Source organism: Bartonella sp. TT110JLCBS (genome assembly GCF_042193405.1).
Taxonomy (GTDB): domain Bacteria; phylum Pseudomonadota; class Alphaproteobacteria; order Rhizobiales; family Rhizobiaceae; genus Bartonella.
On record NZ_JBHILT010000001.1, the window covers coordinates 1 to 115,343 of the forward strand.

Consider the following 115,343-nt stretch of genomic DNA (forward strand, 5'->3'; position numbering starts at 1 on the left):
CGCGCTCCAAAGCCTTGATCACTAGTTGAGAAACTCAACAGTGGTATGGCTCTGATCATGGTTTTGGTGCAAGATTTTAAGGAAATAACCTATAAAAAAAGATCTATAAAATTATTCCATAGATGATCAAAATCCCTTTTAATGGATTATTGTCTATTTTATCGGTTATGTCAGTTTATTTAACAGACGAATCTTATGATTTTAGTGAGTGATTAAAATGTGCTTTATGAAAAAAGCATGTGATCCTTTAAAGCCTTTCAAAAGAAAGGGATTATAATCATAAGAAATGCTATCAAGACCATTATGGTTATGAGTTTTGGGGGGGGGGTGGAGGTGCTTTTTACACCCCCCCTTTACATATTTTTCAATAAAAAATAAAAGTCATTATATTTCAATATATTATTTTTTATCAATTTTTCAAAAAACAACCTATATCAATAATACAACCTATAAATTCAGCTAATGATGTATGTTTTGTAAGGGTTTTGGGGGGTAGAAACCTTCAAAACCTATAAGTAATATAAGAAAATAAATATACATAACCCTCTTTAAACAAAGCTTTTGATAACAATAAAGCTATCATTTTAGATTACGGTATAACCTCTTAAAGGCAATGTAAAAGAAGCGTATTCATTTTAGATAGGGTTTCTTAAAGTCTTAAAGCAATCCAAATAAGAGTATTTAAAAGTGCAAATGATTTCTTTTTAGAATAACGCATACAAACACTCCTTTTAAAGATTGTATGTAATCAACTTAACAAGAGAGGTATAGATTATGGTTATAAGACTCTATACCCCTTGTGAGTTTAGCAAGCCAAGTCTATTCAATTTCTTTAATTTCTAGTTTTGGTAGGTTCTTAACGATTTTCATTGTCTCTAAACTTACGGTAATAACCCTCTGAAATAACTCTAGAGGGTAGGCAGGGTTACCAACGGTTTCAACAGCATAGCGATTGGCATCATTATTCAAGCGGGTGGCACTTTAAATAAGGCTGCATCCATGGTGTTGGAGCCGATATTATTGCCGGTACAAACCCGATGCAAAGCAATGATGAACAGAGCGGGAATATCACCTTGGGAGCAGGTAAAGATATCATTTTTGAAAGTGTACAAAACCAGCTCGTGGGTGTTGCTACAGCCCTTGGCTCTTAAGACTCTTCATAAGAATCATTTTTACTCCTTTCTTCTATAGTTTTTACCCACACATCAGCCCCGCTTATGATGTGCAAGCAAGTGATTTTGATTGATTCAAGATAAACAGATTTGAAATGAGAGAATTCTACGTTATTCGGGAGGCTAATTCAATATAAATAACGCTAGATTATTATTATAAATCAATATCTTGTTATATAAAAAACCTAATCCGTAGGAGATTGTTGGAAATGTTGGAACTATCCTTGGTATTTTTGCTGGGCTTAGCAACATCAGAGCGAAAGAAAATATCGTACGAGTAGGGCAGCGAGATGGATACAAACTCTATGAGTATAACTACAGGGGCTATCCAGAGCGTTATCGCGGGGTGATGGCACAAGATGTTTTGAAGTCAAAACCTGAAGCTGTTTTCTTGCATAAGGCGATAGGTTTTTTGCATGTAGATTATAGCAAGCGTGGCTGTGAGATGGACAGGATGCAGTGATGGAACAAGAAAACACAAATTCTCTTTTAAAGTTGTTTGATCCAAAATTTTTGCGTCCTTTAATGTATCAGGTTATACCGCAGTTACCTAGATATTTATTGCAACAACGCTCGATGCCTCCAAGCACGCCGTTGGAAGGACGATACAAGCCAAGTTTTTTAGAACGGGCTGCTTGTCGCACAGACCCTTTTGATGCGAGCAATGGGGATAATACTCCGCAAAAATTGAGTCCTACAGAGCTTATTCGTGGTTCTCAAGCAGGGACAGAACAAGCTGGGAAAAAACGCCAGCAGAATTGATTATGTCTATGGATGATTTAAAACGCCAAATGCCTCCATTGCCGGATGTTTCAAAGAATACTGTTAAGATACAAGAGGTGCCAGAGCAACAAAAACATGACTTCTCAGAGCAGGGAGGTGTTGCATCAATGATTCCTCAATCTCCACTTGTTGGGAACATTGATCAGTCTAGTGGGGACAAAGCTGGGCGACAGCAAAAAGATGTGATGGATTATATTGCTCAACTTAATGAGAAATCTATAGCGGCAAACTCTTTGAAAAACGATTCTGGAAATGATGAGGAAAAGCTTTTTGATGCACCTATAGGAGAAGAAAAACATTTGAATGCACACTTACCAGAAGAGGAACATTTAAAAGCAAATGATATGCCAGAACAGGCAACAAATTATGTAAACGCCGTTGGGAACTTTATTCATAAAGACGCAAATCCAAGCAGCTTATGGGAGCGTTTTAGAAAATCAGAATTTTCCGAGCATTTAATGGATTTTTTTGCAGGGCTTGCGTTAGGAAAGACACCACAAGAAAGTTTTTCAAATGCATCTATCCTTATGCGGTAACAAGGGACGCGCACAACATAAACAAACTTTGCAATTTTTACGCTCTAAAGGATATAGCGATGAAGATGCGCAAACACTCACGCAATATCCAAATCTTGTCATGAAAATCATAGGCAATACGTTAAGCCCTCAAGAAGGCTATAGAACACTACTTAAAAGGCTTAATCGGGGGATTATGAATCTGTACCAACCGAATTGCAGAAATGGACCAAAGCGGGAGGCAAACGTTTATAAGGTCTCGTACACCGGCGTGCAGCAGAGGCAGGGCTATGGGCGAAAGGGGCTTATGTTTCTTCCAATTATCAAACAGTAGAAACGCAAGCACCAACGGGGGTTTTCAAAGCCGAAGCCCCCTTGCACCGATTATTGGTTCTTTCTCAGGTCTTGGTGGATTTTTAGTGGGCAATGGACCCATTCAATGGGCTTTAGCCGCCATTATGGTTTTAGCCGCATGTACTGGTATTTTCTTTGTTGCTAAACGCTTTCAGGAGCACCGCCTATGATCTTATGGATGAAAAGAAATTTGATGGTAACAGGTGCGGCTTTAGCCGCTTTTTTTATTGCCTTAGCAAGAGCTTTTACTCTTGGGAAAAAAGCAGAGCAACAAAAGCAAACAGAAAAAGCTTTAAAAGCAGCCACAACACGTTTGGAGGTGGAAAGTGAAGTTAATCAAAAAAGTGATGCTGATGTGCGTGATGCTCTCTGATTGGTTGCGCAACAAATAAATATGCTTCTTCTTGTGTTTGTTGGTTACCTATTTATTTAAGCTGGCAAGATTTGAACACCATTAGCTCAAACTTAGTAAGAGAGATCTTAAAGCATAACAAGCAGGGTGAACGCTTGTGTGGGTGGAAACATGGTTAGAAAAAAACACAAGACGATATAGAGCTTACAGAAGCAGAAAAAGAAATCCTTCAAGAAATCATCATGACCTATCAAAGCGTGAAAATGATGTCTCGCTTGATGAAGTGGATAGCATTTTTTCTTTTTTTTTTTGCTTATCCTTGATTTTGCACGCCTCATGGATGCGATAGACAACATCTTCGCTCATTTGAAGCAGTGGTTCTCAAAGAATTAGAAAAACTGTTATACAAGCAAAAACTTCGAAAAATTCTTTTTACTATAAATTGGAGATCCAATCATAAGCGTAGTTCAGAATGCAAACCAAGTCGTAAGAGCTTTAGTGTTTTAGTATTTGGCTTTCGATAGATCAAAACTAAATCTGGCTTGATATGACAATCACGACAATTGTGCCATTTATCTGTTAATGCATGATTTCTCCGATGCACCTTTAGCGGTTCATTCTTCGCTAACGCTTGACCACAAGCAGCAAATCCTTCTCTAGTGTATTAGCATACCTATCTTTGCTTTCACTTTTAAGATTATGCCGGAATGAACGCGTATAAACAATTTCTAGCATAGCAAGCTTAGGTTTGCTTTTCAGATTTACGCATTTCGGTTCTATCTTCGCGTATCATGGTCCTTAAGCTGTCTAACGATGTACGTTCGACGCATCCCATTTCGGCATCCTCGAGAGCTCGTAATGTTTCCGGATTTGGTTGAAATAGATCCAAGTGGTAATGTTCGATCTCTAGCAATGCGGGTCATAAACATACGTACTGCATCTGATACAGTTAAACCCATAGACTTAATAACTGCACTTGCAATTTCTTGAACTTGATCAGGTATGGGGGCTTGAATTTTTCCCATTGCTAAATCCCCTATTCAATTGTGGTACAATGTACCGCACGTTAAGTTTATATCAAGAGTTTCAACAATAGCTTTTCACAAGAGAACTTAGCAAAATTCAAAAAACTATTAGAGAAAGTTAGCAGAATAAGATATGTTTTGTAGAAGAATATTGGAAAATCCTATTCACTAACCTTTATTTATGAACCCCATACTTAAAAAAATATATAAAATCAATGTGATATATGAACAAAGAAGAGCATAATATCACTAAAAGAGTGTTATAGAAATGATGTGTCATGACGATTCTACCACTCAATAGTGCTTCGATAAGAGAGGCAATAGCGCTTCTTGAACAAGGGAAGTTAGTAGCGTTACCAACGGAAACTGTTTATGGATTAGCGGGCGATGCAACCAATGGAAGGGCAATTTCTTCTATTTATTCTACAAAGGGTCGTCCGCAAATTAATCCTCTTATTGCGCATGTCAGCGGCATAGAAATGGCACAACGTTATGTTAAAATTGACTTTCTTTCACGCCAATTAATGGAGGAATTTTGGCCAGGGCCTTTGACATTGGTTTTGCCTTTAAAGGAACAGCATAATATCCATCCTTTAACAACCTCTGGTTTGAATACCTTGGCTGTTCGTTTTCCAGACAGTCGTTTTGCAGAAGTGGTACAACATTTTGGCCGCCCACTTGCTGCTCCTAGTGCAAATCAATCGGGGCGTCTTAGCCCTACTTCAGCTGAGGCTGTTTTTGCATCTTTGGGGGAATCTGTTCCTTTGATATTGGACGGAGGACCTGCTAAAATAGGTCTGGAATCAACGATTATTAAAATTTGTGGTGAAAATATTTATCTTTTGCGTCCAGGGGGGCTTGCGGCTGATGAAATTGAAGAAGTTGTGGGGAAGCCTTTAAAACGGATAGATCAAAGGGCGGCGATTGAAGCTCCTGGAATGTTAAAGTCGCATTATGCTCCCAATGCCACGGTTCGTTTGAATGTAGAAAAGGTGGAAAATGGTGAAGCGCTTTTAGCATTTGGTTCAAAGCGTGTTATGGGGGCTGAAAATGCCGTGTCTATTTTAAACCTTAGCGAAGATGGAAAGTTAGAAGAGGCAGCCTCTCATTTATTTCAATATATGAAGGAATTAGATTCATTTAAAGTGAGATGTATCGCAGTAGAACCTATTCCATTATACGGATTAGGGGAGGCTATCAATGATCGTCTTATACGGGCTGCAGCTCCAAAGGAGAAATGAACATGGAGCAGGAATTAATTGAGGGGTTTAGGGAAATTGTTGGTGCTAAGCATGCTATAACAGATCAAGCGTTGATTGCACCGTATTTGCTTGAAGAGCGAGGGCTTTTTCATGGAAAAACACCTTTACTTTTACGTCCATCTTCTTGCGCAGAGGTCTCATCGATTATGCAGTTAGCGAGCAAAACGCGCACACCGATTGTGCCACAGGGTGGAAATACAGGGCTTGTGGGGGGGCAACAACCAGATGAAAGAGGAGGGGGCGTTCTTTTATCCATGGAGCGATTAAATAAGATTAGAGCTATAAATCTTGAGGGAAACTTTGTTGTTGTAGAGGCTGGTGTTATTTTACAGGATTTACAGAAAAAAGTGGATGAATCAGGTCGTTTTTTCCCTCTTTCTTTGGCATCTGAAGGTTCTTGCCAAGTAGGAGGAAATCTTTCGTCGAATGCTGGAGGGACAGCTGTTTTAGCTTATGGCAATATGCGTGATCTTTGTCTTGGTTTAGAAGTTGTTTTACCGGATGGGCGTATTTTAGATGATTTGCGTTTTGTTAAAAAAGACAATAGCGGTTACGATTTAAAAGATCTTTTTATTGGTGCAGAAGGCACATTGGGTGTTATAACCGCAGCCGTTTTGAAGATGTTTCCAAAAATAAAAGGAAAAGCTGTTGCTTTGGTGGGATTATATAGTCCGGCGAAGGCTTTAGAGTTTTTATCTCTGGCTCAAGAATATGGAGGAGGGATGTTGACAGGTTTTGAGCTCATGGGAAATCTCAGTTTGCAAATGGCTTTAGATTATAAGATGTGTGAGAAGCTTCCTCTTCAGCGGAAACATGAATGGTATGTATTAATGAACATTTCATCGTTGCAAGGCAATGATGAGGCGTTATCGGTATTGAGTACTATTTTAGAAGAAGCTTTAAAGAATGCGGTGATAGAAGATGCAGTTGTTGCGCAATCTTTAAAACAGCAAGATTTTTTTTGGCAATTACGAGAAAGTATATCATCAGCACAAAAGTTAGCAGGAGGGTCCATTAAGCATGATATTGCAATCCCACTTGCTTCTATTCCTGATTTTATTGCTGAGGCAGCGCTTATTGTTGAAGATATTGCTCCAGGAGCACGGGTGATTTGTTTTGGACATATGGGCGATGGAAATTTACATTATAATATTACACAACCTGTAGGAGCTGATACGGCAGTGTTCTTGCAGTTATGGTCAACAATGAATCATCGCATTCATAGTTTAGTGGTGGACTATAGAGGTGCATTTTCTGCTGAGCATGGAATTGGTCAGCTTAAGCGCGAAGAACTTCGTTCTTTTAAATCGCCTGTCGCATTGGATATTATGCAAGGGATTAAAAAAACGCTCGATCCTTTAGGGATAATGAATCCTGGAAAAGTATTATAATTCAAGAATGGTGATCATGTATTTTTGTTTAGATTTTAATAACCAAAAAAGAAACCAGTTGTTTTTTATTCAAACTTTTAATAATCCAATGAGAAAAAGCTGCTAAAGGGTGTATGTTATTTAAGATAAATTGGGATAATGTATATGGCTAATCAATGCTTTAATCAGGCAAAAGCGGTGCTTGAATTTCGGTTAGATCCGTGCCATTTGCCACAAACGACGACATATTTTTCATCCAAAACGGGTAATCAGGTTATTTGTTCGTTAAATGAGCGTGGTGTTTCTTTTAAAACGGATATGCCTTCAAGTTTATCGCATTTAATACCCCCTTATCATTTCCAAGGAATTGCAGCACGTACCGTAAAAACGCGTTCAGGAGAAAGAGCTGTTGCATTAGAATTACTTCATGCCGATGAGGAAGCTTGTATACCGCTTTTGGTTTCCAGAGATTTGAATAATGTTCTTCTGGATTGGCGGTTATGGGCAGATACTTATGGCCTTCCCATGCTTATGATCAATGAAGATAATCGCATTCTGGTTGTAAAAGATCGTTCTGATTTACATCGATTTTTTGGTACAACAGCACATTCTAAACAAAAGCGTTTTTTACTTCGTTATAGCAATCCGTTAGGCTTGCGTTTGGTGATTGCGAATCGAATTGCACTCCAGTAATATTAACATGTATTCATTTTTGTACTACCGTCAGCATTTATCTTGTTGTGCTGTAAAACATCGTTGTTTGGAGCGGTAATATAAGGCGTGTAAACTTCACACATGAAGTGTTTTAGAAGATATGGCAAATATTCTTAAGTTTGCTTGTAGGTATTTGTGTAAGTGCAGCATATGAGTGGGAAGCAAGAGGAATCCGCTCAATGAAAATCCAGACCTTTACAGACGGAATTTGGTGTGACTTTTGGTTCTTGAAGACAAAGAGGAAGTCAATGATTGTAAATGAAGAGTTTTTTAACACCATACATTTGCAGCAGGAATCAATTACGTTAAACGCTTTTTTCGGAGAGGTAAAAACGGTTTTCATAACAATAGAAACTGTTTTTTTGCGGTATAATTTTGGGTTTTTGTCACATCATTAAAACACCAGAAGATTACTGGAAGTGTTTTTGAATTTTTTTCAGATTCAGAAAATTTTCCTATTTTATCATGAGTAGATATTCTATTTATAATATTTGATTGTTCAAAGGAAAGCACACTCATTTTTTCAAAATTATGGTCAACGTAAAACAGTGAGAAAATTTGTGTGTCATGCTCTTATATAAAATAATAAAATCGTAAAAAAGAATATTCAAAGGATTTAATTTTCTCGCGCAACGGCTCTCCATCCGATATCACGACGAACAAAACCTTCTGGCCAATCAATACAATCAACAGCTTCATAGGCACGTTTTTGTGCATGCGTAATCGTTTTTCCTGTTGCAGTTATATTGAGAACACGTCCACCATTTGCAATGAGTTCTCCATCACGCAACATTGTACCAGCTTGAAAAACTTTCACATCGGGAAGAGAGTTTACTTGATCAACGTTACGGATAACAGTACCTTTTTGGGGAGAGTCTGGATAACCATTAGCAGCCATAACAACGGTGAGAGCAGCTTTTTCAGACCACCGAAGAGGCTTATTTTCAAGTTTTCCTTGAGCTGCAGCAAGAAAAATTGGCAAAATGTCATCTTTGAGGCGCATCATTAAAACTTGACATTCAGGATCACCGAATCGTACGTTAAATTCAATTAATTCGGGTCCTTTTTGCGTTATCATTAATCCGACAAAGAGAATGCCTTTAAAGGGGGTTCCCATTTCGTTCATGCTTTTTAAAGCTGGTTCAACAATTTCTTTGAGAGTACGATTCACTATTTCTTTGGTCATGATGGGCGCTGGTGAATAAGCACCCATACCACCGGTGTTTGCTCCAATATCCCCATCACCTACACGTTTATGATCTTGAGCAGATCCAAAAGGAAGAGCAACTTTACCATCACAAAGGCAGAAGAAGCTTGCTTCTTCACCTTCAAGAAAAGATTCTACAACAATTTTGTTTCCTGCATCTCCAAATGTACTTTTGAAGCAGGCATCAACTGCGTTAAATGCTTCTTCCATAGTTGTTGCAACCACGACACCTTTACCGGCGGCTAAGCCATCAGCTTTAATGACAATAGGAACACCTTGTTGATGAATGTAAGCTTTGGCTTTAGCGGCATCATCAAAGCATTGGTAACTTGCTGTAGGAATGTTATTCTTATGACATAAATCTTTAGTAAAAGCTTTTGAACCTTCTAGTTGAGCAGCTTTTTGAGTAGGACCAAATACACAAATGTTAGCACTATTAAGAGAATCTGTTATACCCGCTACCAATGGTGCTTCTGGTCCTACAATTACAAGATCAATAGAATGTGCTTTACAAAAATCAATAACAAGGGGGTGATCATCAATGTTCAAATTAATATTTTCACCAAATTCTGTTGTTGCAGGATTTCCAGGAGCACAATATAACTTTGTTAGCAGTGGTGATGCTGCTATTTTCCATGCTAAAGCGTGTTCTCGTCCACCTGAGCCAATAAGAAGAATATTCATTGCTTGCTCCTCTCATAAAAGATGATTAATCTCATCCCCTTCTCATAAGAATGAAATGTCTCTATCGCAAGACCAAAGGTAAATCATTTGATGAAAAAAAATAAAAATATCGCGCATGTTCAGTCCTATGATAGCCAAGGACGGGTTATGGATGCATCTTCCAAACAATGGGTCTACAGCTTTCTTCCCCGTTCTTTATGGTTTTATGCGCAATTGGCGCGTTGGGATCGGCCTATTGGATGGCAATTGTTGATGTGGCCTTGTTTTTGGTCAACAACAATGGCTTTTTTCTCTTATAACATGCATTACGATACTCTTTTATCAATGTTTCTTCATTGGGTTTGGTATCTTTTTCTTTTTTTTCTGGGATCTATTGCTATGCGAGGGGCAGGATGTACTTGGAATGATCTTATTGACCATAAAATTGATGCTCAGGTAGAAAGAACACGTTCTCGCCCATTGCCGACAGGTCATGTGAGTCGGTTTCAAGCAAGAGTTTTTATACTTGTGCAATGTTTGGTTGGTTTAGTTGTTTTATCACAATTTAATAGGTTTAGTTTTTTTCTAGGTATTTCATCATTGATAGCTGTTGCATTTTATCCTTTTATGAAACGCGTAACATATTGGCCGCAGTTTTTTTTAGGCGTTGCATTTAATTGGGGGGCATTAATGGGGTGGGCTGTTGTCTTTGGAAGTTTAAGCTGGGCACCAATCTTGCTTTATGTGGGATCAATCTTGTGGACCATAGGATACGATACAATCTACGCACATCAAGATAAAGAAGATGACGTTACTGTTGGTGTCCGTTCTACGGCGCTTCTCTTTGGTAAAGCAACCAAGCGTGCTTTAGTATTTTTGTATGGTGGTTTTGTGGTGTTCGTTAGTCTAGCATTTTATTTAGCTGGAGTCCCTGTTCTTAGTTTTTTGGGGGTTTTTGTGGCAAGTATCCATATGTTTATTCAAATTAAAGTCATTGATATAGATGACAGTTCACAATGTCTCAGGCTTTTTAAATCTAATTCGCTTATTGGTTTTGTGATTTTTGCTGGTTTAGTATGTGGGGGTATATGGACGATATTTTATTCTGCGGTCTAAAAATAAGTTAGCTAAAATCATAGTATTCTACTGCATACAGTATGTCTTTTTTAATAAGCTTGTTGCTAAGCTATTTTTAAGCAATACAGTAGAAAATATTACCAATTAACCTTTACAGTGAAAATGAAATTCTTCTATTTAAATAAAATAAATCATCTTCTTTTAGAATTTTTCGAATAAAAAATATTTGTTTAATTGTTGGGAAGAAAAAATCTTCATAACGATGAAGTTTGAAGGATTAGGGATAAAGTTTTTGTCTTTTCCAATCGCTGTGTTCAACACAATCTCGTGTAAAAAGCAGACGATCATGTAAACGAAATGGGCGATCGCACCAGAACTCTATAGAAAGGGGTTTAACACGAAACCCAGACCAATAAGGTGGTCGTGGAATATTACCTAGAGCATAACGCGCAGTATATTGAGCAATTGCTTTTTCGAGCACAAAACGATTGTCTAAAGGTTGAGATTGTTTAGATGCCCATGCACCAATTCGACTACCACGTGGTCGCGATTGGAAATAGGCATCGGCTTCCTGTTGACTTACTTTTTCAACGATTCCTCTAATTCTGACTTGACGACGGAGCGATTTCCAATGAAAACCTAAGGATGCTTTCATTGATTTTAAAATTTCTTGTCCTTTACAGCTTTCATAATTGGTATAGAAGACGAATCCTTGGGGACTGTAGTCTTTGAGAAGAACTATACGAACATTAGGGAGTCCTGTTTCGTCAACTGTTGCTAATGCCATAGCATTCGGATCATTTATTTCACTTATCTTTGCCTCTTCAAACCACTTTGCGAAAAGTTCAAAAGGTTTTTGCATTTTCATAAAATGATCATCTGTTGGTATTTTGGTGCTCATAGTTTCTCCAAATATCAGTGAGCATGGGTGAGGCATTTTCTCATTTACTTTATCATCAAGAAGTTACAGTACCATTTTTTCTTATTTTCAAAAAGCCAATGCTATCATGTATTTTTATGGTAGTTTAATTATTTTTACTTTAGCATAGACTACAAGGAGCTATATTAAATAAATGTCTTATTTTATCTGGTATTTTAGTTTGTTGATAGACATATAAAGAGAAAAGAAGAAATTATTCTCTAGAATAGACTGATGAAGCTATAAGGGATATTGAACAACGTATCAGTTGATATTTTGAAAACGAAGAAATTGAAAAGAGGGCAATATGCGTGATCCCTACACGATTCTGGGTGTGGCACGTACCGCAAAATCGCAAGAGATTAAATCGGCATTTAGAAGATTAGCAAAGAAGTATCATCCAGATCATAATAGAGATGATGCAAAGGCTAAAGAAAAATTTGCTGAAATTAATCAAGCTTATGAAATTATAGGTGATAAAGATAAAAAGGCACAATTTGACCGCGGTGAAATTGATATGGAAGGAAAACCGCTTTATCAGGCCTATGGTACTGGTGAAAATTTTAGCAATAAACAAAATCCTTTTTCAGGAAGAGCAAAGGGATTTGATTTTTCCTCTTCAGGTGGTGCAGGTTTTGATGCGAGTGATATTTTTCGGGATCTGTTTGGAGGAGGAGGTAGCTTTTCGAATTCCACACACTATAACCGTCCCCAACAAGGAGCACATGTGCGTGCTAATCTTGCCATAACATTAGAGCAGATGGTTGGCGCAGAAAAGGTGGAAGCTGTTTTTCCAAATGGAAAAAAGTTAAAAATTAAACTTCCAGATTATATTGAAGACGGACAGATTATTCGTTTAAAAGGTCAGGGAGAAGCGATGCCTCACGGGCAAGCAGGAGATGCGTTAATAACCATTCAGATTCAAAAACATCCTCGTTTTCGGGTTGAAGGAAGAGCACTCCATCTTGATTTACCAGTTTCTCTTAAACATGCTGTTTTGGGAGCAAAAGAAGAAGTTGAGACGTTGGAGGGACGTGTGGTTTTAACGATTCCTGCGTGGTCAAGTTCTGATCGCGTGTTACGGTTGAAAGGGAAAGGGCTTCGTTTAAAAAATGGTACAAGGGATGATCTTTATGTGCATGTTCGTATTATGTTGCCGGAAGGTGAAAATGCCGCGCTAGAACAGTTTTTGCAAATGCAACAAGATTAATTTTAAAATTATATATATATTAAGCGTAGTTTTTGTTTGATTTTAAACCAATTGCTTGAAGAAAAAGTTGACCTGTGTCATAGGCAGGTGAATAATATCAATTTTAAGTAACAATGGGGCAGAGCTGATGGCTAAGGGTAATGGTTTATTGTACGGTAAGCGTGGTTTAATTTTGGGGTTGGCCAATAATCGCTCCATCGCTTGGGGAATCGCTAAAGCGGCAAGTAACGCAGGGGCAGAGCTTGCTTTTACCTATCAGGGTGAAGCAATGAAAAAGCGTGTTGAGCCTTTGGCTGAAGAATTAAAGGGATTTGTTTGTGGACATTGTGATGTTTCTGACAGTGTCTCTATTGATACGGTTTTTAGAGAAATAGAGAAGAAATGGGGAAAACTCGATTTTTTAGTTCATGCTATTGGTTTTTCTGATAAAGATGAATTAAGCGGTCGTTATATTGATATCAGCGAATCAAATTTTATGATGACCATGAATATTTCCGTTTATTCCCTAACAGCTCTAACAAAGCGTGCAGAGAAATTAATGTCAGATGGTGGTTCAATCTTGACACTAACCTATTATGGTGCAGAAAAAGTTGTTCCCAATTATAATGTAATGGGGGTTGCCAAAGCAGCTCTTGAAGCGAGCGTGAAATATTTAGCGGTAGATTTAGGTCCCCAAAATATTCGTGTTAATGCTATATCTGCTGGACCAATTAAAACGTTAGCGGCTTCTGGTATTGGTGATTTTCGTTATATTTTAAAATGGAATGAATATAATGCTCCATTACGTCGTACGGTAACAATTGAAGAGGTTGGTGATTCTGCACTTTATTTTCTTTCAGATTTGTCTCGTTCTGTTACCGGTGAAGTCCATCATGTCGATTCGGGTTATAATATCATAGGTATGAAAGCAGTTGATGCACCAGACATTTCTGTCGTTAAAGAATAAAGTTTGGTTTATAAGATTTTATTAGACAGCAATAGTTTGACCAAATTTAAGGTGTCCAAGAGTATTTGGGAGAAAAGAGTTGTCTTGTGTATAGCACACAACATACGTTATCGTTGTATATATTTGACAGAGAAATGGATCTTTTTTCATGTCGCATAATACATTTGGTCATTTGTTTCGTGTAACAACATGGGGTGAAAGTCATGGTGCTGCTCTTGGTTGTGTCATTGATGGTTGTCCACCTGGAATTATTTTTACTCTTGCAGAAGTTCAAGCTTATCTTGATAAACGCAAACCAGGACAATCAAAATACACAACGCAGCGCCGAGAACCAGATAAAGTAGAGGTCCTTTCAGGAGTTGTTGTTCAAGACGATGGAACGACATTGGTGACAACAGGTACACCAATTTCTCTGTTGATTCGAAACACAGATCAGCGTTCGAAGGATTATAGCTCGATTGCCCATCAGTATCGTCCAGGACATGCGGATTATACTTATGATATTAAATATGGCATTCGTGATTTTCGAGGTGGGGGACGTGCTTCGGCACGAGAGACAGCAGCGCGTGTTGCAGCTGGTGCATTTGCTCGTAAAATCGTTCCTGGTTTGATTGTCCGAGGAGCAGTGATAGCAATTGGTCCTCATAATATTAATCGTGATCGTTGGGATTGGTCAGAGGTTAATAATAATCCTTTTTTTACAGCTGATGCAGAGATGGTTCACATTTTTAGTGATTATATCAGTGAACTCCGTAAAGAGGGAACATCTGTTGGTGCGGTTGTTGAGATCGTTGCAGAAAATGTTCCGGCAGGTTTAGGAGCCCCTATTTACGCAAAGCTTGATCAAGATATTGCCTCGTTACTTATGTCGATTAATGCGGTAAAAGGTGTGGAAATTGGTGATGGTTTTGCGGCAGCCCGCTTGAGGGGAGAAGAAAATGCCGATGAAATGCGAATGGGAAATGATGGAAAACCGCTTTTTTTATCCAATCATGCGGGAGGTATTTTAGGGGGAATATCGAGTGGACAGCCAATTGTTGCGCGTTTTGCTGTAAAGCCTACTTCATCAATTTTAACACCTCGTCGTTCCATTGATGTTGATGGTCATGATATAGACGTTATAACAAAGGGACGTCATGATCCATGTGTTGGGATTCGTGCTGTTCCTGTTGGTGAAGCGATGGTTGCTTGTGCTATTGCTGACCATTATCTAAGACATCGCGGTCAAGTTGGGTGAGTGAGAAGGTGAACAATGGCATATGATGAAAAAAAAATTGTTTCTGCACTTAAAGCTTTTGAACGCGGTGAAATTGTTGTGGTGACAGATGATGGTGACCGTGAAAATGAGGGAGATTTAACTGTTGCTGCAGCGCATTGTACAGAAGAAAAGATGGCGTTTATTCTTCGTCATACAACAGGTATTGTGTGTACACCTATGCCAAAAAAAGAAGCACAACGGTTTAATCTTTCTCCTATGGTACCAGATAATAACTCTGCACATGGGACGCAGTTTACAGTTACTGTTGATTTTAAACACGGCATAACAACAGGGATTTCAGCGCACGATCGTACATTAGCGGTGCGTAATCTTGCCAATTCAAATGCAAGTGCGGATGATTTTGTTCGTCCAGGGCATGTTTTTCCTTTGATTGCGCATGAAGGGGGAGTGCTCATGCGTTCAGGTCACACGGAGGCTGCTGTTGATTTATGTAAATTAGCTAATTTGCCGCCGGTTGGTGTTATCGGTGAGTTAGTTAATGATGATGGAAGCGTTAAACATGGTGATCAGATTATGAAATTTGCGCAAGAACATCGGTTGCATATTATAACGGTTGCAGATTTGATTGCTTATCGCCAACGTAAGGAAATATTGATCAAGCATGTTGGAGAAATGCCTATTGAAACATCTATAGGTTCCGCTATTGTTAAAAGTTACCAACTCCCTTGGGAATCCGTTCAGCATATTGCAATTATTTTTGGTGATATTTGTAAGGGTGAGGATATTCCCGTGCATTTACATCATGAAAACATTATAAGTGATGTTTTTTGTCAATCTTCAGATATTATGGTGATGATGCAGAGAATGATGAAAAAAGAGAAACGTGGCGTATTTATTTATTTGCGTGAAGGATCTGTTATACAATCAACTATTGGTATTCAAAACATGGCAAAAGACAGTTCAGAAAACCATGTGCAGGCGATTGAACGCGAAGCAGAATGGCGCAAAATTGGTTTAGGATCACAAATTTTAAAATATTTAGGAATAGGCTCTGTTATTGTTTATGCTTCTAAAGAGCATCATTATGTAGGTTTAGAAAATTTTGGAATTCGTATATCCAGAACAGATATTTTTTGAGGTTCATATGAAAAAAGAGATACAAGAGGGGGATATTACGACCTTAAGCTTCGAGCAAGCGCTTAAGCAACTTGAAGTTATTGTCGAAAATTTGGAACGTGGCGATGTGCCTTTGGAACAATCCATTGATATTTATGAACGCGGTGAAGCGCTTAAAAAGCATTGTGAAAAACTCTTAAGAGTTGCTGAAGCTAAAGTTGAAAAAATCCAGTTTTCAGAAGGAGGTTCTCCAGAAGGAGTAGAACCACTTGATGCTCAATAATATTAAATCTTTTTGGATATTTGTTGCTGGATTAAGCAGTGCAATAACCTTATTGTGTAGAATAACAAATTTTATTGATTTCTTTTTTATAAAATAAGTTACAAATGGGAAAAATCATAAATTATCTCGAATAGAGAAGAGTCTTTTTTAGTAAAAAAGATGCAAAGCTGTCAATAAAAGAGTAGAGAAGATGTATTTTTACCGTTGCGTTCTCTTGAGTTAAGGTAACAGGAGGGAGTTTTTTTGTCTCATGTTTTAACACCAGTGCTTGACCGTGTTTGTTTTCCGCAAGATTTGCGGGCATTGCCTGAGTCTGATTTGGTACAGTTGGCTGATGAGTTGCGGGCAGAAACAATTGATGCGGTTTCTGTAACAGGTGGTCATCTTGGGGCAGGACTTGGCGTTGTTGAGCTCACTGTTGCATTACATTATGTTTTTAATACACCAGAGGATAGGATTATTTGGGATGTTGGTCATCAAACCTATCCGCACAAGATTTTAACGGGGCGTAGAGAAAAAATTCGCACATTACGTCAAGAGGGCGGATTATCTGGTTTTACAAAACGTTCAGAAAGTGTGTATGATCCATTTGGAGCGGGGCATTCATCTACTTCTATTTCAGCAGGGCTTGGCATGGCGGTGGCAAGTGCTTTGAAAGCAGAGACAAGGCGCAATATCATAACTGTCATTGGTGATGGTGCAATGTCTGCGGGTATGGCTTATGAAGCCATGAACAACGCTGGTGCTTTGAATGCACGCTTGATTGTTGTTCTTAATGATAACGATATGTCTATAGCACCACCTACAGGTGCTATGAGTGCACATCTTGCACGGTTAGTATCTCGTCCTTCTTATCGTCATTTGCGTGAACGCGTAAAGATGTTAAGCGAAAAATTGCCAAAGTTTTTTGGGGATAAGGCCCGTCGTTCAGAGGAATTTGCGCGTGGACTTTTGGTTGGGGGAACTTTATTTGATGAGCTTGGCTTTTATTATGTTGGCCCCATAGATGGGCACAATTTGGGGCATTTATTACCTGTTTTTAAAAATGTTCGTGAATATCCTAATGGTCCTGTTTTGGTGCATGTTGTAACCCATAAGGGAAAGGGATATCCCCCTGCAGAAGCCTCGTCTGATAAATATCATGGTGTTAATCGTTTTGATGTCACGACAGGAAAACAGGTTAAAGCATCAAGCGATATTCTACCCTATACCAAGGTATTTTCTAAAGCTTTATCAGAAGAAGCGCGCCATGATGATAAGATTGTGGGCATAACAGCAGCGATGCCAACAGGCACAGGTCTTGATTCTTTTGCGGAAAAATTTCCAGAAAAAATGTTTGATGTTGGTATTGCAGAGCAACATGCCGTAACTTTTGCGGCAGGACTTGCTTGTGAAGGGTATAAGCCTTTTGTTGCAATTTATTCTACTTTTTTACAGCGTGCTTATGATCAAATTATTCATGATGTATCAATTCAAAAATTACCGGTACGTTTTGCTATTGACCGCGCAGGCTTTGTGGGGGCAGATGGTGCAACACATGCTGGAAGTTTTGATATTGTTTTTTTGTCCACTCTTCCTGACTTTGTTGTTATGGCACCTTCAGATGAACTTGAACTGATGCATATGGTGCGTACAGCTGCAGCCTATGATCAGGGTCCCATTTCTTTTCGTTATCCACGTGGTGAGGGGATTGGTATAGATTTACCGCAACGTGGTGAGTTATTAGAAATTGGAAAAGGGCGTGTTCTGCGTGAAGGAAATAGAATCGCTTTGGTTTGTTTTGGAACGCGGATGTCAGAAGTGTTGCAAGCTGCTGATGCGTTGGAGGCTGAAGGATTGTCTACAACGGTTGCAGATGCACGGTTTGCAAAACCTTTAGATAAAGATTTGATGTGTCGTTTGGCACGTGAGCATGAGGTATTGGTGACAATTGAAGAAGGTGCAATCGGTGGATTTGGAGCGCACATATTACAATTTTTAGCGCAAGAAGGGCTCTTAGAGCATGGTTTGAAAGTTCGTACACTAAAATTTCCTGATGAATATTTGAATCATGGTTCACCAGAAAAAGTTCTCTCAACTATCGGACTTGACGCTATGGGTATTTTAAACACGGTTTTTGCTGTTTTGGGACGCGAGATTCGAACAGGATAGAAAATTCGAGTATGAGATGGCTTCCAGAAAAAGACTCGATATTCTTTTAGTTGAAAAAAACTTTTTTACGACACGTTCACGCGCACGTGATGCAATTATGCGCCAAACTGTTAAAGTTAACGGAGAAATCGTTTTTAAAGCTGGGCAAATCGTTTTTGATGATGCAGAGATTACCGTTTGTGATCCAGCGCAGAATTATGTTTCTCGGGCAGCGTTAAAATTGATTGCTGCACTTGATGCATTTCCAATTATAACGGATAAAGTGACAGCCATTGATGTTGGTGCATCAACAGGTGGTTTTACACAAGTTCTCTTAGAACGTGGAGCGGCCCATGTCATTGCGGTTGATGTTGGTCATCATCAATTTGATACACGTTTATTGGGCAACAGGGCTATAACGTTATTAGAAGGCTTGAATGTTAGAGATTTTCAACAGGAACATTTAGGTGGGCGAGAAATTGATCTTATTGTTTCAGATGTTAGCTTTATTTCTCTCAAACTTGCATTGCCTCCCGTTTTGTCTTTAGCCAAGAAGGGCGCCCAAGCTGTTTTACTGGTAAAGCCTCAGTTTGAGGTTGGTCGTAAACACTTTAGTAAGGGAGGAATATTAAATCCATCAAGTGCTAAAGAAACTGCTGAGGAACTTTTTGTTTGGTTAAATACACAAACAGGGTGGAGTGCAAAAGGTTTAATTTCTTCCCCTATTACAGGTGGTGATGGCAACGTGGAATATTTACTATTCGGAGAAAAACAAGAGTGAATGACAATGTCATAATCGATCATATTGGAGCAAATGGTTATGGTATTGCTAAGACGTCTCACGGCTTCGTTTATGTTCCTTTTACTTTACCAGGAGAGTGTGCTAAAATTACGGTTCATGGAAAATATGCAACATATATAGCATTAAAAGAAAAATCATCAGAACGCATTGATGCTCTTTGTCAGCATTTTGGAGAATGTGGAGGATGTACTCTTCAGCATTGGCATATGGATGCTTATCGCGTATGGAAACAACAATTGGTTGTTGATGCGCTTAAAAAGTATGGACTTAATGATGTTGTTTCGCCTTTAATAGAATGTAAACCTTATAGCCGACGGCGGATTACTCTAACAGCATCCATGACCCCACAGGGGCAAAAAGTTGGTTTTAACCGTTATCTCTCTCATGAGATTGTGGCTTTTGAGGAATGTCCAATAAGCCATCCAGAGCTTATTTCTCAGTTGCATAATATCAGAGAGCTCTGTGCTTTTTTAAAGAGCTCTGTCAAACGGTTTCATATTACGATAACACGCGTTCAAAATGGTTTAGATGTTGCTTTAAATGGTTGCGTTATACACCATGAAACACTTCGTCAGAAAATGATTAGTGCAGCGCTTTCATATGGAATTACACGTTTATCTGTTGACGGTGAAGTTTTGGTTGAACGAGAAAAACCAGTGATTTACTTTGGAGATGTTCGTGTTGAATTTCCTTCTGGTGGTTTTCTTCAAGCAACCAGTGAAGCTGAAAATATAATGGGTAATATTATTTTAACGCATTTAAAAAAAGCAAAGAATGCTGTTGATTTGTTTTCAGGGGTAGGAACATTTACCTTGCGTATGGCAAAAAAGATGAATGTTCATGCAGTAGAAAATAATGAAGATGCATTAAGAAATCTAAATACAGCAGCACGTTTTGCGATTGGTTTAAAAACGGTCACTTGTGAAAAACGTGATCTTTTCCGACATCCCCTTTCTGTAAAGGAACTTGAGTGTTTTGAGAGTGTTGTTTTTGACCCTCCCCGTGCTGGAGCAGAGGAACAAGTACATGAATTGGCAAAGGCAACAATATCACGTGTTGTGGCAATTTCGTGTAATCCTACTACATTTGCTCGTGATTTATCTTTTCTTGTTGCAGGGGGATATACAGTAGAAAAAATCATACCAATTGATCAATTTTTATGGTCACCACATGTTGAAGTTGTTGCTGTTTTGAGCAAAAATAAAAAGAAGAAAGGTTGGAAGCTTTAGCCTGAAAGTTTTTTGACATAGTTCATTTGAGTATTATTATAAAATCTCTCTAAGATTTATCTACAATAATAATCTTTTTCTTTTCTTATTGAATGAAAGCACTGAATACAGGAAGTTTTTTTATTTTAAACTTTATTATGAAACATACAAGACAGTTACTCCACACAAAAAACGAATGTATCATGAAGAAGGTATGTCTAAGTCTGCCGGCACCATCGTAATATTCGCCAACTCCCAATGTTGTTACAGCCCTTGGCACTTAAGATGGTTCATTATGGCGTTTTTATCTTTTTTTGTACAGTTTCACTCCACACGGTTCTCCCTGCTTGTAACGTACAAACGAATAATTTTGATTAATTTAACAGACACAAATTTAAAATGAGAAAATCTTACGGTATTCAAGGTTTTAATTTAAATATGAATAACGCTCAATTATCTTTATAAATTAATGTTTGTAGCAAAAGCTCACTCTTCACAAGGACATCTTGATAAACGAGAAGGGGAAAATATTGAATATTGGGAAGGAATAAGCAAGCTTACTCCAGCGCAGTTCCACCGATTGTCATATTATTGATTCGAAGATGAGGTTGACCAACACCAACAGGGACATTTTGGCCAGCTTTTCCACACATACCGATACCATTATCAAGTTTACTATCATTACCAATCATTGTAATACGTTTCATAGCATCCGGTCCATTTCCAATAAGAGTTGCACCTTTGATTGGTGCACAAATTTTACCATTTTCTACTCGGTATGCTTCAGTACATTCAAAGACGAATTTTCCAGAAGTGATATCAACTTGTCCTCCACCGAATGAAACAGCATAGATACCACTTTTAAGTGAAGAAAGAATTTCTTCAGGTGTTTTATCTCCTCCTAGCATGATTGTATTGGTCATTCGTGGCATTGGGGCATAAGCATAGGATTCACGCCGTCCATTTCCAGTTGATTTACCTCCCATAAGCCGTGCATTAAGCCTGTCTTGCATAAAACCAACGAGTTTTCCATCTTCAATGAGAACGTTATATCCTGAAGGAGTCCCCTCATCATCGACAGTGAGAGAACCACGGCGTTGTGGAATTGTTCCATCATCAACAATTGTAACACCTTTTGCCGCAACTTGTTGTCCTAAAAGTCCAGCAAAAGCGGATGTTTTTTTACGGTTAAAGTCACCTTCTAAACCATGACCTACGGCTTCATGGAGCATAACACCAGGCCATCCGTTAGCTAAGACAACATCAAAAGATCCAGCAGGTGCTGCTTCTGCTTCTAAATTTGTTAAAGCCATACGTAAGGCTTCATCCGCAGCTTTTTTCCAATTGTCTTCATGAATAAATTGGTTAAATGTTTGTCGCCCTCCACACCCATAAAAACCATTTTCACGTCGATTGCCTTCAGCTACGACCACAGATATAGAAAGTCGCACAAGCGGACGAATATCACGAACCAAATAACCATCTGCACGTAAAATTTCAACATGTTGTAGCGAGCCAGAAAGAGAAACAGTCACTTGATGCAATTTATTATTTTTAGCACGTAAATAGGCATCAATTTTTTGCAAAAGAGCACTTTTTTCTTCAAATGATGGAGCATCAAGGGGATTATGCGGTAGATAAAGTCTTTTGTTTGTTTGTTGAGGTGCTATACTATAAGTTCCTGCATGATTATTATAGGTAACAGCTTTAGCAGCTTCACTGGCACGCTTGAGTGCTGCTGCTGATAATTCACTAGAATGTGCATATCCGGTAGCTTCTCCAGCAACGACACGCAGGCCAAACCCCATATCTTGATGAAATGAGCCGTTTTTAAGCTGTCCATTATCAAATAAAAGAGCTTCGCTTTCTGTATACTCGAGGTAAAGTTCTCCATCATCAGCATGATGAAGCGTTTCCTGTACAAGTGATTGCACTTTAGAAGAAGCAATATCAAAATGATCAATCAGCGATTTCATAAGAATTATCCTATTGCTATGGGGGCTTAGAAGATTTTTATTGATTTAAATTAAGAAGCTCTCAAAATATACGATGAGATTTTAATCATTCAATATGTATCGATTTCATTCATGTTGGTAAGGTTGCATAGGCATCGCCAAGACCATGAAGGTCAACGAGACCTCCAATTCCTTGCTCAGGAGTTGTGAAGATAAAATAGGTTGCCATTTTTCCTTTAAAAAAGAGTTGTAATATGTCTTCTTTAAGAAAGGCTTCAGCAACACAATTATCACCAAGACAACGACGATATTCCATTCTTCCCATATTTTTATCGTCAATTTTAATTCCAACGCCAGGACGTAATTCAACGCGAATCGGAACAAAAACACGCATCAAAGCACCTTGCTTTTGAGGAAGTTTATAAAATGTAACACGCAAGGTAATATCTTGACGCCCTTGTGTGTGAACGTTTTGTACAACTTCACACTGCATATTAGGGGTACCTGGTGGTAGAGCACAAACTTTTGTCCATGCACCATAGGTTTGTGGAGCAGGGACATTTTGCGCATAGGGTGTTTGTGCAAATGCATGACTGATAAAACTACTATAAAGTGTGTAAAGAACAGTGCCAATAAAAAAAGTTTTTTTGAGTAATTTATAAAGTATCACAGAAAATCCTATCCGACTCAACACTCACAACCATACATAGATTTACATAAAAAATGAATTCCCTATAAAAAACTATAACACAAAATCAGTATTTACCCAAATATATTAATCTATATGCAAGAAATAAAGGAAAATGAAAAAAATAGCATTTTATAGAAGATAAATTTTCAGTATGGTTTTATGATGTTCGGTAGGATACATTTGTAATGTTATAGAGAGAATGTTAATTGAAAAAATATTTTTGTTGCAAATGTTTCTATCTATTTTTAGGGGATACATACACAAGAGGGGTATCCCATATTTTTTCAAAAAGACGATTGGTTTTTATTTGTCATTCCCATACGCTCGATAATAGATCATATTTGTCAGATGATATTGGATTTGAGAATGACAAAAATGGAAAAGGGTTTTGAGTGGCATGTCAGTTTCAGGAGAGCTATCGATTGCGAATGGTAAGTCAACGCCACCAAAATCCACTATTAGTGATTATATCACATTATTGAAACCACGTGTTATGTCTCTTGTGGTCTTTACGGCTTTAGTTGGTTTGATGGTGTCTCCTGTTCCTATCAATCCGTGGTATGGTTTTTTAGCAATTTTATGTATTGCTGCTGGTGGCGGTGGTGCGGGGGCACTTAATATGTGGTATGATGCTGATATTGATGCCATGATGGAAAGGACTAAAAAGCGTCCCATTCCTATGGGTAAAATAAGCCCCCGAAAGGCATTTATTTTTGGTATGGTTCTTTCTATGCTTTCAGTATTGGTTATGGGGAGCTTCATTAATTGGTTTGCGGCATTTTTTCTTGCTTTTACGATTTTCTTTTATGTCGTTATCTATACAATTTGGTTAAAGCGTATCACACCACAAAATATTGTTATTGGTGGTGCTTCTGGAGCTTTTCCACCAATGATTGGATGGGCCGCGGCAACAGGGACAGTGAGTATTGATAGCTTTTTATTATTTTTAATCATTTTTATGTGGACCCCCCCTCATTTTTGGTCTCTTTCTTTATTTTCATCTCTTGATTATGAGGCTGCGGGGATTCCTATGATGCCTAATGTACGAGGTGAATATTCAACAAAAAAACAGATTTTATTTTATACTATTTTGATGGCATTATGTGCTGCTGCTCCTTGCTTTACTGGTCTTGGCGGAATTTTTTATGGTATTTTTTCAACAATTTTAAGCATTATCTTTATTTATTTTGCCTATCGTTTATGGAAAGCTGATACACATAATGGAACTATTTTGATGGCCAAAAAAACGTTTTTCTTTTCGTTACTCTATTTGGCAGGTATCTTTAGCATTCTTTTGATTGAATCTCTTGTTTGGTATTTTATCGCTCTTTAGGAAAATAAAATGAAAAAGCAAATTTAAAAAGAGCTTTTCTTCAAGAAAATACTGTAAGAAAACACGATAGAGTGTGTTCTTATGCAAAAGATGGTATTGCTAGCTTTTTTGCATTGCTTATTCGTGCATAATGATAGGTTGTTTGAATATATAGCTAAAACTATAGAGATTAAGGATGATTTATGTCTGGACTTCCCCCTTTAACGATACGTCTTTGTGGTCCACGTGGATTTTGTGCAGGGGTTGATCGTGCTATCCAGATTGTTCTGCTTGCATTAAAAAAATATAGTGCTCCAGTATATGTTCGTCATGAAATTGTACACAACCGCTACGTGGTTGAGGGATTACAGCAACGGGGAGCTGTTTTTGTCGAAGAACTTGATGAGATCCCAGAAGAACATCGCAATCAACCGGTTGTTTTTTCTGCTCATGGTGTACCAAAATCTGTTTCAGAAGAAGCACGATGCTATAATTTGTTTTATCTTGATGCAACATGTCCGTTGGTCTCAAAAGTTCACAAACAAGCGATACGACATCAACGTCATGGTCGTCATGTTATATTGATTGGTCATGCTGGTCATCCTGAGGTGATAGGAACGATGGGACAGCTTGAAGAAGGGGCTGTGACGCTCATTGAAACGATAGAAGATGCTTTGCATTATCAACCCGATGATCCGGATAAATTAGGATTTGTGACACAAACAACGCTTTCTGTTGAAGATACAGCAGGAATTATCGATATATTACAACAACGTTTTCCTACATTAGCAGCCCCAGCGGCTGAGTCAATTTGTTATGCTACAACGAATCGACAAGATGCGGTTAAAGCAGCGGCACAGGGGAGCGATTTGTTTTTGATTGTTGGAGCACCAAATTCCTCTAATTCACGACGTTTAGTAGAGGTTGCCGAAAAGTCTGGTGCGCGGCAAGCTATTTTAGTTCAGCGCGCTGATGAAATTAATTTTGAAAACCTAAAATCTCTTTCTATTGTCAGTCTTTCAGCAGGGGCTTCGGCTCCTGAAATTATTATTGATGAAATTATTTCAGCATTTCGTGAGCGTTATGATGTCACAATAGAATTAGCTGAAACAGCGGTAGAAACGGAAAAATTTTTAGTGAGTCGCGAATTACGTGATGTCATTTTAACGTCTCAAGATATGGCTTTTGTTAATGGTCAAGCAAGTAACGCAAAAAATGAACATCAAGATACCGCCATGTCTAAAACGAAAGCAGAATAATGGCCGTTTATACAGATATTCATCCAAATGATTTAAAAGCGTTCTTAACACGTTACGCAATAGGTTCACTTTTGTCTTATCAAGGTATAGAGGAGGGGATCGAAAATTCTAATTTTATGCTAGAGACAACACAAGGGCAGTTTATTTTAACACTTTATGAAAAGCGTATTTCAAAAGATGATTTACCTTTTTTTTGTCGCTTGATGCAGCATTTAGGACAGCGTGGAATTCCTTGTCCTCAACCCGTTATTCAAAATGATGGAATGATGATTAGTGAATTAGCAGGACGTCCTGCTGCTATTATTACTTTTTTGGAAGGAATGTGGGTCCGACAGCCCGATATGGGGCATTGTGGCGAAGTGGGTACGGGGTTAGCACAATTGCATTTAGCAGGACAGGATTTTACACTCAGTCGTAAAAATACTCTTTCTGTTATGGATTGGCAGTTATTGTGGCAACGTTGTCAAACCAGAGAAGATGCATTGTTAAAGGAATTTGGACAAAAAATTGAGGGGGAATTGGCTTTTTTACAAGAAAATTGGCCATTAAATTTACCAACAGGTATTATTCATGCTGATCTATTTAATGATAACGTCTTTTTTGTGAATCATCGTCTTTCTGGGATGATAGATTTCTATTTTGCTTGTAATGACTTTTTTGCTTATGATTTAGCGATCTGTTTAAATGCTTGGTGCTTTGAGCCTGATCATTCCTATAATCTTACCAAAGCACGTAAGTTATTGGAAAGTTATCAAAAAATAAGACCATTGATCCCTTTAGAATTGGACAAGATGGTTTTATTAGCTCGTGGTGCGTCTCTACGTTTCTTACTCACACGTCTATATGATTGGTTTAATACACCGCCTAATAGCTTTGTTATTAAGAAAGATCCATGGGAGTATTGGCACAAGCTTTGTTTTTTCAGTAATGTAAATTCTCTGAGTGAATTAGGTTTTTAAATTTTATGGCAGCTCAACAAAAAGTCGTTGAAATTTATACAGATGGTGCTTGCTCTGGGAATCCTGGGGTTGGAGGCTGGGGGGCAATTTTACGCTGGAATGGTCATGAACGTGAGCTTTATGGCGGTAAAGTTCATACGACAAACAATCAAATGGAGCTCATGGCGGCAATTTGTGCATTAAAGGCGCTTAAAGAGCCTTGTTTGGTCGATCTTTATACAGACTCAGTTTATGTGCGTAACGGTATATCTAAATGGATTGAAGGTTGGAAAAAGAATAATTGGCGCACCGCATCAAAAAATCCTGTTAAAAATATGGAGCTATGGCAAGCTCTTGAGGATGCTAGTTCTTGTCATACAGTCAGATGGCACTGGGTAAAAGGGCATGCGGGACATCCAGAAAATGAACGCGCAGATGCCCTTGCTCGCAAAGCAATTACTCAATATCGTGAAAATGGACGTTTTCCAGCATAATTGCTGTTTGGGAGTTTTTTCTTTTATCACGGAGTTGCAAGAGGGGTTGGCTGCGTATGGAATATGAATGTTCCACTTAAGGCGTGATCTTTAAAAGAAATTGTATAAAAAATTTTTTGGTTTATTTCTTCTGGTGCGAAATAGAGTGGAGCACTGAAGAGTGTATATTCTGCGTTATCACTGACTTTTCTTGCTGCTCCAATTTGCATTTCTCCTCCATCTAAAAAGAGAGAGGAAGGAGTGTTTTTGTTGTTATTTTTGATTTTTATAAAGAGGGTACTGTTATTTTTTTCGGCACTTATTTTTAGTGCATTCTGCATCATGCGGGGCAAAGAATCTTGCGCCTTTTTTAAGAAGGAAGCAGGAAGATGTTTATTTTTAAGAGCAGATGGCGAAAAATCAAAGTTAATAGTAAATGGAAGACAGATTTTGTTACATAATCCAAGAGTGAAAGCACCACTTAAATTTTTGCTTGAACCAGAAAGATTGAAGGGCAATATTACTTTATCTTTATAACCTAATGACCAATCATTTTCTGTTTCAAAAAGCTGTGGAGTAGGATAAAAGATTTCATAAGAAATCTGTTGGTTGAAATTAAAAAATGGTGCCATGCCAGAATTACCTGGATTACGCCAGTAAGTTTTCCATCCTGGTTTAAGCTCAATTTCAATAATGCCTTCTCTTATTCCAGAAAGAGAAGGTTCAGTGATTGCTAATCGGATACGACCACCATCTGATTCATACCAAGATGTTGCGAAAAGCTGGAGTTTTTGTTCTGTTTGAGCATTTACAGGAATGTTAAGTAATTCTAAAACTATGAATGTTAAGCTTAAAGTAACGAAAAGCTTTTTATAAAAGAAAGTTGCGATATTTTGTAAATTTGTAAATATACGACTTTTTTTCATTGGAGTTTTATTTTCCTAGTGTGCTAAATGAACAAACTTTTATCATGTAAATTATGGAGAATAACAGATTAATGAAGCGATGTAATGGCTTTTTAGGTGGACAATTACTCATAGCAATGCCTGGGATGAATGACAAACGCTTTATTCGTTCTGTTATTTATATTTGTGCGCATTCTGATGCCGGTGCGATGGGCATCATTCTTAATCAATTGCATCATATTGATTTTCCAGAACTTTTGCTTCATTTGGGAGTCATAGACAGTGGCCAAAAAAAAAGTCTTTCTGAACCAATAAAACAGTTTCCTGTTCGCTATGGTGGTCCTGTTGATCCTTCGCGTGGTTTTGTCCTTCATTCAGATGATTATACTTGTGAAGAAACTGTTTTTATTGCAGATAAGATCTGTTTTACTGCGACAATTGATATATTAAAAGCGATCAGTTGCGAACAAGGTCCGCAACATGCACTGGTCGCATTAGGCTATGCTGGATGGAAAGCGGGGCAACTTGAGGCAGAAATTTCTACAAATGGTTGGCTAATCAGTTCTACATCACCTAGTTTTCTTTTTGAAAGCGATTTAAGCTGCAAATATGATAAAAGTTTAACACGCATGGGTATCGATCCAACTTATCTTGCTTCTGAAATGGGACACGCGTAGAGTTTTTTCTAAGCTTTTTAACTTTACACGTTATTTTATCCATTATGTTTTTATTTTATAAGGGAAATGGCTCTGAACGAGTGTAATTAATTCTTCTATGGCAATCGGTTTCGTCACAAGTGTACTTTGAACATATTTACAGCCTTCTTGACGAAGGAAGATTGCTTCTTTTTCATTTTCAACACCCTCTGCGATAATTTGCAAATTAAGATCTGTTGCCATATTAATGATAGACTTTAGAACAATTTTCTTCTTAAGAGAGTCGATTGAGATAAGTGAACGATCAAGTTTAACCATATCAAATGGATAACGTACGAGATAGGTCAGAGACGAATAACCTGTTCCAAAATTATCGAGTGCGAGATTCATTCCAAGTGTTTTAATTTGTTCGAGAAAGTGCGCTGATTGTTCAGGATTATTTCTTAAGACAAATTCAGATATTTCAATCATCAAGCGCCCTTTGTGAAGAGGATGGCGAAGCAAAGCGGCACGCAATTGACTGATAAAACGCGGATGAATCATTTCTGCGCTTGGTAAATTAATTGAAATAAAGAAAGATTGTTGGGAAAACTTTTCTTGTACATTTATAAGATCAATAATGGCATTATCGATGATAAATTGTGACAAATCCATAACAATTTGTTCATTTTCTACGATTTTTATGAAATCAGAAACATTTAAATTTCCATAAGTGGGATGATGCCATTCTACAATTGTTTCAAAACCAATAATATGTCCGTCTGATAAATTAAGAATAGGATGGTAGAGGATTTTCATCTCATTACGTTTTATAGCATAATGAACATCTTTCTCCAGAGTATTATGTTCGAGACCCAAAGTGCGAAAATTAGGACGAAAAGGTTCAATATGGTTTCCACCCATTTGTTTTGCACGAATCATCGCTAATTCACTATCATTAAAAATATCTTTAGCTGTCGATCGGCTTTCACTCCATGTAACCAATCCAATAGAGGTTGAAAGGATTATTTTGTTTTCTGGAAGTGAAATAGGTGCTGAAATTGTTTTGTGCAAATGATCTGCAAATGCTGCAATTTTTTGTGGTTCAGTTTCGCTGAGTAAAATAATTGCAAAGCGGTCTGCTGAAAGACGCGATAAGGTGTCTTGAAAGTTAATGAGACGATTTAAACGACGTGCGACTATAAGGAGTACAGTATCCCCAACAGCGATGCCTAATTTGCGATTAATTTGGCGAAAATTGTCAAAATCAATCATAAAGACGGTTGGTCTAATTTTGATATTTGCTTTCGCTAAAGAGGTATAATTTTGTAGTCTATCAAAGAAAATTTGTTGATTAGGAAGTCCGGTTAAGCTGTCGTGGATTGCATCATGCAATAAACGTTCTTCAGATTTTTTATGGTTAGTAATATTGACAATGGTTCCAATGACACGTGTGATTTTTCCATCTTTTTGCATAGCCGGACGTGCACGAAGAGAAAACCAATGATAGTAACCACCACCGGAAGAAAGACGAAAAATTTGATCAATGCGCCCTTTTTTATTTTTAAGAATGATATCCAATACAGCTTGAAAGCGTTCACGATCATCATGGTGCAAGGCTGAAATCCAGTTGCGCATAGGTCCATTGAGGTTATGAATTTCAGTACCCAAAAGGGTTGCCATGTTTGGATGTACAACAATACGGTCACGCTCAATATTCCAATCCCAAATAATATTTCCAGCTCCCTTTGCTGCGAGTACTTGTTGTTCAAGGTCGGAAAATATTCCTTCATGGAAAGCATCATTAGAAAAAGTTTGTTGCAGGACAGTAAAGCTTATGAGAAGAACAATGAGCACTAATCCCCCTGCTAATGCTGGCTGGATAATATCATTGTTTAAATGTCCAGCTATACAGGCATAGGCTCCAACACACCAAAAGCTAATGAGCAACCATGTTGGAATAAGCATAATGGCACGGTCATAGCTTCTGATTGAGAAATAGATGATTAATATTATACCAAGCACAGCGGTAAGGCCAAAAGACAAACGCGCAATTCCAGCGGCTCTGATGGGATCATAAATAGCAAAGGCTCCTAGACTGCAAAAGGCAATGGTCCAAGCGATAGCACCATAACTAAAATGATAATGCCAGCGATTAAGGTTGAGGTAAGTAAAAAGAAAAATGAAGAGTGTAGCAGCAAGCGCTACTTCTGTCCCAGCGCGCCAGATTGGCTGTGTTGTGAGTGTAACTGCAAAGAATTTATTTAAAAAATTGAAGTCAATACCAATATAAAAAAGCACTGCCCAAGCGACAGCCGCTGTTGCAGGAAACAGTCCTGTCCCACGGACAACGAAGAGAACAGTTAACAAAAGTGCTAAGAGACCTGATATACCAAGAAGAATACCATGATAAAGCGTATAAGAATTAATTGCATCCTTATAAGCTTCAGGTTGCCATAAATAGATTTGCGGTAGAGTGGCAGAGTTAAGTTCGGCCACCAATGTAACAACAGCACCAGGGTTAAGGGTAATACGAAAGATATCAGAGTTTGCACTAAGTTGACGATCGAGGGAAAAACCTTCGCTTGGCGTTATGGATTGAATCCTTGCTGATCCAAGGTCTGGCCAAAAAAATCCAGAATGTGCCATGCGGTAATGGGGGGCAACGATGAGACGGTCAACTTGTTCATCTGTTGGATTTGCAAGAGAAAAAACTGCCCAGTTTCCGGAAAATTTTTCATTTTTTGCCTGCACTTCAATACGCCATACAATACCATCTGGTCCTGGCGCTGTACTTGTTTGAAAAATAGAGTTGTTTGTATGGTGAATTTCAATTGCTTTTGAGAGATCAAGAGCAGCATCTTGAGAAGAAATTTTAACTGGCTCAATTGCTTGTGCTGATGTAAGATGGACAAAAGAACTAACGACTACAATGAAAATGATGTCAATTATTTTACGCAAACTCTTCACAATGTCCCACTCTCAATATTTTAGGATGTTTAATTTTCATTTCGATTTTTGAGAAAAAACGTCCACCTTTTATAATTTATTTATATAATAAATTGTAATCACTTTTTCTTAAGTTATGTGATTTTATATACAAATAGACCACACACCCATTTGCTCCAATGGAAATTGAAGCGCATGAAGTTTTATATTTTAAAAGGGCAAAGTTAAACCATGAATTTCCAGATATTCACGGATATACCTTCACTCATTAGAATCTTTATCACATGAAGTATGAATTGGGTAGTTTTGTACGCCTCTTTGCCCAATATTTCCAAAACTTATTTAATGAGAAGAGCTTTTGTAGTAAATTTTATGATAAAATATGTGATGTTATTGTGATGCTGCTTTGAAAAGAATTTTTTACTTTAGCTTGTATGAAAGAGTTGATGTTAAATCATCAAAATTCATGAGGGGGCCGACAGGTCCGACAGCAGTTAGTGTTGGAGTGGAATTTGTAAAAAGACGATGCGCTAAATCAGTTAATCTTTTAGGAGTGATGAGATTGAGGCGTTCAATTGTTTCCGATATTGGAATTGGTCGACCGTAAAGGAGTATTTGGCGAGCAATGAGATGTGCCTGACTAGAAGGATTTTCTTGTGACATTATGAGATTAGCACGATATTGTGTTTGCGCTCGTTGAAGTTCATTGGCATGAATACTTTTGCTGACCTTGGAAAGTTCATCAAGAATCACAGGAATAAGTTCTTTGAGCCCTTCTTGTCCAGTAGCAGCATGAACACCAAAAAGTCCAGTATCTGAAAATCCCCAATGAAAAGCATAAATAGAATAGCATAATCCACGTTTTTCTCTTACCTCTTGAAAAAGACGTGAAGACATACCACCACCAAGAATGATTGAAAGAATTTGGGCCGCATAAAAATCACGCGCGTGATAAGCACGCCCTTCAAATCCTAGAACAACTTGTGTATCCATTAAATCGCGATATTCACGAAAGTCGCCTCCGACATAATTTGCAAGATTAGTAAGGGGGGTAGTTGAATGGGGGCGAAAAGTACCAAGGCGACTTTCAACTTCTCGCAAGAAATTTTCGTGCTTTACAGCTCCTGCTGCAACGACAATCATACGATCTGCACTATATTGTTTATTAATGAAATCATGGAGATCAGCGGATGTAAATGATTGAATAGTTTTAGCTGTTCCTAAAATAGAGCGACCAAGGGATTGATGACGAAAGGCTGTTTCTGTAAAGTGATCAAAAACAATATCATCAGGCGTGTCATGGGCGGCACCAATTTCCTGAAAAATTACTTGTTTTTCTCGTTCTAGTTCATCTTCGTCAAATTTTGAATGCATCAAAATATCGGCTAAAATGTCGATAGCAAGCGGGATATCGCTTTTAAGTACACGTGCAAAATAAGCCGTTGTTTCAATACTGGTGGTGGCATTGATTTCACCGCCAACATCTTCAATATCAGTTGCAATTTTAAGAGCTGTACGATTGGCGGTTCCTTTGAAAGCCATATGCTCAAGGAGATGGGCGATGCCATGTTGTGTAAAGGTTTCATTGCGTGCGCCCACTTTAACCCATATTCCGAGCGCTACACTATCAATTTGTTGCATTGTCTGTGTGGCGATAGTCAAACCGTTACTCAGGCGACTGATATCTACACCCATGTGTTTATGACTCCATTAAACAAGCCAAATACCTCTATAAGGGCATTGGAATATTTGTGATTTTAATTACAATGCAGCTGAACTTAGTAAGATGCATTTGATTTTAAAGAAATATAATCTTTTACTATTTTTTCATTATTAGCAAGACTTGTAAAGCACTCTTTGGATTCCATCAATCCATCTAGGCAAGATGTCCGTGGTGGATTAATACCACAGGCATTTTGGATTGCATCAGGAAATTTAGCAGGATGAGCTGTGGCAAGAGTGATCATTGGAATATGTGGCTTTTTGTGTTCGCGCGCTACCTTGAGTGCAACGGCTGTATGTGGATCAATAAGATAGCCGCTTTCTTTATAAACACTATTAATTGTTTGTGCTGTTTCAGCCATGCTACTTTTCCCAGCACAAAACAGGGAGCGAATATTTTGAAGCTGTTTTTCATCAAGAGTAAAACGTCCTGATTGTTTCAAGTTCTCCATGGCATTGCGAATCCATACTGGATCACGATTACCACTTTCAAACAACAAGCGCTCAAAATTAGAAGAGACTTGAATGTCCATAGAAGGCGATGTTGTATGGGTTATAGGTCGTATTTCGTAAGTGCCACTGGTTAATGTGCGTGGAAGGATGTCATTATCATTTGTTGCAATAACCAGTTGTGCGATAGGTAATCCCATACGGGCAGCGACATACCCTGCAAAAATATCACCGAAATTTCCAGTAGGAACAGTAAATGAGACGGCTCTATCAGGAGCACCTAGGGAAAGGGCAGATGAAAAATAATAAACAATTTGCGCCATGATACGCGCCCAGTTTATAGAGTTAACCCCTGAAAGCGCTCTTTTTTGACGAAAGTTATGGTCATTAAACATTGCTTTGACGAGTGCTTGGCAATCATCAAAATTTCCTTCGATAGCTATGGCGTGAACATTATCACTTTGATTGGTGGTCATTTGCCGTTGTTGAATGGATGATACACGTCCTTTGGGAAATAAAATAAAAACATCTGAATTTTTTCTTCCAGCAAAGGCTTGTATTGCAGCACCACCTGTATCACCCGATGTTGCAGCAACAATCGTTGTCCATTTATTTTGTTTAGTTAAAATATAATCCATCAATCTAGAAAGAAACTGCATTGCAACATCTTTAAATGCCAAGGTAGGACCGTAAAAAAGTTCAAGGATAAATTCATCTGGACCAATTTGCAGTAACGGGCAGGTTGCTGGGTGACGAAAGGTATTGTACGATTCGGTAATCATATTCTCAAAAGATACATATTCGATTTCGTTATTCATAAAGGGCCAAAGAATAGTTTTAGCAATGGTCATATAGGATTGCCCACGCAGTGCTCGTAATGCATCGGGTGATAATTGAGGAAATTTTTCTGGAAGGTACAGACCGCCATCATTAGCGAGACCCGTCATAACCGTTTCGGTAAAGCCTAGAGCAGGGGCCACGCCTCTTGTGCTGATATATTTCATGAATTTTTTCTTTCATTTATTTATTATCGATAAACTGATGCAGTAGTGTGTCTCACATTTTTAATAATATTTGAATTGTGAAATGAATGGAAGTTTGTTTGCTTATACTTATCAATAATGATGAAACAGTGGTATTGTCCTTTAGAAATTTTGATATAACATATTGATATTAAAAATTTATCTTCAAAAGACTTTGTTCTGTTATTTGTTAATCTATTTTATAATTTATATTGCTTTCTACATATTGCGGTATTTCTCAAAGAGTTTTCTTGCAAAGATTCATTTATTTTACCTATTTTTGCTTAGACTTTTTAGAATCAAAATGCATATTACAATTAGCTTCTGGAAAGTGGTATTTATAACTTGTGTTGGAGGATTTATGAGATAATTTCCTAGTTTTATGTGCCTAAATTGTGCATCTTGAGAGGTTTTTATTCAGTTTAAATTATCAGTTTTTATGCTAATAGGTGTTATATTGAAGCTACACAGGTATGATTCATAATGAACAAATTTATCCATAGAAAGCACAAAAAAACTGCCCCAATTACTGAGGCAGTCCGCCATTTAAGGCATTGCTTTTAATTTCAGATTATTTAGATTTTTTTATTTTTACTTTAAACTTCTAGCTATTCCTCCTCCGAGCATCGCACTGAATACGGACATAACGAGTCCAGTAAGTCCACCGAAAATATAAGCTCCTATTGTAGTAAAAGCTCCTAACGTAATGGGCTCAAATACCTTTACAAATTTTCCTTCAATGCCATCTTCATTTCCTACTCCATAATTTAAATTTGAAATATAAAGAGTAGCCATATTGGTTGCTTTTTCTATTACGGAAACAGAAACATTCTCTTTTTGAAAGCTACTGTTCAAATGATTTGCATTAGCATTTACAATTTGTGAGAGAAGAAAAGCAATCGCTATAAAAGTACTTAACACATGATTTTTAAACACTTTTGTCATAATTTCACCTCAAATACTTTCTAATCTTGTTATTTGTGAGGGGAAAGCTATTTATGTGTCTTAGTTTAATAACAATGAGCAGATAATGTAGCCATGCCTCACGTTCAGATTTTTATTCTTATATTTCAAATGTTTAAGTATAAGGTCGTCGGTATCACTGTTAATTAGCGAGAACTTATGAGTTTTTGTATCTGCCCTACGGGCCACGCTAAAATTATACCTATTGTCCCTATTCCATACCCAGCTAATATTGAAATACCAAAAGCTCCTAACGTAATGGGCTCAAGAACTTTCTCGACTTTTCCTTCAACAGTAGCTTCATTTCCTACTCCATAATTTAAATTTGAAATATAAAGAGTAGCCATATTGGTTGCTTTTTCTATTACAGAAACAGAAACATTCTCTTTTTGAAAGCTATTGTTCAAATGATTTGCATTAGCATTTACAATTTGTGAGAAAAGAAAAGCAATAGCTATAAAAATATTTAGTATATAATTTTTAAATACTTTTGTCATAATTTCACCTCAAATACTTTAAATATTTATATCATAAATATATTAATAAATACGTATAATTGGTAAATATATATTTTAGATATACTTATAATAATTATTTATTATTAATGAATATTATTTTAATTATTTAATTTATTATTATATTGTTCATAACAAAACAGTAATTATTTTATAATTTATTTAAAGATTGCAACTATTTGTGTTATCCAGTTTAGCAATGTAGTTATTATAAATCCACCTAACAACACTCCTGCCCCTATTGTAAAAGCAGCAACTTTTTCTACTTTTCCTTCAAGAGCTGATTCATTTACTGTTCCATAACTTAAAGTTGGTACATAAATAGAAGCTGTATGGATTGTTTTATTTTCCACGTGTTTTATTATAGATGGAGAAGAATCTTCTTTTAGAGAGCTATTTTTTAAATAATTTGCATTAACATTTGCAACTTGCAAAAGAAAAAAAACAGCCACCGTAAAGATACATAATGTATAATTTGCAACTAATTTTACCATAAATTACCTCAAATATTTTTATATTAATACGAACCTATATACACAAATAATGATAATAAACAAATTTTAAAACACTAAATATGTTTACTCATTATGTTACACGATAATACATTATGTTCTTATTGTCAACAACAAAAATACTTTTTGTTTATATAAAATATATAATACAGTTGTATTATTTTTATATTATAAAATTTTTATATTATAAAATTTTAAATAAGAATATTTTATTGGAATAATATGATTGCTTATTATAAGACATAATAAATATTTTTCTAATCATTGAGTTACTTTTTTAGTTTTTTGTGGTTTATATATTTGTATATAAATAGGAAATAATCAACATAATGATAGTTTTATTTTAAGCATTAATAAATAAAATGTAATCATAAAAACTTAATTATAAAAATAATAAGAACATTTTTGGTATTTATATATTTTATTAGGTGTGATGTGATGTTATTGTATTTTATGCATTTTTTATATATTAATATGTAAATAATTTTATAACTTATATTTAAAATAGTAGTGTAAATAAATGAATTTATTCGATATTTTTATTTAGTATGAATCATAAGTAATATAAAAGTTGTTTTGGATTAATAGATGTTCTTTTAATGTTTTTTAAATACGCTATTAATTTTTTATAATAACGTTTATTGTAAGGTATATATTGTAAAGTTATCAGCTTAATGATCGTTAGTTATAATATTTATCTGTACCATCATTATAAGAAGAAGCATAATAGTGGTAATTTGGTTATATTCATTTCATATTGTAAAATAAAATCTATAGCTTTTTACAATAATTTACAATCAGAAGAGCTTAAATTATTAGAGAGTTCCACTGACTATAATATATAGTGCGTAAGTATATACGAGTTATTTATCATCGTGGAGCCATTTTAGTTATGTTTAAGCTTTTGTACGTATGCTTTAAGCAAGAGAAGACGCCATACTAAGAATGTTACTAAGAGATTTCATGTGCTGATAAATATATTGAATGAAGTTTTTTATACGAAATCTTGCCATACTGCCATTGCTTCTAGGACTTCTCCTAAATGAGCGTGTTTTGCAATAACCGTCTCAGCACCAGCTTCTGCAAGTATATTAGAGTGGCCAAGATAGCTATGCGATCCTCCCGTAAAGCCGATGACACGCATGCCTGCTGCTTTGGCTGCGTGTACACCATGAAGTGAATCTTCTATAACGATAGTGTTTTGGGGTTCTACTTGTAATTGTTTTGCAGCAAAAAGGAAAACATCAGGGGCAGGTTTGGTTTTTTTTGTTCCAACTTCAGGTGCAGAAAATATTTTACCTTCAAAAAGGTCATAGAGTTCAACAGTGGTAAGCATCTCTTTTATATCGATGCTCTTTGCATTAGAGCAGATACAGTAGGGATAGCGTGTTTGAATAATTTCTATGGCTTCTCTTACATCATCAATAGCACGTAATTCAGTTTTTATTTGTGTACGAAAAATATTAGTCATTTGATCTATGAGATGAGCAGAAATTGGTTTTTCTGTTTCCTGTTCAACGTGTTTAAGAATATCGCGAAAGATTAGCCCTGCAAAACGCTCACTCAATTCTTCGGGTGATATTTCATATCCTGTTTGTTTGAGCAATTGAGATCCAATTTTTGCTGCAAGATATTCAGAGTCAACGAGAACTCCGTCACAATCAAAAATAATAAGATCTATCTGAGGCATAAGACATTCCTTTATATGTTGCGAGATGGACAACTTTTATGAAAACGATATTGAGAGGACATTATTTCATAAAAATACGCTTTGAAAATGATTCTTAATTCTTTTACGAAATAAAAGATATGGGAACAGTACATTGAAAAAAAGAAAATTAAGATTTCATTCATATAAAAATTTTTTTACTTAAAAAACAAAAACGAATATCAATTTTGCGGAATTTTAACGATACGTTTACGCTATTTTGTAAATATGGATTGGTAATGCGGGCCTATAAACTATTTTGGTTGATTATAGGGCAAATTTAGTTAATTTTGTTGGGTTTTTCATGACAGTTATTCAGCTTCAAAAAGATTTCCTTCGTACTCCCTCACAAATGCCATGGCGCAATAAAATTTTTAAGGGAGATTGTGTTTCCGTTCTAGAAAAACTTCCAAAACATTCCGTTGATATGATTTTTGCGGATCCACCCTATAATTTGCAATTGGATGGAGCTTTATACCGTCCAGATCATTCGCTTGTTGATGCGGTTGATGATGCATGGGATCAGTTTGAGAGCTTTGCTGCTTATGATGCTTTTACCCGTGCATGGTTGCTTGCTTGTCGTCGTGTATTAAAACCCAACGGAACACTTTGGGTTATCGGATCTTACCATAATATTTTTCGGGTTGGGACGGCATTACAAGATTTAGGTTTTTGGATGCTTAATGATATTATTTGGCGCAAAAATAATCCGATGCCTAATTTTCGAGGGCGCCGTTTTCAAAATGCTCATGAGACGCTTATTTGGGCCGTGCGAGATCAAAAAGATAAAAAGTACACATTTAATTATGATGCCTTAAAAGCAGCAAATGAAGATTTACAAATGCGTTCAGATTGGCTTTTCCCTCTCTGCACTGGAGCTGAACGTTTAAAGGATGATTCAGGGCGTAAATTACATCCAACACAAAAACCGCAAGCGTTATTAGCGCGTATTATTATGGCTTCTAGTAAACCTGGTGATGTTATTCTCGATCCGTTTTTTGGTTCGGGAACAACAGGTGCTGTTGCCAAGCTTTTAGGGCGTGATTTTGTTGGGATTGAACGCGAGCAAGATTACATCGATGCTGCATGTGAGAGAATTGCGGCGGTTAAACCTTTAGCGCAACCAGAACTAGCGATTTTGGATAGAAAAAAAGCAGAACCGCGCGTAGCATTCAACAGTTTGCTTGAAGCAGGTTTACTCTATCCTGGAGAAGTTCTTTACGATCGTAAGAAGCAAGTATCTGCTATTGTAAGAGCTGATGGTACGATTATGCATGGTGGTGAAGCGGGTTCAATTCACGCAATGGGAAGAAAGGCTCAAGATTCGCAGAGTTGTAATGGTTGGACCTTTTGGTATTATGAGGAAAATGGACGGTTGAAGTCCATAGATCATTTAAGAATGATCATACGTTCACAAATGTTAAAAACGGGTGTTTTATGAACTAAGCTGATCACTTTATTCTATTGACCACCAATGTACCTGATCTTGATTGAGATGGACGTGAGAGCGTTTTATGCCTTTCTTAGATGTTTTTTATTGACACACTAATCTCGCTTGTGAGTGGCAAGCGAGTATTTTTACGCTTCTTGTAGAAGAAATAAAAATGAGAAATTTGCACTCTATGTCTTAATTTTAGTTCCAAAACAGTATCAATATAAGCTTATAAAAACGAAATATCGGAATTAAAAGGTTCATTCAGAAGTTCAAAATCAAGTGTTTTTTTTAGGTAACACGTATACCTATCTGAGCGAACAAAGGGCAGATCCTGAAATTTAAATCTAAGGCTTCTAAGTTTTTCTATTCCTTCTTAATTCTTATCTGTAGAAAAAAATTGGTCATTTCACGTGTTTAAATTTTTCTTTTAAAGATTAAAAAATGGTCGCTAAGGATACAAAAGCTTTCATTAGCAAACATTTTTTATAAACAAGGCTATTTAAATCTGAAAGAATTGGGAAGAGCTATGGAAATGGCTTTTTTCATAACAGTAGGTAATGCTTCTTCGGCAAGATGTTGAATGTTACACCACCAACCATTTTCACAATTCATTTCATGAACATCTTCGGTATAGTAAACATCGAGTTTTAGAGAAAAGTGAGTAAAAACATGCGTAATTTGTCCTTTGAATTGCCAATTGGCAGTAAAGGGAGCGTTTTTGAGCCCATTTTCGTTATCGATGCCAATATTGTTAGGAATTTGGGTCATTCCACCAAGGAGTTTTTGCGTCTGTCGTTTTTCTAAATAAATTTGTTTATTTTGATTAAGGACCACAAAAGCAATCCCTGTTTTTGAAGGGCGTTCTTTTTTAGGGGCTTTGACTGGAAAAGATTCCGTTTGTTGCATCTTTGCCGCTTTGCATAAACATTGAAGAGGGCAGATATAACAAGATGGTTTACGTGGAGTGCAAATTATTGCTCCCAGATCCATCATTGCTTGAGCAAAGTCACCAGGACGATTTAAAGCAGTAATTTTTTGTGTTTTTTCTTTAATTTCAACTTTTGCTTTTTGTAATATTGAAGTGATAGCAAAAAGTCGCGCTACCACACGTTCGACATTACCATCAACCACTGCTACAGGGTGGTTAAAAGCAATCGCAGCAATGGCTGCGGCAGTATAATCTCCAATACCGGCTAGAGTTCGCAATTCTTTTACAGATTGTGGAAATTGTCCCGCGTAGTTTTCAACAAGCTGTCGCGCACATTTTTTAAGATTACGCGCGCGTGAATAATAACCAAGTCCAGCCCATGCTTTCATGATATCATCTTGTGAGGCTTTTGCTAAAGAGAAAAGATCTGGCCATAGTTTTAGAAACTTTTTAAAATAAGGCTTAACTGCTTCAACGGTTGTTTGTTGAAGCATGATTTCAGAAAGCCAAACTTGATAAGGATCAGGGCGGATACCTTGTTTTTGCTCTTCGGGGGTAATCCGCCATGGAAGATGTCTGTGATTTTTATCGTACCAAGCAAGGAGGTGCGAAGAAATTTCATACATGATTGCTTTCAAGCATAGGGAGATATAAAATGCAAAAGAAAAAATTATTTATTTTGTAATTCATGTTTTTTGCTCTTTTATTGTCAAAGCTTTGGTGAGAAAAGGCTTTTTATTTTGTTGATATTTCATAAATTGAGGAGGCAACAATTTTTAGATGAAACAAATGATTTTAATTTAGCAAGCGGTTGAACAATGATCTAAAAATGAGAAAACAACTTAAAAAACGTATCTTTTATTCTCTTTCTGAGACGGTATACAAAATACTTGATCCAGTTTTACGCAAACGGACAGGGCTTAATGTAGCGCTTCTAGAACATTGGCCACAAATTGCGGGCTATGATATCAGTGAATATACAATGCCGCTTAAAATTATTTGGAAACGTCGTGCAGATCAAGATGAAGTTTTTCAGCCAGCAACACTTGTTATCGCATGTGAAGGATTTGCTGCGTTAAAATTAATGCATGAAACAGAGGAATTACTTCATAGAATTAACGGATTTTTTGGCTATATTGCTATTGATCGCATCAAGATTGAGCAAAGGAGTATATCGGTTTTTATGAATCACTTGCCTCTAAAACCGCCTTTGAGTGAACAAGACAAAAAATGCGTGGAAAAAATGCTTGAAGGAATTGAAGATACAAGCTTGCACCAAGCACTTTATAAACTTGGCTGTTGCATTTTCTTGGAAAAAAATAATAAATAGCAATATATTTTATATATTTTTCTTTAATATATGAGAAAGCATTGGATTCCTATTCGTTAATAACAACAGAAAAGTATTATTTATGGTAAAATATCGTTCTTTTTTATCTTTCGGGATAATTTTTCTCTTCATAACGATTGTACAAAACAGTGTAACAGTTGCTTTAGCGCGTGATCCCAAATCAGTGGCAACTGTTGATATGGCAGAGCTTCTCCAATCGGGTAAAGTAAAGGATCGTTTTGAGGGAGAGGCGGATGCACCAGTCGTCATTGTTGAGTATGCTTCGTTGACATGTACTCATTGTGCGCATTTTTATAATGATATACTTCCCCAAATTCGTCAAAAGTATATCAAAACAGGAAAAGTAAAACTTATTTTCCGAGAATATGCTTTTGATCCTCGGGCAACAGCAGGTTTTATGTTGGCACGGTGTGCACCAGAAGATCGCTATTTTCCTTTGATAGAAGTTTTATTTCAAAAACAAAATGAATGGGCTTTCGGAAAAAATGCTCTAACACCATTGAAAAAAATTGGCTTAATGGCTGGTTTTACAGATGAAAGTTTTACTGCGTGTTTGAAAAATCAGTCCATTTTAGATGAAGTAAATGCATCTTTTGAACGCGGTAAAGAGCTTGGTGTCACAGCAACACCTACTTTCTTTATTAATGGTAGTAAATATGAAGGTGCCATGAAAGTAGAAGATTTTTTTTCGGTGATTGATAGTTTTCTTAAAAACTGAATCTTAATCTTCCAGAAGATGGAGAATGATACTTTTGGTCATTATCTCTTTTGGAAGGATTAATATTATGCATTTATGAAGCGATATTTTTTGGAGCCGATTTTGAATCAAATCATTGCTTTTAAGTGAGCCTAGGTTGAATAATGTTTTGATGCTGATATGGGAGGATTTGTACAGTGAAAAAATGGGTTTATAGTTTTGGAGATGGAAAGGCGGAAGGAAGTGCAAGTGAGCGTAACCTTCTCGGAGGTAAAGGGGCTAATTTGGCAGAAATGAGTAATCTTGGTTTGCCCGTACCACCCGGATTTACGCTGACAACAGAAGTTTGTAATTTTTATTATGCCCATGACAAATCATATCCAGAAGAGCTACAGGAATCTGTTAAGCAAGCACTAAGATACGTTGCTGAACAAACAGGACGTGAATTTGGGAATGAACAAAGACCACTTTTGCTGTCTGTTCGTTCAGGGGCTAGGGCTTCTATGCCAGGGATGATGGATACAGTGCTGAACCTTGGCATGAATGATAAAACTGTAAAAGCAATTGCTTTACAAGCCAATAATGAACGTTTTGCTTATGATAGTTATCGGCGTTTTATCCAAATGTATTCTAACGTTGTTTTGGGGCTAGACCATTCGTATTTTGAAGAGCTTCTTGATGAAGCAAAAGCATGCAATGGTTACACTATTGATACAGAAATGACAGCAGATGATTGGAAAAATGTTATTACTTCTTATAAAGCCTATGTTGAAGAAAAATTAGGAACCCCTTTTCCACAAGATCCTGAACAACAGTTATGGGGGGCGATTGGAGCCGTTTTTTCAAGTTGGATGACGGCACGCGCAGTTACTTATCGCCGTTTACATAGCATTCCTGAAAGTTGGGGAACGGCAGTTAATGTGCAAGCTATGGTTTTTGGTAACATGGGAGAAGATTCGGCAACAGGTGTTGCTTTTACACGCAATCCATCGACAGGGAAAAAAGAACTTTATGGTGAATTTTTAGTTAATGCGCAAGGGGAAGATGTTGTGGCGGGCATTCGAACGCCTCAAAATATTACAGAAAATGCGCGTATTGTTGCTGGTTCAAACAAGCCGTCTTTGGAAAAAATCATGCCTGAGGCTTTTTTGAAATTATGTCAGATTGCGCAGAAGCTTGAGCAGCATTATCGGGATATGCAAGATCTCGAATTTACTATTGAAAAAGGTAAATTATGGATGCTGCAGACTCGTTCAGGGAAACGCACGGCTCGTGCAGCTCTCAAGATGGCAATTGAAATGGTTGAGGAGGGGTTAATAAGCCGTGAAGAGGCTGTAATGCGTGTTGATGCAAAATCACTTGACCAACTTTTACATCCAACACTTGATCCCAAAGCAGAACGTTTTGTTATAGGACGTGGTTTACCGGCTTCTCCTGGAGCAGCAACGGGTGAAATTGTTTTTACTTCAGAAGAGGCAGAAACTGCATCAGCAGAAGGTCGCAAAGTTATTTTGGTCCGTGTAGAAACAAGCCCAGAAGACATTCATGGTATGCATGCAGCAGAAGGAATTTTAACAACGCGTGGAGGTATGACAAGCCACGCTGCTGTTGTTGCGCGGGGGATGGGAAAGCCATGTATTTCTGGTGCTGGCAGTATGCGGATTGATTATAACACAAATACGCTGTTTGCTTCAGGAGAAAGCTTTAAAAAAGGCGAGGTTATCACGATTGATGGTGGAAGTGGAGAAATTTTAAAGGGAAAAGTTGCAATGTTGCAGCCTAAGCTTTGCGGAGACTTTGCAAAATTAATGGAATGGGCTGATGAGATGCGGCGTATAAGAGTTCGCGCCAATGCTGAGACACCATCTGATGCTCGTATGGGGCGTTCTTTGGGGGCTGAAGGTATTGGTCTTTGCCGTACAGAGCATATGTTTTTTTCTGGTGAACGTATTATAGCCATGCGTGAAATGATTTTAAGTCATGATGAAAGTGGTCGTCGTAAAGCATTAGATAAGCTTTTGCCAATGCAGCGTTCAGACTTTGCTGAATTATTTGAAATTATGTGTGGTTTGCCTGTTACCATTCGCTTGTTAGATCCTCCACTCCATGAATTTCTACCAAAAACTGATGCAGAAATTCTTGATGTTGCAACAGCTATGGGAGTTTCTGCTGAAATGCTTGTTGAACGTGCGCAACAGTTGCACGAATTTAATCCTATGCTTGGATTACGAGGATGCCGTTTAGCTATTACTTATCCTGAAATTGCTGAAATGCAAGCGCGGGCAATTTTTGAAGCAGCAGCAGAAGCGGCTCAAAAATCTGGCTCTCCTGTTATGCTTGAAATTATGGTACCACTTATTGCACTTAAATCTGAACTCGATTTTATAAAAACGCGTATTGATCAGGTAGCTGAGGAAGTGATGAAAGAAAAGGGAACCATCATTCAATATATGGTTGGAACAATGATTGAGCTTCCAAGGGCAGCGCTTCGAGCAGATGAAATTGCTGAAACTGCGGAATTTTTTTCATTTGGAACAAACGATTTGACACAAACAACTTTTGGAATTTCCCGTGATGATGCTGCTCCTTTTTTGGCAACCTATTTTCAAAAAGGACTTTTAGAGCTAGATCCTTTCGTATCTATTGATCGTGATGGGGTAGGAGAACTTATTACCATTGCAGCACAGCGTGGACGCTCAAAGCGCGCAAAAATAAAATTGGGCATTTGTGGTGAACATGGAGGCGATCCTGCCTCTATTGCTTTTTGTGAAGAAAATAACCTAGATTATGTTTCATGTTCTCCTTTTCGGGTACCAATTGCTCGTTTAGCAGCAGCTCAGTCCGCAATAGCAAAAAGGATGTAATGGGTTAATATTTTTTTGTTGTATAGTTATTACTGAAATAAATTTTTATATATTCTTTTATTTCCTTCATGAAAGAAAATAAAAGCCCTTCTAGGGATGCTCTATAAGTTATATCACGCGAGAAAGTATATTTTTGAAAGGTTTATGAGAGAAAATATAAAGCAAGATAGAACAAAGTGTATTATTAATATATTTTCAGTATTGAAGGGACTCTTAAATTAGAAAGCAGCGTGCTGTTGTGCAGTTAATTCACGCGTTTTTTTAATAGGGGTATGGGTTTCTCACGAAAAACAGAACACCCCAAACAAATGCATTTGTTTTGCACATTTATGCGCTGTTTTGAAGAAACATTTTTCAGTGCAAAACCCATTTCACGTCGGTATTTGTGTAATGGAATTATGTAAAACGCTCCGTAAATTTATAAAATCTGTCCTTCAGAGTTTATAAAATTCACTGTGCGCTACCATCTTTACACTTATGAAGGAATATCATAATTATGCAACATATTGATTTATAATGATAAATTTAAATTATTATCTTGAATGAGAGCCTGAATATCATAAGATTCTCTCATTTCAAATTTATTCCATGTTGAATCAGTCAAATTCATTTATTTTCACATAAGTAATATTAGCGTATGGGGAAAAAACATTAAAGAAAAGGCTTAAATAATGCCTATAATGAACCGTCTCAAGTGCCAAGAGCTAGCACAACATTAGAGGCAAAGTGTGTGATGGTCCCAGCTTGCTCCTTCATAAGCATCAAGATGGTAGTGCACAGTAAGCTTATCATTGTACCATTCACGCACATCATTGTGAAATAGGTTTGGATGCCTTGAGAGATGTTTCTTTAAAGAAAGCACGTGAATGTGCAACTCAAGTATATTTTGTTTGGGGCGTTCTGTTTTACATGAGAGGATGTGACTTCATTAAAGAACGTGAGAAACAAAAGCGGAAGCAATGCGCGTCATCTCCATTATCTAAAAGACATTGCTTTAGATGCTTTTGAAAGCCGTAAAGCAGAATTAAGAGGAAATGGTAAAGGTAAGAAGTGGTTTCTACTTTTAAAACTTCATATTTTCCCCAAATTAGACAGCCTCTTCGTTTCAGAGATTAGGCAAACAGAGATACGCAATACCTTTGCTCCATCTGGTATACCAAAAGCTGCAACAGCAGAAAAAGTACTGAACCACCTTAATATTTGTTTCAAACATACTGCAGCGTTAGGTTTTTATGTTGATTTACAGGCGACAACAAAAGCACGCGCTTTCTCAGGCAAAAAACTTCATAAAATGCAAAATAGATTAGCAATGGATTGGAAAGATTTTCCCGCTTTTTGTCTAGACACTCAGTAAAACGATAAAAATGATACATTTGGTTTTGCTTTTGCTTATCCTTACAGGTGTTCGCACAAATTCTTTGTATTATATATGTGAAGATCAGATTGATGGGGATATTTGGGCTATCCTTGCTCGAGAATATGAAAAGAAGGCGTGATTCTACAACAGAATTTCGCGTGTCCTTATCATCTAAAGCATTGGAAATTTTAAAATAAGTGCGTTTGCTTTCTCGCAATGGTTTCTTTTTTCTGCTAGAGGTCACGATCCCTTTGCTATAAATTGTATGGCTCAATATGTAATGTGCAAGAAGACAGCTCTGATTAATTTAATATAAGAGAGCTTGAGATGAAGGAATATTTTCGTATTCGGGAGAGGGCATTCAACAAGCAAATTATCATTATAAATTAAGAAATTTTTTGATAATATTAATGATTATCTTCAATTTAATAGACCAATTTCACGCATTTTTATTAAAATTGTGTGATTAATTTTACCAGTTACAGGAAGATCAAACATTTGTTGAAACTGTTTTAAGGCTTCTATCGTCTTTTGATCTTCTATTCCTGTGACAATAACCTCTTCATGACCAAAGATATGTAAAGCTTTTTGTACCCGTATAATATCTTCAACAGAAGGCTCTAAAACAGCTTCTTTTGAGTGTGTTATATTTCTTTTTGTTTTATTTTCCATTTCTATTTCGCTCTGCTTAATTAATAGCGCAATTTCATCTGTTGTAGAATTGGGTAAAACATTATTTTGCATTTTCTGAGCAGCTTGTTGTTTCCATAGAGTGATCGCACGGCGTATTTTAGGTCCTTCTAGTCCATCTAATGGTCCATCATAAAGTCCTAATTTTGCTAATTCTTTTTGTTTTTCCAGCATGCTTGCTGATTGAGAGGATAAAGGTGAATTTGTGTGGTTATGACTTTGAGAATGTACAGAAGTTACACGAGAGAGTTCTTGTGATCTTGCTTCTTTTTTGGATAAAGTAGAGCTCTTCCCTATACTTTGAGCGGAAGAAAACTTCATTTGAGTGAAAATACCTTGATGTGTTGTCATTTGCGAAAATAAAGCATTAAATGAAACAAATAAAAAACTAATAGTAAAAAGAATAGATCCAACAAAAAATAAAGTATTTTTTTGTGTATAAAAATAAATACTTTTGATACTCCAAAAAATGAAACGAAAAATTATAAGAAAAAGTGTGATAACGATACTACTAGAGTATTTACGGTGTTTTACAGTTTTTTTTCGGGGCGTCTTTCGTTTTGTTGTCATCATTTTTATTTTCAGTTGCGTTTATGTTTCACAAAGAAACGAATGCAAATTAGTTCTTACTTTTCGCTAGAGAGAAATGCATTTACATTATTGTTTTCTCCTTTCAAACTCCTAGAATAAGCAGCTTCATTCTATCAATGTATAAGTTGATCAATCAACAAGAGCTCTTATCAATTTTTATTAATTTCAGATTTTACAAATCTTTAATATGTATAAAGAGAACATCAAATGATTAACGTTCAAGATCATTTTAGTGTTTGCAAACTGCATTATCACATATAATCATCTCAATAATAATATCACGTTATTCTTCATTTTGGGCGCAGATGTTTGCCTATCATTTAAAAACAAGTTAGAGATTATTCTTCTATAACGTTAAAAAGATAAGAGTCATTATATTCTTTACAATTTACATATATAGGGTTACTTTTCTGTAAACGGTTTTGTGAGAATACTGGTCTCTTAAGGTTATTATATTTTAGTGTAGCTACTTTTATATCAATTAAATTGATTTACAATGTTATAGAAAAACTTGCTTTGAGATCTTGAGATGGAGTTATAAGAGATGAAACAATTGTTTGATCTTTTGATCGACATATTGATCATGTTGATGATGTGCTAGTAAAAATTTTATAGATAATGTAAATATTTTATCACGATTAAAGTCAGAATAACAGAATTTTACTCTTTTTAGCTTTTTCAACTAAGCTAAGATGGTGAATTGTTATTTAAAATAAGTATGTACACAACATGATTATATCTCTCATTTTTTACCATAGTATGTTCATTAACATGATCAGCCTGTAAGTGTATAATTTTGATATTAATTTTTTACTGAATAGACAATGTATACTATTTTATACAGAGGAATTGTGTCATATTTATAAAAAAGCCAATTATATAGATCCAATACATGAATACTCAATTTTATAAAAAACACATTTTATAAATTGTTTATAAAGCAACAGTGTATAAAATGCTTCTTTTATTGTATTTACCACTGCCGTACATTGATTGTCCATGATACGTTTTTTAATCAAATTATCATTTCTTTTATTTTTTATTTTTGTCATTATTTCATTTTTTGTAGCAGATCCAAGCAGTAACCATTCTTCTAGCCCCAAAAATAATGAGACAACAACGAGCGATGTGATTATTGCTTTTAAGGAAGCCTTAAATGACTTAGGCGCATTTTGTGACCGTAATATAAAAACCTGCAAAGTAGGAAAATCCTTTTTAAGTTCACTTGGCGAGCGCGCATATTACGGTGCAAGAGCTGCTTATGAATATTTAGGGAACATATTAGGGAACAAAAATAATATCAGAGGCTTCCCCTAATGTTTCTTACAAAATAGAAATACAAGAGTTCTTACGAAACCATAAAATGTTATCTTGAAATAAGGATTTTTAATGTTCTTCGTGTTATTTATGTTAGGAAGAATAAATATTGATTTTTTATAAGTGTATTCAAGAATGATTATTCAAACGAAACAGGACTAAAATAATGGCGGAAACAATCGGTAATATTATAGAAAATTTTTCGCTTTTGGATAATTGGGAAGATCGTTATCGTTATGTCATCGAGCTTGGCTATGAATTGCCACCTTTTCCGGAAAGCGCTCGAAATGATGCTCACAAAGTTCCTGGTTGTGTTAGCCAAGTGTGGCTATTATCTTCACGTAATAACTCAGAAGATCCAATATTGACGTTTCAAGGTGATTCCGATGCTCATATTGTGCGTGGACTCATTTATATACTTCTTGCTTTTTATTCAGGCAAAAAAGCTTCTGAAATTCGCAATTCTGATGCTCAAGAGCTTTTTGAAAAACTTGGTTTAAATGAAAATCTTACACCACAACGATCAAATGGTCTGAAATCAATGATTAAACGGATTCGTAACGAAAGCTATATGTAATTCCCTTGTTAGAAATTGCTATATATAAAAAGCTTCACACAAAACATGTATACTAAAATCAAATTTATATATGAAACCATTTTTTCGCAAAATAAGATTATTTAGTTTTTTTCCGTTTGCTTTTGCGTCCAAGCCCCATTTCTTTGGCCAAAGCCGATCGTGTTTTTGCATAATTAGGCGCCACCATAGGATAAGAACTATCTAACTGCCATTTTTCACGATATTCCTCTGGCAACATTCCATAATGTGTCATGAGATGACGCTTTAGAGATTTAAACTTCTTTCCATCTTCAAGGCAAATGAGATAATCAGGAAATACTGAACGCTTTGGATTAACGGCAGGCCTTTGTTTTTCAACTTCGACTTCTGTTAACTCTAGATTCCCTGCTTTACGAAAAGCAGCATGGACATCAGCAATTAAACTTGGCACTTCAGTCGGTCGAATAGAATTATTACTCACGTAGGCAGCAACAATATCAGCAACCAATGTAATAACTAAATTGCTTTCAGTCTCTAAGACTGCACGATGTTCCATTCTTGTTTCCTTTAATTTAAATTGAGTAATTCAAAATCGAGATATAGTGCATATACTCATGATATAAAGATCTCATGCACATGAGTTTCATATTGTACAAAAATCTTTTTTGTCAATTCAATTATTCTATAAAATTGCCAAAACACAAAAAAATCAAATAAATACCTACTTTTTGTCATAATATACAATAAGAAAAACGAAATTATTACATGCTAAAATATATTTTTATCCTATAACATATCATACATAATATATAATACATCACAAATATAAAAAAATATAGGATAAAATTTATTTATTTTTTTTAGAATGTAAAAATAAAATTACTAATTACAAAAAATATAATATATAAATTATTATTTTTTGTTTTGAATACTTATAATTTGGTATGTTTATTTTTAATAAGTTTTAAATTTATTTTATTATTTATATTTATTAAATTAATAACAGAAAATATAATATATTATAATTATGACATAATATCATTATTTATAATATAAAACTATTCATTAAAACGACATGAAATGTTTTTGTTTTTTTGTGTATTAATAATAATACTTTATATATATTTACTCATTTCTGTAAAATTATGCGATTATACTGTTTCAAAAAAAATCAAATCTTTTTCTCATAGTTTAATTGTTTTATCAGTCACGTTCATTATAAAAGTGGTATTATATTCCTAGAAAACAATAGCTGTGGTATATAATGAACAGAAAGGTATTCGTTTTAAAAAATTATCATGGCGCTACTTTTGCAAGTGAATAGAACTTATAGATTTTTACACTTGCATCAATAATTGTGATTCTAACATATAAACGAAGCTGTTAACATATTTTAATATAGGATTGTGTATGACTCGCACTTTTGCAATTCCTCCCAAAGCATCTAGAATCACTCATAAAGAAATATATCATGGTATTTTTCGTGATGATCCCTATCATTGGTTACGTGCGTCTAACTGGCAAGATGTTTTTAAAAATCCTAACTGTCTTGATCCCAATATTCGACATTATCTTGAAAAAGAAAATGCTTATCAATCAGCTCAAATGGCTGATACAAAACCATTACGAGATTTGCTTTTTACCGAAATGAAAAACAGGATCCAAGAGAATGATAGTTCTGTTCCTATAAAACATGGTGCTTTTGCTTACGGATTCTCTTATGTTACCGGAGGCCAACAACCACATTATTTTCGGACACCAAGGAATGGCGGAGAAAAAAACGTGTACCTTAATGGTGATGTCCTAGCAGAAGGCAAAGAATATTTCAAATTTGGTTCAGTTCAAGAATCTCCTGACCATACACATGTGGTATGGACCTATGATGACAAAGGATCAGAATTCTATACAGCTAAAATTCGTAATTTTGAGACATTGTCTGACTGTATGGACACAATTACTGATACATCTGGTCAAATTGTATGGGATGCTAGATCTGAAGGTTTTTTCTATACTAAGATGGATAAAAACCACCGACCTTCAGAGCTCTATTATCATCAATTAAACACAGATCAATCACAAGATAAGCTTATTTTTCGTGAAGACAATCCAGGTTTTTTCTTAGATGTAAGCGGTTCTAAGCTTCATGATGTTATTTATATTAATATTCATGATCATGAAACATCCGAGATCTGGTTAATTCCAGCTGAGGCGCCTTTTACTGTTCCAAAATGTGTACGGAAACGACAAAAAGGTATTGAATATTCACTTACAGAGGGTGGTGATGTCTTTTATATTTTGACCAATTTAGATAATGCAAAAGATTTCAAAATTATGGTAGCGCCATATACATCTCCACAATCAGAAAATTGGTCTGAGTTTGTCCCACATCAGCTTGGGTGCCTAATATTATCCCATGATGCTTATCAAGATTTTCTTGTCTGGATCGAACGTTTTGAGGGGCTTCCACGTATAAAAGTAATGGAACGTACCACTAAACAAGTTAATTCTATTGCTTTTACTGAAGAGGCTTATTCTTTAGGTCTGCAAGGAGTTGCAGAATATAACAGTCCAACTATTCGTTTTTCTTATTCGTCTATGACAACACCTGATCAAGTGTTTGATTATGAGATGAAGAGTTGTAAACGAATGCTTTTAAAAACGCAAATAATTCCCTCTGGGCATAATAAAGATGCATATGTAACACGACGTATTACAGCAATAGCAGATGATGGTGAGAAGATTCCTATTTCACTTTTTTACCACAAAAACACTCCCCTTGACGGTGGTGCGCCTTGTCTGCTTTACGGTTATGGTGCTTATGGGATCTCTATTCCTGCCAGTTTCAATAGTAATGTACTTTCTCTAGTGAACAGAGGTTTTATTTATGCCATTGCTCATATTCGCGGAGGAAAAGAAAAGGGAGTAGAATGGTATGAGAAAGGAAAACATCTCTTTAAGCACAATACATTTACAGATTTTATTGCTTGTGGGCGTTACCTTGTAAACAATAAATTTACTTCTCACGACCGGCTGATTGCTCATGGTGGTTCAGCAGGGGGGATGTTGATGGGAGCTATTGCCAATATAGCTCCACAGGATTTTGCTGGGATCGTAGCGAATGTGCCTTTTGTTGATGTTTTAGCGACAATGTTAGATGCTTCATTGCCACTCACACCTCCAGAATGGGCCGAATGGGGGAATCCTCTTGAATCAGAAGAAGATTATAAGCTTATTGCTTCCTATTCCCCCTACGATAATGTCAAAGCTCAAAACTATCCCCCTATACTTGTGATGGCAGGATTAACAGATCCTCGTGTAACTTACTGGGAGCCTGCAAAATGGGTGGCAAAATTACGAGACCTAAAAACAGACGATAATGCAGTTTTATTACGTATTAATATGGATTCAGGGCACGCTGGTGCAGCTGGACGTTTTTCAAAGCTAGAAGAAGTTGCCTATATCTATGCATATATTCTAAAGATAGCAGGAAAAGACTTTTGCTAATCCATAGATACCTCTGTATGAAAGTCTCCGATAATTTATTGGATTATAGAGACTTTCATACACTAAAAAATTATTGAGACAGTTTAAAATTCACATTCTTCATAAAGTTTCAAAACATAGTCCCAATTAATTAAATGGTCTACAAAGGATTCGAGGTACTTCGGTCGAGCATTGCGATAATCAATGTAATAGGAATGTTCCCACACATCGACACCCAAAATAGGGCGAGCATTGTGCACTAAGGGATTTTCACCATTAGGTGTTTTCATAATTTCAAGCTTGCCATCTTTAACAGCAACCCACGCCCATCCAGCACCAAATTGGGCACCAGCAGCAGCAATAAAATCAGCGCGGAATTTATCGTAACCACCTAGATCAGCGTCAATAGCTTTTGCTAACTTTTCAGGAAGTTTTTGACCACCACCATCTTTTTTCATCCAAAGCCAAAAATGGTTATGATTGTAATACTGTGCTGCATTATTAAACAAACCAATATTTTTTCCAAAACTTTTTTTAACAATATCTTCAAGGCTTTCATTTTCTAAGCCTAACTCTTTCACAAAATTATTGGTATTGGTAAGATAAGCAAGGTGATGCTTATCATGATGATATTCAAGCGTTTCGCGTGACATATAAGGCGAAAGGGCATCGTAATCATAAGGCAACGGGGGCAATTCAAAAGCCATTTAAAAATCTCCTCGATTCTAATTGTTAAGCTTATTTCATAAGCCTAATTTGCCATTTACCGAATTTAAAAGCAAATGTTGAATACCTAGTTTGTATGAAATAGTTTTAATGTCTCTCTTTTTGTAAAAGAAGCTTTTAGGAAATGTATATTCATCAATCAAAAAGGGTATTGGTCTACATAAAGATTGCTTCTGAAGGTTTCTTCCATCTATGAGCGGGTAAAAAATATCATTATCTTTTGAATAAAAAGTAAATGGAAATAGCTATTATTCCTTATTTTTGTATCTCTATTTTTTCAAATGCCATATAAAATGTTTTTAATTTTTGCAAAACTCTTTTAGAGTACTAGTGTATCATAATGTTTTCAAAAGAATATTAAGTGTTATTTTTTAGGAAATATTTTTCAATGTGCTTGATTTCATTTTATGGTGCTACCCATGAATAATATAATGTAAAAACTAGAGGACGTTATCATCTTTACGCTTAATGCAAGAGCACAGCAGCACTATCATACACTTACCGGTCGCCAATGTGGTGACAGCTTTTTTCTTAAATTGAGCAAGATGGGATTCTAATATATCAAGAAAAGTAAATCATATGCAAATTTATTAGATACATGAGTAAACCGCAAGATTTTCATTTTCTGTTCCTAGAAAATCAATACAAAGAGCAAAATAATTGATGGATAAATGGTTCCTGCTTATGTTAAAATCACAACTGTATATCAGTTTCTGCTACGAATTTGTATCGATGGCAATGCCATACAAGACTCAGAAATTTTATGATAAAAAAGTAAAGTCTTTGATTTTCAGATATTGCGTCCAATCACAGGAATCGCTATAAGGTGCAAGAGTCGCTATAAAGCGTGTTTTTTTGGGGTATAGCCAAGCGGTAAGGCACCGGTTTTTGGTACCGGCATTCCCTGGTTCGAATCCAGGTACCCCAGCCAATTCTAGTGGAATTAGTTAATCAAAGTTCAGCTTGAGAGTGGCCCCCCTTAACCTCTGTTGCTATTCATAGCAAGTCTGGTAAGTTGAAAAGCATCTATTTGTAGCGGGGCAGCTCTAAATATGGTAAAGTTTTCTTTTACTATAGCTATCGCTCAAAAAGCTCTTTTAAAAGATTCTTTTTTATAAGAGGCGAGGGGTAAATGATTTATGCGCACTTGCTTTAGAAAAACTATTTAGCTGGATTTTTTGCTCTATAGCAACACCAGCGGGTGATTTTCCGTATTCCACCATCTTCATTACGCCGAACAGCGTCAATAATGCTGATTAGGAAACACATGCCGCTGCATGTCACGTACCATACCAGCAGCATGTCCATAGGGTGCCACACAATCAATAAACCACATATATTCTCCGCCTTGCCAATTCGCATCGGACAAAAGCTCTCCCTTTTCAAGCATAGATTGATGATTTTTTTCATATAAAAAAGCCCAAGTGACAAAGGCACAAAATTCTCCACGTTCATTTTTATAGAGTTTATATTGCCCAGTCTGTAAAGCTGGTCCTAAATTTCGTTCGATATCCCAGATTCGCCAGCGGCGGTATAAGGGAGATGTAAGCATTAAAACAACCATAGCTCCTAACGCTGTAAGAGGGTCTATGAATGATGATGAAGGATTTTCATGCACACACATTAATCTTTATCTTTCCTTTAGAGATTGTTCTAAAATTTTGGTGATAGGTTCAAAGAAATAAGAAATGAGACGCCGTTTTGAGGTAATGACATCCGTTGTCACAGTCATGCCAGGGATAAATTTAAGTTGTTTGTTATTCAAAGTGATGTGATCTTGGTCAATTTTGATTAAAACAGCGTAGACACCATTAATTTCTTTATTATAGCGCGCTGTAGCGCCTACATTAACGACTGTGCCGTGGATAACACCGAAACGTTCAGGAGGAAAGGCAGAAAACTTGATGTAAGCACGTTGGCCCTTTTCTAAAAAACCAATATCTCGATTATCAAAAAACGCTTCAACAATGAGACCACCTGCATCAGGGACAATACGCATAAGCGTTTTACCAGCTTCTACAAAGCCGCCCAAAGTATGGATACTTAAATCATCGATACGTCCATCAACAGGCGCATAGAGTGATAAGTGGTCAAGATGGTATTGAGTGCTATCAAGTTTTGCTTTTAATCCTTGAAGATTCAGTTCTGTTTCACGCGAAAGTTGCCGATAGCGGGCGATTTCATCGGAAATGAGACTTTTCCGTTGTTGGCGGAGGGTGTTTATTTCGGCGGCATTTTCTTCCAAACGTCTTTGATTGGTTAAAATTTCATGCTCGACATTTTTAAAGTCATGTAAACGCTCTAAATAAACGGCTTGGCTAAAGACTTTTGTTTCCATCAGGCTTTTTGCAGCCTTTAATTTTCCTTGGCTTAATTGACGATCATCTTCCAACCTATCTAATTGCGCATGTTGTGTTGCACCGCTGCGCTCGACGCGGTCCGCTTGTGCTTTTAGCGCTCTTAATTTATCTTGGAGAGATTGAAGGGTAGCGCTAATGAGTTTTTCCCCTTCTATTCTTGCAGTCGTGTTGCCAGAAGGAGGAACTGGCAGATAGGCAAGTCCTTTGGTCACAAAATCTTTATCCAAAGGATCACTTTCATGCAAAGCTGTTAAAATAGCTGTTGCGATTTGTGCTTGAAGGGTTTGTTGCGCGATATCTGCTTGAACACGTGCGCACTCATTGAGGGCTTCACGAGGATCTAATTGAATAAGGAGATCCCCTTGATGAACAAATTGCCCTTCTTTTACAAGAATTTTCTCAATGCGTCCTGTATTTTGCGCTTGGACCAGCTGAACGTAAGCGGTGGGAATAACACTTCCTTGCCCCCGTGCAACAATCTCTGTTTTTGCGATAAAGCTGCCGATCACAATAAAGAGAAATAAGGTGATCAAAACAGCAACCACCATATGAAGCGTTGGTGACAAAGGGCGCAAATAGGGAGCTTTATCTGCCATTTGTTGCCTCCAAATCAGTACAGTTTAAGACGGTTGCATGCTGAGGAAAGAGGTCGCTTTTGTGGGTAATAACAAGAACAATACGATCTTGTGAAAGTTTATATAAATGCTCAACAATTTGTGCACTGACAGCGTCATCCAATGCGGAAGTAGGTTCATCCAAAATAAGAAGGCTTGGATTTATCAGAAAGAAACAAGCTAAAGCCAAGCGTTGGCGCTGACCACCTGATAAAAAACCACCTTGCTCTCCTACTTGAGTATTGAGTCCTAAGGGCAACTGAGCAATCAAATCATGGCAAGCACTAACATATAGTGCAGCGTCGATTTCATCTTTAGTGGCATCTGGTTTAGCAAGAAGCATATTCTCAAGAATAGTTCCGGAAAAAAGGCAAGGATTTTGAGGAAAATACGCGATTGTTTCACGCACGCTACGGACATCAAAATTCTGTAAAGGTTGGGCGTTAATCAATATCTTTCCGCTTGTTGGGGGATAGAGTCCACAAAGGAGCTTCGCCAAGGTTGTTTTTCCGCACCCTGAAGGACCAAGTAACATAATCGGTTGCCCAGGTTGTAAACAGACATCAAGATGATTGATAATGGACTTATCTCCATAAGAAAAACAGAGATCGTTGGCTTCAAGATGAGGAGGAGCGCTGAGTTGAAGAGGCGGCTTTTCTTCTTCCCATTCTGAAGGGGAGTTAAGAATATCGCCCAAACGAAGACGAGAGATTTTCAAATGCTGCCATTCTTCCCATAGGGATGCAAGGCTTAAGATAGGACCAGAAACATTTCCAGCGAGGAGATGAAAGGCAATAAGTTGTCCTAGTGTAATCTGGTTTTGAAGAACTGCTTGAGCATCAAAAAAGATAATAAAAATAGTGAAAAGATCACCAAAAATATGACTCATGGCTCCATTGAGAAGATGCAATTTATGGTTGTAAGGCTTTGATCTAAACTACGAGCTAAAGTTTCTTGCATGCGTATTGTATGAGCAGATTCTTTTACGGTGCTTTAATGGCTTCAAGATTGGTAAAACTTTCAATAAGGCGCGATTTATGGACAGCTTGCAGAGTGAAAGCACGGCGTAATTGGCGGCGCAAGAAGGGACCGACTAGCGCTAAAGAACCCATTTGTAAAGGTAAAATGATAAGGACAATGAAGGTCAGTTTCGGACTAATGGAAAAGAGTGCAGCAATATAAATAATGGCAAACAGAACATTTAGCACAGTTGTGGCGATGGTTCCTGTTAAAAAACCGCGAATTGTATCAACTTCTCCAATACGTGAAAACAATTCTTCCACTTGCCAACGGCGTAAAGTGGGCAAGGAGAGACTTAAAAGATGGGTGTAAATGCGCCGTCCAAATTCTAGCGTAAGCCGATTGGCTAAATAAGCTCCTAAATAACCTGATAGAGTGCTAAGAGCCGTGCTAAACAGCATGATAGCAACCATCAAGACAACGATAGCATAGAGACTTTCAATACGCTGAAAAGGGAGAATACGGTCAATAATCGCTTGAAAAATAAAAGGATTTACCAAGCCCAACAAACGCAAAACAACAGCAACGCAACTGAGTTCGATGACATAATAGATATATTTCTTTGTTGTTCTTGTAAACCAAGAGAATGATACTGGTTTTTCTTGTGAATGACTCATTTGAATTTATGATTTTGTTTAAGAGAAAGAGCGATTGATGTCGCATATTTAAACAGTATTGTAAATAGTATTATATTCATACAAAATATACATTTTGTATGAATATAATATAAACATAATGTATTTATTGTTTATACAGTATTTTTATTGTTATTTATACAAATTATATTTGACATTTGCTAAAATGAACAATAATCAAATTCCCACTGTATCGTTGTGATACAGTTATTTTTAATAATAAAAGAAGGATTTAAATTGGTAGTTCAAGCTCATCAAATGATTCAAGTAGTAACTCACATCAAAAAAGTTGGCTTTTTCCAGAAGAAGATGATTGTAGCCCAGGCGCTCATGCCCAAGCAGCAGGTGCAGGCGGCATCATAGGAGACGTAATAGGAGGTATTGCTGGTGCAGTTGGAGGTCTTTTTTCTGGACTGGGAGGTGTCGGTTCTGGCTTTGTCAATGGAGCAATAGGAGGTGGACTAGCAGGAGCTGGTGACGCTGTGGTAGATAAATACAATGCATGCTATACGGCACCAAGTTGTGAAACAAGCGATTATGTTGAAGCGGCTGCCATACACGGAGGCATAGGACTAGCATCTGGTGCATTATTTGGTCCGGAAGGAGCAGCAATAGGCGGATTAGGAGGAGCGGCTGACGGTTTTATAGATAAGTACAATGAATGCCATCCGAATCCAAGTTGTGAAGTAAGCGATTATGTCGAATCAGCAGCCATAAAGGGAGGCGTAGGAGCATTAATTGGTTTATTAGGTGGTCCGGAAACAGCAGTAGCAGGCGGATTTGGAGGAGCTATTAACGGTTTTAAAGATAAGTACAATCAATGTCATCCGTAAAGTAGAGGGAGGCTGTTTCTAATTTATTTAGAAAATAGCTAGTAAGATATTTCTGAGATCAGTGATATTGTAAACATACTTTAAAGCTATGGCTAAACTGATTTCAGGGATATTTTTGTGTGTGATAATAGATATTTTATTTTGGATTTTTTTGTTATGAATACTTTTACTCGCTCCTTAGTAACAGCAATTGGATTTGGATTTTGCATGTTTTTTTACAATAGATTTAAAGGTGAGAACTGGAGTATAAAAAGGACAATATTATCAACAATTATGTTTTTTATATTATATTATTTTGGAATTTTATTAGTTAAATATATGGGAATTTTATAAAGATCGTTTATATATAAAATTATATTTAATTAAGTTAAGTTTATTATTTGAATTATACTCTATTGCTCTCTCTCTTAAATCATTCATAAAGTAGATGAAATTTCAGTCTGGATTTTTTGTTATGCATACTTTTACTAGCTCCTTAATGACAGCAATTGGATTTGGACTTTGCATGTTTTTTTACAATAGATTTAAAGGTAAGAACTGGAGTATAAAAAGGACAATATTAACAACAATTAGGTTTTTTATATTATATTATGCTGCAAATTTATTAATTGAATATATGGGAATTTTAAAATAATATAAAATCAAGTTGTTATATTATTTTAAAAATATAATTATAAGGTGTTATTTGTAGAGTTATTTATAAAAAATAAGTTATTATTTTTATATAATATTAAACTTTAAAAAATATTTACTGATTACAGTTAGACAGAGACTTTAATATTATTATCAATATTTCTGTTTTTTATTTCCTATTTTTTTAATCTTTTTCATTATTTCAAGCATGGGTTGTTTTGAGATTATTATCTTTTGTATAAGGATTATCAATTTATAGTTTTTGAAAAGTGATTGTTTGCTTATGTATCATGATTTATTGAAAAATAGGCAACTTTTATGAAATAAAATGCCTTATTTCTCTTAGATTGTTATTCATCGTCTTGTGAGAGAGGAAGTGAGGCGATTTCTGTATCAAGGGCATCCATAAAATCGATAATAAAAGCAGCATTGGTTCCCAAATCTCTTGGCAAATAACGAGAAGCAGAACGCATATCAACAAAAGTTGTATCCCCTTCATCAGTTAAACGAATGACAATGTCTGAAATGAAACCAAGGTAAAAAGTTTTAGCTCTCGTTTCAATATACAGTTCATTCTCTTCACCTTTAAACTTTCTTTGAGCCACAACAGGGCAATCATAGGCTGCTAAAACATTGAGAACAGATTCGCGAATACGATCAGGTGAACCATCATAACGGCGCCCCGACATTTCTGGCCATTGTGACATCTGTAATGTTGCTTGTTCAGTCAAAACACTTTTGAGCGGTAAAGCAATGAACAAGCTTGTAGGCATAATTATGTGTCTACAAACTTGACAGGAAGGTTTAGGTGCATAATTCTACAAAATTATATATTTAATTTGGATTTTTTTTATGAATGAGCTTATTAGTATTATTGTAGAATTATTATTTTCCATAGGTGCTTTAGTTATATTTTTCTATACATTGTTTTCATATTATAAATCTAAAGGTTATAGTAAAAAAGAAATTTGGAAAAAAATTTTGTTAAGAATATTTTTTTTCTTTATATTATTTTCTATGACATTTTTTATTTATATACGTTATTTCTATGAACAATGATTATTCATTATTAATTTATAATTATAGATTAATTTGGAAATTTTATTTGTTATCTATATTTTTAATATACTTTATGAATTGTTTTTTGCATTTTTTGTTTAATTATATTTATTTAAATTGTATTATGTATCTAAGGTATGTAATGAAAAAAATATTAAAATTAAATCATTAATTAAGAATAAATTCGTTTTTTATATTATTTTAAATTATTAAGTTTTATATGATATAATATATATTAATGTTTATTGTTTTTATATATTTTTAATTTGGATTTTTTATGAGTGATATTATTCGTATTATTGCAAAATTATTATCTTCTACATGTTTTTTCTTTATATTTTTTATGCCATGTTTTTACAGTATAAATTTAAAGGTTATAGTAACAAAGAAATTGTGAAAAAAATGTTTTTAAGCACATTTTTGTTCATTATATTTGTTATATTACTTTCTATAACAGTTTTTATTTGTATACGTTATTTATATGAAAAATGATTATTTATTATCTTTATATAATAATGTTTTTGATATGAGTTTTATAATAATTTATTTAATATTAAACTTTAAAAAATATTTACTGATTACAGTTAGACAGAGACTTTAATATTATTATCAATATTTCTGTTTTTTATTTCCTATTTTTTTAATCTTTTTCATTATTTCAAGAATGGTTAGGTTTGAGAATATTATCTTTTGTATAAGAATTTTTAGTTTATAGCTTTTGAAAAGTGATTGTTTGCTTATGTATCATGTTTATTGAAAAATAAGCAATTTTTGTGAAATAAAGTGTCTTCTCTCTCGCTCTTGATCGTTATTCATCGTCTTGTGAAAGAGGAAGGGAAGCGATTTCTGTATCAAGCGCATCCATAAAATCGATAATAAAAGCAGCATTTGTCCCCAAATCTCTTGGCAAATAACGAGAAGCAGAACGCATATCAACAAAAGTTGTATCCCCTTCATCAGTTAAGCGTATCACGATATCCGAAATAAACCCAAGGTAAAAAGTTTTAGCTCTCGTTTCAATATAAAGCGCATTTTCTTCACCTTTAAACTCTCGTTGAGCCACAACAGGCCAATCATAGGCTGCTAAAACATTGAGAACAGATTCGCGAATACGATCAGGTGAACCATCATAACGGCGCCCCGACATTTCTGGCCATTGTGACATCTGTAATGTTGCTTGTTCAGTCAAAACACTTTTGAGCGGTAAAGCATCGCTGGGACGTATTGTGCGAAAAAAAGCTGGCGGGCTTTGTGTATCGGTAGAAATATCGTAAAGAGCCGGTAAGGTAAACCAAAGTCCAAAAAATAACATCAATGGTGTCGCAGTTATGAGTGAATAAATGATCCCTTTTAAAGCTTTCATTCCCCCTAGGGCTCCATAGATCCATAAGCTGTAAAGTGCTTTTAAAGCAAGAAAAAGAGAAATAATCACACAGCCGGTAGAGATTCCGATCAAAATTATGAAGTCGGTTACGTTAATGACGGAAAAACGTTGTAAAATGACTGAAAATAATAAAACAAAGAACGACAATCCACCAAATCGAGGGGACCATACTGCTGCTCTTGAAATGAACCGAACATATCTCTTCTTCATGAAGTTTTTCCCCTCAATTGTAAACTATAAGCCAAGTTTTTTCAGAGTGCATATCTTACAAAAAGCTTATGCTCATAAAACAAAAATAAAGCACTTATTTTTGAGGTCAAGGATGCATAATGTCTTATAAGTTTCCAGCGATTATTTTTGCACTTCATTGAAGGTAATCAGTATTTCTTCTATAGTTTATCATGTCATTGATGCGAATTTTATGGGAATGTTTGTAAATAAAAAGAAATAAACTCAAATAACAAGTTTTACGGTTGTTAGCAGCATATTTTTCTAGAACTTTACTCTTGATTTTCTCTTCTGATTGCTGGGAGTTTTTTCTGTCAGATAATGCGTAATCAAATAGGATATGATGATGTGCAATAGAGATTTCATTCTATCTCAATAAAAAATTGAGGGATTTATAATCAGATAAATCTGAATTCGAAGATTCAATTAATAGAGAAAAAAGATAACCATTTTGATAGGCTTCATGTATTTTGTATAGAAAGTAAGGTATTGTACAAATGAGAGGTTACTCCGTTTTTATTCATAAAATATGCGGCAGGTCGCAGATGAAAGAAAAGCTTCATTTTCTTTTTTTGCAAGTGAAGAAGGGGCAAAAATACGTAAAATGACAAAACCTTCATTCAAATTTTTAGCAACCAAAACTGAATTGGCATTTTTTTTAGGTTTTGATTTTTTGAGTTCTATGATTTGTATTGGTTTTCCAATAATAAGATCGAGTGTATTATCAGGGGCTGTTCGGTCATTAAGGCTATAGAAAATAATTCCTTTGTGTGTGTAGGCTGCTAGTGACCAAAATTGTCGTGTTTTCAAAGCTTTTAAATGAACAGGTCCATTTTCAAGATTAAATCTGCAGACTTTAAGAAGAAAGAGGGGATCAGCAGATTGTTGAATAGGATTATCGGGAGTAAAAGCAACAAATTGATAAGGGGCTCCGGATTTTTTAAGTGCTGTCCATATATTATTTTGTGCCCAATAGGGGATCAGAAAGAGAACGCAAATATGAACGATAATAGCGCCAATGATTGCAAGAAGTGCGATATAAATGAATCTAGTCACAATTTATTTGTCCTGATGGGATTTGTTCTATTGATGGCATTGTAAGCTTTTGTAATGCCGTTGCAGAGATGATTGAGGTATCGTATAAGGTAAGAATAAGCCCGAATTCTTTTTGACTAACTGTTGCAAGCCAATTGCCGGCTTGCGGTGTAGGTGAAATATTGATGCGCAATGAGCCATCATGCTCATAAATAATAGCGTTCGTGTGGAGTTCAAAAGGTATTTCTTTGGATGAAGTATAGGGTTTTAGGGATTTGTCAGCTGTATAAAGGGTGAAAAGACGAGTTTCAGGGATGGTGCCTTTGAGTAAATAATGACAGTGGGGGTGGAGTGGACGCCCTTGGTTGTCTTGCCAAATCTGGAATTGAAGACCTTCAGTGCGTCCGAGTGAAACAATGCCTCGTTTGGTCGTGCGGGCGCGGGTATAAGGATCCATATTGGCGGTTCCCATTTTTGGATAAGCACTCCATTTTCCAATTCTAAAGCGTTCAAAATGAGGAAAGGAATTGAGCACATAATCGACACTCAGTTTTCCACATAAAATGGAAAAAGCGAAGATAAAAAAGAAAATGGTGATATTAAAAAACATCAGTGAATATCTTGAATTCAAAATTTTGAATCTCCAGTTGTTTTCATCTTCAAAGAAATTGCAGATGGTTTTTTCAGATCTTTGTTAATCAATCGCACAATATTCAATGTTTCAGGAGAAAGCGTAGAGGGTATTGGGGAGAAAAATTCAGAATCTGCATGGGAGGAAAGTATTGGGGGATGATAAGGAAGAAGAGAATCTTTAACACCATAGAGTTGTTTGAGCATAATATTTTGGTGTGCAGCAAGCATGATGCGTCGCCATATCATGGCAGGGACTCCACCCCCAAAAGCACGATTCATCGGTGAAAAGTTATCATTTCCCATCCATACCGCTCCAGTATAATTGCCAGTAAAGCCAACAAACCAAGCATCACGATAGGATTGTGATGTTCCAGTTTTCCCAGAGACAAGAGTCATGGGCAGAGCAGCACGCTTACCAGACCCTCGTGTTGTGACACCCACCATCATTTGGTTCATATAAGCAGCTGATTGTTCACTCAGAACTCGGTGTAGTTTTTTTCCGTTATGTTCGAAATCCCATACCACATGCCCATCGATTGTTCTGATTTGCGTAAACCCATGACGATTACCCGCTATTCCTCCATTGGCAAAGACATTAAAACCTGTAGCTTGATCCATGGGAGTCATGTTGGAAGTGCCAAGAACCATCGTTTTGTGTGATAAAATATGCGCGTTAATCCCCATATTCTTGATGAGATCTATGATAGGTTGGGTATCGCGGTGAAGATATTGATAGGTGAGATACACAGGGACTGTATTAATAGAAAAAGCTAAAGCTGTTGCTAAATCAATTTTCCCCAAATAACGGCCAGAATTATTTTTGGGTGTCCAACCTCCCCAATTGATAGGAGCATCTAGAACGATTGTTGAGGGAGACAGTCCATGTTCCATTGCGGCTGCGTAAACATAAGGTTTGAATGAAGAACCAGGTTGTCGACCGCCTTGTGTTGCTCTGTTAAATTGACTCTTTTTATAATCTAGTCCTCCAACAATTGCACATACGGCACCATTATTATCGAGTATAACGGTGGCAGCTTGTGTTACACGATATTGTTGACCATATTGATGTAAATGATAAGCAATAGATTCTTCTGCTGCTTTTTGAATATTCGGATCAAGGGTTGTTTGAATAATTAAATTATGACTTAGAAATTGATTACGCATTTTTTTGACTTCCTCGAATGCCCAATCAAGAAAATAATCAGGCTGATTATTTTCTATGTGGGGAAGCGCCCTAGCAGGGTGGCGATGCGCATTGATAATCTGGCTCTTCGTCATAAAGCCACTATTAACAAGATTAGACAGGACAACATTGGCACGTGTTTGAGCTGCAAAGAGATGACTATGAGGAGCATATTTTGTTGGAGCTTTAAAGAGTCCTGCTAACATAGCAGATTCACTTAAAGAGACATGACGTATGTTTTTTCCAAAATAAAATTTTGCCGCTGCGGCAATACCAAAATTGTTTCCTCCCATATAGGCTCGGTCAAGGTAAAGTTGTAAAATCTGCTTTTTGCTAAAATTTGCTTCTAGCCAAAGAGCAAGATAAGCTTCTTTAATTTTACGTGTTATCGTTCTCTCATTTGTTAAGAATAAATTTTTAGCCAATTGTTGTGTGAGAGTTGAACCACCTTGAACCACACTTTTAGCTTGCATGTTTTGTGAAATTGCCCGTGTAAGTCCTTGAAAATCAATGCCCCAATGATTGAAAAAATGACGGTCTTCTGTGGCGAGAACCGCTTTAATAACAGTGTCTGGCATTTCTTCAACGGGGACAGAAATAGCCGGCATTGCACCGCGGTGCCCAATGGAATTTCCATAGCGATCTAGAAAAAGAATGGAAAAGTTTTTAGGAAAAGACCAATCTGTTTTGGTCACTTCAAAAACAGAAATACCCAAAATAGTGAAAAGAGTAAATCCCATCAACCCTAATGTCAGTATTTCATCGAGAACTTCAACGATAAAACGTTTCCATCCTTGAAGATGAAAATTTTGTGAGACGATTTTTGCCTTTTTCCAGAAAAAACTGTTAGCAGAACGAATGTGATAAAGCGCTGTGTCTAATCGTGCGTCTAATTCAATGAGAGCAGGACTGTGAAATGGCTTACGATGTTGCCCTTTCTTTTTTTTAAAAAAATCAAACATTTAAAGAGAGCCTATGGCAAAGCAATACAACCAAACAAATATACAATAATTATATGGAGTAGAAGTATTTTTTTTCTATAGTTCTAACAGAGAAAGAATTTGTTTTATAATTATTCATTTTTTGTAAGATAGTATATTAAGATTTTATTATTTTATTGAATAAATTTTATTTTCATTATTAAAAATATTTTTTTGATTTTTTAAAAATTTGGAGTAATGTTAATATGTTCTTCTGTAAGATAGAGGATAAATTGTTTCCATTTGTGATTTTTTAATCGCCCCAAAAAAACCATTATTTCTTTTATCCTTTATCAAGGAAGAGAAGAGATGGGTTATTGAAATATTTATGATGAAAAAAAAATTCTTGTCCGTAATAATAGCCGCTTTTTTAGAAGCAGATTCTGTTCTAGCTTCTGGGTGTGCTGAAGTAGGTAAGAAGGCTGCCGCGCAAGAGAGCGGGGTTCTCGTCCGTTCAAAACCAGTTGTTCAGGATGGAAAGGACATGTGTGCAATTGTGGTTGTTGTACCAGCCCGTAATGGTGAAAAGTTACGTCGTGTTGAGTTTTTTGTTCCTGCTGATTAGTTTTTAGCAGATGGTGTTGTGATGCGTATCTTAATCGTTGAAGATGATCGGAATCTTCACCATCAATTAGCAGAAGCTGTAAGACGTGCAGGATATGTTTCCGATAGTGCTTTCGATGGTGAAGAGGCTTATTTTTTAGGGAGCACAGAGTCTTATGACGCGGTGATACTTGATATAGGACTGCCGTATATTGATGGTATTCGTGTTGTTGAAAAGTGGCGTCAAGAAGGGCTCTCCATGCCTGTTTTAATGCTAACGGCGCGAGACCGTTGGTCTGATAAGGTGCACGGTATTGATGCTGGGGCTGACGATTATGTTGTGAAGCCATTTCATTTGGAGGAAGTGATGGCGCGCTTGCGCGCATTAATTCGTCGCACTACTGGACATGCGACAAGTGCATTATGTTGCGGAAATGTTTTGTTGGATACAAAGACGTCTCGTGTTTTTGTGGATGGTCAATTGATTAAACTAACATCTTATGAATTCAGACTGCTTTCGTATCTCATGCATCATTGTGACAGGATCATTTCAAGAACAGAGCTTACTGAACATCTTTATGATCAGGATTTTGATAAGGACTCGAATACAGTGGAAGTCTTTGTAGGTCGGTTACGGAAAAAGCTTGGAGTGGATTTGATTGAAACTATTCGAGGAATGGGATATCGCGTGAGAACGCGAGGTGATTAATGAATGTTTTTGAAGAGAATAATTGGTATAGGAAGTTCTTTTTTGTCATTACTCGATCTCTCAGTTTACGTGTTATGATCTTATCAACATTATGGGTTGTTATTTCTCTTTTATCGATTTCTGCAGTAAGTATTTTATTTTATAAGCGTTCAACTGAACAAAGCCTAGAGCGTATCCTTTCTGCTCAACTCTACAGTCTTATTGCAACAGTGACGGTGTCATCGGAAGGTACTTTGATAGGAGGGGCTGGGATTGATGATATTCGTTATTCTGATCCAACAACAGGATGGTATTGGGAAGTTGTTGCGATATCCCATAATTTAAAAGGAAGATTGACATCCCCCTCATTGGGAACAGGCGAGATATTTACACCAAGTGATGTTGATATACCTTTTGACAATAAATTCTTTCGCTCTTATCGGATAACGGGGAACAATGGTCAAAAGCTACAAGTGATTGAGAGTGATGTTGTTCTTGATAATAAAAATCATATTGCACGTTTTCGGCTTGTTGGGAATATCGATGAAGCTTATGCCCAAGTAAAGGAATTTAAACGAACTTTGCAAATTTTTCTTTGGAGTTTCGGTGTCGGGAGCGTTCTTATTAATATTGCTATTATTTTCTTTAGTTTTCAACCGTTGAAGCTTATTCGACGCGCATTGAATGATATTCGCGAAGGAAGAGTTCATTATGTGAATACGGATTTAGTAAGCGAAGTGATGCCGCTTGTACAAGAGATGAATGCTCTCATTAATAATAATCAGCGTATTATTGAGCGATTTCGCACACAAGTTGGTAATCTCGCGCATTCATTGAAGACGCCTCTATCCGTGATTATGAATGAGACAGATAAGATGCGCGGAGAAAAGGCTAGTTTGTTGAGAGAGCAAACGCAAATAATGCAAGCTCAAATCAATCATTATCTTCAGCGTGCGCGGATTGCAGCACAATGCGATAGTGTTGTCTATCATACGTCTGTTCGCAGTGTGCTTGAACGTTTGGTGCGGGTTATGAAAAAGCTTAATCCTGAAAAACAAATTCAATTTATTATGGATGTTGATGATATTGTTTTTTCTGGAGAGAAGGAAGATTTAGAAGAAATTGTAGGGAATTTGATTGAAAATGCTACTCAGTGGTCTCGCGCAAAGGTTTTGATCTCTTGTTGTTTAGAAGAAAATGTTGAAGAAAAAGAATATTTTAGTATCTTTGTAGAAGATGATGGTCCTGGTTTAACAGAAGACAAAATTGATGAAGCATTAAAAAGAGGGTGGCGGTTTAATGAGAGTAAACTAGGATCAGGCTTAGGGTTAGCAATTGTTTCAGATATGGTCAGTGAATATGGTGGCAATCTCTTTTTATCCCGTTCTGATTTGGGTGGATTGTATGCAAAAGTTTTGTTACCTAAGATGGGAGAATAACATATTTTCTTCTTAAGCAAGAAATGTCTATAAAGTTTATAAAGCAGTATTTTAGACAATACATAAAGAGTAGGGAAACATTGTTTTTAGTTTCTTTGCTTAATTGATATATATGATAGATATTTATAATATTCTCCATGAAAAAATGAATTTTTATTAATTCACATCACTCTTCTTATGAAGAGGATAAAATGTAAGCGAGTTATTCTCTGTTCGTATTGGAAAAAAACGATATGCTCTTATTAATTTTTGCAGCATTTTTTCTGACTTTTCTGGCAAGTATTCTTTTTCTTTCACTACGTTTTGACGATGAGATAAAGAAAGAATGGAAAGTTGAAACCGTAGATGGTTATAGAAGCCATAAGCGTATGATTGAGTTTAACAAGCTTTATATGAATTATAAAAAAAGAAATATTCTTAAGGCTTTAAGTATCTTGTTTGTTCTCCTTATGACATGGAGTATTTATGGGCTGACAGGCAATCCAGAAGTGAAAAGTTATTTTTTTAGCGAATTAATGGATAAGGATCCTAAAACTCTCAGTAAGCAAGAAAAGCTTATTCGTTTACAAGTGCTTTTTTTCCGTGCACCTCATGATGGCAAGCTAGCAGATGCGTTAGCGGTAGGGTATCTCGAAGAAAGCCTTTTTCAAGAAGCTGTGAATACTTATTTAGATGCACTTCGTTTGAATGGCGAAACAGCTCCAAGGCTTGTCGGATACGGTTTAGCATTGGTTGGTTATGAAGGGGGGGTGATAACGCAAGAAGCGCAAAATGCCTTTCAAAAAGCAGCAGATTTAGCCCCAACAGATTTTTATCCACGTTTGTTGTTGGCCGATGCATTGCATCAAGCAGGAAAAACTGCGCAGGCAGTGCAATTTTTACAAAGCTTTCTTGATACAATGCCTGAAAATTTTTCAGGACAATCACGTGTTAAAAAAATGATGATTCAGTTACGTGATTTATCGCGTGAGCATACAGAGAAAAGAAATCTTGCACCTATGTAGAAGATGTGCAAAGCTCTTAAAAAATAAAATATTGATACTTAATTATAACGCATTTAAACTTTTTTCGCAGAGTGTCTATGAACAGTCAATCTTTAAAGAGTTCTGCCTCATGGAAGGTTATTTTAGAGCAGCGAAAAAAAAGGCGCTTACTGATCATATTATTATGTTGTTTGGTTATGACAATTGCAGCAAGTCTCATAGTGTATGCAATGCGTCATGCGGTCAGTTTTTTTAGAATGCCCTCTGAAATTACAAGAGAAGATATTTTAACGGAGCGCCCTTTGCGTTTGGGTGGCTTTGTTGAAAAGGGAACCGTTCAATATGTTGGAGAGAGAGGCGTTATTTTTTTTGTAACGGATAACAAAAAACATGAAAAAGTGGTTTTCAATGGTGCCTTACCGGATCTTTTTCGTGAAGGTCAGGGGGTGATTGTAGAAGGGCATTTCGATAAACAGGGCTTTTTTATAGGGATGCGTATTTTAGCAAAACATGATGAAACTTATATGCCTAAAGAAACAGCTGATCGTTTGAAAAAACATTACATTATGGAGAAATAATTCGATTGTGCTTGTCGAACTGGGTCATATTTTTTTAGCTGCAGCATTTTCAGTAAGCTTATTAGGGGCGTTTTTACCTGCTTTAGGTTTTTGGTGGAGAGAGCGTTTGTTAATGCAAACAGCTGTTCCTCTAACATATATTACTTTTACATTACTACTTTTATCTTTTTTAGTGATAATTTATGCTTATGTCGTATCTGATTTTTCTGTTTTGAACGTTGTTGAGAATTCTCATTCAGAAAAACCGATGCTCTATAAAATTACAGGTGTTTGGGGCAACCACGAAGGCTCTATGTTGTTATGGGTTTTAAGTCTTGCTTTTTTTAGCGCATTGATGGCTTTTTTTAGCCAACATTTGCCAGAAGATTTTAAGACGCTTGTTTTAATTTGCCAAAGTTGGATTACAACTGCTTTTCTTTTATTTATTCTTTTTGTATCCAATCCATTTTTACGTATAAATCCACCAGCATTGCAGGGAAATGGTCTCAATCCTCTTTTACAAGATATCGCATTAGCAATTCATCCACCGCTACTTTATTTAGGTTATGTCGGTTTTTCACTTTGTTTTTCTTTTGCCGTTGCGGCATTGATTATGGGACATGTTGATAGAATTTGGGCACGTGGGATTCGTCCGTGGCTTTTACTTGCTTGGTGTTTTTTGACATTGGGTATTATGGTTGGCTCCTATTGGGCTTATTATGAGCTAGGATGGGGCGGTTATTGGTTTTGGGATCCTGTTGAAAATGTTTCGTTTATGCCTTGGCTTTCAGGAACGGCTCTTTTACATTCTGCTCTTGTTCTCGAAAAACGAGAAATATTGAAAAGTTGGACTCTGTTTTTAGCGCTGCTTACTTTTTCTCTTTCTCTGATGGGAACTTTTCTTGTGCGTTCTGGGCTTTTAGTTTCTGTTCATAGTTTTGCTGTTGATCCAGCACGGGGGCAAGCAATGCTTGCGCTTTTCTTTTTTTTTACAGGAGCGGCTTTTTTTCTTTTTGCTTTGCGCACCCCTATTTTAAAAACAGAAAGATTTTTTCAACCAATTTCACGTGAAGGGTTTATTGTTTTAAATAATTTGTTACTTACAACAATAACAGCAACAGTATTGATTGGTACGCTTTATCCTTATTTTATTGAGATATTAACTGGGCAAAAAATTTCTGTAGGGGCTGCTTTTTTTAACCTGACCTGTGGACCACTAATGCTTTTGCTGTTGTTGTTTGTTCCGTTTGGGACAATGATGGCATGGAAACGCGGTGATTTTCTTGCAGTTTTTGAACGGTTGTGGTTTGTTTTTGTATTCGTTGGTATCGTCTGTTTTATAATATTCTATGCGGCATCTGTGCGTGATATTTTTGCAGTTTTAGGGATTGGGCTTTCAGCGTTTGTTTTTTTAGGCAGTTTAGTGGATCTATGGGGAAAGAGTGGATATGGCAAGAGAGATTTTTCAGTACGCGTTAAGAGATTTCTTGGATTGCCATGGTCTACTTTTGGTGCAGCAATAGCACATATGGGATTAGGCGTTACATTATTTGGTATTGTTTGTGTGGCAAGTTTTGGGCAAGAACGTATTTTAATCATGAACGTAGGGGATAGGGTGACGATAGCGGATAAAATGCTTCATTTTGATGCAGTGTATGATGGTGTTGGTTCGAATTATTCGACAATGGAGTTTTATTTTAAAATATATGAAAATAAAAACATTGTGGGTCATGTAACAGCCTCAAAGCGATTTTATTCAAGTCAAAATACATCAACAACAGAAGTTGGTCTGAAAAATCATGGCTTATCGCAGCTCTATATTGTGCCGGGACGGATCGATAATCGGGGTCTTGTTGTGCACATATGGTGGAAGCCTTATGTAATATGTATTTGGTTAGGGGCATTCATGATGGCTATGGGAGGATGTCTTTCTCTTTTGGGGTATTGGTTTCGCATTGGCATGTACAATAGGGTAGTGCTTGCTTTAAATTTTGGGAAAAGACATTGAGATGAAAAAAATTCTTTGGATTGTATTTTTTTTAATTGCAACGTTTCCTTTTCGATTAGCAATAGCAGTAGAGCCGGATGAGATTTTAAAGGATAAGATTCTTGAAGCGCGAGCACGCCATATTTCATCGCATTTACGTTGTCCGGTTTGTCAAAATCAATCAATTGATGATTCAGATGCTGCTTTAGCACGTGATTTACGGCTTTTAATTCGGGAAAGGCTAAAAATGGGCTATAGTAATCAGCAAGTTACTGACTTTCTTGTTGAGCGATATGGTGAATTTATTCTCTTGAAACCACCATTGAATAAAATAACTTGGTTTTTATGGTTCTCGCCTTTGATCATTATTATCATTGGTATAAGTATCATATTTTTCCACTTCAAACGGAATAATCATGCGTTATGTGAATGAAAAAGAACAGTCAAAAATGTCATTGCATTAAAAAAGATGTTACATAAAAAAATCAGATTATCTGAATGAGCATACAATCTTATTGTAATTATATTAGGGAATACTGAAACCTTACAAAACTTTAATAATTTAGACAGAAAACGGTAAGGTCTGATATTTTATAAGTGATCGGAATTGAAATAAAGGTATGATTGAATAGGAGCATAGAATAAATGGTTAAAAAGGCTTTCTTTAAAACATTTGTCGCAGTGAGTTTTTCTGCGATATTGGAAAGTGCACTGTTTTTTAGTGGATGTACATCAAGCTTGTGGATGACAAAGGCTCATGCAAGTTCTGTATTTACTTCGTTAATGCAACAACAGGGATTTGCCGATATTGTTGCTCAAGTGAAACCAGCCGTTGTAGCAGTACAAGTAAAGAGCAATAAAAAGAAAGAAGATAGGTTCTTTAGCAACTTTTTTAGTGGTCCAGGGCTTGATCAATTACCAGATCAGCATCCTTTAAAAAGATTTTTTAAAGAGTTTTATGATTTTGATAAACCTAAAAATAAATTTCCGCACCAATCGCAGAGACTCCGTCCTGTTGCTTTTGGATCGGGTTTTTTTATTTCATCTGATGGTTACATTGTGACCAATGATCATGTGATTTCTGATGGAACAAGTTATACTGTTGTTCTTGATGATGGTACAGAATTGAACGCAAAGCTCATTGGGAAAGACCCAAAAACCGACCTTGCCGTATTAAAAGTGAATGATAAAAGAAAATTTTCTTATGTTGATTTTGGTGATGATTCAAAGCTTCGTGTTGGGGATTGGGTTGTTGCTATTGGGAATCCATTTGGTCTTGGTGGAACTGTGACAGCAGGTATTGTTTCTGCACGTGGACGTGATATTGGCACTGGTGTGTACGATGATTTTATTCAGATTGATGCTGCTGTTAATAGAGGAAACTCTGGTGGTCCAACGTTTGATCTTAATGGAAAGGTTGTTGGGGTTAATACAGCAATTTTTTCTCCTTCTGGAGGAAATGTTGGGATTGCTTTTGCTATTCCAGCAGCGACTGTAAAACAGGTTGTACAACAACTTATTGAAAAAGGTTCAGTTCAACGTGGTTGGTTAGGTGTTCAGATTCAGCCGGTAACAAAGGAGATTTCCGATTCAATAGGATTGAAAGAAGCCAAAGGTGCTTTGGTTACTGATCCGTTAAAAGGACCGGCAGAAAAGGCTGGTATTAAAGCGGGTGATGTAATTATTTCAGTGAATAATGAAAAAGTTGCTGATGCGCGTGAGCTGGCGAAACGTATTGCAAATATTAAACCAGGAGAAATGGTAACCATAGGGATTTGGAGATCAGGTAAGGAGGAGAGTATAAAGGTTAAACTCGCTTCAATGTCTGAAGATGAAAGTAAGAAAGAGACTTCAAAATATTCAAATGGACAGAGTGATTTAGATGAAACATTGGAAGATTATGGTTTGATTGTTATGCCTTCTGATGATGGTGTAGGGGTTGTCGTAACGGATGTCGATACCGATTCAGATGCTGCAGATAAAGGGATACGCCCTGGTGATATCATTGTGACAGTAAATAATAAACCAGTTAAACGAGTCTCTGATATTATTAACACAATCAAAAATGCTCAGCAGTTAGGACGAAAGGCTATACTCTTACAAGTGCGAACAAATGATCAAAATCGTTTTGTTGCTCTTCCAATTTTCAAAAAATAAAGCTTTAGTTGTAGGACAAATATTTATTAAACATTTGTCCTACAACATAATAAAATAATGGAGATACGTTTTATGAAGATACTCGTTATTGAAGATGATCATGAGACGGGGCATTATCTCGAAAAAGCATTTTTGGAAGTAGGGCATTCTGTTGATGTTGCTTATGATGGAGATACGGGATACGCTTTAGCAATCACGGAAAATTATGACGTTATGGTTGTTGACCGAATGCTTTTGCATCGTGATGGTCTTTCTATTATTGCTGAATTGCGCGCTAAAGGCAATGAAACACCGGTTCTTATTCTGTCTGCTTTAGGGCAAGTTAATGATCGTGTAACGGGGCTGCGTGCAGGGGGAGATGATTATTTGACAAAGCCTTATGCTTTTTCTGAACTTCTTGCGCGTGTTGAAGTTTTACAACGGCGGAAAAATCCTAAAGAAGCAGAAACTGTTTACTGTGTAGGTAATCTTGAGCTTGATCGGTTAGCACATACGGTAAAACGAGGTGATAGAAACATTCTATTGCAACCACGAGAGTTTCGTTTACTTGAATATTTGATGCGTTATGCGGGGCAGGTTGTTACACGCACTATGCTTTTGGAAAATGTTTGGAATTACCATTTTGATCCACAAACAAATGTCATTGATGTTCATATCTCTCGTTTGAGAGCCAAAATTGAAAAAGATTTTGATGTCCCTCTTCTCCATACAGTGCGTGGAGCTGGATATATGCTGAAAGTACCAGATAACAAAGCATGAATCGTTTGATTAATATAATGCGCACGACGGCGCTAAGGCTTTCAGCACTTTACATTTTATTGTTTGGATTGGTGGCAACAGGACTTTCTATTTATATGACGGCATTTTCTGCTTCATTGTTAACAGAGCAAACTGAACAGGCTTTACATGAAGAATTAAAGTATATTGAAAATGCTTATAATTATGGGGGATTATCCTTATTAATGCGCACTATTGATTATCGTTCAAGACAACCAGGAGCATTTCTTTATCTTGTTACAGATTCTATGGGGCGTATTTTAGCAGGAAATGTAGCACGTATTGAATTAGGTCTTTTGAATCAGAGTGGTTTTATTTCTACCTCTTTTTTGTATTCCCGTTTTGGAGAACATGGCAAAACAAGTGAACATCGCGCTTTGGCGGTTATTGTTGATTTGCCTAATGCTATGAAGATTCTTATAGGACGTGATTTGGATGAGCCAGAACGTTTTGCAGTGGTTATTCGTAAAGCTGTGATCATTGCACTTGCCGCAATGGTTGGAGGCGCTTTACTCATATGGTTTTTTGTTGGCAGGAGAGCTTTACAAAGGATTGATCATGTAACGGCTGCATCACAGCGCTTGATGGATGGTGACTTCAGTGGGCGTTTACCTGTTTCTGGAGTAGGGGATGAGTTTGATCGATTGTCAACCAATCTTAATGTTATGTTAGACCGCATTGAAGAGTTAAATATTGGTTTACGTCAAGTATCAGATAATATTGCTCATGATCTGAAAACACCGTTAACGCGTCTTAGAAATCGCGCTGAAGAGGCGCTTTCAGGAAATAAGACAAAGCTTGAGTATCGTCAGGTCCTTGATAGGGTTATTGCAGAATCAGATCAACTTATTTGTACGTTTAATGCGATTTTAATGATTTCACGTATTGAGGCCAGCAGTGCAATTGAGCATCTTGAAATGATGAATATGAAACTGATCCTTGAGGATGCTGTTGAGATTTACGAACCTTTTGCTGAAGAGTCAGGTGTTTTACTTCGGTTGGGGAATATATTTGATAAAGAGCTTAAGTTGAATCGTGAGCTTATTGCACAATCAATTTTTAATCTTATAGATAATGCCATTAAATATGCCTCTAAAGGTGAAAGGAAAGCAGAGGTTTGCTTATCAATGGAATATCGTGATGAACATTTATTAGTTGTTGTAAGCGATAATGGACCAGGAATAGCAGAGGATAAACGTGAAAAAGTGACAGAACGATTTGTTCGTCTTGAAGAAAGTCGCACACAACCTGGGTTTGGGATTGGTTTAAGTATAGCAAAAGCGGTTATGAAGCTTCACGGGGGTGAATTGTTACTTGAAAATGCAAATCCAGGGCTTAGGGCTATTTTGTTATTTCCTTAAAGATATTTTTCTTCACTTTTCTCTTTTCATACGTAACAACTATTTTAAAAGTATAAAGCAATAGAAAGGAAGGCAAAATGCTTTTCAAGGGAGCAGAGACGAAACAAGCTTTTTTAAAAACACAGCTTCTCCCTTTATGTCCTCTCGATAAAAGTGGTTCCCAATGGTTAAAAGACATGGAAGAACAAGCAAGGAAAGAAGGTTTAGAATCGCTTGTTTCCATCATTTCAGAGAGTGGAACGCAGATTGATTTTATCAGTTCGGTTATGACCTTATCTCCTTTTTTGCGTGAGGTTTTAATTGCCAACCCATCATATCTTAGTGCTTTATTAAATGTTGATATAGAAACAAGGCTGAGCGAAATTATAGATGATATTACAGCTATTGATAAAGATGAAGCTATAAATGAAACTTCATTGATGGCTGCTTTAAGGCGCAAAAAACGAGAAGCGCATGTTCTTATTGCTTTAGCTGATTTGGGTGGTGTTTTTACTTACGAAGTTTCATGTGCTTGGTTGACACGTTTGGGCGAAGCAGCATTAAGTGTAGCACTACGTTTTCTATTAAGAGAAGCGCATGATCATGGTAAGATCAATTTATTAAGCCGTGAGAATCCAGAAAAAGACTGTGGTTTAATTATTTTAGGGATGGGAAAGTTAGGAGCAGGGGAACTTAATTATTCTTCTGATATTGATCTTATTGTTTTCATTGATGAAACATCACCTCATATTGGTAATCTTTCTGAAAGTGTTGACGTATTTTCTAAAATGGTACGCCGATTAATCCGTATCATTCAAGAACGCACTGCGGAAGGATATGTTTTTCGTCTTGATTTTCGTCTTCGTCCAGATCCAGGTTCAACCCCTTTGGCCTTACCAGTAAGGACTGCATTGCGTTATTACGAAGGGCGTGGGCAAAATTGGGAACGAGCAGCCATGATTAAAGCACGTCCAGTTGCTGGTGATAAGAGGGCAGGTTTTAACTTTCTCAAAGAGCTTTTTCCCTATGTGTGGCGGAAATATTTAGATTATGCTGCTATTGCTGATATTCATTCGATCAAACGTCAAATTCATGCGCATAAAAATTACGGTCAAATTGCAGCTTATGGGCATAATATAAAGTTAGGTCGTGGTGGTATTCGTGAGATTGAGTTTTTTGTTCAGACACAGCAGCTCATTGCTGGTGGACGTTTTCCTCAATTACGTGGACGTCAGACAGTTGCAATGTTAGCAGAACTTCACACGCTTGGTTGGATCAGTGAGAAAACGAGAAATAGCCTTATAAAAAGTTATGCATTTCTTCGAAATGTGGAACATCGTATTCAAATGCTTTTCGATGAACAAACACATCTTCTTCCAAATGATACAGCTCAATTCACGAGTGTTGCCTATTTAATGGGTTATCAAGACAGGAGCAGTTTTATCCGTGATTTATTAAAAACACTTCAGGTTGTTGAAAAACATTATGCTGCACTGTTTGAGAATGAGCAAGAACTTGGTTTAGAAATTGGTAATTTAGTTTTTACCGGTGAAGAAGATGATCCGGAGACATTAATAACGTTAAGCCGTTTAGGCTTCGAAAGAGCAAGTGATATTTGTCGTATTATGCGCACGCTCCATTTTGGTCGTTATAAAGCAACGCAATCAGCCGAAGCACGCGAGAGATTAACGGAATTAACACCAGCTCTTTTGAAAGCTTTTGGTGGGACAAAACGAGCTGATGAGGCGATGTTGCGTTTTGATGGTTTTTTACAGGGCTTACCTTCAGGAATTCAGCTTTTTAGTCTTTTGCAGTCTAATCCCTCTCTTTTGGATATGCTTGTCCTTATTATGGGTGCTGCTCCACGTCTTGCAGAAATTATTGCACGCAGATCCCATGTTTTTGATGGAATGTTAGATCCGAATATTCTTTCAGAATTACCGACCAAAACATATTTAGAAAAACGGCTTGAATATTTTCTTGAAAATGTTCTTTCTTATGAGGAAATTCTTGATCATTTAAGGATTTTTGCAGATGAACAACGTTTTTTGATTGGTATTCGAATTTTAAACGGTACAATTACAGGAGAAAGAGCGGGTTTTGCTTTTACTGCGCTTGCTGATCTTATGATTACAAAAACATTTGCTACCGTTCAAGAGGAATTTTCTCGTCTTCATGGTCGTATTAAAGGTGGGCGTGTTGGCATATTGGGTATGGGGAAGCTTGGAAGTCGCGAATTAACGGCAGATTCCGATGTTGACCTCGTTTTGCTTTATGAACACGATGATGATGCAGAAATATCTGATGGAGAAAAGCCTCTTTATATCTCTCAATATTATACGCGTTTAGCACAGCGCCTCGTTTCTGCTTTATCCACTCTTACAAGCCAAGGTGTTCTTTATGTCGTTGATTTAAGGTTACGGCCGTTAGGCAATAAAGGGCCTATTGCTGTTTCTTTTCCATTTTTTAAAAAGTATTATCGCCAAGAAGCATGGATATGGGAATATCTTGCTTTAACAAGGGCTCGAGGCATTGCAGGAGATCCTGATTTTTTACAAAAGCTAGAAAATGAAGTGTGTGCAATTATTGCTATTTCTCGTGATAAGAAGGAAGTTGCAAAAGAAGTATGTGAAATGCGTTCCTTGATTGCAAAGGAAAAGCCGCCAAAAAATCAATGGGATTTAAAAACGATGTCTGGTGGTATTATGGATTTGGAGTTTATTGCTCAATTTTCTCTTATTACGCATGTCATGGAGTTTCAAATTGGAGCGACGACAGCGGATATTTTAGATCACTTACCAAACAGTTTTCTTAATCAGTCATGTATTGCTGATTTACATTATGCCTATCGTCTTTATACAAATTTGAGTCAAATTATACGGCTTTGCTTAAATGATTCTCTTGATCCCAATGACATGCCACCTGGATTAAGTGACCTTTTGTTGAATAGTGTTGGGGAACCTGATTTGCTTCGTGTTGAAAAATTAATTGCAGAAACTGGGCAATTGGTCTGTTCAGTTTTTACAAAAATCATGAAGCATTAAAATAATTCTATAAGAATAAATAAAAATTATTAATTCCATTTTTATATATTAATTTTTTGTCTTTTATTTCATTAGACGCTTGAGAGGGTTAGAGTGAAGTTCTCTACTTGTTTTTCAAGTGTGATGAAAAAATTCTCCATTCTAGGTGTCATTCTTTATACAAAAAGCGCTGAGTGATTATTTTAGTGAATCATATTCTTTATGAGATTTATCTCATTTTTTTCAAAACATTGATATTATTATTATCTAATTCTAGATAATAATAATTAATATGAAGCTATAAAAGCTACTATAGATTAATAGTTTCTGGAAATTATAAATAATATTTAAATTTTTTTAAATACTATTTAATTAAAACTAATTTTAATTTTTTAACTGTGTCATTTTTGCTATAGATTTTTTCAAAAAATTGTGAAACGATTGACCATTATTTATGTATCACATTAGCTTTTAGGGGAGCAATTATGATTACAAAGTATTTAACCTCAACATCTATATTTTCTTTAATTTCAATTTCTATCGTACAGGCGGCGGATAGCGTTATTCCTGAACAGCCTGTTCCTGTTCTTGCAGCGCCTTCTTTTTCTTGGACAGGATTTTATCTTGGAGGGCAGATTGGAAACTTTTCAGGCAAAACGACTGCAAGTTATTTAAAAAAAGAGACAGGGGTATGGAATCCAGTTGAAAAAGAGAATTTGCCTAAACTTTCTGGTTTTATCGGGGGCGTTTATGCAGGCTTCAATATTGATATCAATAATGGTTTTATTATAGGTATTGATACGGATGTTATGTTGTCTAATAAAAAAAATTCGAAGGATATCCCTCTACCAAAAAATCAAAAGGAAGAAACATCAAAATCTTTAGAAAGAACAAATCACACAAGAGATTCTCATGAGGAGGAATCTCCAGCGTTGCCTATTGAAGCTATACGTAATACTTTAAAACAAAAGTGGGCTGGTGCTACACGGGTGAAAGTTGGTTTTCCGATTGAGCGGATGATGCCTTATATTTCCGGAGGGGTTGCTTATACGCAGCTTCGGAATACTTTTACGGCAGTAGCTGATAGCAAAAATGAAGAAGTTGATTTTTCTGAGTGGTTGCATGATGAAAAAAAGACAATGGTTGGTTATACCTTTGGAGGTGGTATTGATTTTGCAATGACTAATAACATTATTGTGCGTGCAGAATATCGTTATTCAGATTTGGGTAAGAAGAAGTTCATACAGGATAAAGTTGAACTGAACTACAAGACAAACGATTTCCGCGTGGGTGTAGCTTATAAATTTTAATTTTTTGCAGAATTAAACACTTCAAAAGTCTCATTTTCGAATGAGGCTTTTATTTTTCAGATATGTGCTAGAAAATATCGTTTACTCAAAAGAGCTACTATTTTATTCGAACAATACTTTGATTTGTAAATAATAAATTATTTTTTGTCATGTTGAGTGAGAGATCCAAGTATCATAAGATTTTCTCATTTTAAACCTATACCATGTCGACCAATCAAAACCGCGTCTTTTGCACGTCAAAAGGAGGGAGAGCCGTGAGATAGAAAACAAAAGAAGGAATAAAAATGCCTCTTATGAACCATCTTAAGTGCTAAAGGCTGTCGCTACATTGGGGAGTGGCAAAGTGTGAGATTTAATACTAGCCTAGCTTGCTTTTCCATAAATGTAAAGATGGTGCTGCTAAATGAACTTATCATTACATTATTCATAGGTGCCGTCGGGAAATGGATTTGGATGCTTTAAAGATGCTTTTTTAAACCAACATGTGAATTGCAAGCTAATGGCATTTTATTTGAAAGACCTCTTATACAATCAACTTTTCTGTTTTGCGTTATCATAAAATATCTTTTTTAATAACAAAAAGATCGCAAAAAAAATTCTAAAGCACGTAAAATTACAGCCGAAATATCGAATAAAAATTCATATTATAATTTTTATTCGATATTTCATATGATATTATAAATAATAGTTTATAGTAATAAAATAATTATAAAGAGTATTATAAAGTTGTTTATAGGAAAAAAGATAGAAAATTAGGAATTTTTCGAGACGTAAAAAACATTATTACCTATATCTTTTATCGAAATATAATCTATAACTTTTTTAATATATGATAATAAATGTTGAGTGAAATAGTAAGGGATCATTTCAAATCTATTTACGATAAATCAATCAACATCATTTGTTTATGAATCACAAGTAGGTTTGGTTATTGAAATTATATACTTTAGTTATTATTTGGCTTTTTTAGCCATTGATTTTCAGGTATAGAAGCTGAGTGAGCTTCTCTATTATTCTATAAAATATCATCATTGTAATATTATAAGGATTTTACGCATTAGATGCTTTTGGAGGAGTGGATGATGAAATTCAAAGCAGGGTTTATGTGTAGAGCTTTGTGAAGTAAATCACATGCGCAATTAGCAGCTGGAACCCGTGAGACAAGAATCCGAATTATTTATAAATCAGATGTGGTAGAATTTTCGTCCTTTAGGGCGGGAAGGAAGAAAGCCGATAAGTTTGTAAAAAGCTAGTCACATAAGTGGGGCGGCAGATGGAATTCTCTGAGAAAAATTGATTTATTGACAGAGAAGGTGAAACTTTGTCTTTTAAGGAGAAAAAGGGAAATAAGAATTATAATTTCCAAAGGAATATGAAAAAAAATATTTTCGTTTTTGGTTGTTTTGGCAACTATGAAGGAGTTTAAAGATTAATTGTTTCAGTACATACAATCTCGTTTTTGGGGTTGATAATGCTATAACGTTGTAATTGGCAATGCCATTGATTTTGTAAGCGTTCAATGGAAAATAAGTTAAAGCCTGCGGGTGGTTTTTTATCACCAAAAGCTTGTGATGCGGAAGGAACACCAACAATAGGAATTTTTTTAATTGGTCCTTCAATGTAATTCAATGTGGGTAAATGAGTATGTCCGTGAAGAATAAGCTCACAACCGTGGTATTTGATAATGTCTAGAAAACGTTTTATATCCCGTAGTTTTTTATGCCAAGACGTTGCGTTGGGAAAGGGAGGGTGGTGAATCATGACGACACGAAAAAGGTTGCGCTGTGCTGCTTCCTTTAAAAAGAGCGGTAAAGTTTGCGCTTGCATTTTACCAAAATAACCAGAAGCTTGAAAAGGCAGAGTCGCAATGGCTGAAGAAGCTGCTATGATGGCAACATCTTTGCGAACGCGCATATAAGGAAAGGCACTTTTTTGAGGGCTGTCACCTGTGATCCAAGGTTTAAAGAGGATACATGCTTTTTGTAAAGCTCCGCGGACATAGGCATCATGATTTCCAAATGTCAAAGAAATATCTTGGGGGTGTCCTAATGTAAGTAACCAACGATGCGCTTGTTCAAATTCCTTATCGAGAGCAAGATTGACAAGATCACCAGAGATCACAAGGTGATCGGGTTTTGTTTTGTTCAAGGCATCTAGTAAAGTTTCTAGGACATCTGTTGCCATCTGACTCTTACGTTTTTTTTGCCAGTTCAGATAACCGGTAAGACGCTTTCCAGAAAGTTCAAAAAGGGAAGGTTGCGGGAGAGGGGAAAGATGTACATCCGATATATGGGCAAGATAAAACATAAAAGCTCGTAGAGTATTAAAAACGATTTAAAGAATAAACATAAGATAAGTTAGTGCTTAAAGGCAAGAAAGATTGTAAAATGAAAATTAGCTTGCAAAATAGAACGCCTCAAGCGGAATGTTCCAAATAGAATATCCCCAATAGAATATCATTGTGTTGTACATTTACATATTTATAAAAAAGACATTTCTCAATGCTTCTGAGCTAATTTCACGACGGTACTCGATATTATAATGGAAAGCTTCTGTGAAGTATATAGAGGGCTTACTGTACACTACCACCTCTACGCTAGCACAAATAAAAACCATCATACTATTCCCCCCAATTTTGTAAAAATCCTTGCTTTGCTTTAAGAGGATTCATAAGAGGTATTTCACTCTTTCTTCAATGGTTTCTATCCATACAGCATCTCTTCTAATAACACACAAGAGAATGTTTTTTATTGTTTTAATATGAGGATATTTAAAATAAGGAGAATTATACTGTATTTTTAATTATAAATCAATTTGTTGTATAATTATAAAGACAAGTAAATACATAAAAGAATAAGCTGAATTTTAAAAACTATTATACGAAATTTCAGATTTTTTAACGTCCTTCACGATACCACATACTGCTCAACAGTAAAAGACAGGTGAGCAGTGCCAAAAAACCAGAAAATATCGAAAAATAAAAGGTATTGATTAAACGGGTTTCTGTTGCTTCTTTCAGAACAATTGAGTGTGCTGGGGAAGAGGACGGACTTATTTTTGATTGAATCAGCTTGAATGGAGGAAGATGAATGTTTTCTTTTCCCTCAGGGTGTAAACGTCTGATGTAGCCACCAGTGTGCTTAATAATGGGGGCTAGTTTTTCTTGTGTTGAAGTCAAGTCAAACAACTCAAGATTATCGAGCATCCCTACAGAAGAAAGTATTGTTAAATCGCCATTTTTAATGGTAAAAATTCCTGTCTCATCAGTGGTCACAGTTGCAGTAAAAAGGCCTTCTTGCTCTTTGGTCAGAGTAATATTTTCTTTTTTCCCAGAGGGAAAGATTATTTCAGCGGGTTCTGGATGGTCTTTTAGAGTTTGACGGCGAATTGTTAAATGATGATGGCTGCTGGTTGCACTTAATTTTTCTTCTTCAAGTTCTGGTTCTTTCATGAGCCAATGGGCAATTCGTCGATAAAGAGCAGCATAAGGACCACCACCTTCAAAACCTCGAGCCCAAAGCCAACTTTCATCAGAAAGCAACATGCCTACACGCCCTTTATCAACATGGGAGAGAATTAAAAGTGGTTGTTCATTAGCTCCTTTCATGAGGGCGATTCCGTTATTTATGTTTTGAATAGCAATTTGTCGCAACCATTGTCCCCATTGAGATGCGGGAAGGTTAAGTGTTGCGAGACCTCTTGTAACAGGATGGCGCTCACCTTCTTTGGTTAATGTAGGGCGAAACGGTTTTTCGATAATAGTCCCATTGGGCAATGCCGGTAGAATGCTTATTAAAGGTGTTTTCGCAAGTGAGTTTTTTTGGGTAAATTCAGGTCCTGTTACCATCAACAATGCACCCCCCTTTTGTACATATTGGGCGATATAATCATAATAGATTAAGGGGAGAACAGTAGAGTGCTGGTAGCCATCAAGGATGATGAGATCAAAGTTATTAATTTCTTCAACAAAGAGTTTTCTTGTGGGAAAGACCACTAGGGATAATTGGCTTGAGGGCGTATTATCTGCTTTGGTGGGGGGACGCAAAATAGTAAAGTGAACAAGATCAATATTGGAGTCACCTTTCAAAAGGTCACGCCATGTTCGTTCTCCATTATAAGGAGCACCTGAAATAAGAAGAACGCGTAAATTTTCTCTGATTCCTTCAATAATTGTTATGGCGCGGTTGTTTTCAAAGCTTAGTTCACCTTTGTGTGGATCAGTTATAACTTGGATAATATTTTTTTCAGCATGAGGAAGGGTAATTTCAGTTTGAAAAATCACGCCAGGAGTCACAGAATAATGGCCAATGTCTTGTCCATTGACGCTTAGTGTAATATTTGCTTTCTGTGGTATTGTTTTTTTGGCGGGGCCTTTATCTTCTACCAAAATGGAGAGCGTTTGTGGTTTGTTGACAAGGGCAAAGCGTGGAGGAGAAATAAACTTGATTTGACGATCAAATTCGTCTGAGTATCCTGTAATCAGAGCATTGAGAGGTGCTTCATGATGAAGATCTGATAGGTCAGGGATGTCATGGACTTGTCCATCGGTGATAAAAATGGTTCCTGCATAACGAGAGAGCGGTACATCAGATACTGCTTGTGTTAAAGCCTCAAACAAATTCGTTGAGGGCGCATACTGATTATCAGCAAGTTTTCCAGCTTTAATAAAACGTGGTTCAAATTGTGGATAATGCGCCAATGCTTGAGTTAATTGCGCACGCGCTTCATCACTGTCGTTTGTACGTGTTCCAAATGTTTGGCTTTTGCTGCGGTCAATAACAATTCCCACTGTGCTTTTCAGTGGTTCGCGCTGTTCTTTTATGATCATTGGATTGAGCAAAGCAAGGATGAGGGCGCTTAATGCTATCAGACGAAATAAAGAACCTTGACGTTGCGTAACAAGACCAACAACGACAAAAAGAAAGGATATTCCGCTTAAGAGCAGAATCCAAAAGAGTGGTAAGAAAGGCTGAAAAGTGAAAAATGGTATCATTGCCTTCTTTCTCTTTTAAAGCGTTCCAAGAGCGCTGGAACATGAACTTGGTCCGCTTTATAGTTTCCTGTAAGCACATAAAGAACAATATTTAAACCTGCGCGAAATGCCCATAGACGTTGCATTGGATCATTGGGAACAAGGGGATATTTCCATGTTCCTTTTTCATCGAGTGCCCAAGCACCGGCAAAGTTATTTGCGGTGATGAGAAGAGAACTTACGTTATCACCACTGGCAAGAGAGTTTTTATTTTTTTTGTTCGTTGATGAGGATTCAACCCATAAAGGTGAACCACGGTAGAGACCAGGAAAATCGGGCATAATATAAAAGGAACGTGCAACAACATGATCTGTTGATGCTGGCTCAATGGATGGAATGTTTAATCCTTTTAAGATGGTTCGTAATCTTTGCGTTTCTGGAGTGGCATCTCCTTCAAGATTAAGATTGCTCTTTATCTGATCGCGTGTGTCAAATAAAATTGTTCCTCCATGTTTCATAAAATTATTTATTTTTTCAAGGCTTGTGGGAGTTGGTATAGGACTTTTAACATCAATTGGCCAGTAAATAAGAGGATAAAAGGAGAGCTCATCTTTATCGAGATCAAGTGCTGTAACAGAGCCAGGGGCAAGCATTGTGCGCTCTGCGATAAATTGGCTTAAGGCTTCTAGACCACTTTTACTCGTTGTATCAATTTCACGATTGTTGGTTATAACGTAGGCAAGATGTGTTGCACCAGCGGCTTTTACACTATCATGATGATTTTCTATCGTTTGTGCATGAAGAATTGGAGCATATGCAAACAAGGCAATAAGAATTATGAGAGGGAGGAAAAACATATTATGCCGTTTATTGAAAGAAAAAATACCTCCCATCCATAAAATGAGAAAATTATCAAAGGCGAATAATAAGATGGCTAATCCTAAAAGTGGACCGGTAAGATTTTTTTCTTTTGTATCGTAAGATAAAGGACTCTTGTTGAGAGAAGGTGGCAATGATGATTGTTTCACCAAGCGCGATGAATGAATTAAGAGATTAAGCGCATAAAAATCGTTTTTGACACCATAAAGTCCTGGTGGAGTATGATAGGAAGGACGGGGTGGATTTTGAGCATCAAAGACCAGTGGAACAACATCAGAGGATGGGACTTGTAATTGTCCGTCAACGGCTATAGTTCGCCAAGGGTTTTGTAGCACTGTTCTTTTTTCTCTGTGTGTTGGGTTTGTATTTTCATAGGTACTTAATGTGATTAATTTTTGCAACATTTGTGCAAAAAAGCCGGAAAGAGGAAGATTAGACCATGTAGGATCAGGAGCAACATGAATGAGAATGAGGGTTCCTTTACCACGTTTTGCTGCGGTAATAAGAGGGGTTCCATCCGAAAGGCTAAGCCACGTTTTTTCAAAAAGATCTGGGGTTGGTTCTGCGAGGATTTGGCGCGAGACAGTGACATCTTCTGGAAAAGGAAGACCAAAGAAAAAGCTATTTTTTGCAAAAGGGGCAAGCTTTTGTGGCTTTGTCCAAGACATAATACTTCCAAGGGAGCGTTGACCTGGGCGCAGTGGTATCGGAAGAAGGTTATCGTAATGTTCTGCGCTGCTGAGTTTTTCTCCTGCAAAACGGATGAGTGTTCCTCCTTTATTCACAAAATCAGAAAGTTTTTTTTCTGCTTGTGGGGGCATGTTAACAATGTCACCCATAATCAAAACAGATGGATTTTGTTTAAGCAAATGATCAATATCCGTTGAAAGTTCTCTTCCACCGGCTGTTATAAGTTGTGTATGACCTTGTAAGGCTTTGATAATGTAATAAAATGGAGCAAGTAAAGGCTGTGCCATTTCATTGGTATCGGGTGAAAGAAGAGCAACACGGCTTATCCTGTGATGGCTGTCTACCAAGAAGGTTGCAGCAGCATGGTTTTGATTGTTTATTTTTATCCAAGCGATATCATTGCGTAGTTCAAGTGGTACATCAAAAGGAACAAGAGCTGTTGTTTCTCCTTCGGAGAAATTTTTCGTAAATTGTCCGAGAAGTTGATTATTTGAATCGTAGAGACTGAGTGTAGCGGGAGTGTTACTGTGTGTTGTTGAGCGGATAATACGCGCGCCCATGTTTCCATTGTTATTTTCTATGGATGTTATGCCGGTTAAATTGGAAATATCAGTCAAATACCACAAGAAGTTTCTAGGTTTTAATTCTTCAAGATGAGCAAAAGCTTGCTCATCTTCATTTGTTCGTAATCCATCACTTAAATAAGCAATATCAAGAGGTTTTCCTTTGGTTATTTCGCTGAGTTTTTTGAAGGCATGCACACGGTTGACAGGCCAAGGACGCGGTTGCAAATGCATTAAATGCTGTTTTATAATCTTGGCTGGTTGGGGCTCTATATTGGAGATATCATTTTCAGCCGTTGCAACAAGATAAATATTTTTTTTCTGTTTTTCTGCTTGTGCAAGGAGCATTTCAGCGGTAGAGACGCGTTTTTTCCATTCTTTTACAGATGCCCAACCATTATCAATGATGAGTGCAAGGGGTTGAGATCCGGAAAAGCTTATTGGTTTTTGATTCCAAGTGGGTCGTGCTAGAGCTATGATAACAAGTGCCGCTATGGTTAAACGCAACAAGAGAAACCACCAAGGTGTATGTTGTGCGGTTTCCTGCTGATGAGTTGGTTTGGGTAAGAAGCGTAAAGGAGGAAAAAGCTCTTTACGCGGAGATGGAGGAGTTATCCGCAACAGCCACCAAATAACCGGTAGGAACAAAAGCCCTAGTAACAGAAAGGGAGCAGCAAAACTCAAAGCGCCCTCCTTTTTTGCAATGGAGAGTCGCTCATTGTATTTGCAAGATGAAAAATGATCTCTGTTAAAGGTTGATCTGTTGTACTAACGTGATAAGACCATCCTTGGCGTGCGCAAAAATTTGCCAATTCTTGCCGCCGTGCTTGATACAGCTTACAATAGCTGTTACGAAGGTTTTCTGCTTTAGTGGAAACATGTTTCTCTTTTGTTTCAGGATCAAAAAATTCTGTACGACCTGCATAGGGAAAATTTTCTTCTGCAGGATCAGCAATCTCAATTAAATGAGCTGTCACTTTTTTTGTAGATAAGACGGTTAAATGTTGGATGATTTTTTCAGGATGGTCAAGAAAATCGCTTATTATAATAGCATGTGAAAAGCGTGTAATTGTTGAAAAATCGGGAAATGAATTTTTATCTGAATGATTTTCTAAAGCAAAGGCTATTCGTTCTACGACATTGGATGCCATTGTGGGGGGCATTAAGTTTGGAATAGCAATGTGTTCGCCGCTGCGTGCAAGAAGTGATGCCAAGGCAAGGGTAAGAATGATGGCATGATTGCCTTTAGAGATTTTAGAAAAGCGTGAACAATAATGCATCGATGCGCTCTGATCAGGCCAAAGCCAAACGGTTTGTGCCATTTGCCATTCGTGCTCGCGTAGATACGTATTTTCATCCCGTGCTGAGCGACGCCAGTCAATGCGGGTAATAGATTCTCCTTTAACATAAGGTCGAAATTGCCAAAAATTTTCTCCATTACCACGTTTACGTTGTCCATGCCATCCGGTTATCAGTGTATTGGCGATATGACGTGCTTGTAGAAGGAGACAGGGCATTTTGCCAATATCCTTATGCAGCTTAGCTGCCAGCGACAATGGAGGCTTTTGTAAAACTTTTTTACCAAGTGCCATTCAAAGAGCATCTTTCACAAGGTTATTGATAATATCTTTTACGGTTATATCTTCAGCACGGGCAGAAAAATTAAGAGCCATGCGGTGTTGTAATACGGGATAGGCCAATGCTTCAACATCATCAAGTGAAGGGGCTAAGCGTCCATAATAAAGAGCACGAGCGCGAACACAAAGTGAAAGGGCTTGTGATGCTCGTGGACCAGGTCCCCAAGAAACATAAGTATTGGCAAGGCCATTGTCTTTATGAGGGCGCGCTGATCGGACAATTTTTAAAATAGCCTCGACAACATTTTCTGAAAGGGGCATTTTGCGAACAATATTTTGAATTTTTTGCAATTTTAGGGCGGATAAAATTGGTTTTGCATTTGATTTTTTTTCTTTTGTTGTTTCTAAAATGATCCGCCGCTCTGTTGTAAGATCAGGATAGTCAATATCGATTTGCATCAAAAATCTATCCAATTGTGCTTCAGGAAGTGGATAGGTTCCTTCTTGTTCGAGAGGATTTTGCGTTGCAAGAACATGAAAAGGTTGTGGTAAATCATAACGGGTACCTGCAACGGTAACATGATATTCTTGCATAGCTTGTAAAAGAGCTGATTGTGTCCGTGGAGAGGCACGATTGATTTCATCAGCCATGAGAAGTTGCGTGAAAATAGGACCTTGAACGTAGCGAAAAGAACGTTTACCATCTTTATCGGAATCCATAATTTCAGAACCAATAATGTCCGATGGCATTAAGTCAGGGGTAAATTGGATGCGTTTTTCATCAAGCCCTAAGACTGTTCCCAGTGTTTCAACAAGACGTGTTTTAGCAAGTCCTGGAGCACCGACAAGAAGCGCATGACCACCAGCAAAAATAGCGACTAAAGCATATTCAATTACATGACTTTGTCCAAAAATAACTTTGTCAATTTCTTGTTGCAGAATATCCAATTCTTTATGGGCTGTATCAATATCATCAATAATTACTTGGGCCTCATGATTGGTGTTAACCTTTTTCACAGAATTGGGTGACGTATCATGTTGACTCATATTTCTTCCTTAAGGTGTTTGTCGCAAAAATAGTAATTTTCTCTGCATGATAATGGATATCTTATTGTTTGTAACAGAAAATGAGAAGAAATGAAGTATCATATGCCGTTTTTTTTATATTCGTGTATAGAAGAGAACAGTTTCTTTGGAAGAAATAGGCGTGTTTTATAAGGGATGTCTTAAAAATTTTGTTTTATGAAGAGAGTTCTTTAAAGAAATGAAGACAACTTTTTTGAAAGGTTAAAGGGTGAATATAAGACAGAACTTCAAACAGGTTGCGTGGTTACAACAAAGTGATATTCAGACACTTCTTCGCGTTTTGTCTTTGGAGGGGGAAGAGGCGCGTATTGTAGGGGGAGCAGTACGCAATCAACTGCTAGGGCAGCCTATTAGTGATATTGATATTGCCACAACCTGCTTGCCGCAACAGATTATCGCACGTGTAGAAAAAGCAGGATTTAAAGCTATTCCTACAGGGATTGCTTTTGGTACGATAACAGTGGTTGCTCATTCATGTTCTTATGAAGTTACAACGCTTCGCTGCGATATTGAAACGGATGGGCGTCATGCAAAAGTGGCATTTGGTCGTGATTGGAAAAAAGATGCTGAACGGCGGGATTTTACGATAAACGCACTTTATTGTGATGCTGATGGCAACCTTTATGATGATGTGGGAGGTTTGAGTGATATTGCTAGCCGAACAGTTCGTTTTATTGGGGTTGCAGAAGATCGTATTTGCGAAGATTATTTGCGTATTTTACGGTTTTTTCGCTTTTTTGCGTGGTATGGAGCGGGGCGACCTGATGTGCAAGGATTGAAGGCATGTGTTCGTTTAAAACACGGTTTAAAAAAACTTTCCTCTGAGCGTATTTGGGCAGAAATGAAAAAGCTTCTTGCCGCTTCTGATCCAACGCGTGCTCTTTTATGGATGCGACAAAGCAGAATTTTGGCATTCATTTTTCCTGAAACAGAACGATGGGGCATTGATGCAATTCACGCATTGGTGAAGACAGAACAAACTCTTGGTTGGAAAGTTGATTCATTGTTACGGCTAGAAAGCCTTCTTCCTCCTGACCCCATACGTCTTCATGAAATGGCACAGCGCTTGCGTTTTTCCCATAAGGAAACAATGCGATTAAAGGAATGGGCAGAGTTAGAAATAATAAACCAAAACTGTTCTGATCATTTTGTGCAAAAACTGATTTATTTTCATGGACGACAGCCAGTTTTAGATCAATTATCGTTGTCTGTCGCTGCATCACATCTTGATCATTTGGAAAAAAGTGATGCTTTGCAAAAAGCAGATGGTTATGTCAAGCTTTATCAACTTGCCCAAAAATGGCAGATTCCAACTTTTCCTATTAATGGTAACGATTTAATAAGGAAAGGTTTTACGAAAGGTGTACTTTTAGGAAAAAAGCTTAAAGAGCTAGAAATGATATGGGTTGAAAGCGGATTTTTAATGGATCGTCATGCATTATTAGAAACAATTGATTTATAATATTGCTGTTTATAGCCCCACTATTGTTTTTACTTTTTAAGTCAACATATTAATTTAAGAATAATTCATCATTATTCATGTGAAATAAGAGCTCTGAATATTGTGAGGTTATCTTATTTCAAGCTTGTGCATATTACATCAATCAAAATTATTGTCTTATGTGTCACGAACGGGGGAATTTGTATGAGTAAAAACGATTACAGGAAAGAAAAATGCCTTTTATAAACCATCTCAAAGATAAGGATTCTTAAAAGTGAAAACGAATAAGGAGAATAGTGATAGCGGTTTGCACTTTATATGAGTATAAAGAGGGGAGATGCTCAAGGGATTTTATATTATGCACGAGGGGGAGACTATATCATTCACAGTTGGTAGGGTAGGTGGATGTGACGGGCATTAAGAACTGTTTATTTTAAGAACTGTTTATTTAAATCGAGTGTATAAAGGAGCAACACAATGGCATTTTGTACTTTGTGAGAGAAGTGACAGTATTAAAGCGTTTTTATTATTTTTTGAGCAGTATTATTTTAGTTTATTTTATCAGAATTTGATGATTGGGAAATGACAGGTGTTATAAGCTCTAAATATTATTTATGTGTCATATATTTTTCTTCGAGATAACTTATGGGCTTTTAGAGGTGTTCTGTAATCCATTTTAAAAGTATAATTAAAAAGTATGCGCTTTTAATTATTTGTAATATTCTATACAAAATACCTTTTTATTTATTAAAAAACTATAGTTCATGCTTTTTTAGCATTATATTAAATATTTTAATGGAATTGTTGTGTTTTTATAGATTACAGTTTCTTTCATGATAACCAATTTGGCGTAATGCTTCTCCTGTTGTTATGGCTACGCTCATGGCGAGATTTAGAGAGCGTGCCTGTGGTTGCATGGGAATTTTCAATGTGTAATCGGCCGCTTCATGAACATAATCGGGAACGCCAGCTGTTTCGCGACCAAAAAGTAAAACATCATTTCTTTGATAGCATATCTGCGTATAGCATGTTTTTGCTTTTGTACTTAAAAGCAACAGGCGGCGGTTAAAGTGTTTCATGGAGCTTATAAAATGTTGCCAATCAATGTGTCGTTCTAAGGAAGCGTATTCGAGATAATCCAATCCTGCGCGTTTGAGATTACGATCCGACAGATTAAAGCCTGCAGGTTCAATAATGTGCACATGTAAACCAAAGCAAGCGCTAAGACGTAAAATCGTTCCAGTATTACCAGCAATATCAGGTTGGAAAAGAGCTATATGAAGTGTCATGTTCTCTGTAATATGATTTTTCTTTCGACTTTGTAAAGAAGCACCACAATTTATTCGAAAAATATGCTTTGAGAAATACATGTTTTTTACGGTTAATTTTTATTCCCTTTAAATTTCAGGGAAAAAGTTATGTATACAGGTCTGTTTGGGATCAGAGAGAAGCTCCCTATTAGAGACTTCCTTTTATTGAGCGATCCATGAAATGGATTGGCTCATTATGTTGAAAAGTGGGGTATTTAATGAGGCTAGATCATCCATTTTAATTAAAATCAACAAAATATGCTTTTTATGCAAAAACAGAAGCAAAAAAAATGCTCATGCAACCAGTTGGAATTGAGGAAGGGAGAGATGCTGTAAATGTGTTAAAGAAATAACTGATAAGCTCAACTTATTTACTGAGATATGGTCATAACGACAATGTTTCTTTCTTTAGAAGGGTTTATTTACATGCTATTTCTGATTTTCACGGGTGGGGGAGTAATTTTGATTGGTTAATATGAATAGGTTTGAAATGAAAGAAACTTACGGTGTTTCAGGATTTCATTCACTCTGTAAAACGATGAATTATCATTATAAAACAGTTTTTGTATAAACCATACAAATGGCAGGAGTTTTTTACGGGGATGTTTTTATGGTTGAGGTAACTGAGTGATCAAGCATTGTACAATGGGAGAGGGTATGGTAAAAAAATGTTTTAGCAAAGTGTCTCTTTAAGTTAAGTCCATGGGTGAGCAAACGAGGCGGGATTTTCTGTTTTTGGTAACAGCTGTTGCAGGAGCAGTTGGAATGGGAGCGGTTGCGTGGCCTTTTATCCGTCAGTTGCGTCCAGATGAAGCTGTTTTGGCATCTTCCTCTGTTGAAGTTGATCTTTCTGGTATTGAAGAGGGGATGTCGGTGACGGTAAAGTGGCGAGGACAGCCTGTTGTTATTCGAAATCGTACGGCAAAAGAAATTGCTGATGCGCGCGCTACTGAATTGAGACTTCTAAAAGATCGTCAAGCGCGCAATCCTAATCTTGAGGGTGAAAAAGAAGCAACAGATTTTGCGCGTTCAGCAGGTAAAGGACGTGAAAATTGGCTGATTGTTATTAATCTTTGTACGCATCTAGGCTGTGTAACACTTGGGCAATCGGGTAAATTTGGAGGATGGTTGTGTCCCTGTCATGGGTCTGTTTATGATACCGCTGGAAGAGTGCGGTCAGGCCCAGCTAACTATAATTTGACTATTCCACCTTACCAATTTCTTTCTGATACTTTACTCAAAATAGGATAAAGTCATGGTAAGGTTTCCTCCTTATTGTCCTAAAAGTGCTCTTGCCCGTTGGTTTGATAAGCGTTTTCCTCTTCCTCGTTTTTTTTATAATGCATTTGTGATTTTTCCTGTTCCGCGTAATCTTAATTACTTTTACACATTTGGCGGTATTTTAACCATTATGCTTTTATCACAGCTCTTGACTGGTATTGTCTTGGCTATGCATTATGTTCCGGATATTCATTTGGCTTTTGAAACCAGTGAACGATTTCGGCGTGAAGGGCAGTTTGGTTGGCTTTTTCGTCCATGGCATTGTGTAGGCTCTTCGTTTTTTTTTATTGCCGTTTATATCCATTTAGCACGTGGACTTTATTATGGTTCTTATAAAAATATGCGAGAAATGGTATGGGTTACAGGTATTTTTATTTATATCATCATGATGGCAATAGCATTTTTTGGTTATGTGCTTGTTTGGGGGATGATGTCTATTTCAGCGGCTTCAGTGATTGCAGGGCTTTTTAAAACGATACCTTTGGTGGGGACATGGTTGCATGAGACACTTCTGGGTGGTTATGTCGTAGGACAACCAACGTTGAATCGTTTTTATGTTTTCCATTATGTTTTATCATTTATTTTGCTTCTTTTTGTGGGGCTGCATATTTGGGCAATTCATTGTGTTGGGCAAGGTAATCCAACGGGTCTTGCTATACAATCAGATAAGGAAACAGTTCCATTTTCGCCTTATGCGCTTATCAAAGATATTTTTGCTATTACTGTTTTTCTGATCTTCTTTGCCTGGTTTTTGTTTTATATGCCCGATTATATGGGGCAGGCTGAAAATTATAGTGTGGCAGATCCTTTAAAGGTACCTCTTCGTGTGGTTCCAGAATGGTATTTTTTGCCTTTTTATGCGATGCTTCGTGCTATAACCTTTGATATTGGTATTTTCTCTTCAAACTTTGTTGGCTTTGTTTTATTCGTCAGTTCGATTTGCATTTTAATTTTTGTGCCATGGTTAGACCGCTCTAAAATATGTTCAGCAAGATATCGACCTGTTTATAAAATTTTCTTTTGGGCGTTGGTTATTGATGTCGTTTTTCTTGGTTGGTTGGGGTCAAGAGAAATAAGTGATAAAATTCTTTTATGGACACAATTGGCTACTGTTTATTATTTTATATTTTTTTTGGTTATTTTGCCGATTTTGCCAGCGTTTGAAAAAAATTGTTCTCTTCCTTCTTCAATTATGCAAGATTTAAAACAGAAAAAGAGACTATGGTAAATGTTTTTGTCGGACTGATTTTTATTGTTGCTATGAGCTTTTCTGCTCAGAGTTTAGCGAGTGATGACTCTGATCAGGAAGAGGGATTTATTTCTTTTCCTTTACAAGTTCCTAAAAAACAAGAATGGAGTTTTTCAGGTCCATTTGGGTTTTATGATAAGGCGCAATTGAGGCGCGGATTAAAGGTTTATAAACAAGTTTGTTCCAGCTGCCATGGGCTAAAATATGTGGCTTTTCGCAATTTAAAAGCTCTTGGGTATGATCAAGAACAGATCAAAGCTTTGGCGGGGCAATATGAAGTGCGCGATGGCCCTAATCGAGAAGGAAAATTTTTTAAACGTGCTGGGGTTGCAACGGATTATTTTCCTTCTCCCTTTGCGTATGAAGAAGAAGCAAGATTTATTTTGAATAATGCTTATCCTCCAGATTTGTCATTGATGGCACGTGCACGTGGGGTATCTTTGCCGTTTCCTGCTTTAATTACGGATGTATTAACTCATTATGATACAGCTGGTCCAGATTATATTACAGCTCTTTTAACAGGATATCAGAAGGCACCGAAGGAGATAAAAATTGCGAATGGTTATTGGTATAATCCTTATTTTATTGCCGGTAATTCTTTAACGATGGCTCCTCCTTTGAGTGATGGTATGGTTGCTTATGAAGATGGAACTCCAGAAATTATTGAACATTATGCGCGCGATGTTTCTGCTTTTTTGATGTGGGCTGCAGATCCTCATATGGAAATTCGTAAAAAAACCGGTTTTCGTGTTATTTTATTTTTAATCATTTTTGCAGGGCTTGTTTATATTTTAAAAAATCGTATTTGGTGTGGTTTAGAAGAAGAGTTAGAGAAAGAAACAAAAGACGAAATAAAGAGAAAAGGGTAAAGCGACAAGGCTCGAAAGAGTATAGAGTATAAAGAGCATAAGGAACAAATCTTTTTATGATGCATTGAGGTTTTATAAAGTAAAAGCAAAGTAAAAATGGAGATGTTAAAATGAAAAAAATTGCATGTACTACTCTTATGTCAATTTTGATGGTTTCTAGTACTTATGCTCAGTCTTTTGAAGTGCCTTCAAAACCTGAAATGATCTCTTCGACGGGTATTGTGCAGGTGGGGATAGATAAGTCTGTGCGTTATGTGACACCTTTAGCAACGGATTTTGTTGCTTCCAGTCTTATAGGCGCCAATGTATATAATATAGAAGATGAAAATATTGGTGAAGTAAAAGATATTATTTTACGTGAAAATAATATTGCAGGATTTGTTATTGCTGTTGGTGGTTTTCTTGGCATAGGCGAGAGTTATGTGGTCGTTTCTCCAGAAACAATCCAGATGACAAATGATTATGGTAAATGGAAACTCATTACAAATGCGACAAAAGATTCTTTAAAGGATGCTCCAACATTTAAATACGAAGGGCGTTGGGCACACTAATTCTATCTTTCTATTCTTTAAGGGATCAAGCTGTTGCTATCATAATAATATGCTAGCAACAGCTTTTTTGTTCCAAAAACTCTTGAGAGCTTTTGCGACAAGATTCCAAGGAGCTATTTCAAAGTTTTCAAGATAAATTATTAAGACAGAGTGAAGATTTAAGTATTATGTTTAAATAACATGACATCGCCATCTTGCACAATGTATTCTTTTCCTTCATCACGGGCTTTTCCTGCTTCTTTTGCACCGCTTTCTCCACCCAGAGCAATATAGTCATTGTAGCTGATGGTTTGGGCACGAATGAAACCGCGCTCAAAATCTGAGTGAATAACGCCAGCTGCTTGGGGAGCTTTTGTACCACGCGTAATTGTCCATGCTCGTGTTTCCTTAGGCCCACAGGTGAAGTAAGTAATGAGATCAAGTAAATGGTAACCAGCGCGAATGAGGCGATAGAGACTCGGTTCAAAGAGTCCTAAAGCATTGAGATATTCTGATGCTTCAGCATCACTCAGTTGTGTGATTTCCGCTTCGATAGAAGCAGAAATGATAATGCTTTGCGCATTTTGCTCTGTTGCCATTTTTTCAACTGTTTGGGTAAAGCTATTTCCACGAGCGGCGTCATTTTCGCTTACATTACAAACATAAAGTACAGGCTTGGAGGTTAAAAGATTCAAACTCTTAAGAATGTGGTGTTCATCGGAAGAAATATCTTTGAGTAATAACCGGACAGGGGTTCCCTGTTGCAGTATGTTTAATGCTTTTTCCATAATAGGTAAAATTGTGAGAGCTTCTTTGTCTTTTCCGGTTGCTCGTTTACGGATTTGTATGATTCGTCTCTCAAGACTTTCAAGATCCGCAAGCATGAGTTCGGTTTCAACCGTTGTCGCATCACAAACAGGATCAATACGTCCCTCTACATGGGTAATATCTTCATTTTGAAAACAGCGTAAAACGTGGACAATAGCATCGACTTCGCGAATATTGGCTAAAAACTTGTTTCCTAAACCTTCGCCTTTTGAAGCTCCTCGCACAAGTCCCGCAATATCGACGAAATTAATGCGTGTAGGAATCATTTCTTTTGAACCAGCGATTGATGCAATTTTTTCCATTCGTAAATCTGGAACAGCAACTTCACCGGTATTGGGTTCAATAGTACAAAAAGGATAATTGGCAGCCTGTGCCGAGGCTGTTTTTGTTAATGCATTAAAAAGAGTTGATTTCCCAACATTAGGTAATCCGACAATACCGCATTTAAAGCCCATGAGAGTCTTTCTTTTCTATTAATTTTATGGTCAAGATAAAGCTTCCTTTTTATAGCATATTTTCAGAAGAGTTATAGTCCTTGCCTTGCGATAAGTGAGAAAAAAGTATAAAGTAGCAGGTATCTGCTTTTTTTACCTTAGTTCTTCTTACCTTATTGTTCTCCTTAGTTACAAGGATAAGAAAACTTCGAATTAATGTTAATATTGTGCTAAGTTTTTCATGGTATGCAAATCTGCATAAATAATTAATCGGAGAAAATAGAAGAGTGTTATCTCGTTATGCCTTTTTAATTGCAGCACTTTTGGCTTTGGCTGGATGTGCTACACATCAGTCAGATATGTCATCGGTTTCTTTTCAACAAGTTCGATACATTCCACCAGAAATACAGGCTTTGTATGGTCCTGTAACGAATGAGACCTATTCGTTACCTGCTGTTGATCTTGCGACAATTGATCCAAAATATTGGCGACAAGAAGTGATTTATTATACATCTTATGCGCCTGGGACATTGGTTGTAGATACGCAAGAGTGTTTTCTTTACCTTATTGGTGAAAATGGAAAAGCTTTGCGTTATGGGATTGGGGTCGGTAAAGAAGGCCTAGCATTTGAAGGTGAGGGGGTTATACAGCGCAAGCGTCGGTGGCCAAATTGGGCTCCTACTGCAGCTATGATGGCTCGAGAACCAGAACGTTATGGTCATCTTGGGAAAGGAATGCCACCAGGACCCGATAATCCATTAGGTGCGCGGGCACTTTATTTGTTCAAAAATGGGAAAGATACACTTTTCCGTATTCATGGTTCACACGAATCGTGGTCAATTGGGCGTGCTATTTCAAGTGGGTGCATTCGTTTGCTTAATCAAGATATTATCGATCTTTATGATCGTGTTCCCGTTGGTTCGCGTGTTGTGGTATTGCAAAACAATAGGAGTATTCCTACAGTTTATAGTCAACAATCAAATGGCTATGATCCGCTACAGTCGACCATTCAGCCAAATGATTTTTTTTAATTTGGGGGAGAAGATTGGAGAGAGCCATTTAAGTATTTTGGTTTTCTGTTCAATCTTCTCTTTTTCTTAAAAGAGAAGATAAGCCTTTCTTTTTCAAAAGTGTATACAAGCTTGTATTTTGATTCTATTTTCTAGCTTCTCACGTTGCCAACAGATTTTGTCTTTGAGAAAGTTTATAAGAGGATTTTTTTCTTTTTTAAGAGTTCTTATCCATATTCTTCACGCGACAGGGGCACGCAAGCTAATGGTTCTGATTGTGTTTTATCGTTTGTGAAACTTCATTCATAAAGAGGGATTTATCATCTTTTATAAGGAGAGCGATATTTTTTGCAATTGTCTCTAAGAGAGGGGATAACCATTCTTGATCAGATTTGGTAAAATTTCCCAAGACATGTTGATGAACAAGTTCTTTGCTTCCAGGATGACCAATTCCTATGCGTATACGACAATAGTCAGTACCACAATGGGCATCAATAGACTTAATGCCATTATGCCCATTATTTCCTCCACCAATTTTTATACGAACTTTTCCTGGTGACAGGTCTAACTCATCATAAATGATGATCAAATTCTTTAAATCTAATTTATAAAATCGCAAAGCCTCACCGATAGCTTGACCAGAAAGATTCATGAAAGTTTGTGGTTTTATAAGAAAAATTTTCTCATTATTTATGAAACCATTGGAGATTTCTGCTTGAAACTTCTTTGACCATGGAGAAAAAGAGAAGGACTGATAAATGGCATCAACAGCCATAAAACCGATATTATGGCGGTTATTTTGATATTGTAAACCAGGATTGCCAAGACCAGCAATAAGCCACATGTGTATCTTCAGTCAAAGTATGAGTAAGGGTAATGTCTCATAAATTAAGGCGGAAAAAATTCCCGCCTTTTGAGTTTTATGAAGTTTGTGTGTCTTCTTCATCATTTTCTTGTTCCGAAGTTTCATCGCTGACATCCATGCCAGCAGGAGCTGCAATGGTTGCAATGGTAAAGTCTCGATCTTGGATGATGGGAGTCACATCTTTTGGCAGTTGCACTGCTGAAATGTGAATAGAATCACCAATAGAGTAGCTGGAGAGATCAATTTCAATAGCTTCAGGAATAGCACTTGCTGGAGCTGTACATTCAATTTCGTGCCGAACAATATTGAGGACACCACCCTTTTTAAGTCCAGGTGCCGTATCTTCATTGAGGAAGTGGACAGGAATATTCACTTCTACAACGGATTTTGCTGAAATGCGTAAAAAGTCTACATGGAGGGGAAAGTCACGCACGGGATCTAATTGATAATCTTTTGGCAAAACCATAATTTTTTGCTTGTCAAGAATAATCGTTGCAATGGTGGTACGAAAGCCACCGGCATGAATTTTGTAGAAAATTTTTTTATAGGGAACTGTTATTGCCAAGGGTGGTTGTTTTTCACCATAAATGACAGCAGGAATAAGACCGTTGCGGCGAAGTTCACGGGAGGACCCCTTACCAACCCGCTCGCGTTTTTCGGCCTTAAGAGTGTAGCTTTTACTCATAATTTAAGTCCTTTTTACATGATTGGAGATCCTTCAAAAACAGTAACAGTTTTTGCATGGATATGAAGATATGCGCTAACCAACAGCGATCACTCCATTCTACGTTGCCTCCAAGGGTGTCTACGCAGAAGTTTGTTCTATAGTTCAAACTATTCATAGATGCAAGAGTTGTGGGAAAAATCGATGATTTCTACCGTTAAAAAGGAGGAAATGTTACAAATTGCGGTGTGGATGGAGAATCAACCAATATGTGCTGGCACTGATATGTTCAAAATCAAACACTGGAGATGTTATGAAGGTTGAGATTGCCTTGGGTGAGATGTCAGAAAGTCGTGCTTTGCATAAATCGATGCCAGCACTTCTTGACTTAGAAGAATTATTGGCGACACGTCTTCTTGTACAAGGTAATTCCGGTTCAGGGAAATCACATCTTTTACGCCGTCTTTTGGAGCAAAGTGCTAAGTGGGTGCAGCATTGTGTAATTGATCCAGAAGGCGATTTTGTAACTTTGGCAGATAAATTTGGTCATGTTATTGTAGAGGCTCAACGTAGTGAATTAGAGTTGACTCGTATTGCCCATCGCATTCGACAACATCGGGTTTCAGTGGTATTTAATCTTGAAGGTTTGGATACTGAACAACAGATGCGTGCTGTAGGGGCTTTCCTTGGGGCACTTTTTGATGTGGAACGTGATTATTGGTATCCTATGCTTATCGTTGTCGATGAAGCACAATTGTTTGCTCCAACTGCAGCAGGAGAAGTTTCTGATGAAGCGCGTAAAATTTCTTTGAGCGCTATGACCAATCTTATGTGTCGAGGACGTAAACGTGGTCTTGCTGGTGTTATTGCGACACAACGTTTGGCTAAGCTTGCCAAAAATGTTGCTGCTGAAGCTTCAAACTTTTTAATAGGGCGGACTTTTTTAGATATTGATATGGTGCGCGCTGCTGATCTTTTGGGAATGGAGCGTCGCCAAGCGGAAATGTTTAGAGATCTTGAACGGGGAAATTTTATAGCTTTAGGCCCTGCTTTATCACGACGTCCCTTACCAATCATTATCGGTTCTGTTGAAACTTTGGCACGCTCTTCTAGTCCTAAATTAATGCCACTTCCAACAGAGCGCGATGATGTGCAAGAGCTCGTTTTTACTGCTTCACCAGAGGAAATTTTAACGCCATTTAAACAAACACGAGAGCCGATGAGGGAAAAATCAATGCACGAGATATTAGAGGAGGTCGTGCATAAAAAACAAGAGCTGTTGGAAGAAAACCTGAGTTTATTTCCTGAACTTTCTGATGTTGAGCGTGACGGCCAAGCAGAACATATTATTCGGGAAATTCTTGAGGATTCTGAGGCTTTTTATCGTTCAACAGCGGTGCTTTATCAAGATTTTTCAGTTCGTTGTCGTATCCATGGTATGTCAAAGGTTCCTTTTAATCTTTCACAATTTCGGCGTAAGTTGGCTATTGCTCAGGCTTTTGTTGATGAACAAACGGCTGTCAGTGAACATTGGAAACATATTTTGCAGATATCAGAAAGTTTGGAAGAAGATGTTCAAGGAGTCTTCTTGAACGTGGCACAGGCCGCATTAGGGGGAAAGCCCTGTCCATCTGATGCATTTTTAGCACGTCTTTATGGGACTCATTCTTTAAGCCGTGCACGCCGACTTTTAACCTACTTTGAAGAGCGTGGACTTATTGTTATTCACACGCATTTTAGTGGTCAACGTATTGTTGCATTTCCTGATCTTGGTGTTGAAACAGCACCGGGAGACCCCAAGGAACCACTTTAACCAAATAAGCTGGAAACCGATTGTTCTGCTGCTGTCCTTGCTATTGCTTCTCCAATAAGGTCGGCAATGGGCAAAACACGAATATTATGGGTTTTCTCAATAGCTTGTGTTGGCATAATTGAATCTGTAATAACCAATTCTTTCATCTCTGAATTGGCAATTCGTTCGATTGCATTACCAGAAAGAACACCGTGCGTGATATAAGCCGTGACACTATTGGCACCATGTTTAAGCAGAGCACTTGCTGCATTGCATAAAGTTCCACCTGAATCAACAATATCATCAAGCAAAAGGCAATCTTTTCCCGATACATCTCCAATGATATTCATAACTTCTGATTCACCGGGGCTTTCGCGACGTTTATCCACAATAGCGAGCAAACTGTTCAAGCGCTTGGCGAGCGCGCGCGCGCGAACCACACCACCCACATCAGGTGAAACAACAATAACATTTTCAAGAGAATAATGCACTTTGACATCGCGAGAAATGACAGGGACAGCATAGAGATTATCTGTAGGGATATCAAAAAAACCTTGAATTTGTCCTGCATGAAGGTCCAATGTTAAAACACGATGGGCTCCTGCTTCAGTAATGAGATTGGCAACAAGTTTTGCAGAAATGGGAGTTCGTGGTCCTGGTTTTCTATCTTGGCGGGCATAGCCAAAATAGGGGATAACAGCTGTAATACGACGCGCAGAAGAACGACGAAGGGCATCAATCATGATGAGCAATTCCATCAAATGATCATTTGCGGGATAGGATGTAGATTGCAAAACAAAAACATCTTGTCCACGTACATTTTCATGCAGTTCTACGAAAATTTCTTGATCAGCAAAGCGTTTTACAGTTGCTTTGCCTAAGGGGATATTCAAATAATTTGCAACATCTTCAGCAAGGCGTGGATTAGAATTTCCGCAGAAAAGTTTCATAGTAGAACCTCTGAATCATCATGGTGGGAATGCGACACGGTTTTTAATTTCTTTTTATTAAATTGCAAGAGAACAATTACAAAAGCCTTACAATTTTATCGATTATTGTTAAAGAGCTATGCGGTATGTTGTTTCTTTTTCCAAAAGTTTATTACTGTTAGAGCAAAGTTTTTTCTCCATGTGGCAAAGCAATACATATAGATTAAGCTTTTTGGTTATTACTTTATAAAAAATATTTTCAATATGGAGAATGTTTCATATTGAAGATGAATGAAGGGGAGTAATAAAATGAAGTATAATCTTGCTTTCAATCATTATAACCAAACATTGGAAATGATCATAGCGAAGGCAATCATATTTTATGGGCTGCTAGATAATTTCGTGAAAAAAGAAAAGTACAATGGGATTTATTTTTACATTTGGATAAAAAGTTTAGTTTTGCAGTTTTGGTATTGTTCCAAGTATAAAAGGGGCTCATCTTTTGTTTTTCAGCATAATAGCGGAAATTTGCCGTCCGTAATCGGGTTCGTTGCGGTGAATTGCACGGCGATAGGAGAAAAAACGCTGTTCATCTTGATAGGTACAAAGCTCTACACAAGAAGCATTAACGCCTGCTTCTTTGAGTTTGTTTATAATAAATGCCCATAGATTAAAGCGAAAATGATTGACTTTTTCTGTTTTTAAAAAATATTTTTGAAATTTGCTATGGCTCTCCATAAATTGGTCGTAAAATTCACTTGTTACTTCGTAGTGGCATGGACCAATACAAGGTCCAAGGACTGCTGTTATTGATTGTCTTTTGGCTCCTTGTTTTTCCATAACAGCAATTGTTTTCTCGATAATTCCATTTAAGCTTCCACGCCAGCCAGCATGAGTTGCAGCGATGACTCCAGCTTGTGGATCAGCAAACAGAATGGGGCCGCAATCTGCTGTAAGAACCCCAATAACGAGTTCTGGGGTGGTCGTAACTAGAGCATCAGCTTGAGGAGGGGTACCGATAGTTGCTTGATGAGCTACGACAATGTTACAGGAGTGTATTTGATTGACTGTGACTAAATTTTTCGCCTCAATAGAAAAATAATTGGCGATCAAAAGACGATTCTGTACGATATGTTCAGGTTGATCATTTGAACCTTTCCCAACATTAAGACTATGATAAAGATTTTTTGAAACACCACCTTGACGTGTAAAAAATCCATGTTTTATCCCATGGCTGTGTAAAGTAGAAAGATTTTTTGCAAGAATGGGATGAGGGATAGATTTCATAAAAGTTCCTTATGGAGATTATTTGAAATGAGGATGGAGATGTTCATATTTGTCAATGAATATTTCAGATAATGATGTGCTTATTGACAAAAGCGTTGATCATCATAATTGGGGAGGGATGGAGATGTTTTTATCACTGAAATGTAAAACTTTAAATAATTTTCCCATCTGATCTGGACCAGCGAGCCGTTCGATGTCTTGGCGGATTTTATCTTGCAAAGGAGTGCTTTTTCCCACTCCAAGCTGTTTTGCGCGCTCCAATAGCCCCATTTTAAAAAGAAATTCTCCTTGCTCGAAGATTTCAGCAAAACAGCCCTGTTCAAGAGCGATGGTTTTTAAAAAAGAAAAATCAACATGGGATGTTAAGTCATGTTCACCAGGGGCATCGAAAACATCACGAAATCTATGTTTTGAGAGAGCTTGCAGCGTATCACCAAAAGCAAGATCACAAGCACCATAGTCGATAAGTAAAGCAGAACCTGTTACTTGCACTAAATGGTGGCTGATTTGTTTCATGAACTGATGTCGTAAGGGGGCATGTTCAAAAATTGTTCCGTCAGGCACTTTAGAACAATAGGTTTGTAGACAAGAAGAGGGAAGTCTATGTGGGGCAGCAATAAAGATGAAATCTCCATTTTGATTGACTGTAATGCAGCGCTCTTTCCATTCTCCATTGACTTTAATATATTGGTTGATAGGGAGTGTATCGAGAAATTCATTAGCAATGAGGAAGAGAGGTTTTGAAGGAATTTGATTAAAATTTTCAATGCTATGGATTTGTTTTTGATAAGAGCAAAGGCGTTTTTTTTGTTCTTTTGCAAGTTTTTTGCTTATTTCTATCAGAAAAATTTCAGCAGCATTAAATGCCGTTTGAGAGAGCTTTTGGATAGTTCGCAAAATGTCATCCATCAAAGTTCCACGTCCTGGACCTATTTCAGCGAGAATAAAAGGATAAGGACAACCTTGAGCTTTCCAGCTTGCAAGAGTCCAAATGCCAATCATCTCTCCAAATAGTTGGCTTATTTCAGGTGCTGTAATGAAATCACCAGTACGTCCAAAAGGTGTTTGTGTTTGATAATAACCAAATTGAGGATCGGTGAGCGCCAACGTCATATATTGGCTAACAGTGATTGGTCCATTAAGGGCAATAATTTCTTTAATTTTTTCTTTGAGACTGGCCATTTTCTGTCGATTTATATTTAAAGGCATGGAGAAGAAGATATCCCCCTAAAAGAAACATGGGAAGAGATAAAGCCATGCCATAAGTAAAACCAGTAGAATGGAAAAGTGTGGAAAACCATTCTGGATCTTCTTGAGGAGCACGGTAAATTTCAGAAATGCTGCGTGCTATTGCATAGCCTATAATAAATATCCCTGATACAGTACCGGGACGTTTTAATGCTTTGAACCAAAAAATAAGAAGACACAGGATGATGAAGAGAAGAAATCCTTCCATAAATGCTTCATAAAGTTGACTTGGATGGCGCGGTAAATAGTAAGGATCGAGAGGAAAACAAACAGCCCAAGGATGTGTAGTAATATTGCCCCATAACTCTTGGTTGATGAAGTTGCAAATTCGTACAATGCCGATACCAATAGGAGCACCTGCAGCAATGATATCAAACATGGCTCGTATGTTAATATGATTTTTACGGGCAAACCAGATCATAGCAATGATAATACCAATAAGTCCGCCATGAAAGGACATTCCCCCATCCCATACGGCAATGATAGCACTTGGATGGTTAAAATAGTAAATGGGATCCCATACAAGAACTTGTCCTAAACGTCCTCCAACAACAACACTTATGGCAGACCAGACAACAAAATCTCCGATCTTCTCTTTATCCATAGGAGGGTGGTTTCTATACCATAGAGATGTTTTTTTTAATAAATTTTGCGCATACCACCAAGCAAAAAGAATACCCAGCACGTAACCAAGTCCATACCAATGAAGTGTTATAGGACCTAGCTGGATAATGACAGGATCAAGAAAAGACGGAAAAGCAATGGCTGGACAAGACAAATTGTTCATGAGTTAAGCATCTTACATTATGAGATGAATATGAAGTGACTCTGATGATCAGAAATGACAGATGAATGCACAATGGTCAAGTCAGTAGGGAGGCTAGACAGAAAGGGTGATAGATTTCCACTGATTTATCGCGGTAAAAAAAATATGGTGATAAAAGGAGTATTAAAAACTCTTAAACAAAATCGTTATGAAAAGTCTACATAGTATGTAAAATATAGAGTAAAAGGAACAAATTACAGTATCTAAATGTTATGAGAATACGCTATAATGCGTGCGTCAATAATTAAAATTTAAGGAAAAATGTTATGCGTAATGGATCAAACCGTATTTTTGATGAATTAGCAAAATTAGCAACGGATGCTGCTGACGTTGCGCAAGGCATACGACGTGAAGCTGGAACAGCTTTTCGTGTGCAGGCTGAAAAGATAGCAAACAAACTTGATCTTGTTTCTCGCGAAGAGTTTGAGACTTTTAAGGAGATGGTGCTGAAAATCCATGCTGATAATGCTGATTTGAAAAGGCGCCTTGATGATTTAAAAAAAGATGATTTAAAAAACGCAGACACAAAAAAGTAAAATAGTTTCTTAAAAAAAGAATCTTCAAAAAATATCCCCAATTTTTCAATATGATGCGTGAAACTAAAAAATGCTTAATCTTGAGTCTGTTAGAGCGGAGCATTTGTTTATTTTTGATTTTTTTGGGGGTAAAATACATTTTTTTGAATCAGGGGGGCTGGCGCTATGAAATTGTATCAATACACTGAAAAGACTTGATGATTCGTTTTATGATTATCAGGTTGCCCTAAACAGCGCGATTGTGTTCTGGGTGTTTGTGTACTGTCGATGTTTTTATGTGTATTTGTTTGGTGTAAAGGTTCTGATTGTAGCAAAATATTGTTACAGTTTAGATGGTTTATATTCTGTTGACAATGTTTAAAGATGATTGAGGATTGTGATGAGGCTTGCATTTTGCGCCACAGAAAGAAAAGAGCACCCTGTTGACTTTATCGAACAGATTGCCTGTGAATATGATTGGTCATTTGAGCGGGATGCACAAGATGAAATTAGCGTTTGTGTGGAAGGAAAACGTGCAAACTATCGTCTTGCTTTTTCATGGATGGAAGAGCATGAAGCACTTCATTTAGCTTGTTCGTTTGATCTTTCTATAAAAAATGCTCAAACAGCTGAAATACAGCGCTTATTGCTAGCAATTAATGAAAAGTTGTTGTTGGGACATTTTGATTACTGGCAAAGGAATAATTCAGTTATTTATCGACAAGGTCTTCTTTTGGCTGGTGGGATGCATCCATCTCATATACAGGTTGAAACATTGTTGATACATGCACTTAAAGTCTGTGAAAGCCATTATGTTGCATTTCAGATGGTTGCTTTGTCGGGAGAAAGTGCTTACAAGGCACTACAGTACACTTTGTTTGAAACTGTAGGGAATGCCTAAAATATACAGTCTGTTATTTTTACAGACGGTTTGCTGAAATATTACTCATAGGGGGATATCAAGAATAGCGCGCACCCCCCCTAGAGGGCTCTCATCTAATTGTATGTTGCCACCGTGGCTGCGTGCTATGTCTTGGGCAATAGAAAGACCAAGTCCTGTTCCACTTGCATCTTGATTTCGCGCTTTATCAAGTCGAAAGAATGGCTTAAAAACTTCTGTGCGCATATTTTCATGAATTCCAGGTCCATTATCATCGATTATCAATATAAAAGATTCTAGTTGAGAGTTAGCGGTTAGTTTAACGGTCGTACCGTAACAAAATGCATTTGATACAAGATTGCTGACTAAGCGTGTGAAAGCACGGGGACGTACTTGTATTTCTGTAGGACCTTCAATAGTGTAAGAAAATTGACGTTTGTGAAGATGAGCATCGGCGGAGAATTTTTGCATAAGAGCATTTAAATCAAAAGTTTTGACACTTTCACTTCCTTCACCACGAGCAAAAGCAAGATAATCTTCTAACATATTTTGCATGTCACTTACATCTTGCTCAAGCGGTTTAATATCAAAGTCAGTATTTGCTAATGCTAGCTGAAGTTTAAAGCGTGTAAGAATGGTTCTTAAATCATGACTTACTCCTGAGAGCATCATGGTACGTTGCTCAATTTGGCGTTCAATACGTTCACGCATGCGTACAAAAGCGATGCCTGCACGACGAACTTCATCAGCTCCTTGTGGTTGAAATCCTTTTGGTAAAGGACGACCGCGTCCAAAGCTTTCTGCTGCTTCAGCCAATTGTTGAATCGGTTTGATTTGATTGCGCAAAAAGTAAATTGCTATCAGCAATAAAACAAGAGCTGTTCCTACCATCCAGCTTAAAAAAATAGCAGTATTGGAAGCATAAGCTTGGCTGCGTGGAGCAAAGACGCGTAAGATATTGTGACCAAGGTGGATGCGGATTTCAACAAGATCAGAATCTCCTACAGTATCGATCCAGAAGGGACGGTTAATTTGGCGGGTGATTTCTTCACTTAGAAAATAATCAAGAATTGCAAAAAATGGCTTAGGTCCTGGTGGGGGTAAGGGGGCAGGAGATAAAATAGAAATGTTTAATCCCATACGTTGTTGTGCAATACGCTTGATATCTTCATAGTTATCTTGTTGTGGATATGTTTCAAGAATATCAATAATGGCTGAAATATCATGCACGACAGCCGTTGAAAGACGCTCGGTTACCATTTGCCAATGACGTTCCATAAAGACGTAAGCAATGACCGTTTGCAGAAGCACCATGGGAGCAATAATAATGATCAAAGAACGAGCATAAAGCCGTTTAGGCATCTTTTTCGTTAGCCATCGAAAAAAAAATCTTAAAGGTTTGAACATTGTGCGCCTATTCAATTGAGAGTTTATACCCTATTCCTCGCACAGTTTGGAGCCATATAGGGAGTGCTGGATTTTTTTCTATTTTACGACGAAGGCGGTTGATCTGCACATCAATGGCACGTTCACTTATATTGCTGTCATCGGTCGCAAATTTATGGCGCGGAATTGTATCGCCTGCATTTTCGGCAAAAATGACCATCATTTCTTGCTCTTTATCTGTTAATTTAATAATTTCTCCTCCTTTTTTGAGTTCGCGTCGTGAAATTGAAAATATATAAGGACCAAAAACGATTTGCTCAATTTTGGGTTGGCTAAGGGGAAAACCTCGTCGTAAAATGGCGTTGATGCGAAGGAGAAGTTCACGAGGGTCAAACGGCTTAGCCAGATAATCATCTGCCCCTGCTTCTAATCCACGGATACGATTGTCTATTTCTGATAAAGCTGTTAGCATGAAGATAGGGACATTTTTTGTTTGGCGGAGTGAATGAGTGAGGTCAATACCGTTTTCACCAGGCATCATGACATCAACAATAAGAAGATCAAAATCTAAACTTGCCAATAGTCGTCTTGCTTCATTCGCATTGGCTGAAACTGAAACACGAAATCCATTTTTAATGAGAAACTGAAATAAAAGATTGCGAATACGAGTATCGTCATCAATCACAAGAAGGTGAGGGGCATCGTCACACAAAACTTGAACGTGATTGGTCATTCTTAAAAAAAACCTTGATAAAAATTTAGTTTACACAAAATGCAAGTTTACATAAGTTGTATAAAGCTGTCGAGCAGCACCTTTACCTTAAAAGAGAGAAAGTTTTATTTATAAATTTAAAAAAGTTACTTTTGAAAAGGATATGATGGGTAATCTTAATATACATATTATTCCAGTTACAACATTCCAACAAAATTGCACTTTGCTTTTTGATAGTGAATGTAAAACGGGGGTTCTCATTGATCCTGGTGGTGATTGGCCGCGGATTCAAGACGTAATCGAAAAGAATGGTGTTATCGTTGAGGCTATTTGGATAACACATGGTCATTTTGATCATGTGGGAGCAGCAATGCAAGTGAAAGAAGCGCTTAATGTAAAAATCATCGGTTCACATCGCGATGATAAGCCTGTGATGGATGCCGTGAGCGAAAGCGCAAAAAATTATGGCATCACTGATGCTTGCATCTGTATCCCTGATCAATGGTTAGAAGATGGTGAGTGCGTTCATTTTGCTGGACATGTGTTTAAGGTTTTTCACACCCCAGGACATTCTCCTGGTCATGTTATTTATTTCAATGAAAAAGAGCGCTTAGCCCTCTTGGGTGATGTTCTCTTTCGTGGTTCTATTGGACGTACGGACTTCCCCTTCTGTTCCCATGAAAAATTGATGCAATCTCTTCGAGAAAAAGTTTTACCCTTAGGCGATGATGTTTGTTTTATCTGTGGGCATGGTCCCCAAAGTAGCATAGGCTATGAGCGACAAAATAATCCTTTTCTTCAAGATTTTAATATATGAGCAAATAAAAAAACGCTTTGAAGCGTTTTTTTGTGCCATTTAAGACTTTTTAGTAGGGCAGAACAGAAGTTAATTTATTGGGGCATAACAAAAGTGTTCCACACCATTACGGTCTCGAAAGGTCCCTGTTTTAGGGTTGAAGGAACGGTATTTTTTCTTGCAATATTGAAGCCAATCAGATTCTAATGATTGTTGTACTGGCTCATATTTCACCGTTTGCGGAGCTTCATAAATTATCTGTTCTTGTGGAACCTGTTGATATACAATTTGATGCTGTGGTGCGGTTTGATAAACAACTTTTGGCTGTTCTGATTTTTTTAAAATTTTGCCGAGAAGTGCACCTGCTGCAAGAGCAAGAATGCCCATTGCTAAAGCTTCTCCTGAGTTATTTATATTAATACTACTGTGTTTTGTCTTTTTGCGCTCGACATAATGATATGTCTTATGTTCAACATGATGGTGTTGTTGTGCTCCCCATTTATGGCTAACATAATGACGCTTGTGGGGATTATCAAAAGAGTGATGTTCACTATGAGAAAAATGGGAGCTAAAATTGTGAGACGGTAAACCAGCCTCCCTCCTCATATCATAGTTATGATACCATGCCATATCCGCAAGCGTTGGATCTAATGGCATCAAAACGGTTACAGTAGACATTGCTGATAATACCGCTAATCTGATCACTTTTTTCATAATGATGCTCCTTGTGTAAATTCGTATTTTTCACATCCTACATGTGTCAAACTGAATAGAGCCTGAACAATTTTGGACTTTATTGTGACAAAAAAATAAAAATTCATTTAGTTAAAACTATTACCAATACAGTAAAATAAAATCATGACAGAATTTTGATTTCAATTAATATACTATTCTTAATGTTCATTAAGCAGCTTGTATTTAGAGAACCAGATTTTTTACTATTGGTTATAAATTATTTATTGATGAGTACTTTTTTATTGCTTGATACAATATGAATTGAACAATAGGTGTATGAATAAAAGTTATCGTTTTTTATTATAGACTTATGGTGCTAAGATAGAACCTTATTGGTGTGATAAAATACAGTCCTGTTTGACTACTCTCTTGTGAGGCTAAATATTGAGTTCGATATCATATTATAATTGTATAAATATAATATATTGCGGGAACTTTTTTTTGATATATGGGAAACATTCTTGTTGGGATATGGCTGTTAGTTTGACAGTATTGGCATGATAAAATGCGTTTGACACAAGATTGCTGATGAGACGTGTGAAGGCACGTGGGCGTGCTTGTATTTGTGTAGGGCTTTCAATGGTGTAGGAAAATTGACGTTTGTGAAGATGCGCATCGGTAGAGAATTTTTGCATAAGAGCATTTAAATCAAAAGTTTTAACACACTCACTGTCTTCACTACGGGCAAAAGCAAGGTAATCTTCTAACATATTTTGCATGTCACTCACATCTTGCTCAAGCGGCTTGATATCAAAGTCAGTATTTGCTAACGCTAGCTGAAGTTTAAAACAAGTGAGAATGGTTCTTAAATCATGGCTTACACCCGAAAGCATCATGGTGCGTTGTTCGATATAGTGAGTGTGTGTATTTTGCTAGACATGAGTTTAGGGTTTTGTATACACTGGGGCATTCCCTTGGTCATGTTATTTATTTCAATGAAAAAGAGCGCTTAGCCCTCTTGGGTGCTGTTCTTTTTCGTGGTTCTATTGGACGTACGGACTTCCCCTTCTGTTCCTATGAAAAATTGATGCAAATCCCTTCGAGAAAAAGTTTTACCCTTAGGCGATGATGTTTGTTTTATCTGTGGGCATGATCCCAAAAGTAGTATAGGCTATGAGCGCCAAAATAATTCTTTTCTTCAAGATTTTAATATATGAGCAAACACAAAAACGCTTTGAAGCGTTTTTTTGCCATTTAAGATTTTTTTAGTAGGATGGAACAGAAGTTAATTTATTGGGGCATAACAAAAGTGTTCCACACCATTACGGTCTCGAAAGGTCCCTGTTTTAGGGTTGAAAGAACGGTATTTTTTCTTGCAATAGTTAAGCCAATCAGATTCTAATGATTGCTGGAGTGGCTCATATGCCACCATTTGCTGCACTTGATAAACTCTTTGATTTTGCGGAACTTTTTGATAAATTATCTGATTTTGTGGTACTATTTGATAAACCACTTGTGGCTGTTCTGTTTTTTTTAAAATTGTACCAAGAATCGTACCAGTTTTAAGATCAAGAATACCCACCGCTAAAGCATCTTCTGAGTTGTCTATATGAATATTACTGTGTTTTGTCTTTTTGCGCTCGACGTAATGATATGTTTTGTTTTCAAAATGATGATAATGGTGATGATGGTGTTGTTGTTCCGCCTTACTATGTTTGGCTTTAAATCTTCTCTTGTCATCATCAGAACGCTTGCGGAAATCATCAACAAACTTTTGGAAATCATCAGAAAAAAAGCCACGTTTGCTATCAGAACAATGGGAGCGAGAAAAACCGCAAGGCGGGATATCAGCTTTCTTCTTCATTTCCCTTATCGCATCATCTGTTTCTTTACGCATCTTCCTCATCATATCATCTATTTCTCTCGAGATAGAGTCACTACGCTTCCATGCCATATCCGCAAGCGTTGCATTTAGCGGCATCAAAACGGTCACAGTTGATATTGCTGATAATGCCGCTAACCTGATCACTTTTTTCATAATGATGCTCCTTGTGTAAATTCGTATTTTTCACATCCTACACGTTTCAAACTGAATAGAGTCTGAACAATTTTGGACTTTATTGTGACAAAAAAATAAAAATTTATTTAGTTAAATCTATCGCGGAGACAGTAAAATGAAATCATAACAGAATTTTGATTTCAATTAATGTACTCTGCTTGAGGTTAATTAATAAGTTTGTATTGAGAGTCCACGATTTTTTACTATGGAATATAAACTCTTTATTTAGGGATAGTTTTTTATTGTTTGGTACAATAT

Annotated in this window: 89 protein-coding genes, 1 tRNA gene and 11 pseudogenes; 54 read left to right on the top strand and 47 right to left on the bottom strand. The window is 36.9% G+C overall.

Annotation, left to right across the window (positions count from 1 at the left end; translation table 11 throughout):
• Positions 1 to 819: 819 nt before the first annotated feature.
• The gene (locus tag ACFILW_RS00005) at positions 820 to 969 is read right to left on the bottom strand and encodes a hypothetical protein (RefSeq protein ID WP_375684943.1); all 150 of its coding nucleotides are present in this window, start codon (positions 967 to 969) and stop codon (positions 820 to 822) included.
• A gap of 665 nt (positions 970 to 1,634) precedes the next feature.
• Between ACFILW_RS00005 and ACFILW_RS00010 the strand changes: the two are divergent.
• The 4 pseudogenes from ACFILW_RS00010 to ACFILW_RS00025 all read left to right on the top strand — a co-directional run.
• Positions 1,635 to 2,642 (top strand): annotated as a pseudogene (locus ACFILW_RS00010) (hypothetical protein); the annotation flags it as partial.
• A pseudogene (locus ACFILW_RS00015) lies at positions 2,637 to 2,994 on the top strand (glycoside hydrolase family protein); the annotation flags it as partial. The pseudogenes ACFILW_RS00010 and ACFILW_RS00015, both read left to right, overlap by 6 nt.
• Positions 2,991 to 3,216, top strand: a pseudogene (locus ACFILW_RS00020) (hypothetical protein). The pseudogenes ACFILW_RS00015 and ACFILW_RS00020, both read left to right, overlap by 4 nt.
• Before the next feature lie 131 nt (positions 3,217 to 3,347).
• Positions 3,348 to 3,569: pseudogene (locus tag ACFILW_RS00025) on the top strand (hypothetical protein).
• Between the two features lie 61 nt (positions 3,570 to 3,630).
• Here ACFILW_RS00025 and ACFILW_RS00030 read toward each other — a convergent pair.
• Together ACFILW_RS00030 and ACFILW_RS00035 are read right to left on the bottom strand one after the other, a co-directional pair.
• Positions 3,631 to 3,911: pseudogene (locus ACFILW_RS00030) on the bottom strand (type II toxin-antitoxin system YafQ family toxin).
• Positions 3,912 to 3,918: 7 nt separating this feature from the next.
• A pseudogene (locus ACFILW_RS00035) lies at positions 3,919 to 4,201 on the bottom strand (type II toxin-antitoxin system RelB/DinJ family antitoxin).
• Between the two features lie 278 nt (positions 4,202 to 4,479).
• On the opposite strand from ACFILW_RS00035, the gene ACFILW_RS00040 reads away from it, so the two are divergent.
• From ACFILW_RS00040 to ACFILW_RS00050, 3 genes are all read left to right on the top strand, one after another.
• The gene (locus tag ACFILW_RS00040) at positions 4,480 to 5,442 is read left to right on the top strand and encodes an L-threonylcarbamoyladenylate synthase (RefSeq protein WP_375622322.1); all 963 of its coding nucleotides are present in this window, start codon (positions 4,480 to 4,482) and stop codon (positions 5,440 to 5,442) included.
• Between the two features lie 2 nt (positions 5,443 to 5,444).
• Entirely contained in the window at positions 5,445 to 6,854 is a 1,410-nt protein-coding gene (locus tag ACFILW_RS00045) for an FAD-binding oxidoreductase (protein ID WP_375645708.1), read from the top strand.
• A 144-nt stretch (positions 6,855 to 6,998) separates the two neighbouring features.
• The gene (locus ACFILW_RS00050; protein ID WP_012754813.1) at positions 6,999 to 7,526 is read left to right on the top strand and encodes a DUF6101 family protein; all 528 of its coding nucleotides are present in this window, start codon (positions 6,999 to 7,001) and stop codon (positions 7,524 to 7,526) included.
• 637 nt (positions 7,527 to 8,163) lie between these two features.
• Here ACFILW_RS00050 and purD read toward each other — a convergent pair.
• Positions 8,164 to 9,438, bottom strand: a complete 1,275-nt coding sequence (gene purD, locus ACFILW_RS00055; protein WP_375684878.1) for a phosphoribosylamine--glycine ligase — start codon at positions 9,436 to 9,438, stop codon at positions 8,164 to 8,166.
• A gap of 90 nt (positions 9,439 to 9,528) precedes the next feature.
• Between purD and ubiA the strand changes: the two genes are divergently transcribed.
• A complete protein-coding gene (gene ubiA / locus ACFILW_RS00060) occupies positions 9,529 to 10,533 on the top strand; it encodes a 4-hydroxybenzoate octaprenyltransferase (RefSeq protein ID WP_375684879.1) in 1,005 nt (334 codons plus the stop codon).
• Positions 10,534 to 10,771: 238 nt separating this feature from the next.
• Here ubiA and pdxH read toward each other — a convergent pair whose 3' ends face one another.
• Positions 10,772 to 11,395 (bottom strand): pyridoxamine 5'-phosphate oxidase, encoded by a 624-nt coding sequence (gene pdxH / locus ACFILW_RS00065; protein WP_375622318.1) that lies wholly within the window; start codon positions 11,393 to 11,395, stop codon positions 10,772 to 10,774.
• A 325-nt stretch (positions 11,396 to 11,720) separates the two neighbouring features.
• Between pdxH and ACFILW_RS00070 the strand changes: the two genes are divergently transcribed.
• The 8 genes from ACFILW_RS00070 to ACFILW_RS00105 all read left to right on the top strand — a co-directional run bounded on the left by ACFILW_RS00070 (position 11,721) and on the right by ACFILW_RS00105 (position 20,348).
• A complete protein-coding gene (locus ACFILW_RS00070) occupies positions 11,721 to 12,623 on the top strand; it encodes a DnaJ C-terminal domain-containing protein (protein ID WP_375684880.1) in 903 nt (300 codons plus the stop codon).
• Positions 12,624 to 12,750: 127 nt separating this feature from the next.
• A complete protein-coding gene (gene fabI, locus ACFILW_RS00075) occupies positions 12,751 to 13,569 on the top strand; it encodes an enoyl-ACP reductase FabI (RefSeq protein ID WP_375622316.1) in 819 nt (272 codons plus the stop codon).
• Between the two features lie 148 nt (positions 13,570 to 13,717).
• Positions 13,718 to 14,806 carry a chorismate synthase gene (aroC, locus tag ACFILW_RS00080; protein WP_375622315.1) on the top strand — a complete coding sequence of 363 codons (1,089 nt, stop codon included), beginning with the start codon at positions 13,718 to 13,720 and terminating at the stop codon, positions 14,804 to 14,806.
• A 15-nt stretch (positions 14,807 to 14,821) separates the two neighbouring features.
• A complete protein-coding gene (gene ribB, locus ACFILW_RS00085; RefSeq protein WP_375622314.1) occupies positions 14,822 to 15,925 on the top strand; it encodes a 3,4-dihydroxy-2-butanone-4-phosphate synthase in 1,104 nt (367 codons plus the stop codon).
• 7 nt (positions 15,926 to 15,932) lie between these two features.
• Positions 15,933 to 16,187, top strand: a complete 255-nt coding sequence (locus ACFILW_RS00090; RefSeq protein WP_375622313.1) for an exodeoxyribonuclease VII small subunit — start codon at positions 15,933 to 15,935, stop codon at positions 16,185 to 16,187.
• Positions 16,188 to 16,430: 243 nt separating this feature from the next.
• Positions 16,431 to 18,338: a 1-deoxy-D-xylulose-5-phosphate synthase gene (dxs, locus tag ACFILW_RS00095; RefSeq protein WP_375684881.1), complete on the top strand. Its 1,908-nt coding sequence runs from the start codon at positions 16,431 to 16,433 to the stop codon at positions 18,336 to 18,338.
• Between the two features lie 16 nt (positions 18,339 to 18,354).
• Complete coding sequence (locus ACFILW_RS00100) at positions 18,355 to 19,098, top strand: TlyA family RNA methyltransferase (protein ID WP_375684882.1); 744 nt, start codon at positions 18,355 to 18,357, stop codon at positions 19,096 to 19,098.
• Positions 19,095 to 20,348 (top strand): class I SAM-dependent RNA methyltransferase, encoded by a 1,254-nt coding sequence (locus ACFILW_RS00105; RefSeq protein WP_375622310.1) that lies wholly within the window; start codon positions 19,095 to 19,097, stop codon positions 20,346 to 20,348. Before ACFILW_RS00100 ends, ACFILW_RS00105 begins: the two co-directional genes overlap by 4 nt.
• Before the next feature lie 536 nt (positions 20,349 to 20,884).
• Here ACFILW_RS00105 and tldD read toward each other — a convergent pair.
• Together tldD and ACFILW_RS00115 are read right to left on the bottom strand one after the other, a co-directional pair.
• Positions 20,885 to 22,303, bottom strand: coding sequence for a metalloprotease TldD (tldD, locus tag ACFILW_RS00110; protein WP_375622309.1), 1,419 nt, complete (start codon positions 22,301 to 22,303; stop codon positions 20,885 to 20,887).
• 109 nt (positions 22,304 to 22,412) lie between these two features.
• Positions 22,413 to 22,952: an invasion associated locus B family protein gene (locus tag ACFILW_RS00115; RefSeq protein ID WP_375622308.1), complete on the bottom strand. Its 540-nt coding sequence runs from the start codon at positions 22,950 to 22,952 to the stop codon at positions 22,413 to 22,415.
• A 418-nt stretch (positions 22,953 to 23,370) separates the two neighbouring features.
• Here ACFILW_RS00115 and cyoE point away from each other — a divergent pair, with 418 nt between their 5' ends.
• The 4 genes from cyoE (at position 23,371) to rnhA (ending at position 26,976) form a co-directional block, all read left to right on the top strand.
• Complete coding sequence (cyoE, locus tag ACFILW_RS00120; protein ID WP_375622307.1) at positions 23,371 to 24,306, top strand: heme o synthase; 936 nt, start codon at positions 23,371 to 23,373, stop codon at positions 24,304 to 24,306.
• Positions 24,307 to 24,488: 182 nt separating this feature from the next.
• Entirely contained in the window at positions 24,489 to 25,544 is a 1,056-nt protein-coding gene (ispH, locus tag ACFILW_RS00125) for a 4-hydroxy-3-methylbut-2-enyl diphosphate reductase (protein ID WP_375645717.1), read from the top strand.
• Positions 25,544 to 26,503, top strand: coding sequence for a homoserine kinase (locus ACFILW_RS00130; RefSeq protein WP_375665414.1), 960 nt, complete (start codon positions 25,544 to 25,546; stop codon positions 26,501 to 26,503). Before ispH ends, ACFILW_RS00130 begins: the two co-directional genes overlap by 1 nt.
• Before the next feature lie 5 nt (positions 26,504 to 26,508).
• Positions 26,509 to 26,976, top strand: a complete 468-nt coding sequence (gene rnhA / locus ACFILW_RS00135; RefSeq protein ID WP_375684883.1) for a ribonuclease HI — start codon at positions 26,509 to 26,511, stop codon at positions 26,974 to 26,976.
• Between the two features lie 26 nt (positions 26,977 to 27,002).
• Here the strand turns inward: rnhA and ACFILW_RS00140 are convergent, their stop codons facing one another.
• Positions 27,003 to 27,881 (bottom strand): protein-disulfide reductase DsbD domain-containing protein, encoded by an 879-nt coding sequence (locus ACFILW_RS00140; protein WP_375684884.1) that lies wholly within the window; start codon positions 27,879 to 27,881, stop codon positions 27,003 to 27,005.
• 71 nt (positions 27,882 to 27,952) lie between these two features.
• Between ACFILW_RS00140 and ACFILW_RS00145 the strand changes: the two genes are divergently transcribed.
• Entirely contained in the window at positions 27,953 to 28,537 is a 585-nt protein-coding gene (locus ACFILW_RS00145) for a YqgE/AlgH family protein (RefSeq protein ID WP_375620658.1), read from the top strand.
• A gap of 42 nt (positions 28,538 to 28,579) precedes the next feature.
• Here the strand turns inward: ACFILW_RS00145 and ACFILW_RS00150 are convergent, their stop codons facing one another.
• The 7 genes from ACFILW_RS00150 to ACFILW_RS00180 form a co-directional block, all read right to left on the bottom strand.
• A complete protein-coding gene (locus tag ACFILW_RS00150; RefSeq protein WP_375622301.1) occupies positions 28,580 to 31,465 on the bottom strand; it encodes an EAL domain-containing protein in 2,886 nt (961 codons plus the stop codon).
• A gap of 399 nt (positions 31,466 to 31,864) precedes the next feature.
• Entirely contained in the window at positions 31,865 to 33,139 is a 1,275-nt protein-coding gene (locus ACFILW_RS00155; protein ID WP_375622300.1) for a M16 family metallopeptidase, read from the bottom strand.
• 83 nt (positions 33,140 to 33,222) lie between these two features.
• Positions 33,223 to 34,620, bottom strand: a complete 1,398-nt coding sequence (gene thrC, locus ACFILW_RS00160) for a threonine synthase (protein WP_375684885.1) — start codon at positions 34,618 to 34,620, stop codon at positions 33,223 to 33,225.
• Positions 34,621 to 35,229: 609 nt separating this feature from the next.
• Positions 35,230 to 35,583: a hypothetical protein gene (locus tag ACFILW_RS00165; RefSeq protein ID WP_375622298.1), complete on the bottom strand. Its 354-nt coding sequence runs from the start codon at positions 35,581 to 35,583 to the stop codon at positions 35,230 to 35,232.
• 164 nt (positions 35,584 to 35,747) lie between these two features.
• Positions 35,748 to 36,098, bottom strand: coding sequence for a hypothetical protein (locus tag ACFILW_RS00170; protein ID WP_375622297.1), 351 nt, complete (start codon positions 36,096 to 36,098; stop codon positions 35,748 to 35,750).
• 176 nt (positions 36,099 to 36,274) lie between these two features.
• On the bottom strand, positions 36,275 to 36,610 hold the full coding sequence (locus ACFILW_RS00175) for a hypothetical protein (RefSeq protein ID WP_375622296.1): 336 nt from the start codon (positions 36,608 to 36,610) through the stop codon (positions 36,275 to 36,277).
• Positions 36,611 to 37,622: 1,012 nt separating this feature from the next.
• Complete coding sequence (locus tag ACFILW_RS00180) at positions 37,623 to 38,318, bottom strand: HAD family hydrolase (protein ID WP_375622295.1); 696 nt, start codon at positions 38,316 to 38,318, stop codon at positions 37,623 to 37,625.
• 370 nt (positions 38,319 to 38,688) lie between these two features.
• On the opposite strand from ACFILW_RS00180, the gene ACFILW_RS00185 reads away from it, so the two are divergent.
• On the top strand, positions 38,689 to 39,777 hold the full coding sequence (locus tag ACFILW_RS00185) for a site-specific DNA-methyltransferase (protein WP_372440009.1): 1,089 nt from the start codon (positions 38,689 to 38,691) through the stop codon (positions 39,775 to 39,777).
• Positions 39,778 to 40,266: 489 nt separating this feature from the next.
• Here ACFILW_RS00185 and mutY read toward each other — a convergent pair whose 3' ends face one another.
• The gene (gene mutY / locus ACFILW_RS00190; protein WP_375622294.1) at positions 40,267 to 41,325 is read right to left on the bottom strand and encodes an A/G-specific adenine glycosylase; all 1,059 of its coding nucleotides are present in this window, start codon (positions 41,323 to 41,325) and stop codon (positions 40,267 to 40,269) included.
• Between the two features lie 203 nt (positions 41,326 to 41,528).
• On the opposite strand from mutY, the gene ACFILW_RS00195 reads away from it, so the two are divergent.
• The 4 genes and pseudogenes from ACFILW_RS00195 to ACFILW_RS00210 all read left to right on the top strand — a co-directional run.
• The gene (locus ACFILW_RS00195; RefSeq protein ID WP_375684886.1) at positions 41,529 to 42,029 is read left to right on the top strand and encodes a DUF721 domain-containing protein; all 501 of its coding nucleotides are present in this window, start codon (positions 41,529 to 41,531) and stop codon (positions 42,027 to 42,029) included.
• Between the two features lie 82 nt (positions 42,030 to 42,111).
• Entirely contained in the window at positions 42,112 to 42,768 is a 657-nt protein-coding gene (locus tag ACFILW_RS00200) for a DsbA family protein (RefSeq protein ID WP_375622292.1), read from the top strand.
• 176 nt (positions 42,769 to 42,944) lie between these two features.
• Positions 42,945 to 45,611, top strand: a complete 2,667-nt coding sequence (gene ppdK, locus ACFILW_RS00205) for a pyruvate, phosphate dikinase (protein ID WP_375684887.1) — start codon at positions 42,945 to 42,947, stop codon at positions 45,609 to 45,611.
• A 671-nt stretch (positions 45,612 to 46,282) separates the two neighbouring features.
• Positions 46,283 to 47,248, top strand: a pseudogene (locus ACFILW_RS00210) (integrase); the annotation flags it as partial.
• 140 nt (positions 47,249 to 47,388) lie between these two features.
• On the opposite strand, the gene ACFILW_RS00215 reads toward ACFILW_RS00210, so the two are convergent.
• A complete protein-coding gene (locus ACFILW_RS00215; protein ID WP_375622336.1) occupies positions 47,389 to 48,228 on the bottom strand; it encodes a peptidoglycan-binding domain-containing protein in 840 nt (279 codons plus the stop codon).
• Between the two features lie 1,020 nt (positions 48,229 to 49,248).
• Between ACFILW_RS00215 and ACFILW_RS00220 the strand changes: the two are divergent.
• Both ACFILW_RS00220 and ACFILW_RS00225 read left to right on the top strand, forming a co-directional pair.
• Positions 49,249 to 49,624 (top strand): annotated as a pseudogene (locus tag ACFILW_RS00220) (DUF5330 domain-containing protein).
• Positions 49,625 to 49,732: 108 nt separating this feature from the next.
• On the top strand, positions 49,733 to 50,143 hold the full coding sequence (locus ACFILW_RS00225; RefSeq protein WP_375684888.1) for a SufE family protein: 411 nt from the start codon (positions 49,733 to 49,735) through the stop codon (positions 50,141 to 50,143).
• 97 nt (positions 50,144 to 50,240) lie between these two features.
• Here ACFILW_RS00225 and ACFILW_RS00230 read toward each other — a convergent pair whose 3' ends face one another.
• Complete coding sequence (locus ACFILW_RS00230; protein WP_012754848.1) at positions 50,241 to 50,678, bottom strand: MucR family transcriptional regulator; 438 nt, start codon at positions 50,676 to 50,678, stop codon at positions 50,241 to 50,243.
• A gap of 854 nt (positions 50,679 to 51,532) precedes the next feature.
• On the opposite strand from ACFILW_RS00230, the gene ACFILW_RS00235 reads away from it, so the two are divergent.
• Positions 51,533 to 53,626 carry a S9 family peptidase gene (locus tag ACFILW_RS00235; protein WP_375645724.1) on the top strand — a complete coding sequence of 698 codons (2,094 nt, stop codon included), beginning with the start codon at positions 51,533 to 51,535 and terminating at the stop codon, positions 53,624 to 53,626.
• An 83-nt stretch (positions 53,627 to 53,709) separates the two neighbouring features.
• On the opposite strand, the gene ACFILW_RS00240 is transcribed toward ACFILW_RS00235, so the two are convergent.
• Positions 53,710 to 54,312: a superoxide dismutase gene (locus ACFILW_RS00240; RefSeq protein WP_375622288.1), complete on the bottom strand. Its 603-nt coding sequence runs from the start codon at positions 54,310 to 54,312 to the stop codon at positions 53,710 to 53,712.
• Between the two features lie 875 nt (positions 54,313 to 55,187).
• Here ACFILW_RS00240 and ACFILW_RS00245 point away from each other — a divergent pair.
• Positions 55,188 to 55,262: transfer RNA gene (locus ACFILW_RS00245), tRNA-Gln, on the top strand.
• A 312-nt stretch (positions 55,263 to 55,574) separates the two neighbouring features.
• Here ACFILW_RS00245 and ACFILW_RS00250 read toward each other — a convergent pair.
• The 5 genes from ACFILW_RS00250 to ACFILW_RS00270 form a co-directional block, all read right to left on the bottom strand.
• On the bottom strand, positions 55,575 to 55,955 hold the full coding sequence (locus tag ACFILW_RS00250) for a toxin-activating lysine-acyltransferase (RefSeq protein ID WP_375684889.1): 381 nt from the start codon (positions 55,953 to 55,955) through the stop codon (positions 55,575 to 55,577).
• Positions 55,956 to 55,961: 6 nt separating this feature from the next.
• Positions 55,962 to 57,287, bottom strand: a complete 1,326-nt coding sequence (locus ACFILW_RS00255; protein WP_375684890.1) for an HlyD family type I secretion periplasmic adaptor subunit — start codon at positions 57,285 to 57,287, stop codon at positions 55,962 to 55,964.
• Entirely contained in the window at positions 57,277 to 58,194 is a 918-nt protein-coding gene (locus ACFILW_RS00260; protein ID WP_375684891.1) for an ATP-binding cassette domain-containing protein, read from the bottom strand. The genes ACFILW_RS00255 and ACFILW_RS00260 overlap by 11 nt, the downstream gene beginning before the upstream one ends.
• Before the next feature lie 94 nt (positions 58,195 to 58,288).
• Entirely contained in the window at positions 58,289 to 58,942 is a 654-nt protein-coding gene (locus tag ACFILW_RS00265) for an ABC transporter transmembrane domain-containing protein (protein WP_375684892.1), read from the bottom strand.
• A 346-nt stretch (positions 58,943 to 59,288) separates the two neighbouring features.
• A complete protein-coding gene (locus ACFILW_RS00270) occupies positions 59,289 to 59,459 on the bottom strand; it encodes a hypothetical protein (protein WP_375684893.1) in 171 nt (56 codons plus the stop codon).
• Between ACFILW_RS00270 and ACFILW_RS00275 the strand changes: the two genes are divergently transcribed.
• The gene (locus tag ACFILW_RS00275; RefSeq protein WP_375684894.1) at positions 59,443 to 59,793 is read left to right on the top strand and encodes a hypothetical protein; all 351 of its coding nucleotides are present in this window, start codon (positions 59,443 to 59,445) and stop codon (positions 59,791 to 59,793) included. The two genes, ACFILW_RS00270 and ACFILW_RS00275, sit on opposite strands and share 17 nt — an antisense overlap.
• A 983-nt stretch (positions 59,794 to 60,776) precedes the next feature.
• On the opposite strand, the pseudogene ACFILW_RS00280 reads toward ACFILW_RS00275, so the two are convergent.
• From ACFILW_RS00280 to ACFILW_RS00300, 5 genes and pseudogenes are all read right to left on the bottom strand, one after another.
• Positions 60,777 to 61,178, bottom strand: a pseudogene (locus tag ACFILW_RS00280) (DUF1499 domain-containing protein); the annotation flags it as partial.
• Between the two features lie 1,115 nt (positions 61,179 to 62,293).
• The gene (locus ACFILW_RS00285; protein ID WP_375684895.1) at positions 62,294 to 63,079 is read right to left on the bottom strand and encodes a DUF1499 domain-containing protein; all 786 of its coding nucleotides are present in this window, start codon (positions 63,077 to 63,079) and stop codon (positions 62,294 to 62,296) included.
• A 534-nt stretch (positions 63,080 to 63,613) separates the two neighbouring features.
• Positions 63,614 to 64,153 (bottom strand): hypothetical protein, encoded by a 540-nt coding sequence (locus ACFILW_RS00290; RefSeq protein WP_375645731.1) that lies wholly within the window; start codon positions 64,151 to 64,153, stop codon positions 63,614 to 63,616.
• Complete coding sequence (locus ACFILW_RS00295; protein WP_273791544.1) at positions 64,146 to 64,742, bottom strand: DUF1214 domain-containing protein; 597 nt, start codon at positions 64,740 to 64,742, stop codon at positions 64,146 to 64,148. The genes ACFILW_RS00290 and ACFILW_RS00295 overlap by 8 nt, the downstream gene beginning before the upstream one ends.
• A gap of 17 nt (positions 64,743 to 64,759) precedes the next feature.
• Complete coding sequence (locus ACFILW_RS00300; protein WP_375684896.1) at positions 64,760 to 66,910, bottom strand: transglycosylase domain-containing protein; 2,151 nt, start codon at positions 66,908 to 66,910, stop codon at positions 64,760 to 64,762.
• A 346-nt stretch (positions 66,911 to 67,256) separates the two neighbouring features.
• Here ACFILW_RS00300 and ACFILW_RS00305 point away from each other — a divergent pair, with 346 nt between their 5' ends.
• The 12 genes from ACFILW_RS00305 to ACFILW_RS00360 all read left to right on the top strand — a co-directional run bounded on the left by ACFILW_RS00305 (position 67,257) and on the right by ACFILW_RS00360 (position 81,732).
• Entirely contained in the window at positions 67,257 to 67,493 is a 237-nt protein-coding gene (locus tag ACFILW_RS00305) for a hypothetical protein (RefSeq protein WP_375684897.1), read from the top strand.
• Between the two features lie 21 nt (positions 67,494 to 67,514).
• Positions 67,515 to 68,180, top strand: a complete 666-nt coding sequence (locus tag ACFILW_RS00310; protein WP_375622278.1) for a response regulator transcription factor — start codon at positions 67,515 to 67,517, stop codon at positions 68,178 to 68,180.
• Entirely contained in the window at positions 68,180 to 69,598 is a 1,419-nt protein-coding gene (locus ACFILW_RS00315; RefSeq protein ID WP_375684898.1) for an ATP-binding protein, read from the top strand. The genes ACFILW_RS00310 and ACFILW_RS00315 overlap by 1 nt, the downstream gene beginning before the upstream one ends.
• Positions 69,599 to 69,831: 233 nt before the next feature.
• Positions 69,832 to 70,602: a tetratricopeptide repeat protein gene (locus tag ACFILW_RS00320; protein ID WP_375684899.1), complete on the top strand. Its 771-nt coding sequence runs from the start codon at positions 69,832 to 69,834 to the stop codon at positions 70,600 to 70,602.
• Between the two features lie 77 nt (positions 70,603 to 70,679).
• Positions 70,680 to 71,159 (top strand): cytochrome c maturation protein CcmE, encoded by a 480-nt coding sequence (ccmE, locus tag ACFILW_RS00325; protein WP_273791548.1) that lies wholly within the window; start codon positions 70,680 to 70,682, stop codon positions 71,157 to 71,159.
• Between the two features lie 7 nt (positions 71,160 to 71,166).
• On the top strand, positions 71,167 to 73,146 hold the full coding sequence (locus ACFILW_RS00330) for a heme lyase CcmF/NrfE family subunit (RefSeq protein WP_375684900.1): 1,980 nt from the start codon (positions 71,167 to 71,169) through the stop codon (positions 73,144 to 73,146).
• A gap of 1 nt (position 73,147) precedes the next feature.
• Entirely contained in the window at positions 73,148 to 73,558 is a 411-nt protein-coding gene (locus ACFILW_RS00335) for a cytochrome c-type biogenesis protein CcmH (RefSeq protein ID WP_375622274.1), read from the top strand.
• 212 nt (positions 73,559 to 73,770) lie between these two features.
• A complete protein-coding gene (locus ACFILW_RS00340) occupies positions 73,771 to 75,282 on the top strand; it encodes a Do family serine endopeptidase (protein ID WP_375611163.1) in 1,512 nt (503 codons plus the stop codon).
• A gap of 72 nt (positions 75,283 to 75,354) precedes the next feature.
• Entirely contained in the window at positions 75,355 to 76,041 is a 687-nt protein-coding gene (locus ACFILW_RS00345; protein ID WP_375684901.1) for a winged helix-turn-helix domain-containing protein, read from the top strand.
• Complete coding sequence (locus tag ACFILW_RS00350; RefSeq protein WP_375622272.1) at positions 76,038 to 77,420, top strand: ATP-binding protein; 1,383 nt, start codon at positions 76,038 to 76,040, stop codon at positions 77,418 to 77,420. The genes ACFILW_RS00345 and ACFILW_RS00350 overlap by 4 nt, the downstream gene beginning before the upstream one ends.
• A 77-nt stretch (positions 77,421 to 77,497) precedes the next feature.
• On the top strand, positions 77,498 to 80,443 hold the full coding sequence (locus ACFILW_RS00355) for a bifunctional [glutamine synthetase] adenylyltransferase/[glutamine synthetase]-adenylyl-L-tyrosine phosphorylase (RefSeq protein WP_375684902.1): 2,946 nt from the start codon (positions 77,498 to 77,500) through the stop codon (positions 80,441 to 80,443).
• Between the two features lie 464 nt (positions 80,444 to 80,907).
• Positions 80,908 to 81,732 (top strand): outer membrane protein, encoded by an 825-nt coding sequence (locus ACFILW_RS00360; RefSeq protein ID WP_375684903.1) that lies wholly within the window; start codon positions 80,908 to 80,910, stop codon positions 81,730 to 81,732.
• Between the two features lie 1,422 nt (positions 81,733 to 83,154).
• Here the strand turns inward: ACFILW_RS00360 and ACFILW_RS00365 are convergent.
• The 5 genes from ACFILW_RS00365 to ACFILW_RS00385 form a co-directional block, all read right to left on the bottom strand.
• Positions 83,155 to 84,039, bottom strand: coding sequence for a metallophosphoesterase family protein (locus ACFILW_RS00365; protein ID WP_375622269.1), 885 nt, complete (start codon positions 84,037 to 84,039; stop codon positions 83,155 to 83,157).
• A gap of 589 nt (positions 84,040 to 84,628) precedes the next feature.
• The gene (locus tag ACFILW_RS00370) at positions 84,629 to 86,725 is read right to left on the bottom strand and encodes a glutamine amidotransferase (protein ID WP_375684904.1); all 2,097 of its coding nucleotides are present in this window, start codon (positions 86,723 to 86,725) and stop codon (positions 84,629 to 84,631) included.
• The gene (locus tag ACFILW_RS00375) at positions 86,722 to 89,520 is read right to left on the bottom strand and encodes a DUF4159 domain-containing protein (RefSeq protein ID WP_375684905.1); all 2,799 of its coding nucleotides are present in this window, start codon (positions 89,518 to 89,520) and stop codon (positions 86,722 to 86,724) included. The genes ACFILW_RS00370 and ACFILW_RS00375 overlap by 4 nt, the downstream gene beginning before the upstream one ends.
• A complete protein-coding gene (locus ACFILW_RS00380) occupies positions 89,517 to 90,428 on the bottom strand; it encodes a DUF58 domain-containing protein (protein WP_375622266.1) in 912 nt (303 codons plus the stop codon). The genes ACFILW_RS00375 and ACFILW_RS00380 overlap by 4 nt, the downstream gene beginning before the upstream one ends.
• Positions 90,429 to 91,460 carry an AAA family ATPase gene (locus ACFILW_RS00385; RefSeq protein WP_375622265.1) on the bottom strand — a complete coding sequence of 344 codons (1,032 nt, stop codon included), beginning with the start codon at positions 91,458 to 91,460 and terminating at the stop codon, positions 90,429 to 90,431.
• A 247-nt stretch (positions 91,461 to 91,707) separates the two neighbouring features.
• On the opposite strand from ACFILW_RS00385, the gene ACFILW_RS00390 reads away from it, so the two are divergent.
• Entirely contained in the window at positions 91,708 to 92,961 is a 1,254-nt protein-coding gene (locus ACFILW_RS00390) for a CCA tRNA nucleotidyltransferase (RefSeq protein WP_375622264.1), read from the top strand.
• Positions 92,962 to 93,752: 791 nt separating this feature from the next.
• Here ACFILW_RS00390 and ACFILW_RS00395 read toward each other — a convergent pair.
• Positions 93,753 to 94,229, bottom strand: a complete 477-nt coding sequence (locus tag ACFILW_RS00395) for a tRNA (cytidine(34)-2'-O)-methyltransferase (protein WP_375612986.1) — start codon at positions 94,227 to 94,229, stop codon at positions 93,753 to 93,755.
• 723 nt (positions 94,230 to 94,952) lie between these two features.
• On the opposite strand from ACFILW_RS00395, the gene petA reads away from it, so the two are divergent.
• The 4 genes from petA (at position 94,953) to ACFILW_RS00415 (ending at position 98,200) form a co-directional block, all read left to right on the top strand.
• Positions 94,953 to 95,501: a ubiquinol-cytochrome c reductase iron-sulfur subunit gene (petA, locus tag ACFILW_RS00400; protein ID WP_375622263.1), complete on the top strand. Its 549-nt coding sequence runs from the start codon at positions 94,953 to 94,955 to the stop codon at positions 95,499 to 95,501.
• Between the two features lie 4 nt (positions 95,502 to 95,505).
• The gene (locus ACFILW_RS00405) at positions 95,506 to 96,759 is read left to right on the top strand and encodes a cytochrome bc complex cytochrome b subunit (protein ID WP_375622262.1); all 1,254 of its coding nucleotides are present in this window, start codon (positions 95,506 to 95,508) and stop codon (positions 96,757 to 96,759) included.
• On the top strand, positions 96,753 to 97,649 hold the full coding sequence (locus ACFILW_RS00410; protein WP_375684906.1) for a cytochrome c1: 897 nt from the start codon (positions 96,753 to 96,755) through the stop codon (positions 97,647 to 97,649). The genes ACFILW_RS00405 and ACFILW_RS00410 overlap by 7 nt, the downstream gene beginning before the upstream one ends.
• Positions 97,650 to 97,759: 110 nt before the next feature.
• Positions 97,760 to 98,200: a PRC-barrel domain-containing protein gene (locus ACFILW_RS00415; protein WP_375665364.1), complete on the top strand. Its 441-nt coding sequence runs from the start codon at positions 97,760 to 97,762 to the stop codon at positions 98,198 to 98,200.
• A gap of 158 nt (positions 98,201 to 98,358) precedes the next feature.
• Here the strand turns inward: ACFILW_RS00415 and ychF are convergent, their stop codons facing one another.
• Complete coding sequence (gene ychF, locus ACFILW_RS00420) at positions 98,359 to 99,462, bottom strand: redox-regulated ATPase YchF (RefSeq protein ID WP_375684907.1); 1,104 nt, start codon at positions 99,460 to 99,462, stop codon at positions 98,359 to 98,361.
• 266 nt (positions 99,463 to 99,728) lie between these two features.
• On the opposite strand from ychF, the gene ACFILW_RS00425 reads away from it, so the two are divergent.
• Positions 99,729 to 100,472 carry a L,D-transpeptidase gene (locus ACFILW_RS00425; RefSeq protein ID WP_375684908.1) on the top strand — a complete coding sequence of 248 codons (744 nt, stop codon included), beginning with the start codon at positions 99,729 to 99,731 and terminating at the stop codon, positions 100,470 to 100,472.
• A gap of 241 nt (positions 100,473 to 100,713) precedes the next feature.
• On the opposite strand, the gene pth is transcribed toward ACFILW_RS00425, so the two are convergent.
• Complete coding sequence (pth, locus tag ACFILW_RS00430; RefSeq protein ID WP_375681750.1) at positions 100,714 to 101,295, bottom strand: aminoacyl-tRNA hydrolase; 582 nt, start codon at positions 101,293 to 101,295, stop codon at positions 100,714 to 100,716.
• Between the two features lie 76 nt (positions 101,296 to 101,371).
• Complete coding sequence (locus ACFILW_RS00435; protein WP_375684909.1) at positions 101,372 to 102,001, bottom strand: 50S ribosomal protein L25/general stress protein Ctc; 630 nt, start codon at positions 101,999 to 102,001, stop codon at positions 101,372 to 101,374.
• A 292-nt stretch (positions 102,002 to 102,293) separates the two neighbouring features.
• On the opposite strand from ACFILW_RS00435, the gene ACFILW_RS00440 reads away from it, so the two are divergent.
• The gene (locus ACFILW_RS00440; protein WP_375684910.1) at positions 102,294 to 103,793 is read left to right on the top strand and encodes a helicase HerA domain-containing protein; all 1,500 of its coding nucleotides are present in this window, start codon (positions 102,294 to 102,296) and stop codon (positions 103,791 to 103,793) included.
• Here the strand turns inward: ACFILW_RS00440 and ACFILW_RS00445 are convergent.
• The 4 genes from ACFILW_RS00445 to lgt form a co-directional block, all read right to left on the bottom strand.
• The gene (locus ACFILW_RS00445) at positions 103,790 to 104,722 is read right to left on the bottom strand and encodes a ribose-phosphate pyrophosphokinase (protein WP_273791232.1); all 933 of its coding nucleotides are present in this window, start codon (positions 104,720 to 104,722) and stop codon (positions 103,790 to 103,792) included. The two genes, ACFILW_RS00440 and ACFILW_RS00445, sit on opposite strands and share 4 nt — an antisense overlap.
• 474 nt (positions 104,723 to 105,196) lie before the next feature.
• Complete coding sequence (pgeF, locus tag ACFILW_RS00450) at positions 105,197 to 105,988, bottom strand: peptidoglycan editing factor PgeF (RefSeq protein ID WP_375684911.1); 792 nt, start codon at positions 105,986 to 105,988, stop codon at positions 105,197 to 105,199.
• A gap of 102 nt (positions 105,989 to 106,090) precedes the next feature.
• Positions 106,091 to 107,170, bottom strand: coding sequence for a class I SAM-dependent methyltransferase (locus tag ACFILW_RS00455; RefSeq protein WP_375684939.1), 1,080 nt, complete (start codon positions 107,168 to 107,170; stop codon positions 106,091 to 106,093).
• Positions 107,145 to 108,023 carry a prolipoprotein diacylglyceryl transferase gene (gene lgt / locus ACFILW_RS00460; protein WP_375622253.1) on the bottom strand — a complete coding sequence of 293 codons (879 nt, stop codon included), beginning with the start codon at positions 108,021 to 108,023 and terminating at the stop codon, positions 107,145 to 107,147. Before lgt ends, ACFILW_RS00455 begins: the two co-directional genes overlap by 26 nt.
• Positions 108,024 to 108,328: 305 nt before the next feature.
• Between lgt and ACFILW_RS00465 the strand changes: the two genes are divergently transcribed.
• Both ACFILW_RS00465 and ACFILW_RS00470 read left to right on the top strand, forming a co-directional pair.
• On the top strand, positions 108,329 to 108,598 hold the full coding sequence (locus ACFILW_RS00465; protein ID WP_375622252.1) for an accessory factor UbiK family protein: 270 nt from the start codon (positions 108,329 to 108,331) through the stop codon (positions 108,596 to 108,598).
• A 379-nt stretch (positions 108,599 to 108,977) separates the two neighbouring features.
• A complete protein-coding gene (locus ACFILW_RS00470) occupies positions 108,978 to 109,478 on the top strand; it encodes a YbjN domain-containing protein (protein ID WP_375622251.1) in 501 nt (166 codons plus the stop codon).
• A 45-nt stretch (positions 109,479 to 109,523) separates the two neighbouring features.
• Here the strand turns inward: ACFILW_RS00470 and ACFILW_RS00475 are convergent, their stop codons facing one another.
• Positions 109,524 to 110,864, bottom strand: a complete 1,341-nt coding sequence (locus tag ACFILW_RS00475) for an ATP-binding protein (protein WP_375622250.1) — start codon at positions 110,862 to 110,864, stop codon at positions 109,524 to 109,526.
• A gap of 7 nt (positions 110,865 to 110,871) precedes the next feature.
• On the bottom strand, positions 110,872 to 111,576 hold the full coding sequence (locus ACFILW_RS00480; RefSeq protein WP_375622249.1) for a response regulator: 705 nt from the start codon (positions 111,574 to 111,576) through the stop codon (positions 110,872 to 110,874).
• 145 nt (positions 111,577 to 111,721) lie between these two features.
• Here ACFILW_RS00480 and ACFILW_RS00485 point away from each other — a divergent pair, with 145 nt between their 5' ends.
• The gene (locus ACFILW_RS00485; protein WP_375684940.1) at positions 111,722 to 112,372 is read left to right on the top strand and encodes an MBL fold metallo-hydrolase; all 651 of its coding nucleotides are present in this window, start codon (positions 111,722 to 111,724) and stop codon (positions 112,370 to 112,372) included.
• Between the two features lie 69 nt (positions 112,373 to 112,441).
• Here the strand turns inward: ACFILW_RS00485 and ACFILW_RS00490 are convergent, their stop codons facing one another.
• A complete protein-coding gene (locus tag ACFILW_RS00490; RefSeq protein WP_375684912.1) occupies positions 112,442 to 113,065 on the bottom strand; it encodes a BA14K family protein in 624 nt (207 codons plus the stop codon).
• A 473-nt stretch (positions 113,066 to 113,538) separates the two neighbouring features.
• Positions 113,539 to 113,937 (bottom strand): annotated as a pseudogene (locus tag ACFILW_RS00495) (sensor histidine kinase); the annotation flags it as partial.
• 5 nt (positions 113,938 to 113,942) lie between these two features.
• Between ACFILW_RS00495 and ACFILW_RS00500 the strand changes: the two are divergent.
• Positions 113,943 to 114,243 (top strand): annotated as a pseudogene (locus ACFILW_RS00500) (MBL fold metallo-hydrolase); the annotation flags it as partial.
• Positions 114,244 to 114,311: 68 nt separating this feature from the next.
• Here ACFILW_RS00500 and ACFILW_RS00505 read toward each other — a convergent pair.
• Positions 114,312 to 115,064 (bottom strand): BA14K family protein, encoded by a 753-nt coding sequence (locus tag ACFILW_RS00505; RefSeq protein WP_375622246.1) that lies wholly within the window; start codon positions 115,062 to 115,064, stop codon positions 114,312 to 114,314.
• Positions 115,065 to 115,343 lie beyond the last annotated feature (279 nt).

Excerpts from the sequence above, each read along its gene's own strand:
- ACFILW_RS00040 (WP_375622322.1), top strand. The coding sequence starts at position 4,480 with ATGACGATTCTACCACTCAATAGTGCTTCGATAAGAGAGGCAATAGCG.
- ACFILW_RS00045 (WP_375645708.1), top strand. The coding sequence starts at position 5,445 with ATGGAGCAGGAATTAATTGAGGGGTTTAGGGAAATTGTTGGTGCTAAG.
- ACFILW_RS00050 (WP_012754813.1), top strand. The coding sequence starts at position 6,999 with ATGGCTAATCAATGCTTTAATCAGGCAAAAGCGGTGCTTGAATTTCGG.
- purD (WP_375684878.1), bottom strand. The coding sequence starts at position 9,438 with ATGAATATTCTTCTTATTGGCTCAGGTGGACGAGAACACGCTTTAGCA.
- ubiA (WP_375684879.1), top strand. The coding sequence starts at position 9,529 with ATGAAAAAAAATAAAAATATCGCGCATGTTCAGTCCTATGATAGCCAA.
- pdxH (WP_375622318.1), bottom strand. The coding sequence starts at position 11,395 with ATGAGCACCAAAATACCAACAGATGATCATTTTATGAAAATGCAAAAA.
- ACFILW_RS00070 (WP_375684880.1), top strand. The coding sequence starts at position 11,721 with ATGCGTGATCCCTACACGATTCTGGGTGTGGCACGTACCGCAAAATCG.
- fabI (WP_375622316.1), top strand. The coding sequence starts at position 12,751 with ATGGCTAAGGGTAATGGTTTATTGTACGGTAAGCGTGGTTTAATTTTG.
- aroC (WP_375622315.1), top strand. The coding sequence starts at position 13,718 with ATGTCGCATAATACATTTGGTCATTTGTTTCGTGTAACAACATGGGGT.
- ribB (WP_375622314.1), top strand. The coding sequence starts at position 14,822 with ATGGCATATGATGAAAAAAAAATTGTTTCTGCACTTAAAGCTTTTGAA.
- ACFILW_RS00090 (WP_375622313.1), top strand. The coding sequence starts at position 15,933 with ATGAAAAAAGAGATACAAGAGGGGGATATTACGACCTTAAGCTTCGAG.
- ACFILW_RS00100 (WP_375684882.1), top strand. The coding sequence starts at position 18,355 with ATGGCTTCCAGAAAAAGACTCGATATTCTTTTAGTTGAAAAAAACTTT.
- tldD (WP_375622309.1), bottom strand. The coding sequence starts at position 22,303 with ATGAAATCGCTGATTGATCATTTTGATATTGCTTCTTCTAAAGTGCAA.
- cyoE (WP_375622307.1), top strand. The coding sequence starts at position 23,371 with ATGTCAGTTTCAGGAGAGCTATCGATTGCGAATGGTAAGTCAACGCCA.
- ispH (WP_375645717.1), top strand. The coding sequence starts at position 24,489 with ATGTCTGGACTTCCCCCTTTAACGATACGTCTTTGTGGTCCACGTGGA.
- ACFILW_RS00130 (WP_375665414.1), top strand. The coding sequence starts at position 25,544 with ATGGCCGTTTATACAGATATTCATCCAAATGATTTAAAAGCGTTCTTA.
- rnhA (WP_375684883.1), top strand. The coding sequence starts at position 26,509 with ATGGCAGCTCAACAAAAAGTCGTTGAAATTTATACAGATGGTGCTTGC.
- ACFILW_RS00140 (WP_375684884.1), bottom strand. The coding sequence starts at position 27,881 with ATGAAAAAAAGTCGTATATTTACAAATTTACAAAATATCGCAACTTTC.
- ACFILW_RS00145 (WP_375620658.1), top strand. The coding sequence starts at position 27,953 with ATGAAGCGATGTAATGGCTTTTTAGGTGGACAATTACTCATAGCAATG.
- ACFILW_RS00155 (WP_375622300.1), bottom strand. The coding sequence starts at position 33,139 with ATGGGTGTAGATATCAGTCGCCTGAGTAACGGTTTGACTATCGCCACA.
- thrC (WP_375684885.1), bottom strand. The coding sequence starts at position 34,620 with ATGAAATATATCAGCACAAGAGGCGTGGCCCCTGCTCTAGGCTTTACC.
- ACFILW_RS00165 (WP_375622298.1), bottom strand. The coding sequence starts at position 35,583 with ATGACAAAAGTGTTTAAAAATCATGTGTTAAGTACTTTTATAGCGATT.
- ACFILW_RS00170 (WP_375622297.1), bottom strand. The coding sequence starts at position 36,098 with ATGACAAAAGTATTTAAAAATTATATACTAAATATTTTTATAGCTATT.
- ACFILW_RS00175 (WP_375622296.1), bottom strand. The coding sequence starts at position 36,610 with ATGGTAAAATTAGTTGCAAATTATACATTATGTATCTTTACGGTGGCT.
- ACFILW_RS00180 (WP_375622295.1), bottom strand. The coding sequence starts at position 38,318 with ATGCCTCAGATAGATCTTATTATTTTTGATTGTGACGGAGTTCTCGTT.
- ACFILW_RS00185 (WP_372440009.1), top strand. The coding sequence starts at position 38,689 with ATGCCATGGCGCAATAAAATTTTTAAGGGAGATTGTGTTTCCGTTCTA.
- mutY (WP_375622294.1), bottom strand. The coding sequence starts at position 41,325 with ATGTATGAAATTTCTTCGCACCTCCTTGCTTGGTACGATAAAAATCAC.
- ACFILW_RS00195 (WP_375684886.1), top strand. The coding sequence starts at position 41,529 with ATGAGAAAACAACTTAAAAAACGTATCTTTTATTCTCTTTCTGAGACG.
- ACFILW_RS00200 (WP_375622292.1), top strand. The coding sequence starts at position 42,112 with ATGGTAAAATATCGTTCTTTTTTATCTTTCGGGATAATTTTTCTCTTC.
- ACFILW_RS00215 (WP_375622336.1), bottom strand. The coding sequence starts at position 48,228 with ATGACAACAAAACGAAAGACGCCCCGAAAAAAAACTGTAAAACACCGT.
- ACFILW_RS00225 (WP_375684888.1), top strand. The coding sequence starts at position 49,733 with ATGGCGGAAACAATCGGTAATATTATAGAAAATTTTTCGCTTTTGGAT.
- ACFILW_RS00230 (WP_012754848.1), bottom strand. The coding sequence starts at position 50,678 with ATGGAACATCGTGCAGTCTTAGAGACTGAAAGCAATTTAGTTATTACA.
- ACFILW_RS00235 (WP_375645724.1), top strand. The coding sequence starts at position 51,533 with ATGACTCGCACTTTTGCAATTCCTCCCAAAGCATCTAGAATCACTCAT.
- ACFILW_RS00240 (WP_375622288.1), bottom strand. The coding sequence starts at position 54,312 with ATGGCTTTTGAATTGCCCCCGTTGCCTTATGATTACGATGCCCTTTCG.
- ACFILW_RS00250 (WP_375684889.1), bottom strand. The coding sequence starts at position 55,955 with ATGTGTGTGCATGAAAATCCTTCATCATCATTCATAGACCCTCTTACA.
- ACFILW_RS00255 (WP_375684890.1), bottom strand. The coding sequence starts at position 57,287 with ATGGCAGATAAAGCTCCCTATTTGCGCCCTTTGTCACCAACGCTTCAT.
- ACFILW_RS00260 (WP_375684891.1), bottom strand. The coding sequence starts at position 58,194 with ATGAGTCATATTTTTGGTGATCTTTTCACTATTTTTATTATCTTTTTT.
- ACFILW_RS00265 (WP_375684892.1), bottom strand. The coding sequence starts at position 58,942 with ATGAGTCATTCACAAGAAAAACCAGTATCATTCTCTTGGTTTACAAGA.
- ACFILW_RS00285 (WP_375684895.1), bottom strand. The coding sequence starts at position 63,079 with ATGAAGAAGAGATATGTTCGGTTCATTTCAAGAGCAGCAGTATGGTCC.
- ACFILW_RS00295 (WP_273791544.1), bottom strand. The coding sequence starts at position 64,742 with ATGTTTTTTAATATCACCATTTTCTTTTTTATCTTCGCTTTTTCCATT.
- ACFILW_RS00300 (WP_375684896.1), bottom strand. The coding sequence starts at position 66,910 with ATGTTTGATTTTTTTAAAAAAAAGAAAGGGCAACATCGTAAGCCATTT.
- ACFILW_RS00305 (WP_375684897.1), top strand. The coding sequence starts at position 67,257 with ATGATGAAAAAAAAATTCTTGTCCGTAATAATAGCCGCTTTTTTAGAA.
- ACFILW_RS00310 (WP_375622278.1), top strand. The coding sequence starts at position 67,515 with ATGCGTATCTTAATCGTTGAAGATGATCGGAATCTTCACCATCAATTA.
- ACFILW_RS00315 (WP_375684898.1), top strand. The coding sequence starts at position 68,180 with ATGAATGTTTTTGAAGAGAATAATTGGTATAGGAAGTTCTTTTTTGTC.
- ACFILW_RS00320 (WP_375684899.1), top strand. The coding sequence starts at position 69,832 with ATGCTCTTATTAATTTTTGCAGCATTTTTTCTGACTTTTCTGGCAAGT.
- ccmE (WP_273791548.1), top strand. The coding sequence starts at position 70,680 with ATGAACAGTCAATCTTTAAAGAGTTCTGCCTCATGGAAGGTTATTTTA.
- ACFILW_RS00335 (WP_375622274.1), top strand. The coding sequence starts at position 73,148 with ATGAAAAAAATTCTTTGGATTGTATTTTTTTTAATTGCAACGTTTCCT.
- ACFILW_RS00340 (WP_375611163.1), top strand. The coding sequence starts at position 73,771 with ATGGTTAAAAAGGCTTTCTTTAAAACATTTGTCGCAGTGAGTTTTTCT.
- ACFILW_RS00345 (WP_375684901.1), top strand. The coding sequence starts at position 75,355 with ATGAAGATACTCGTTATTGAAGATGATCATGAGACGGGGCATTATCTC.
- ACFILW_RS00350 (WP_375622272.1), top strand. The coding sequence starts at position 76,038 with ATGAATCGTTTGATTAATATAATGCGCACGACGGCGCTAAGGCTTTCA.
- ACFILW_RS00355 (WP_375684902.1), top strand. The coding sequence starts at position 77,498 with ATGCTTTTCAAGGGAGCAGAGACGAAACAAGCTTTTTTAAAAACACAG.
- ACFILW_RS00360 (WP_375684903.1), top strand. The coding sequence starts at position 80,908 with ATGATTACAAAGTATTTAACCTCAACATCTATATTTTCTTTAATTTCA.
- ACFILW_RS00365 (WP_375622269.1), bottom strand. The coding sequence starts at position 84,039 with ATGTTTTATCTTGCCCATATATCGGATGTACATCTTTCCCCTCTCCCG.
- ACFILW_RS00370 (WP_375684904.1), bottom strand. The coding sequence starts at position 86,725 with ATGATACCATTTTTCACTTTTCAGCCTTTCTTACCACTCTTTTGGATT.
- ACFILW_RS00380 (WP_375622266.1), bottom strand. The coding sequence starts at position 90,428 with ATGGCACTTGGTAAAAAAGTTTTACAAAAGCCTCCATTGTCGCTGGCA.
- ACFILW_RS00385 (WP_375622265.1), bottom strand. The coding sequence starts at position 91,460 with ATGAGTCAACATGATACGTCACCCAATTCTGTGAAAAAGGTTAACACC.
- ACFILW_RS00395 (WP_375612986.1), bottom strand. The coding sequence starts at position 94,229 with ATGACACTTCATATAGCTCTTTTCCAACCTGATATTGCTGGTAATACT.
- petA (WP_375622263.1), top strand. The coding sequence starts at position 94,953 with ATGGGTGAGCAAACGAGGCGGGATTTTCTGTTTTTGGTAACAGCTGTT.
- ACFILW_RS00405 (WP_375622262.1), top strand. The coding sequence starts at position 95,506 with ATGGTAAGGTTTCCTCCTTATTGTCCTAAAAGTGCTCTTGCCCGTTGG.
- ACFILW_RS00410 (WP_375684906.1), top strand. The coding sequence starts at position 96,753 with ATGGTAAATGTTTTTGTCGGACTGATTTTTATTGTTGCTATGAGCTTT.
- ACFILW_RS00415 (WP_375665364.1), top strand. The coding sequence starts at position 97,760 with ATGAAAAAAATTGCATGTACTACTCTTATGTCAATTTTGATGGTTTCT.
- ychF (WP_375684907.1), bottom strand. The coding sequence starts at position 99,462 with ATGGGCTTTAAATGCGGTATTGTCGGATTACCTAATGTTGGGAAATCA.
- pth (WP_375681750.1), bottom strand. The coding sequence starts at position 101,295 with ATGTGGCTTATTGCTGGTCTTGGCAATCCTGGTTTACAATATCAAAAT.
- ACFILW_RS00435 (WP_375684909.1), bottom strand. The coding sequence starts at position 102,001 with ATGAGTAAAAGCTACACTCTTAAGGCCGAAAAACGCGAGCGGGTTGGT.
- ACFILW_RS00440 (WP_375684910.1), top strand. The coding sequence starts at position 102,294 with ATGAAGGTTGAGATTGCCTTGGGTGAGATGTCAGAAAGTCGTGCTTTG.
- ACFILW_RS00445 (WP_273791232.1), bottom strand. The coding sequence starts at position 104,722 with ATGAAACTTTTCTGCGGAAATTCTAATCCACGCCTTGCTGAAGATGTT.
- pgeF (WP_375684911.1), bottom strand. The coding sequence starts at position 105,988 with ATGAAATCTATCCCTCATCCCATTCTTGCAAAAAATCTTTCTACTTTA.
- ACFILW_RS00455 (WP_375684939.1), bottom strand. The coding sequence starts at position 107,170 with ATGGCCAGTCTCAAAGAAAAAATTAAAGAAATTATTGCCCTTAATGGA.
- lgt (WP_375622253.1), bottom strand. The coding sequence starts at position 108,023 with ATGAACAATTTGTCTTGTCCAGCCATTGCTTTTCCGTCTTTTCTTGAT.
- ACFILW_RS00465 (WP_375622252.1), top strand. The coding sequence starts at position 108,329 with ATGCGTAATGGATCAAACCGTATTTTTGATGAATTAGCAAAATTAGCA.
- ACFILW_RS00470 (WP_375622251.1), top strand. The coding sequence starts at position 108,978 with ATGAGGCTTGCATTTTGCGCCACAGAAAGAAAAGAGCACCCTGTTGAC.
- ACFILW_RS00475 (WP_375622250.1), bottom strand. The coding sequence starts at position 110,864 with ATGTTCAAACCTTTAAGATTTTTTTTTCGATGGCTAACGAAAAAGATG.
- ACFILW_RS00480 (WP_375622249.1), bottom strand. The coding sequence starts at position 111,576 with ATGACCAATCACGTTCAAGTTTTGTGTGACGATGCCCCTCACCTTCTT.
- ACFILW_RS00485 (WP_375684940.1), top strand. The coding sequence starts at position 111,722 with ATGGGTAATCTTAATATACATATTATTCCAGTTACAACATTCCAACAA.
- ACFILW_RS00490 (WP_375684912.1), bottom strand. The coding sequence starts at position 113,065 with ATGAAAAAAGTGATCAGATTAGCGGTATTATCAGCAATGTCTACTGTA.
- ACFILW_RS00505 (WP_375622246.1), bottom strand. The coding sequence starts at position 115,064 with ATGAAAAAAGTGATCAGGTTAGCGGCATTATCAGCAATATCAACTGTG.